Annotated in this window: 90 protein-coding genes (2 of these 90 running past the window's edge); 55 read left to right on the top strand and 35 right to left on the bottom strand. The window is 68.4% G+C overall.

Features of this window, described 5'->3' with window-relative positions; translation table 11 throughout:
- The 5 genes from G1H10_RS16055 to G1H10_RS16035 form a co-directional block, all read left to right on the top strand.
- Positions 1–55 carry the 3' portion of a MerR family transcriptional regulator gene (locus G1H10_RS16055; RefSeq protein WP_216853322.1) on the top strand. The gene continues 383 nt to the left of window position 1, outside the view, so the window shows 55 of its 438 coding nt (coding positions 384–438); its start codon lies off the left edge, out of view; it ends in the stop codon at positions 53–55.
- Positions 52–1,650 (top strand): peptide chain release factor 3, encoded by a 1,599-nt coding sequence (locus G1H10_RS16050; protein ID WP_163739533.1) that lies wholly within the window; start codon positions 52–54, stop codon positions 1,648–1,650. The genes G1H10_RS16055 and G1H10_RS16050 overlap by 4 nt, the downstream gene beginning before the upstream one ends.
- Positions 1,651–1,704: 54 nt before the next feature.
- On the top strand, positions 1,705–2,133 hold the full coding sequence (locus tag G1H10_RS16045; RefSeq protein WP_163739219.1) for a hypothetical protein: 429 nt from the start codon (positions 1,705–1,707) through the stop codon (positions 2,131–2,133).
- Between the two features lie 71 nt (positions 2,134–2,204).
- Entirely contained in the window at positions 2,205–3,614 is a 1,410-nt protein-coding gene (locus tag G1H10_RS16040; protein ID WP_216853321.1) for a sensor histidine kinase, read from the top strand.
- Positions 3,611–4,273, top strand: a complete 663-nt coding sequence (locus tag G1H10_RS16035) for a response regulator transcription factor (RefSeq protein WP_163739531.1) — start codon at positions 3,611–3,613, stop codon at positions 4,271–4,273. Before G1H10_RS16040 ends, G1H10_RS16035 begins: the two co-directional genes overlap by 4 nt.
- A 75-nt stretch (positions 4,274–4,348) precedes the next feature.
- Here the strand turns inward: G1H10_RS16035 and G1H10_RS32410 are convergent, their stop codons facing one another.
- Entirely contained in the window at positions 4,349–4,690 is a 342-nt protein-coding gene (locus G1H10_RS32410; protein ID WP_216853320.1) for a hypothetical protein, read from the bottom strand.
- Between the two features lie 104 nt (positions 4,691–4,794).
- A complete protein-coding gene (locus G1H10_RS16025; protein ID WP_163739529.1) occupies positions 4,795–6,033 on the bottom strand; it encodes a phosphotransferase family protein in 1,239 nt (412 codons plus the stop codon).
- A 127-nt stretch (positions 6,034–6,160) separates the two neighbouring features.
- On the opposite strand from G1H10_RS16025, the gene G1H10_RS16020 reads away from it, so the two are divergent.
- Positions 6,161–7,867 (top strand): DUF885 domain-containing protein, encoded by a 1,707-nt coding sequence (locus G1H10_RS16020; protein ID WP_163739527.1) that lies wholly within the window; start codon positions 6,161–6,163, stop codon positions 7,865–7,867.
- A 188-nt stretch (positions 7,868–8,055) separates the two neighbouring features.
- Here the strand turns inward: G1H10_RS16020 and G1H10_RS16015 are convergent, their stop codons facing one another.
- Positions 8,056–8,430, bottom strand: a complete 375-nt coding sequence (locus G1H10_RS16015; protein ID WP_163739525.1) for a VOC family protein — start codon at positions 8,428–8,430, stop codon at positions 8,056–8,058.
- A gap of 216 nt (positions 8,431–8,646) precedes the next feature.
- Here G1H10_RS16015 and valS point away from each other — a divergent pair, with 216 nt between their 5' ends.
- The 6 genes from valS to G1H10_RS15985 all read left to right on the top strand — a co-directional run bounded on the left by valS (position 8,647) and on the right by G1H10_RS15985 (position 17,023).
- Entirely contained in the window at positions 8,647–11,235 is a 2,589-nt protein-coding gene (gene valS, locus G1H10_RS16010) for a valine--tRNA ligase (protein WP_163739523.1), read from the top strand.
- Between the two features lie 181 nt (positions 11,236–11,416).
- Entirely contained in the window at positions 11,417–12,745 is a 1,329-nt protein-coding gene (locus G1H10_RS16005; RefSeq protein WP_163739521.1) for a hemolysin family protein, read from the top strand.
- Positions 12,742–13,758, top strand: coding sequence for a CNNM domain-containing protein (locus G1H10_RS16000; RefSeq protein ID WP_163739519.1), 1,017 nt, complete (start codon positions 12,742–12,744; stop codon positions 13,756–13,758). Before G1H10_RS16005 ends, G1H10_RS16000 begins: the two co-directional genes overlap by 4 nt.
- A gap of 9 nt (positions 13,759–13,767) precedes the next feature.
- Entirely contained in the window at positions 13,768–14,592 is an 825-nt protein-coding gene (locus G1H10_RS15995) for an SAM hydrolase/SAM-dependent halogenase family protein (protein WP_163739517.1), read from the top strand.
- Positions 14,593–15,031: 439 nt separating this feature from the next.
- Positions 15,032–15,799, top strand: a complete 768-nt coding sequence (locus tag G1H10_RS15990) for a DUF3800 domain-containing protein (RefSeq protein ID WP_163739515.1) — start codon at positions 15,032–15,034, stop codon at positions 15,797–15,799.
- 63 nt (positions 15,800–15,862) lie between these two features.
- Positions 15,863–17,023: an IS1249 family transposase gene (locus G1H10_RS15985; RefSeq protein WP_312856589.1), complete on the top strand. Its 1,161-nt coding sequence runs from the start codon at positions 15,863–15,865 to the stop codon at positions 17,021–17,023.
- Between the two features lie 367 nt (positions 17,024–17,390).
- On the opposite strand, the gene srmL is transcribed toward G1H10_RS15985, so the two are convergent.
- From srmL to G1H10_RS15960, 5 genes are all read right to left on the bottom strand, one after another.
- Positions 17,391–18,578 carry a PheS-related mystery ligase SrmL gene (gene srmL, locus G1H10_RS15980; protein WP_216853319.1) on the bottom strand — a complete coding sequence of 396 codons (1,188 nt, stop codon included), beginning with the start codon at positions 18,576–18,578 and terminating at the stop codon, positions 17,391–17,393.
- Positions 18,579–18,940: 362 nt separating this feature from the next.
- On the bottom strand, positions 18,941–21,931 hold the full coding sequence (locus G1H10_RS15975; RefSeq protein WP_216853318.1) for a helix-turn-helix transcriptional regulator: 2,991 nt from the start codon (positions 21,929–21,931) through the stop codon (positions 18,941–18,943).
- Positions 21,932–22,073: 142 nt separating this feature from the next.
- A complete protein-coding gene (locus G1H10_RS15970; RefSeq protein WP_163739510.1) occupies positions 22,074–22,331 on the bottom strand; it encodes a hypothetical protein in 258 nt (85 codons plus the stop codon).
- Between the two features lie 199 nt (positions 22,332–22,530).
- Positions 22,531–23,478: a carbohydrate kinase family protein gene (locus tag G1H10_RS15965; protein WP_163739508.1), complete on the bottom strand. Its 948-nt coding sequence runs from the start codon at positions 23,476–23,478 to the stop codon at positions 22,531–22,533.
- 126 nt (positions 23,479–23,604) lie between these two features.
- Positions 23,605–25,725: a PhoX family protein gene (locus tag G1H10_RS15960; protein ID WP_163739506.1), complete on the bottom strand. Its 2,121-nt coding sequence runs from the start codon at positions 25,723–25,725 to the stop codon at positions 23,605–23,607.
- 246 nt (positions 25,726–25,971) lie between these two features.
- Between G1H10_RS15960 and G1H10_RS15955 the strand changes: the two genes are divergently transcribed.
- From G1H10_RS15955 to G1H10_RS15945, 3 genes are all read left to right on the top strand, one after another.
- A complete protein-coding gene (locus G1H10_RS15955; RefSeq protein WP_163739504.1) occupies positions 25,972–27,405 on the top strand; it encodes an NAD-dependent malic enzyme in 1,434 nt (477 codons plus the stop codon).
- A 50-nt stretch (positions 27,406–27,455) separates the two neighbouring features.
- Positions 27,456–28,013 carry a YqgE/AlgH family protein gene (locus tag G1H10_RS15950; protein WP_163739502.1) on the top strand — a complete coding sequence of 186 codons (558 nt, stop codon included), beginning with the start codon at positions 27,456–27,458 and terminating at the stop codon, positions 28,011–28,013.
- A gap of 688 nt (positions 28,014–28,701) precedes the next feature.
- On the top strand, positions 28,702–30,105 hold the full coding sequence (locus tag G1H10_RS15945) for a golvesin C-terminal-like domain-containing protein (protein WP_216853317.1): 1,404 nt from the start codon (positions 28,702–28,704) through the stop codon (positions 30,103–30,105).
- Between the two features lie 24 nt (positions 30,106–30,129).
- Here G1H10_RS15945 and G1H10_RS15940 read toward each other — a convergent pair whose 3' ends face one another.
- The 6 genes from G1H10_RS15940 to arfA all read right to left on the bottom strand — a co-directional run bounded on the left by G1H10_RS15940 (position 30,130) and on the right by arfA (position 38,420).
- A complete protein-coding gene (locus G1H10_RS15940; protein WP_216853316.1) occupies positions 30,130–31,218 on the bottom strand; it encodes a glycoside hydrolase family 43 protein in 1,089 nt (362 codons plus the stop codon).
- On the bottom strand, positions 31,215–33,536 hold the full coding sequence (locus G1H10_RS15935) for a glycoside hydrolase family 43 protein (protein WP_163739500.1): 2,322 nt from the start codon (positions 33,534–33,536) through the stop codon (positions 31,215–31,217). The genes G1H10_RS15940 and G1H10_RS15935 overlap by 4 nt, the downstream gene beginning before the upstream one ends.
- A gap of 16 nt (positions 33,537–33,552) precedes the next feature.
- Positions 33,553–34,359 carry a carbohydrate ABC transporter permease gene (locus tag G1H10_RS15930; RefSeq protein WP_163739586.1) on the bottom strand — a complete coding sequence of 269 codons (807 nt, stop codon included), beginning with the start codon at positions 34,357–34,359 and terminating at the stop codon, positions 33,553–33,555.
- Between the two features lie 137 nt (positions 34,360–34,496).
- A complete protein-coding gene (locus G1H10_RS15925) occupies positions 34,497–35,483 on the bottom strand; it encodes a carbohydrate ABC transporter permease (protein ID WP_163739498.1) in 987 nt (328 codons plus the stop codon).
- Between the two features lie 6 nt (positions 35,484–35,489).
- The gene (locus G1H10_RS15920; RefSeq protein WP_216853314.1) at positions 35,490–36,842 is read right to left on the bottom strand and encodes an ABC transporter substrate-binding protein; all 1,353 of its coding nucleotides are present in this window, start codon (positions 36,840–36,842) and stop codon (positions 35,490–35,492) included.
- Positions 36,843–36,899: 57 nt separating this feature from the next.
- On the bottom strand, positions 36,900–38,420 hold the full coding sequence (arfA, locus tag G1H10_RS34560) for an arabinosylfuranosidase ArfA (protein WP_216853313.1): 1,521 nt from the start codon (positions 38,418–38,420) through the stop codon (positions 36,900–36,902).
- Between the two features lie 187 nt (positions 38,421–38,607).
- Between arfA and G1H10_RS15910 the strand changes: the two genes are divergently transcribed.
- Complete coding sequence (locus G1H10_RS15910) at positions 38,608–39,609, top strand: LacI family DNA-binding transcriptional regulator (RefSeq protein ID WP_163739494.1); 1,002 nt, start codon at positions 38,608–38,610, stop codon at positions 39,607–39,609.
- 9 nt (positions 39,610–39,618) lie between these two features.
- Here the strand turns inward: G1H10_RS15910 and G1H10_RS15905 are convergent, their stop codons facing one another.
- Together G1H10_RS15905 and G1H10_RS15900 are read right to left on the bottom strand one after the other, a co-directional pair.
- A complete protein-coding gene (locus G1H10_RS15905) occupies positions 39,619–41,439 on the bottom strand; it encodes a DEAD/DEAH box helicase (protein WP_163739492.1) in 1,821 nt (606 codons plus the stop codon).
- 184 nt (positions 41,440–41,623) lie between these two features.
- Positions 41,624–43,069: an MFS transporter gene (locus tag G1H10_RS15900; protein ID WP_163739490.1), complete on the bottom strand. Its 1,446-nt coding sequence runs from the start codon at positions 43,067–43,069 to the stop codon at positions 41,624–41,626.
- Between the two features lie 74 nt (positions 43,070–43,143).
- On the opposite strand from G1H10_RS15900, the gene G1H10_RS33990 reads away from it, so the two are divergent.
- The 19 genes from G1H10_RS33990 to G1H10_RS15805 all read left to right on the top strand — a co-directional run bounded on the left by G1H10_RS33990 (position 43,144) and on the right by G1H10_RS15805 (position 69,394).
- Positions 43,144–43,410: a DUF3039 domain-containing protein gene (locus tag G1H10_RS33990; RefSeq protein ID WP_163739487.1), complete on the top strand. Its 267-nt coding sequence runs from the start codon at positions 43,144–43,146 to the stop codon at positions 43,408–43,410.
- 209 nt (positions 43,411–43,619) lie between these two features.
- Complete coding sequence (locus tag G1H10_RS15890) at positions 43,620–44,675, top strand: LacI family DNA-binding transcriptional regulator (RefSeq protein ID WP_163739485.1); 1,056 nt, start codon at positions 43,620–43,622, stop codon at positions 44,673–44,675.
- 220 nt (positions 44,676–44,895) lie between these two features.
- Positions 44,896–45,951, top strand: coding sequence for a LacI family DNA-binding transcriptional regulator (locus G1H10_RS15885; RefSeq protein WP_216853312.1), 1,056 nt, complete (start codon positions 44,896–44,898; stop codon positions 45,949–45,951).
- Complete coding sequence (locus G1H10_RS15880) at positions 45,948–47,546, top strand: FAD-dependent oxidoreductase (protein ID WP_174264387.1); 1,599 nt, start codon at positions 45,948–45,950, stop codon at positions 47,544–47,546. Before G1H10_RS15885 ends, G1H10_RS15880 begins: the two co-directional genes overlap by 4 nt.
- A 79-nt stretch (positions 47,547–47,625) precedes the next feature.
- On the top strand, positions 47,626–49,611 hold the full coding sequence (locus G1H10_RS15875) for an ABC transporter substrate-binding protein (RefSeq protein ID WP_163739577.1): 1,986 nt from the start codon (positions 47,626–47,628) through the stop codon (positions 49,609–49,611).
- A gap of 72 nt (positions 49,612–49,683) precedes the next feature.
- The gene (locus tag G1H10_RS15870) at positions 49,684–50,625 is read left to right on the top strand and encodes an ABC transporter permease (RefSeq protein WP_163739483.1); all 942 of its coding nucleotides are present in this window, start codon (positions 49,684–49,686) and stop codon (positions 50,623–50,625) included.
- Between the two features lie 10 nt (positions 50,626–50,635).
- Positions 50,636–51,778 carry an ABC transporter permease gene (locus G1H10_RS15865; protein ID WP_163739481.1) on the top strand — a complete coding sequence of 381 codons (1,143 nt, stop codon included), beginning with the start codon at positions 50,636–50,638 and terminating at the stop codon, positions 51,776–51,778.
- A 12-nt stretch (positions 51,779–51,790) separates the two neighbouring features.
- Positions 51,791–52,825 carry an ABC transporter ATP-binding protein gene (locus G1H10_RS15860; protein WP_163739479.1) on the top strand — a complete coding sequence of 345 codons (1,035 nt, stop codon included), beginning with the start codon at positions 51,791–51,793 and terminating at the stop codon, positions 52,823–52,825.
- Positions 52,822–53,874 carry an ABC transporter ATP-binding protein gene (locus tag G1H10_RS15855; protein ID WP_163739477.1) on the top strand — a complete coding sequence of 351 codons (1,053 nt, stop codon included), beginning with the start codon at positions 52,822–52,824 and terminating at the stop codon, positions 53,872–53,874. The genes G1H10_RS15860 and G1H10_RS15855 overlap by 4 nt, the downstream gene beginning before the upstream one ends.
- A gap of 72 nt (positions 53,875–53,946) precedes the next feature.
- A complete protein-coding gene (locus G1H10_RS15850; protein ID WP_163739475.1) occupies positions 53,947–55,503 on the top strand; it encodes a family 16 glycosylhydrolase in 1,557 nt (518 codons plus the stop codon).
- A 73-nt stretch (positions 55,504–55,576) separates the two neighbouring features.
- Positions 55,577–58,009 carry a beta-glucosidase gene (locus G1H10_RS15845; protein WP_163739473.1) on the top strand — a complete coding sequence of 811 codons (2,433 nt, stop codon included), beginning with the start codon at positions 55,577–55,579 and terminating at the stop codon, positions 58,007–58,009.
- Positions 58,010–58,014: 5 nt separating this feature from the next.
- Entirely contained in the window at positions 58,015–59,469 is a 1,455-nt protein-coding gene (locus G1H10_RS15840; protein WP_216853311.1) for an arylsulfatase, read from the top strand.
- A gap of 216 nt (positions 59,470–59,685) precedes the next feature.
- Complete coding sequence (locus tag G1H10_RS15835) at positions 59,686–61,263, top strand: FAD-dependent oxidoreductase (RefSeq protein ID WP_163739575.1); 1,578 nt, start codon at positions 59,686–59,688, stop codon at positions 61,261–61,263.
- A gap of 93 nt (positions 61,264–61,356) precedes the next feature.
- Positions 61,357–63,327, top strand: a complete 1,971-nt coding sequence (locus G1H10_RS15830; RefSeq protein ID WP_163739469.1) for an ABC transporter substrate-binding protein — start codon at positions 61,357–61,359, stop codon at positions 63,325–63,327.
- A gap of 13 nt (positions 63,328–63,340) precedes the next feature.
- On the top strand, positions 63,341–64,333 hold the full coding sequence (locus G1H10_RS15825) for an ABC transporter permease (RefSeq protein WP_163739466.1): 993 nt from the start codon (positions 63,341–63,343) through the stop codon (positions 64,331–64,333).
- A gap of 14 nt (positions 64,334–64,347) precedes the next feature.
- Positions 64,348–65,538: an ABC transporter permease gene (locus G1H10_RS15820; protein WP_163739465.1), complete on the top strand. Its 1,191-nt coding sequence runs from the start codon at positions 64,348–64,350 to the stop codon at positions 65,536–65,538.
- Positions 65,539–65,549: 11 nt separating this feature from the next.
- Positions 65,550–66,596, top strand: a complete 1,047-nt coding sequence (locus tag G1H10_RS15815; protein WP_216853309.1) for an ABC transporter ATP-binding protein — start codon at positions 65,550–65,552, stop codon at positions 66,594–66,596.
- Positions 66,597–66,601: 5 nt separating this feature from the next.
- A complete protein-coding gene (locus G1H10_RS15810; protein WP_376778629.1) occupies positions 66,602–67,699 on the top strand; it encodes an ABC transporter ATP-binding protein in 1,098 nt (365 codons plus the stop codon).
- Between the two features lie 141 nt (positions 67,700–67,840).
- Positions 67,841–69,394, top strand: coding sequence for a family 16 glycosylhydrolase (locus G1H10_RS15805; RefSeq protein WP_163739459.1), 1,554 nt, complete (start codon positions 67,841–67,843; stop codon positions 69,392–69,394).
- 97 nt (positions 69,395–69,491) lie between these two features.
- On the opposite strand, the gene dhaM is transcribed toward G1H10_RS15805, so the two are convergent.
- Genes dhaM through dhaK form a run of 3 tightly spaced genes read right to left on the bottom strand, consistent with a single transcriptional unit; the run spans position 69,492 to position 71,522 of the window.
- A complete protein-coding gene (dhaM, locus tag G1H10_RS15800) occupies positions 69,492–69,905 on the bottom strand; it encodes a dihydroxyacetone kinase phosphoryl donor subunit DhaM (protein ID WP_163739457.1) in 414 nt (137 codons plus the stop codon).
- Complete coding sequence (dhaL, locus tag G1H10_RS15795; protein WP_174264386.1) at positions 69,902–70,528, bottom strand: dihydroxyacetone kinase subunit DhaL; 627 nt, start codon at positions 70,526–70,528, stop codon at positions 69,902–69,904. Before dhaL ends, dhaM begins: the two co-directional genes overlap by 4 nt.
- Positions 70,529–70,532: 4 nt before the next feature.
- The gene (gene dhaK / locus G1H10_RS15790) at positions 70,533–71,522 is read right to left on the bottom strand and encodes a dihydroxyacetone kinase subunit DhaK (RefSeq protein WP_163739456.1); all 990 of its coding nucleotides are present in this window, start codon (positions 71,520–71,522) and stop codon (positions 70,533–70,535) included.
- 153 nt (positions 71,523–71,675) lie between these two features.
- Here dhaK and G1H10_RS15785 point away from each other — a divergent pair, with 153 nt between their 5' ends.
- Positions 71,676–72,980, top strand: a complete 1,305-nt coding sequence (locus G1H10_RS15785) for an alpha-amylase family glycosyl hydrolase (RefSeq protein WP_376778628.1) — start codon at positions 71,676–71,678, stop codon at positions 72,978–72,980.
- Between the two features lie 58 nt (positions 72,981–73,038).
- On the opposite strand, the gene G1H10_RS15780 is transcribed toward G1H10_RS15785, so the two are convergent.
- Positions 73,039–73,521 (bottom strand): MarR family winged helix-turn-helix transcriptional regulator, encoded by a 483-nt coding sequence (locus tag G1H10_RS15780; protein WP_163739450.1) that lies wholly within the window; start codon positions 73,519–73,521, stop codon positions 73,039–73,041.
- Between the two features lie 38 nt (positions 73,522–73,559).
- Between G1H10_RS15780 and G1H10_RS15775 the strand changes: the two genes are divergently transcribed.
- The 4 genes from G1H10_RS15775 (at position 73,560) to G1H10_RS15760 (ending at position 77,853) form a co-directional block, all read left to right on the top strand.
- Complete coding sequence (locus tag G1H10_RS15775) at positions 73,560–73,961, top strand: hypothetical protein (protein WP_216853307.1); 402 nt, start codon at positions 73,560–73,562, stop codon at positions 73,959–73,961.
- 273 nt (positions 73,962–74,234) lie between these two features.
- On the top strand, positions 74,235–76,124 hold the full coding sequence (locus G1H10_RS15770) for an HNH endonuclease signature motif containing protein (protein WP_163739448.1): 1,890 nt from the start codon (positions 74,235–74,237) through the stop codon (positions 76,122–76,124).
- 140 nt (positions 76,125–76,264) lie between these two features.
- Positions 76,265–76,810 carry a SigE family RNA polymerase sigma factor gene (locus G1H10_RS15765; protein WP_163739446.1) on the top strand — a complete coding sequence of 182 codons (546 nt, stop codon included), beginning with the start codon at positions 76,265–76,267 and terminating at the stop codon, positions 76,808–76,810.
- Positions 76,810–77,853 (top strand): hypothetical protein, encoded by a 1,044-nt coding sequence (locus G1H10_RS15760; protein ID WP_163739444.1) that lies wholly within the window; start codon positions 76,810–76,812, stop codon positions 77,851–77,853. The genes G1H10_RS15765 and G1H10_RS15760 overlap by 1 nt, the downstream gene beginning before the upstream one ends.
- A gap of 44 nt (positions 77,854–77,897) precedes the next feature.
- On the opposite strand, the gene G1H10_RS15755 is transcribed toward G1H10_RS15760, so the two are convergent.
- From G1H10_RS15755 to G1H10_RS15740, 4 genes are all read right to left on the bottom strand, one after another.
- Entirely contained in the window at positions 77,898–78,650 is a 753-nt protein-coding gene (locus tag G1H10_RS15755) for an SRPBCC family protein (RefSeq protein WP_163739442.1), read from the bottom strand.
- 110 nt (positions 78,651–78,760) lie between these two features.
- Positions 78,761–79,615: an FAD binding domain-containing protein gene (locus tag G1H10_RS15750; RefSeq protein ID WP_163739441.1), complete on the bottom strand. Its 855-nt coding sequence runs from the start codon at positions 79,613–79,615 to the stop codon at positions 78,761–78,763.
- Positions 79,612–82,017, bottom strand: a complete 2,406-nt coding sequence (locus G1H10_RS15745; protein ID WP_163739439.1) for a xanthine dehydrogenase family protein molybdopterin-binding subunit — start codon at positions 82,015–82,017, stop codon at positions 79,612–79,614. Before G1H10_RS15745 ends, G1H10_RS15750 begins: the two co-directional genes overlap by 4 nt.
- Entirely contained in the window at positions 82,014–82,607 is a 594-nt protein-coding gene (locus G1H10_RS15740) for a (2Fe-2S)-binding protein (protein ID WP_163739436.1), read from the bottom strand. The genes G1H10_RS15745 and G1H10_RS15740 overlap by 4 nt, the downstream gene beginning before the upstream one ends.
- Positions 82,608–83,047: 440 nt before the next feature.
- Between G1H10_RS15740 and G1H10_RS15735 the strand changes: the two genes are divergently transcribed.
- The 7 genes from G1H10_RS15735 (at position 83,048) to G1H10_RS15705 (ending at position 91,554) form a co-directional block, all read left to right on the top strand.
- Positions 83,048–83,203: a hypothetical protein gene (locus G1H10_RS15735; RefSeq protein WP_163739434.1), complete on the top strand. Its 156-nt coding sequence runs from the start codon at positions 83,048–83,050 to the stop codon at positions 83,201–83,203.
- Positions 83,204–83,679: 476 nt separating this feature from the next.
- Positions 83,680–85,197 carry an ABC transporter substrate-binding protein gene (locus tag G1H10_RS15730; protein WP_163739569.1) on the top strand — a complete coding sequence of 506 codons (1,518 nt, stop codon included), beginning with the start codon at positions 83,680–83,682 and terminating at the stop codon, positions 85,195–85,197.
- Entirely contained in the window at positions 85,194–86,153 is a 960-nt protein-coding gene (locus G1H10_RS15725) for an ABC transporter permease (RefSeq protein ID WP_163739432.1), read from the top strand. Before G1H10_RS15730 ends, G1H10_RS15725 begins: the two co-directional genes overlap by 4 nt.
- Entirely contained in the window at positions 86,150–87,040 is an 891-nt protein-coding gene (locus G1H10_RS15720) for an ABC transporter permease (protein ID WP_163739430.1), read from the top strand. The genes G1H10_RS15725 and G1H10_RS15720 overlap by 4 nt, the downstream gene beginning before the upstream one ends.
- 47 nt (positions 87,041–87,087) lie before the next feature.
- Positions 87,088–88,917, top strand: a complete 1,830-nt coding sequence (locus G1H10_RS15715) for an ABC transporter ATP-binding protein (RefSeq protein WP_163739428.1) — start codon at positions 87,088–87,090, stop codon at positions 88,915–88,917.
- The gene (locus tag G1H10_RS15710; protein ID WP_163739426.1) at positions 88,914–90,941 is read left to right on the top strand and encodes a CocE/NonD family hydrolase; all 2,028 of its coding nucleotides are present in this window, start codon (positions 88,914–88,916) and stop codon (positions 90,939–90,941) included. The genes G1H10_RS15715 and G1H10_RS15710 overlap by 4 nt, the downstream gene beginning before the upstream one ends.
- Before the next feature lie 4 nt (positions 90,942–90,945).
- Complete coding sequence (locus G1H10_RS15705; RefSeq protein WP_163739424.1) at positions 90,946–91,554, top strand: TetR/AcrR family transcriptional regulator; 609 nt, start codon at positions 90,946–90,948, stop codon at positions 91,552–91,554.
- A 3-nt stretch (positions 91,555–91,557) separates the two neighbouring features.
- Here the strand turns inward: G1H10_RS15705 and G1H10_RS15700 are convergent, their stop codons facing one another.
- Positions 91,558–92,070, bottom strand: a complete 513-nt coding sequence (locus tag G1H10_RS15700; RefSeq protein ID WP_163739422.1) for a hypothetical protein — start codon at positions 92,068–92,070, stop codon at positions 91,558–91,560.
- A gap of 93 nt (positions 92,071–92,163) precedes the next feature.
- Positions 92,164–92,631, bottom strand: coding sequence for an Lrp/AsnC family transcriptional regulator (locus tag G1H10_RS15695; protein ID WP_163739567.1), 468 nt, complete (start codon positions 92,629–92,631; stop codon positions 92,164–92,166).
- A 250-nt stretch (positions 92,632–92,881) separates the two neighbouring features.
- On the opposite strand from G1H10_RS15695, the gene hppD reads away from it, so the two are divergent.
- On the top strand, positions 92,882–94,096 hold the full coding sequence (gene hppD / locus G1H10_RS15690) for a 4-hydroxyphenylpyruvate dioxygenase (protein ID WP_163739420.1): 1,215 nt from the start codon (positions 92,882–92,884) through the stop codon (positions 94,094–94,096).
- A 2-nt stretch (positions 94,097–94,098) separates the two neighbouring features.
- On the opposite strand, the gene G1H10_RS15685 is transcribed toward hppD, so the two are convergent.
- Entirely contained in the window at positions 94,099–94,659 is a 561-nt protein-coding gene (locus tag G1H10_RS15685; RefSeq protein ID WP_163739418.1) for a hypothetical protein, read from the bottom strand.
- A gap of 57 nt (positions 94,660–94,716) precedes the next feature.
- On the opposite strand from G1H10_RS15685, the gene G1H10_RS15680 reads away from it, so the two are divergent.
- Positions 94,717–95,160 (top strand): ArsR/SmtB family transcription factor, encoded by a 444-nt coding sequence (locus G1H10_RS15680; RefSeq protein WP_163739416.1) that lies wholly within the window; start codon positions 94,717–94,719, stop codon positions 95,158–95,160.
- Positions 95,160–96,089: a cation diffusion facilitator family transporter gene (locus G1H10_RS15675; RefSeq protein WP_163739414.1), complete on the top strand. Its 930-nt coding sequence runs from the start codon at positions 95,160–95,162 to the stop codon at positions 96,087–96,089. The genes G1H10_RS15680 and G1H10_RS15675 overlap by 1 nt, the downstream gene beginning before the upstream one ends.
- A gap of 6 nt (positions 96,090–96,095) precedes the next feature.
- On the opposite strand, the gene fahA is transcribed toward G1H10_RS15675, so the two are convergent.
- The 4 genes from fahA to G1H10_RS15655 form a co-directional block, all read right to left on the bottom strand.
- Positions 96,096–97,322, bottom strand: a complete 1,227-nt coding sequence (gene fahA, locus G1H10_RS15670) for a fumarylacetoacetase (protein ID WP_163739412.1) — start codon at positions 97,320–97,322, stop codon at positions 96,096–96,098.
- 194 nt (positions 97,323–97,516) lie between these two features.
- On the bottom strand, positions 97,517–98,068 hold the full coding sequence (locus tag G1H10_RS15665; RefSeq protein WP_163739411.1) for a hypothetical protein: 552 nt from the start codon (positions 98,066–98,068) through the stop codon (positions 97,517–97,519).
- 179 nt (positions 98,069–98,247) lie between these two features.
- The gene (locus tag G1H10_RS15660) at positions 98,248–98,436 is read right to left on the bottom strand and encodes a hypothetical protein (RefSeq protein ID WP_163739409.1); all 189 of its coding nucleotides are present in this window, start codon (positions 98,434–98,436) and stop codon (positions 98,248–98,250) included.
- A gap of 250 nt (positions 98,437–98,686) precedes the next feature.
- Positions 98,687–99,820 (bottom strand): AfsR/SARP family transcriptional regulator, encoded by a 1,134-nt coding sequence (locus G1H10_RS15655; protein ID WP_163739407.1) that lies wholly within the window; start codon positions 99,818–99,820, stop codon positions 98,687–98,689.
- A gap of 226 nt (positions 99,821–100,046) precedes the next feature.
- Here G1H10_RS15655 and G1H10_RS15650 point away from each other — a divergent pair, with 226 nt between their 5' ends.
- On the top strand, positions 100,047–103,304 hold the full coding sequence (locus G1H10_RS15650) for an AfsR/SARP family transcriptional regulator (RefSeq protein ID WP_163739405.1): 3,258 nt from the start codon (positions 100,047–100,049) through the stop codon (positions 103,302–103,304).
- Between the two features lie 157 nt (positions 103,305–103,461).
- A complete protein-coding gene (locus G1H10_RS15645) occupies positions 103,462–106,722 on the top strand; it encodes an AfsR/SARP family transcriptional regulator (RefSeq protein WP_174264385.1) in 3,261 nt (1,086 codons plus the stop codon).
- 51 nt (positions 106,723–106,773) lie between these two features.
- On the opposite strand, the gene G1H10_RS15640 is transcribed toward G1H10_RS15645, so the two are convergent.
- The 4 genes from G1H10_RS15640 to G1H10_RS15625 form a co-directional block, all read right to left on the bottom strand.
- Positions 106,774–107,661 (bottom strand): hypothetical protein, encoded by an 888-nt coding sequence (locus G1H10_RS15640; protein ID WP_163739404.1) that lies wholly within the window; start codon positions 107,659–107,661, stop codon positions 106,774–106,776.
- 197 nt (positions 107,662–107,858) lie between these two features.
- Positions 107,859–109,052, bottom strand: coding sequence for a hypothetical protein (locus G1H10_RS15635; RefSeq protein ID WP_163739402.1), 1,194 nt, complete (start codon positions 109,050–109,052; stop codon positions 107,859–107,861).
- 113 nt (positions 109,053–109,165) lie between these two features.
- On the bottom strand, positions 109,166–110,104 hold the full coding sequence (locus tag G1H10_RS15630; protein WP_216853305.1) for a hypothetical protein: 939 nt from the start codon (positions 110,102–110,104) through the stop codon (positions 109,166–109,168).
- A complete protein-coding gene (locus G1H10_RS15625; protein ID WP_163739400.1) occupies positions 110,101–111,039 on the bottom strand; it encodes an ATP-binding cassette domain-containing protein in 939 nt (312 codons plus the stop codon). Before G1H10_RS15625 ends, G1H10_RS15630 begins: the two co-directional genes overlap by 4 nt.
- 271 nt (positions 111,040–111,310) lie before the next feature.
- On the opposite strand from G1H10_RS15625, the gene G1H10_RS15620 reads away from it, so the two are divergent.
- The 3 genes from G1H10_RS15620 to G1H10_RS15610 form a co-directional block, all read left to right on the top strand.
- The gene (locus G1H10_RS15620; RefSeq protein ID WP_163739398.1) at positions 111,311–112,207 is read left to right on the top strand and encodes a hypothetical protein; all 897 of its coding nucleotides are present in this window, start codon (positions 111,311–111,313) and stop codon (positions 112,205–112,207) included.
- Positions 112,204–114,465 carry an NHL domain-containing protein gene (locus G1H10_RS15615; RefSeq protein WP_163739396.1) on the top strand — a complete coding sequence of 754 codons (2,262 nt, stop codon included), beginning with the start codon at positions 112,204–112,206 and terminating at the stop codon, positions 114,463–114,465. Before G1H10_RS15620 ends, G1H10_RS15615 begins: the two co-directional genes overlap by 4 nt.
- A gap of 84 nt (positions 114,466–114,549) precedes the next feature.
- Positions 114,550–115,343 carry the 5' portion of a Cof-type HAD-IIB family hydrolase gene (locus tag G1H10_RS15610; RefSeq protein WP_163739394.1) on the top strand. The gene runs 10 nt beyond the window's last position, so the window shows 794 of its 804 coding nt (coding positions 1–794); it begins with the start codon at positions 114,550–114,552; its stop codon lies off the right edge, out of view.

Raw genomic sequence — 115,343 nt, 5'->3', positions numbered from 1 at the left:
CGATCTGCGCACCGAACTCTCCCGTCAGCGCCGGCATGCCAGGATGTCCCGATGACGGCGGGCGGCACAGTGGCGAACTCGGTAGCAGGCGAGGCCGGGCGGCGCCGGACGTTCGCGGTCATCAGCCATCCCGACGCCGGCAAGTCGACCCTCACCGAAGCCCTGGCGCTGCACGCACGCGTGATCGGTGAGGCCGGTGCCGTGCACGGCAAGGCGGGCCGGAAGAGCGTCGTCTCCGACTGGATGGAGATGGAGCAGGCACGTGGCATCTCTATCACCTCGGCGGCGCTGCAGTTCGAATACGGCGACCACGTGATCAACCTGCTCGACACCCCGGGCCACGCGGACTTCTCCGAGGACACCTACCGGGTACTGGCGGCAGTGGACTGTGCGGTGATGCTGCTCGACGCCGCCAAGGGCCTGGAGCCGCAGACGCTGAAGCTGTTCGACGTCTGCCGGCACCGGGGGATACCCGTGATCACCTTCATCAACAAGTGGGACCGGCCCGGCCTGCATGCCCTGGATCTGTGCGACCAGCTGGAGGAGCGGATCGGGCTGCGCGCCACACCGCTGAACTGGCCGGTGGGCGAGGCGGGTCACTTCACCGGTCTGCTCGACCGTCGCAGCGGTGACATGATGACGTTCGAGCGGGCGCCCGGTGGTGCCCGCATCTCCGCCGAGCACCGGCTCACTCCGGACGAGGCGGCAGCGGCACACGGCGACGAGTGGCAGGCCGCCGTAGAGGAGGCCGAGCTGCTGGACGAGTACGACGAGGCGTCGTTCCTCGCCGGCAAGACGACCCCGATGCTGTTCGGCGCCGCGGTGTCCAACATCGGCGTGGCGCGCCTGCTGGATGTGCTGGTCCAGCTGGCCCCGCCGCCGGCGGCACGACCCGATGTCGATGGGACGCCGCACGATCTGGACCAGCCGTTCTCCGGGCTGGTGTTCAAGGTGCAGGCCGGCATGGACAAGGCGCACCGGGACCGGGTGGCGTTCGTCCGGGTGTGCTCGGGGCGGTTCGAGCGCGGGTCGGTGGTCACCCACGCGGCCACCGGCCGCCCGTTCGCGACGAAGTACGCACAGGCGATCTTCGGACGGGACCGGGATACCGTCGACGTCGCCTACCCGGGTGACATTGTCGGGCTGGTGAACGCGTCGGCGCTTCGGCCCGGGGACACGCTGCACGCCAAGGAAGCCTCCGTCGAGTTCCCGCCGATGCCGTCGTTCGCGCCGGAGAACTTCTCCGTCTGCCGGGCCCGGGACACCAGCAAGTCCAAGCAGTTCCGCAAGGGGATCGAGCAGCTGGCGCACGAAGGTGTGGTGCAGGTGCTCCGGTCCGACCTGCGTGGGGACGCGGCGCCCATTCTGGCCGCGGTCGGGCCGCTGCAGTTCGAGGTCGCCGCGCACCGGCTGGAGCACGAGTTCGGCGCGGCGGTCACGTTGGAGCGGCTGCCGTACACGCTGGCGCGACGGACGCGGGCGGACGACCGGGCAACGCTCGACGCCGAGCATGACGTCGAGGTCGCCAATCGTGGCGACGGTGCCGTGCTCGCGCTGTTCAGCGACAAGTGGCGGCTCAACTCGGTGCAGCGTCGGCACCCGGATCTGTTGCTGGAACCGCTGGTGGCCGGGGCCGACGCGGAGAGATGATGAGAACCGTCTCATCGAGCTCTCATCTCTGCTTCGCCTAGAAGGTCCACTGTCGTGTCCGTGAAGTCGATCGCCACCCTTGCCGCGGCCGTCGCGGCGCTGCTGGCCGCCGCCGTCGTCGGTGTGGCGGCGGTGCTGGCGGGCCCAGACGACGGGCCGGACCTCGGCGATCCGGTGAGCGTCACCCCGACCGCCGACGCGACGCCGGACCAGTCTGGAGCACCCACGTCGCCACCATCGCGGTCCCCATCGGCGGAGTCGTCCACGACCGGCACGCCGAGCTCACCGCCGTCGGCCGGCGAAGGGCCGACCACCGTCACACCGCGACCGCCGTGTACTCCCGACGGTGATGACGACGATGACGATGACTGCGACGATGATGACGACGACGAGGATGACGACGATGACGATGACGACGATGACGATGACGATGACGACCGCGATGACGATGACAACCGCGACGACGATCGGGACGACACCTGAGCGCCGAGGCTGACGCCGCACCCGCGCGCATCCGCCGCGGGCTCACGGTCCGGGCACGTGTGCTGGCGGCGGTGCTGGGAGCCGCCGCGATCGGGCTCGTGGTGGCCGGCGGACTCTCCTACCTGGTTCAACGGGAACGGGTGGACAACCGCATCGATGAGAACCTGGCGCAGGAGGTGGAGGAGTTTCGCGGGCTGGCGGAGTCCGGAGTCGACCCGCAGACCGCAGCGCCGTTCACCTCGGTCGATCGGCTGCTTTTCGTCGCTCTGCAGCGCAACGTGCCCGGTGCGAACGAGGGCATGCTCGGCCTGGTCGACGGGGAGGTGGCCTGGGTCCCGTCCAGTGCAGATCTGCGGCTACAGGACGACGCGCCGCTGTTGGGCGCCGTCGCGGAGCAGGGCCCGGAGGCGGGCATCCGGGCCCGTACCGTGGACGGGGCGTCCGGCTCGCTGCGGTACGTGGCGGTTCCGGTGACCGTCAGCGGTGATCCGGCCACCGGGATGTATGTGGTGGCGTACTCCCGGGACCGTGAGCATGCGGACCTGGTTGACTCCTATCGGACGTACGTGCTGGCAGCGGGCGCGTCACTGCTGCTGATCGGTGGCGTCGCGTGGGCTGTGGTGGGCAGGTTGCTGGCCCCGCTGCGGCTGTTGCGGGAGACCGCGCAGCGGATCAGTGACACCGATCTCTCCGGACGCATCCCGGTGGACGGCGGTGATGACGTGTCCCGTCTCGGTCACACGGTGAACGAGATGCTCGACCGGTTAGAGGCCGGGTTCAACGCCCAGCGCGAGGCGCTCGATGATGCCGGGCACGAGCTGCGGACGCCGATCACCATCATCCGTGGCCATCTGGAGTTGATGGATGCCGCTGACCCGGACGACGTCGCCGAGACCCGGGACCTTGCCCTGGACGAACTCGATCGGATGCATCGCCTGGTCGAAGACCTCATCCTGCTGGCGAAGTCGCAGCGGCCGGATTTCGTGCGGCCGCAACCGGTCGAGCTGGGCCGGCTGGTGGACGATGTACTGGACAAGGCGCAGGGCATGGGCGAGCGGCGGTGGGCTGTGGACACCCGGGCTGAGGCTCTGGTGGAGCTCGACGAGCAGCGGATCACTCAGGCGCTGCTTCAACTCGTCTCGAACGCGCTGGCCGTCACGGATACGGACGACACGGTGGCCATCGGCAGCGAGATCGACCCGGGACGCGCGGTGCGGCTGTGGATCCGGGACTCCGGCCCAGGCATCGATCCGGCTCAGGCGGAGTCCATCTTCGAACGGTTCGCGCACGGGAACTCGCGGCGGCACGACGGATCCGGCCTGGGGCTGGCCATTGTCCGCGCGATCGCGGAAGCGCATCACGGCAGCGCCACGGTGCGCAGCACGCCCGGATACGGCAGCGTCTTCACCATCGAGCTTCCCGCTGTCCGCATCGTCTCGGCCGGCCGGGACGACGACATCACCACGGAGAACACGCCATGAGCACCATCCTGATCGCCGAGGACGAGGCGCGCATCGCCTCCTTCATCGAGAAGGGTCTGCGGTCGGCCGGGATGACACCGACCGTCGTGGCCGACGGGCGGGCGGCGTTCGACTATGCCATGACCGGAGGCTTCGATCTCTTGGTGCTGGACATCGGGCTGCCGGCGATGGACGGCTTCGCGGTACTGCGGCAACTGCGGGAGGCGCGCAACCACATCCCGGTGATCATCCTCACCGCGCGTGACTCGATCACCGACACCGTGGCAGGACTCTCCGGCGGCGCGGACGACTACATGGCCAAGCCGTTCCGGTTCGAGGAACTGCTCGCTCGTATCCGGCTCCGGCTCCGGGACACCGATCGGGCGCCGGAGGCGACCGTGCTGCGTCATGGCGGGCTCTCTCTCGATCTGCGGTCACGGCGGGCCGACGTGGACGGAAAAACGGTGGAGCTGTCCGCGCGCGAGTTCGCGCTTGCGGAGACGTTCCTGCGTAACCCCGGTCAGGTGCTCAGCCGGGAGCAGCTGCTCAGCCGAGTATGGGGTTACGACTTCGACCCCGGCTCCAACGTGGTCGATGTGTATGTGCGCTATCTACGGCGCAAGCTGGGGAACGAGCGGTTCGTGACCGTCCGGGGCGTCGGCTACCGCCTCGCCGAGTGAACCCCGTTGATCATGAACACTTGCCGTACATATAGCACGGCAAGTGTTCATGATCATTGGGACTTGGAGGGCGACTCAGTCGGCCGAGTCCGCCGAGTCCGGCGACGCGGGGGACGCCGGGGTGTTCGGGCTGTCCGGTGTGTTGGGTGTGTTCGGAGTGTTGGGGGTGTTCGGTGTGTTGGGCGTGTTCGGTGTGTTGGGGGTGTTCGGTGTGTTGGGCGTGTTCGGGCTGTCGTCGGCGTTGGATGCGCCGGCGTCCGCGCCCTGATCGTCGGCGTCGTCTCCGACGGAGCTGGTGGCGCTCAGCCGGGGCGCGGCGTCGTCGGCGGCCATCGCCGGGATGGCCACGGCAGATCCGGTGCCCAGCCCCAAGGCGGCGAGCGTACCGACGGCGATCCACTTCTTCTTGGCCTGCATACTTCTCTCTTCCTTCTCGGCGGGCGAGTGCTCGCCCTGTGCACTGACTCTTCGATCCTCGCCGTCGGGCATGAGTTGACCAGGAGAAGCAGATGAGAGGATTCTCAGACAGGGATCCGGAGCCCGCCGGCGGCGTCGAGCCATAGCCGAGCCAGGGTGAGCCGGTCAGAGGTCGAGCGTTCCCACCCGGCCTCCTGAGAGCGGAACGCGCCGGTCGCTAGCGAGACGATCACACCTGCGGTGCGCACCCGCAGCTCGCGCGGGTCCACTCGGCGATCGAATACCGGTGTCCACCATTCCAGCGCTTCCCGCGCTCCTCGTGCCGCCCCCGTCTCGAGGATGGTGAGCAGCGAGAGGTGCGCCAACATGCAGGCGAGGTCGTCCACCCGACGCCCCGGGCCCGCGGTGTCCACGTCGAGCAACCCGGTGATCCGGCCATCGTCCACCATCAACTGGGCCTCGTAGAAGTCGCCGTGCGTCGGCTCGACGGTGCCGCCGGCGTATGCGCTCAGCGCCACGTCGATCTCGGCGGCGACGTCGTGCACTCGCGCCGCTTCGCTCGGCAGTGTAGAAGCGATCACACCGGCGTAATGCTGTGCATACTCGGCCCACGGCCGTCGCCGCGGCAAGGCGAGCAGCTCGGCGGGTAGCCGGTCGAGCATGGAGATCAGGTCCATCGGATCGCAGGCGGCGGCTCCCGTCACGGTCAGCGCCGAGCCGAGCGGCGTACCTGGCACCTCGGACAGGACCAGCAGGCCATCGTCGCGCGCGGCAAGGCAGACCGGTACCGGGAGACCGGCGTCGGTCAACAGCTCGTGCCGGCGGCGCATCTCCGCCCCGACAGCCGGCCGGAGCACCTTGACGTACCAGGTAGCGCCGGGCCTGCTGACCCGGATCACCGCCCGTTTGCGCGGCCGGTAGGACAGCACGTCCACGTGCGCACCCGCTGCGTCGATCCCGAGACTGCGCAAGGTCTGAATCGCCGAGTCTTCGAAACACATGGCCGCCAGCGCCGGCAGCTCCGCGTCGAAGGGGAACCGCCATACCTCGATTTCGTGGTCGCCGTCGGTCACCACCAGCCGGTCCGTGCTGGCCTCCTGGGCAGGCGTGCCACCTGGAGTGACGGTCGCCGCGAACGTCTCCGCGCGTACACCGCCGGGCCAGGCGACGTGTACCGCGTAGGAGACGGTGGTGCGCCGGCCGGGACGGTGGTCGACGTCGCGGACGGTCCATTGCTCGAGCCGTGCACCGGCCGGTGCCAGTGCGGCCGCCAGCAGCTCGTCGACGTCCGGCCCGGTCAGCAGGGCCAGCATGGCGTCGGGCAGGGCGCTCTGATCGGCCATGGACACCATCTTCGCGTGCTTGGATGAGAGGCGCCCGCCCTTTGGATGAGGAGCCTCTCATCGAACGGAAAGCCGACATGCGGGGCACCGGTGAACAGCTGTCAGCCGCGGCAGGCAGGATAGGCGTATGACTGCCGACCATACCGCCGACGCCCCGGGTACCGTCCGCGCGACAGCGGAGGCCTACTGGCGGGCTTTTCTGGAATCCCAGCCGCTCTACGCCTCGCTTCTCGGTGACCATCGCTTCGACGACCGGGCCGATGACCTCTCGATCGAGGCCGAGCAAGAGCGACGGCGGCACTGGGTCGAGTTGCGAGACCGCGCTCGCGCGGTCCCCGAAGACGGGCTCGCCGAGGTCGACGCCATCACCCGTGATCTGCTGATCGGCGAGTTGACCGATAACATCCGCGCTGTCGACGCTCGGCTGGTGGAGCTCACCTCGGATCAGATGCAGGGTGCGCATGCGACCCTCCTGGTCGGAGCGGGCCAGTTGCAGGCGCCGGAACCCGAACACGCGAGGATGGCCGTGGCCAGGGTCGACGCCATGGCGCGCATGCTGGACCAGGCGGCGCAACGCTACCGGGACGGAGTCGCAGCCGGCCGTACACCGGCCCGGATCAATGTCACCCGGTCGCGGAACCAGGTGGAGGGTTACCTCGCCTCTCCGCTGGAGCAGGACCCATTCGTCAACCTCGCCGGACCGGCGGACTGGGCCGGGGAGCGGGAATGGCGCTCCCAGCTGTCCGATGCCGTCCGGGAGACCCTGCGGCCCGCGTTCGCGCGGTACCGCGACGTGTTCGCCACCGAACTGGAGCCGGTGGCCCGGCCGGACGAGCGGGCCGGGCTGGCCCACATCGCCGACGGCGACGAGATCTATCAGGCACTGATCGAACTGCACACCGGGTTGCCGCTGACCGCCGACGAGCTGCACGAGATCGGCCTCGAACAGGCGACGCGGTCGATCCGGGCCGAGTTCGCCGACGTCGGTGAGCGAGTGTTCGGGACGTCGAACGTGGCGGAGATCTTCGAGCGGATGCTGGGCGACGCGGATCTGCGCTACCGGCACGCCGACGAGTTGCTCGCGCACGCCCGCTCCTGCCTGGAGAAGGCAACGGGCGTCATGGACGACTGGTTCGGCATCCTGCCGCAGGCACCGTGCGAGCTGATCCCGGTGCCGGACTACCTCGCCGCGGATGTGCCGCCGGCGTACTACCTGCCGCCGGCCGCCGACGGGAGCCGGCCGGGCACGTACAACGTCAACTTGCACAACCCGACCGAGCAGCGCCGCTACCAGACCGCGGCGATCGCGTACCACGAGGCGATCCCCGGCCACCACCTGCAGCTGGCCATCGCCACCGAACGCACCGATCTGCCGCAGTTCCGCCGGATGGGCGTCGGCCACACCGCGTACATCGAGGGCTGGGGGTTGTACACCGAACGGCTGGCGGACGAGATGGGGCTCTACGCCGACGACCTCGACCGGCTGGGGATGCTGGCGTCCGACGCGTGGCGGGCCTGCCGGCTGGTCGTGGACACCGGACTGCACGCGCGCGGCTGGAGCCGCCAGCAGGCGATCGACTTCATGACCGAGTACGCGCCGATAGATCCGGTGACGATCGCGGTGGAGGTCGACCGATATATCGGGATGCCTGGTCAGGCACTGGCGTACAAGGTGGGTCAGCGGGAGATCCTGGAGCAGCGCGCCGAGGCGGAGGCCAAACTGGGTGCCCGGTTCGACCTCAAGGGTTTCCACGACGCCGTCCTCGGTGCCGCCACGATCAGTCTGCCGGTGCTCCGTCGACGGGTTGCCTCGTGGATCGCTGAACGCTCTTGAGGTTGCGTCCGATCGCGTCTCTGGCCGCCCGAAGGACCTCGCCGCGGCCGAGCGGGCGACCGCCCGGGTATCCGTCGGTGGATGAGCCCGCCATCCGGCAGATCGCCGCCGACGCGGGGTTCACCCGCATCCGGCGCGCCGCGCAGAGCGCCGTGAACATCGCTTACGAGATTCGGCCCTGAACCGCGTCAGAGCTGGCCGGCCTGCGGCGGCTCCCAGTAGACCTCGACCCGGTGACCATCCGGGTCGAGCACCTTGAAGCCGACGTAGGCCGGCTCGTCCCATCGGTCGATGATGGTCGAGCCGTCCGCCTCGAGCCGTTCCCGTACACCCCGGACTTCCTCCGCCGAGGCCAGCCGGAAACCGAAATGCAGAAACTCCGGTTGAGGGTCCACCCGCGCGACGGGGTGGAAAGCGAGATCGAACCCGTCTGCGTTGCGGATGATGACCGTGTCGTCCTCGAAACGGGTCGCGGTATCCGGGTCGAAGCCGAAGTAGGACGCGTAGAACCCCTGGCTACGCAGCACATCGCTGACCGGCAGGCCGAGGTGGCTCAGTCGCATGGATCGAGGTTACCCGTGCCGGCCGGTCGCCGGGTACAGTTGTCGGCATGTTCGACCGGATCATGATCTGCGCCCGCACCGGCTCCGTCCGGGCGCGAGTATCCGTGCGCCGCTGAGCGCCGCCTCCATCCGTTCGATTCTTCATACACCTTCCCCTTCACCTCGCCGGCCGTGCGTGACCCGCGCGTCGGCGGGCCGATCAGTACGGAGCCATCCATGCCCGACCACACACCGGACAAGCCCACCCTTGACGGCCTCGAGGAGACCTGGTCCGAGCGCTGGGAACAGTGTGGAACCTACCGGTTCGACCACGCCGCCGGCCGGGATGAGGTCTACTCGATCGACACCCCACCGCCCACGGCGTCGGGCGAGTTGCATGTGGGCCATGTCTTCTCCTACACGCACACCGACATCGTCGCCCGTTATCAGCGGATGCGCGGGCGAGCCGTCTTCTATCCAATGGGCTGGGACGACAACGGCCTGCCCACCGAGCGGCGGGTCGAGAATTACTACGGCGTGCGGTGCGACCCATCGCTGCCATATGACCCGGAGTTCGTCGTGGACGATCAGGCCGCACCGCCGGACGCCGGAAGGCGAGGATCGACGTCGACGCCCAAGCGGCCGGTCTCCCGAAAGAACTTCATCGAGCTGTGCGAGCGGCTCACCGCGCGCGATGAGCAGACGTTCGAGGAGCTGTGGCGACGTCTCGGTCTCTCCGTCGACTGGTCGTTGACGTACACGACCATCGGTGAGACCGCGCGCACGGTCTCCCAGCGCGCGTTCCTGCGCAACCTGGCGCGGGGCGAGGCGTACCAGGCGGAGGCGCCGACGTTGTGGGACGTCACCTTTCAAACCGCGGTCGCGCAGGCGGAGCTGGAGGACCGGGAACGTCCCGGGGCGTTCCACCGGATCGCGTTCGCCGGGCCGGATGGTGAGATCCACGTCGACACGACGCGTCCGGAACTGCTGCCGGCCTGCGTCGCGCTGGTGGTCCATCCCGACGACGAGCGGTACACGGCACTGCTGGGCAGGCAGGCTCGTACGCCGCTGTTCGACGTCGCCGTGCCGATCATGGCGCACCGGCTGGCAGACCGGGACAAGGGGACCGGGATCGCCATGGTCTGCACCTTCGGCGACGTCACCGATGTGACGTGGTGGCGGGAGCTCGACCTTCCGGTGCGCGCGGTGATCGGGCGAGACGGCCGCATGCTGCCCGAAGCGCCGGACGGCGTCCCGGCCGAGGCGTACCGCGTGGTGGCCGGATCGACGGTGGCCCAGGCGCGCCGACGCGTCGTCGAGCGGCTGCGGGAGACGGGACTGCTGGTCGGCGAGCCACGCCCGATCACACACCCGGTCAAGTTCTATGAGAAGGGCGACCGGCCGCTGGAGATCGTCACCAGTCGCCAGTGGTACATCGGCAACGGCGGGCGGGACAGCGGGCTGCGCCGTCAGATGCTGGACCGGGGACGTGAGCTGGCCTGGGTGCCGGACTACATGCGCCATCGTTATGAGCATTGGGTCGGCGGGCTGACCGGTGACTGGTTGATCAGTCGGCAGCGCTATTTCGGCGTCCCGATCCCCGTCTGGTATCCGTTGGACGCCGACGGGTGTCCTCGCTACGACGAGCCGCTGTCGCCGGCGGAGGCCGACCTGCCGGTCGACCCCGCCTCGGAGGCCCCGCCCGGGTATGACGAGTCGCAGCGCGGGACACCGGGAGGGTTCGTGGCGGACCCGGACGTGATGGACACCTGGGCGACGTCGTCGCTGACGCCGCAGATCGTGTGCGGGTGGGAACGCGATCCGGACCTGTTCGCCCGGACCTTCCCGATGGATCTGCATGCTCAGGCGCACGAGATCATCCGGACCTGGCTGTTCTCGTGTGTGCTGCGGGCACATCTGGAGAACGGCTCATTGCCGTGGCGGCGGGTCGCCATCTCCGGCTTCGTGGTGGACCCGGACCGGAAGAAGATGGGCAAGTCGGTCGGGAACGCCACGACGCCGGTCGGTGTCATCGAGCGGTACGGCGCAGACGCGGTCCGCTGGCGGGCGGCGGGCGCGCGCCCGGGCCGGGACACCCCGTTCGACGAGGCGCAGATGAAGGTCGGGCGCAGGCTGGCGATGAAGGTGCTCAACGCGGGGCGGTTCATCCGTGGCCTGGCGGATCGCGGTGCTACGCCGCCCGGAACGGCCGAGATTACCGATCCACTCGATCTCAGCATGCTGGCGGCTCTGGGCGAGGCGATGCGCGTGGCGACGGAAGCGCTGGACGGCTACGACTACACCACCGCCCTGGAAGCCATCGAGCGATTCTTCTGGACCTTCTGTGACGATTACCTGGAGCTGGTCAAGGAACGGGCCTACGGAGACGAGGAGCGCGACGGATCGGGCGAGGGCGCGGCCTCGGCGCGTGCCGCGCTCGACTTGGCGCTGTCGATCCAGCTGCGGCTGCTGGCGCCGTTCATGCCGTTCGTCACCGAGGAGGTGTGGTCGTGGACGCATGACGGATCGGTGCATCGCGCCGAGTGGCCGACCCAGGACGAACTGCCCGCGGGCGGGGACCCTCAGGTCCTGTCGGCTGTCGGCGCGGCGCTGTCCGCGGTGCGTGGCTTGAAGAACGCACACCGGCTGTCGATGCGCGCTTCGCTGGGTCACGTGTCGCTTCGGCTCCCGGACGGTCATGTCGACCGGATCCGCCTCGCCCAGCGGGATCTCCGTGCTGCCGGCCGGATCGGCGAGCTGACCATGACCGTCGCCGACGACGACGGCGAGACCCGGGCTGAGCTGCACGAAGAGGTCCGCGACTAGGGTGTGTCCACCTGGTGGCTGCCTTGTCGCGCATCCGGTGTGGGTTGAGGTTACGCTAGTCTCCAGTGCTCCGAACCTGGGAGCTGATTCTGGAAGGAGTTGTGTCCGCCGTGTCGGACGCTTCAAGTCACAACCCCGGCTCATCTTGGATTGAGCAGGTCCCGCAGCGCCGGAGTGGCCGATGAGCGCTGTGCTGGGAATTCTCGCCGTCTTTCTGTTGACGTTCGGCACTGCCTACTTCGTGGCGCAGGAGTTCGCCTACGTCTCGGCCGACCGGATCGAATTGGCGCGGCAAGCCGCAGCCGGAGACAAGCGTGCGGCGTCGGCCGTGCGGGTGATGGAACGGCTGTCGTTCATGCTCTCCGCCGCTCAGGTCGGCATCACGGTCACGGCGCTGATCGTCGGGTTCATCGCCGAGCCGGCGTTCGCCGAGGTGCTGCGTCCGGTCTTGGAGGCGATCGGGCTGCCCGACGCCGCTATCACGGGGGTCACGGTCGGTGTGGCGTTCGTACTGGCCACGGTCATCCAGATGGTGCTGGGCGAACTGTTCCCCAAGAACCTGGCCTTGGCCAAGGCGGAGACGCTGGCCAAGGCGCTCGCCCCGTCCACCCACGTCTACCTGGCGGTGAGCGGCCCGGTGATCCGGCTGTTCGACAACTCGGCGAACCGGTTGCTGCGCTGGGTCGGCATCGAGCCGGTGGAGGAACTGCACCACGGCGCGACGCTGGAGGAACTCGGTCACATCATCGGCGAGGCCGAGCAGCAAGGGTCGCTGTCGGCGCACCTGTCCGACGTGCTCGGCCGGGCGATCGGTTTCACCGAGCACTCGGCGGGCGAGGCGATGGTGCCGCGCCCGGACGTCATCAGTGTGCACGCTTCAGCGCCGGTGGAGTCGGTGATCGAATTGATCCGCCAACGCGGACACTCCAACTACCCGGTTCTGGGGGAGACCACGGACGACATCGTCGGCGTGGTCGGTGTGCGGGAGATCATGCGACTGCCGCAGCACATGATCGCGTCCTCCACCGCCGGGGACGTCGCCCGGCTGGCGCTGGTGGTGCCGGACAGCATGGCCCTGCTTCCGTTGGTCAAGCGGATGCAGCAGCGCGATGACGAGTTCGCCTGCGTACTCGACGAGTACGGCGGGTTGGCCGGCATCATCACCCTGGAGGACATCGCCGAGGAGCTGGTCGGCGAGATCGAGGACGAGACCGATGAAGAGGCCGTCCCAGCGGTGCTGGTCGACGGCTGGTGGGAACTCGACGCCGGCCTGCGTGTCGACGAGGCCGCTGCCTATACCGGCGTGGATCTTCCGGATTCGGAGGATTACGACACGGTGGGCGGGCTGATCCTGGCGGAGCTGGGCCGGCTGGCTGAGCCCGGCGAGTCGCTGGAGCTGGAGCTCCCCCGTGGCGACGAGCTGCACCGCGTCCAGATCGACGTGGTGACGGTGAGCCGCCGGGTGCCGGAGCGCGTCCGGCTCCGCGAAGCGGTGGAGGTGCAGCAATGAGCGCCGGCACCGCTCTGCTCGTCACCGGCCTGCTGTTCGTGGCGAGCGGGTTCTTCGTCGCCGCGGAGTTCGCCTTGGTGGGTGCGGCCCGGCACCGCCTTGAGCAGGCGGTGGCCGACAAGAAACGGGGCGCCAGAGCGGCGCTGAACGGGGTGCGGGAGCTGTCCCTGATGCTGGCCGGCGCGCAACTCGGCATCACGATGGTGATGATCGGGCTCGGTATGGTCAGCGAGCCGGCCCTGCACCACCTGCTGGAGCCGCCGATGTCCGCGCTCGGCATGCCGCACGCGGCGGCGGACGTCGCCGCGTTGGTGCTGGCGCTGGCGATCGTGACGTTCCTGCACGTCGTCGTCGGCGAGATGGCGCCCAAGTCGTGGGCGATCGCCCATCCGGAGCGATCGGCGATGATGCTCGGTCCCGCCTTCCGGTTCTACGCGGCCATCGTGAGATTCGTGCTGGTGGCGTTGAACGGCCTCACCAACGTGCTGGTGCGGCTCGTGCGGGTGCAACCTCGCGACGAGGTGGTGACGGTCCGCAACCGGGAGCAGATCCACCAGCTGGTGTCGGAGTCGCAGCGGCTCGGCCTGGTCAGCGACGAGCAGCACGGTCTGCTGACCCGTGCGCTGGGTGGCCCCGGCGCCGCCGTCGGGCAGGTCATGGTGCCGCTGGACCGGGTCGTCAGCGTCGGCGCGGACGCGGGACCACAGGACGTGCTGGACATCGCCACGCAGCGCCGGCACACCCGGCTGGTCGTGCGCGACGCATCCGGCACGATCATCGGCGCGGTGCATGCGCGCGAAGCGCTCGCCGGCCGCGGTGTCGATGCGGCCTGGTCCGCGGGTGCGATGGCGCGTCCGATCCCCTCGGTCTCGGTCGATGCGGATCTGGCGACCGCCGCCGAGGTCCTGCGCCGGAATCGGGCACAGCTCGGCGTCGTGCGCGACGGCGCGCAGCGCGAGGTCGGCATGGTGACGATGGACGACCTGGTCACCAAGATTCTGGTGTCGGCGTAGGCGAGGCACATGCGGTACGGCTGGCTGGCGTTTCTGACCGACTATGGCTACCACGACGGGTTCGTCGCGGCGTGCCACGGGGTGATCGCGCGCATCGTTCCAGACGCGCGTGTCATCGACGTCACCCATGCCGTACCGCCGCAGGATGTGCGCCACGGTGCGGTGGTGCTGGAGCAGACCGTGCCGTATCTGCCTGCGTCGGTGATCGTGGGGGTGGTCGATCCGGGCGTCGGTTCCGAGCGTCGCGGCGTTGCCCTGCAGGCCGGGGAGTCGGTGCTGGTCGGCCCGGACAACGGGCTGCTGGTGTGGGCGGCGGACGCCCTGGGCGGTGCATCGGCGGCGGTCGAGCTGACCGCGCCGGAGTACCGGCTCGGCGGTGATGCGGCGACGTTCCACGGACGGGACATCTTCGCGCCGGCGGCGGCACACGTCGCCGCCGGCGTGCCGCTGAGGGCACTCGGCCCTGCCGTATCGGTGGAGGACCTGGTCCGGCTGCCGACGCCGCGAGCTCGAGCCCGGGCCGGCGTCGTCGAGACCGAGGCGCATCTGGTCGATCACTTCGGAAACGTGGCGCTGGCCGCACGTGCCGATCACCTGAATGAGGCCGGTCTGGCCGTCGGCGACCGCGTCGACGTCACCGTCTCTGGTGGGCCGGTGCACCACGACGTTCTGCTCGGCCGCATCTTCGCCGATGTCGCGCCGGGTGAGCACCTGGTGTACGTCGATTCGCATGGCTATCTGTCGTTGGCGACGAACCAGGGCGATGCCGCATCGAGCCTCGGTGTCGAACCTGGCGACGACGTACGCGTGTCGCGGTCCCACGCGCATGGGTGATCGGGTTGCCCGTGACGACGGCCGGTGTCGGACTCGACTTCTGGAGCATCGGCCTTCCGACATGATCGAGACGGTGGCTCGTCCTACCACCGGATGCACGAACGACGCCATACGTGTCGTGCCTGGAAAGGAAGAAGGGCGCCCTCACGGAGCGCCCCTTGACCTCTGACCTACGCCCGGACATTCGCCCGGCTCGGCCAGCACGCAGCACTGTAGCTTCGCTGAAACTGCGCTGTCAACGCAGTTTAAAGGTTCCTGTCTAGGTTGCCCTAGACAATGCTTGTCTAGGGCACATTTGAGTATAGTAAGTCGCGTTTGACGCGTCGATGTTGTCGGTAGCGTAGTGTAGCGTCTTTCAAGACTTGGTTCGCATGCAGGTGTTGAGAGGACCCGCTATGCCCAACAGCGCGACCACCGCTCCGGCAACGGGCGGTGACGGATGAGCTCGATATTGACGCCGGAACGTCTCAATGACCTGGCGGCCAGCAACAATGCGCCCGCGCTTGAGTTCGCCTACGTGGACGAGACTGGGAACACCGGTGACGTAGCCAGAGGTGGAAGTCGTACTTTCACGCTCGGATGTCACCTCATACCCGTTGATGATTGGGCGCTGCGCTTGGAAGCGCTGACAGAGACGCGACGTGACATCAAGCAAGTTTACGGTGTGCGTCTGAGAGACGAATTGAAGGCGTACTACTTGATTCGGCCAAGAGGAACGCTCAAGGGTAGTGGCCTCGGTGATAGGCAACTCAGAGATATCTACCGCCGGGTCATGAAGGTACTCGCTCTGGTGTCTACAGGGGTGTTTGGCGTCGTCGTCGACAAGGAACAGCCACTGAGCGCAGATCCGTTTACGATCGCATGGCAAGAGCTGATCCGCCAGCTAGCCATCCGTTCCGTGAACAGGGGGCACCCCATCATGTTGGTTCATGACAACGGTGAGGATCACAAGGTTCGGACGCTGTACCGGTTGGCGCGCGAGAGTTGCGCTACGGGCAGCGATGGGCATGTTGCCGCGGATCTCCTAGTTGAGGATCCGGTCTCAAGGCGATCCGAACTCTCGTACTTCATCCAAGCCGCTGACCTCGTGGCGTATGCAGCCTTCAGGCGGGTGCAGCCACCAGGCAAGAACAACGCCACTGTGTGTGATGAGCGGATGTGGCTGGAGGTGAAGTCGGGGTTAGCGGCCAAAATGTGTGTCCGTTGACGGGGTGTTTTGGCTGGTCAGCCTCCACGATTTGGGTGTGATTATGCCTTAGAACCCTTAATCGTGAAGGGTGCTAGGAGATCAGGTAAGTGCGTGGTATGTGGCGGTCGGCTCAAGCGCAACGGCACGACATCAGCGGGACGGACGAGGTGGCGATGTGCCTCGTGTGGAGCATCGTCGACGCGGTCACGCCCGGATGTGACACGCCGGGGGCAGCTCGAGGCGTTTGTGGCGTGGCTGACGGGTACCGGCTGCCAACACGACACCACACCGGCCTCGGCACGCTCATTTCGCCGCCAGAGCGCGTGGTGCTGGCGCGTTGAGCCGTCGATCGCGGTGACCGGCGAGGTCTACGACTGCGTCCAGCTCGACGGGATCTACCTCTCCGGCGGCTGGTGCTGCCTGATCGCCATCACGCGTGGGCACCCGATCGCGTGGCAGTGGTGTGACCAGGAGAAAAAGGTCGTCTGGGCGGCGTTGATGAACACCCTGCCCGCTCCACGCGTCGTGGTCACCGATGGCGGCCGTGGCATCCACGCCGCGCTGGGCGAGTGCTGGGCCACCACCCGGGTCCAGCGGTGCCTGGTCCACGTGCAACGCAACATGCGCACCTACCTCACGTCCAAGCCGCGCACCGACGCCGGCAAAGCCCTGTGGGCCCTGGGTAAGCAGCTCACCCGGCTACCAGAGCCCGACGACGCCGCCAAATGGCTGGTCGGGCTCAACGCCTGGCACGAGCTCTACGGGCACCTGACCCGTCAGCGCACCTACCGCAGCGACGACACCCTGGCGCCGTCCTGGGTCAAACCCACCCAGACCTGGTGGTACACCCACGCCAACCTGCGCAAGGCCTACCGCCTGCTGCAACGTCTAGCCCGTGAGCAGACCCTGTTCACCTACCTCGACCCCGACCTGGCCGACCTGCAGATCGCCTCCACCACCAACTGGATCGAAGGCGGCATCAACGCCCAGCTACGCCGCCTGCTCGCCACGCACCGCGGCATGACCTGCGAACACCAACGCCGCGCGATCGAGTGGTACCTCTACCTGCACTCCGAACACCACAAGGCACCAGCCAAACTCATCAACCCCGAGCACTACACCCCAAACACCCCGCGCCACCGCGAACCACGAAACGAGCCCATCGGGCCCGTCGAATACGACATCCACCCCACCGCCGAAGAAGGCCTCTGGGCCCGCAAAGGCTGGGCCGGACGACCATGACACGCCCGAGAACAGACACACATTTTGGCCGCTAACTCTGAAGTCGGCTTGGCTTACAGAGGTGAGCCAGAGCAGGTCGGACGGCATTGTGGTGCGGCCAAAAGAGAGGGCACCCTCAACGGGTGCCCTTGACCTCTCGCCTACACCGAGCATGCACTCGGGTCAGCCAGCACGTTAATGGTACCGGATGGAGATTGCCGAGTCCAACTACCGGCTTGAGGGTGAATGCCCTGACGGGCGATGCGGCCCTCCGTCAGCTCGCTGGCGAGAGCCGCCCCGATCAGTGGGTGCTTCCACGGTGAGCGACGCGGGTGTGGCGGCCACGTGCCATGTGGCTGACATGGGGCTGCGTCCGATCGCTGCGGCGCTAGGTGGCGCTGGGGTCGCCCTCGTGCAGGGCGGCGTAGATGCGGTCGCGCAGGTCGTTGGCGTCGTCGCTGGTCATGGTGCGGTCGACGGGACGCAGGACAAGGCGGACGAGGAGATTCACCTGTCCGGGACGGATGCCGAGCCGTTGCCGTGCGGTGCCGGGCAACTTCTCGTACGGCGTCGTCGAGAGCACGGTGACCTCCTCGACTAGGTCGGCATCATCGCCCAGGGCATCGCGGACCCGGTCGCCGAGCACCTCGTCGTCCACGCCGGCGTCGATGGCGATGGAGATGTCACGGCGTGCCGGTGGCAGGTCGGACACCTCGCGGTAGGGCACGAGGTCGAGCATCTGCTCGCCGATCCGCGGGTCGGCCGAGCGCAACAGCCGGATGTCGGGAATGCCTTTGCGCAGCATCAGCATCCGATCCAGTCCCATACCAAGCGCCAGGCCACTCCACTCGGCGGGGTCCAGCCCGGCCGAAGCGATCACGGCGGGTGCGGCCAGGCCACACTCGGCGATCTCCACGGGTTCGGCGCCGCGGATGGCGTCGACCTGGCGTCCGCCGACGGTGTACGGGTGCGTCGCCGTCGTCCAGCGCCAATGCGTCCCCGGCAGCAGTGCGTCGACCAGGGCCGTCACCATGTCGTGCAGGTCATCGTGGTCGAGCCGGCGGCCGCCACGGCGGAGCAGCCACAGGTCGAGCTGGTGTGGCGTGCCGGTATGGATCCGGTCGATCGAGTCGCGGCGATGACAGATCCCGGGAAGGACCAGGAGCAGTTGCTCGCCGCGTCCGGCCCTTCCGCGGCTGGTCTCCGCGGCCGTGTCGCGCTGAGTGCCGGCGGCGGTGGCGCGCTGGGCTGCGGCGAGCCGGCGTAGAGCCGGTGGGATCCCCGCCGACGTGTGGCTGCGCAGCATCGTGGTGTCGCTGACGTAGCGGGTGTAGCGGGCGTCTCGCGCGACGGCGTCGGGTGCGTAGCCGAGGCGATCATAGTTGTCTTCGAGGCTCACGATCGGTCGTGATCGCTCGATCCGCACCGCGGTGTGCCAGAGGCGCGCAAGGGCGTCGGCCGCGTCGTCGATGAGGACCTGGATGGCGTGCGGCCCTTCGGCGGGGTCGGTGAGATCCCGCATAGATAGGGCGTTGAGCAGGGCGGGCAATGGCAGTGGGCGCGGCGCTGCCGGCACGCGGGCGACGTTGCGGGCAGCGGGGGAGGACGCAGCGGAAGACGGGGTAGCGGGAGATGGGGCAGGAGAAGACAGGCCAGCGTGTGCAGGACAAGCAGACATGGAAGGGATCCTTCTTCGCGGAAGAGAACGGGCGAGTGGGGTGAACGCTCCCCCGGCCGGATGGTCCGCGAAGGGTGACTGCTCAGGCGCAAGTACCCCGCGGGCGGCGAACCGTCGCCGACCGGGGGCGGATAAACAGGCGCTGACCTGGCATGTACATGAGACTATCCCGTCAGCGTCCGCGATGCCAAGCGTTCGATGATCATGATCACCGACGGGTTGAGCCGGGCATCACCGGTTCAACCGTCAATGATCATGGGTCAGGACTGTTCGTCGAGCAGGCCGCGCTGGTAGGCGAGGGCCACCGCCTCGGTTCGGCTGGCTGCGCCGAGTTTGGACATCACCCGGGACAGGTGCACGCTGACCGTCTTCTCGCTGATGAACAGCTCCTCGCCGATCTTGCGGTTGGTGTGACCCTGCGCGGCGAGCGCCAGCACCGATCGCTCCCGGGGCGTGAGGACATCAGCGGACGTCACCGGTGTGCCAGGCAGCGGGATCCGCGCTCGCCGCGCGAGCGAACGCACCGCGTCTTCAAGCGGTCGCGCGCCCAGCCGCTTGGCGTCCGATAACGCCTGCTGCAGCTCCGCCGCCGCATCATCGCGCCGGTCGGCGGCGATGTGCACCTCCGCCAGCCGCCATCGCGCGATCGCCTGCTGGTACACCTCGCCGTAGCCGAACGCGTCGATGACCGCCTGCCAGCCGGCCGCGTCGTCGGTCCCGCACAACCGGGCGTATTCGGCACGCGCGCGGACGAGCCAGGCTCGGCCTTCCGGTCCCAGTTCACCACCGCGAGGATCACCGAGGGTCGCCGTCTGCTCGGCCGTCTCGAGGAACCTCGCACCCGTCTCCATCAGTGTGGCGTCCGCCGCGTCATCGCCGGCAGCCGTGACCTTGCGGACGCGGTCGGCCTGGGCCTGCAGGCCCAGTGCCGCGAACCGGATGCCACTCATCGGCCACTCCTCACCGGAGCAGGCCCGGATGGTCGCCATCGCCTCATCCACGATGGCGACGGCTTCCTCCGGCGATCCCTGCCAGCACGCGAGCTCGGCGCCCGCCGTGCCGGCCAGGACGGCGATCTGCTCGTCCTCGTTGCGGGTCCACTCCGACCGCAGGCGCCGCAACTCCAGGGCGGCTTGCTCGAACTGGCCCCTGGCCACTTGGACCGTCGCGCCGCATGCCGCGAGAAGTGCGAATATCGCATCGGAGACCGGCTCGCCCGGCAGCGTGGCCGCCTCCGCGGCCGAGTCCCAGTCGCCGCGCGCGTAGTGCACCATCGCGCGCATCCACCTGATCTGCAGCCCGTATGTGCTCCATGACAGCCCCAGAGTGGACGCCCGGTGGGCGGCGTCGTCGGCGATAGCTGCGGCGGTGTCCAGTTTGCCTTGTTCGTGGCGGCCGACGATCAGGTTGTAGCGAGCCCTGAGCTCCACGTCGAGCGCCCCGGCTTCTTCTGCGCGCGTGCGCGCTCGCTCGAGCAACTCGGCGGATTTCTCCGGCCGGTTCTCCCGGTTCTCGCAGAACGCCTGCGAGATCAGCGCGTCCGCCTCCGCGCTCGCCGCGCCCGACGCCCGCGCGTCCGACTCGGCGGCCTCGGCGAACGCCCTCCGCTGGGCGTCGACCACGCTGAGCCGGGCACGGACCGCCAGCACCCAGGCCCGCTCGACGCTGGGCGGGCTGTCCTTGATCAGCTCCCAGGCATCGGAGATCACTTGCTCGGCCTCGGTCCATACCCCGTTGCCGAGGAGCGTCGTCGCGAACTGTCGCCGGGTGTCCGCGGAGACGATCGGATCGTTCTGGGCATCGGCCAAGCCGATCGCCGTCCGCATGTAGGCGACGGCGCGTTCCGGGTACCCGGCGGACACCGCTGCGTGTGCGGCCTTACAGGTCAGCGTGAACTCGCTGACCCCGGCTCGGCCTTCGGCGTCGTCGACGACGTCCCACAGCTCGAGCGCTCGCTCGAGGTGCTGCAGCATGGCGCCGAAGGCGCCCTTGCGCTTCGCATCGCCGGCTGCCTGGACCGACGCGGCGAGCGCAGCGGGGAGATCGTTGGCGCGGGTGCTGTGGTAGGCGAGCGCCGCCGCGATGCCCGTGAGATTCTGCTTGGCCAGCCACTGTGCGTAGGTGGCGTGCAGTCTGACCCGCTCGCCCGGCAGTAGGTCGGCGTAGATCGCCTCGCGCAGCAGGGCGTGCCGGAATGTGTAGGCGTCTTCGACACCAGGCACCAGGATGTTGTGTTGCAGCGCCTCGCGCAGCGCCGCCTCCAGCTCGCCGGCGTCCAGATCCATGACGGCATGCAGAGTGCTGTGCCGGACGTGCCAGCGGCCGCTGACCGAGGCGACCCGGACGACGCGCTGGGCCACCGGGCTGAGCTGCTCCACCCGCGTGAGCAGCACGTCGGCGAGGACGGTGGGGATCTCCGCGTCCGACGTGGACCGGGCCGCCAGCAGTTCCTCGGCGAAGAACGCGTTGCCCTCCGAACGCCGGGCGATGTCGACCACGACGTCGCCGGGTACCTCACCCTCGGACAGCGTCCGTACGAACGTCTCCGCGTCGTCCTGTCCGAACGGCTGCAGGTCGAGCCGCTCCACGGACGGCAGCCGTACCAGCTCGGCGAGCAGGCGCCGCAACGGATGCCGTCGGTGCAAGTCGTCGGAGCGATAACTCGCCACCACCAGGAGTCGCTGACTGCTCAGCCGAGAGAGCAGGAAGGAGAGCAGGTCCCGGCTGGACGGGTCGCTCCAGTGCAGGTCCTCGATCTGCAGCAGGACGCAGGCGTCCTCGCTGAGGTCGCTGAGCGCGCCCAGAACCGCGTCGAACAGCTGGAGCTGGTCGAACATGTGCGCCCGCGCAGCCGCGTCCTCGCCGCCACTGCTACCGGCCCCGGAGGCGGGCACCGGAGCACCGACTCGCACCGGATCGGCGACACCGGTGCTCACCAGGGTGGAGAGCACCGGCCGGCGAGCGAGTAGTTCCGGGTCGTGCGCGCGGATCTGGTCGACGATCTCGCTGAACGGCAGATAGGGAAAGCCGGCCGCGCTGATGTCGACGCAGCGGCCCATCAACACGACCGCCCCGGAGGCCCGGCTCATCTCGGCGGTCTCGGCCATCAGCCGGCTCTTTCCGACCCCGGCGTCACCGGAGATCAACACGGCGCCGGCGGTACCGGAGCGGGCACGCTCAAGTGCGGCGCGCAGCCGATCGACCTCGGCCTTGCGAGCGACCAGAGGGAACCCAGAACTCAAGCGCGGCACGGAGTCAATGGTCGCACGGCGGGGCGGCAACGGTGTATTGATATTCGGCGTCGCGGAGTTCGCTGCCGACGGGACGGCCGCCGACGAGACGCTCGCGGACGGACGACGTCTCACGCCGTTCCGCCCGGCGGCGGCCCGGAGATCAGACACAGGCCGGAGTGCTCGCCGGGTCCAGACGTGCTGGTGACGATTCCGCCGCCGGCTCGGGCTCGGCCCCCGGAGTGCTCGGCATGCTCGGCGCACCGCCAGGGCGACCGCCGCCGCGTGCCGATGCCGGAGCACCGGACAACCGGCGCTCGTCTCGGCTGCGCCGACGCCCCCACCGACGTCCGCGCCGCCGGCGCGCCGCCTCGTCCTCCCGGGTGGCGACCTCCGCCCACATCAGATCCACGTGGTGCATGAACATGACCGTCTCCGATCCGCCGTCGTCCCTGCTGTCATGTTCAAGACTCGCCGTGAGGGGCGGGTGCGGACATCGTCAAGTCGCCTGATCTTCGGTGGCGACAACCCCTTAGTTTCACCGGCGTGGAGCCGCCGGAGCCGGTAAGTGCCTCAATGAGGGGGTAAGGCCCCGCGGGGACAGGTAAGGCAGAGCGGGATCAGTCCACCTCAGCGGCGGTGGGCGGGTCGGCGCCCCGGCGTCCGCACGTGATGGCGGCGATGCGCGCGGAGCGCTCCAGAATGGGACGCAGCTCCTCCGCGCCCAGTGCGGCCAACCGCTGCCGGGCATCGGCACCGAGCAGTCCTCGCAGCCGCAGCGAGTCCACCAAACCGGATGTGAACGAATCCCCGGCGCCGACAGTATCCACAACGTCGACCGGTGCCGCGGCGATCTCCACCGTGGTGCCGCCGGCGGTGGCCGCCACGGAGCCGTCCCCGCCACGGGTGACGACCACGAGAGCCGGTCCGCGTTCCGCCCAGCTCTTGGCGATCTCGGCCGTGCCGGTGCCGGGCACCAGCCAGGCGAGATCCTCGTCACTCACCTTCACTACATCGGCCAGATCGATGAGCGTGTCCCATTGTTCGCGCACGTCCTCCGGCGGCCCGAGCAAGGCTGGGCGGAGGTTCGGGTCCAGCACGATCGCGGCCGTGCCGCGCTCGCGCTCCCGGCGCAGCAGCTGCAGAATCGCCGGTGATCCGGGCTGCCGCGCCGCCGCGATGGAGCCGGTGCACAGCGCGACGGTTCCGGCGGGCAGCGGATCCGGAAGCTCGTCCGGACTCCACTGCCAGTCGGCGGTACCTTCGGCGTAGAAGTCGTAGGTCGCGTGACCGGCGGCGTCCAGGGACACCACTGCCAGGGTGGCCGGCTCGTCCGCGTCGATGGCGTGGTCGAGCCCGACGCGATTGTCTTCCAGGTGTTCGCGGATCAGCCGGCCGAACGCGCCGGACCCCAGCCGGGCCAGCAGTTGCGTTCGCGCACCCAGCCGGGCCAGTCCGACGGCCACGTTCGCCGGTGAGCCGCCCGGGACCGGGCGGTATACCCCGCCCGGCTCAGCGACGAGGTCGATCAGGGCTTCCCCCGCGACGACGATCTGCTCTTCGGTCACGGCGACACTCTAGAGCACATCGGGCTTCGCCTTTCCGAGTCCCGCACGCCCGCGCCCAGCCCTTGATCACCAACCGCTGGACGGTCATGGCGCCGCCAACGGTTGATGATCAACGGGGAGAGGCTGTCAGTCGCCGATGTACGGGCCGCCGGAGGGAGACTTCCGCCAGATGGTGACGACGGACGGCCGGGCGAAGTCGCCGTACGGGAATGTCGACGCGGGGTTGTCGACGGTGGCCCCGCTGACCTCACCCGGGTGCTGGACCGCGACGAGCGCCGTCCGGCCGTCGGCGGTGATGGCCGGCCCGCAGCACTCGGCGCCGATGGGGGTGGAGACGAACCGGCGCAGGTGGCCGCGGTCGTCGCCCTCGACGGGCATGACGAACATCCCGTCGTGCACGCCGGTGGAGCCGGGCATCCCGTCCGTGCCGATCCACAGTCTCCCGGAGGGGTCGAAGGCGACGTTGTCTGGGCAGGAGATCATGCTGACCTGCGACTTGTCGTAGCCGTCGTAGTAGGTCTCCGGGTCCTCCGGGTCGCCGCAGACGATGACGATCTGCCACGTGAACGTCTTCGCGGCGGCGTCGTTCCCAGCCTCGTCGATCGCGATGACGTGACCGAAGCGGTTCTCCGCGCGCGGGTTGGCCTCGTCGACCTCGGCCGGCGTGCGTCGGCTGTTGTTCGTCAGGGCGACGTAGACGGTTCCGGTGGCGGGGTTGGCCTCAACGTCCTCCGGGCGGTCCATCTTGGTCGGGCCGACCTGGTCAGCGGCGAGCCGGGTGAAGACGAGGACCTCCTCGACGCTCATCCCGTCGACCTTGCTCTCGCCGTCCTCGATCAGTGGGAGCCACTCGCCGGTGCCGTCGAACAGGCCGTCGTTCGGCGGGCTGTCCGGGAACTCGGGGCTGTTGCCGGTGAACTTGGCGACGTAGAGGTCGCCCTCCTCCAGCAGCGTCATGTTGTGCTGGCGGGAGCGCCGGTCGGTGCCCTCGCGGTACGTGTTCTTCGAGACGAACTTGTACACGTAGTCGAAGCGCTCGTCGTCGCCCATGTAGGCCACGGCGCGGCCGTCCTCGGCGATGGAGATGGTCGCTCCCTCGTGCTTGAACCGGCCGAGTCCGGTCAGCTTCCGCGGCGTGGACTTCGGGTCGTACGGGTCGATCTCGACGATCCAGCCCTGGCGGTTGACCTCGTTGGGCTCCTTGGCGAGGTCGAAGCGGTCCTCGACGCGGTCCCAGCCACGGCTCGTGCCCGCCGATGTGCGGATGCCGTACCGGCCGAAGCGTTCACGTGTGGTGGGGTCGGAGATGTCGGCAGAGGCGCCGAAATACTGGTGGAAGTTCTCCTCCGCCGTCAGGATGGTGCCCCACGGCGTGGTGCCGCCCGCACAGTTGTTCAGGGTGCCGAGCGCGGTGGTACCCGACGGGTCGTCGCCGGTCTTGAGGAAGTCGCTGCCCGCGGCCGGACCGACGATCTCGAACTCGGTCCAGGTGTGGATGCGGCGGTTGTAGCGCTTGCGCTTGGCCGGCTTCCACTCGCCGGTGTCGCCGACGCGCTCGATCTCGACGACGGAGCCGCCGTGTGCCGCCATCGCGATCTTGAGCTGGTCCTCGGTCGCCGACGCCACGTCCACCCAGTCCCGGAACATCAGGTTCTCGTTGGTGTACTCGTGGTTGACCCACAGCAGGGCACGGTCGAACGTCCGGTCGAGCGGTAGCACGGCGACGAAGTCACAGTTGTAGCCGAACTGCTTCAGCTGCGCCTCGACCGACTGGTTATCGATGTCGAACTCGGGTGCGCCCTGCTCGACAGGCTCACCCCAGGCGATCGTCACCGACCAGTCGTATCCGTTCGGGACGACCACGCTGTCCACGGTGTTGTCCTGCACGGCCATGAAGTTCACCGGACGGCCGAGTTCCGGCAGCTCGACCTGGAGGTCGCCGTCCCCCGGCGGGCGTCCGCCGGCGGCAGCCGGGCGGGCAGCGGGGGCCGCGCCCGCGAGTGCGGTCGCCGACGCGCCGCTTCCGACGACGAACGCCGCCACAGCGCCGGTGCGCAGCAACCCGCGACGCGACATGGCCTTGGACACCATGTCGCCGAAGTACTCGTTGTCGCTCTCATTGGGTGCGGGGTGAGCGCACTGGTTGCCACAGCGGTACTCGCAGGTCATGGCGCTGCGCCCACCGTTGCGGTTGTTCAGCAGCGGCAGCAGCCGCCGACGTACGCCGTTGCCGTTCGCTTCAGGCATGGGTGTCCCTTCGTCTAGGCCGAGTCTGTGTAGAACCTACGGAGTCGCGTCCGACCGGACCACCACGATGGGACGAACAGTAAGTAAAGGACGCATGTGTTAGGCAAGCCTCAGTTCGCATGTGATGGAGTGTGGTTGCGAAACGCTCGCAGGGACACGCTGGAGGCGCTGACCAGGTGGCGGCGACCCGGGCGTCATCATCTAACGTGGTCGTCCTCACACCTTTGTTCTGAGGAGCCGAACGTCGTGACGAACGTGCCCAGTGTCTCGTACTCGATAACGGTCCGCCTGGAGGTTCCGGCGGGTGCCACGGCCGTCAGCCTGCTGACGGCGACCGTGGAGAAGACGGGTGGCCTCGTCACCGCGCTCGACGTGACCGGCTCCGGCCACGACCGGATCCAGGTGGACGTCACCTGCGCCGCAAGTTCCTCGGCACACGCCGATGAGTTGGTCGAGGCGCTGCGTTCGGTTCCGGGCGTGACGATCGGCAAGGTGAGCGACCGGACGTTCCTGGTCCACCTCGGCGGCAAGATCGAGGTCAAATCCAAGGTCCCGATCCGGAACCGGGACGACCTCTCGCTCGTCTACACACCCGGCGTCGCCCGCGTGTCGGAGGCGCTGGCACGGAATCCCGAGGATGCGCGTCGGCTGACCATCAAGCGGAACACGGTCGCCGTGGTGACCGACGGATCCGCCGTGCTCGGTCTGGGGAACATCGGCGCCACGGCGGCGCTGCCGGTGATGGAGGGCAAGGCGGCGCTGTTCAAGCGGTTCGCGGACATCGACGCGTTCCCGATCTGCCTGGACACCCAGGACACCGAGGAGATCATCCGTACGGTTCAGCACATCGCACCGGTCTTCGCTGGGATCAACCTGGAGGACATCTCCGCGCCGCGGTGTTTCGAGATCGAGGCCCGGCTGCGCAAGCTGCTCGACATCCCGGTCTTCCACGACGACCAGCACGGTACCGCCATCGTCGTCCTCGCCGCGTTGATCAACGCGCTCAAGGTGGTCGGCAAGGACCTCAGCCAGGTCCGGGTGGCCATGGCCGGCGCCGGTGCGGCCGGACACGCGATCGCCCACCTGCTGTACACCGCGGGTGTCCGGGACATCGTGGCCGCCGATATCCACGGCGTCATCCATCCGGGGCGTGCGGACCTGGCCGGCGTGCCGACGTGGTACCTCGAGCACAGCAACCCTCGCGGCGTGACCGGCGGCCTGCGGGACGCGGTCGCTGGCGCGGACGTGTTCATCGGTGTCTCGGCGCCGAACATCCTCACCGCGGACGATATCGCCACCATGACCGACGACGCCGTCGTCTTCGCGCTGGCCAACCCGGAGCCGGAGATCCAGCCACAGGAGGCGGGCCGGCATGCGGCCGTCGTCGCCACCGGGCGCAGTGACTATCCGAACCAGATCAACAACGTGCTCGCCTTCCCCGGGGTCTTCCGCGGCCTGCTGGATGCACACAGCCGCAGTATCAGCACCGAGATGCTGATCGCGGCGGCCCGGGCGCTGGCCGGTACCGTCAGCGATGAAGAGCTCAATCCGGCGTACGTGATCCCGAGCGTCTTTCATCCCGGCATCGCGGACACGGTGGCCACGGCGGTGCGGGACAGCGTGGAGATCATCCGCAAGACGGCGGAGGAGACGGGCGAGTTCCCCGCCGTGCCGGTGTAGCAGAGCCGACGGCGGGCGAGGGCGTACCGGCGTTGAGGCACGATAGGGACATGGGGCAGAAGAAGCTGACTGGGCAGTTGCTCGTCGCGACCCCGACATTGAGCGGGTCGACCTTCGAGAGCAGCGTCATCTACATGCTCTCGCACGACAGCGACGGTGCACTCGGCGTGATCGTCAACCGCCCCAGCGACGTGCCGATCGAGCGGCTGCTGCCGAACTGGAGCCATGTCGCCTCGGAACCCGACGTCATCTTCCAGGGTGGCCCGGTCAGCACCGACAGCGCACTCGGTCTGGTGCTGATCAGCGGCGACGGCGAGCCACTCGGCGTGCGACGGGTCAGCGGTGACGTCGGTGTGCTGGACCTGGACACCCCGGCCGAGGTGGTTGAGCCGGCCGTCGGCGGCCTGCGTGTCTTCGCGGGGTACGCCGGGTGGGCGCCGGATCAGCTGGAAGGCGAGATCGAGGAAGGCTCCTGGTACGTGGTGGACGCGGAACCAGAGGACGCGTTCTCCCAGCATGCCGATGGGCTGTGGCGCTCGGTGCTGCGCCGGCAGCCGGGGCCGCTGGCGCTGATGGCATCGTTCCCGGATGACCCGACGATGAACTGAACGCTCCTCATGGTGTGTCGGGCGAGGTGGCGCGCTGAGACCGGCGGCCGTGTGGGGTGGGAGATGATCCCGGCCCCGCCCGCGACGAGGTCGTCGACCCCACCCTACGAAGTTCCTCGCTAGCGCTCGGATACTTCGCGGGGACCCCGGGGGCTCCTCCCACGTCGATGCCCGCGCCTACCCTGGCCGGGATCATCTCCCACCCCACCCTCGCTGGTCTCCGCGGCTGCGGTGCTTGTCGCCATTGGCCCATGCGATGCCATGCCCCATGTTGCGATGCCATGCCCCATGTGCGATCGGTTTGCTTGTCACCCTCCGTACCGCGTGTCACCGCTCGTATCGCGTGTCACCGTCCGTGCCGCATGTCACTTTGCGTCACGCATAGAGCCGGATTCTTGGCCCAACGCGCGACGGATGGTGACATGCGCGACGGGTGGTGACATGCGCGACGGCCCGACCTTGATTGCCGGCGAGGGAACTAGACGTTTGGACTAGTGACAATAGGCGTGACTGGGCGGTAGTTTCGACCTCGCATCCTGTCACATTCAGGGTGGCAGCAGGACGAGGGGAACGTATCGTGACGCGCCAGGTATCTCGCCGCACCGCTCTGGTCGCCGGCGCTTCGTTGGTTGTGGCTCCATCCGCCGCATCGGTGGCGCATGCGCGCCCGGGACGCGCGGACCCTCGGGTGAGCACGCCCGGATTGTCCCGGATGGACATGGTGTTCCGGCAGGCCGCACAGGCGCATGGGGTTCCGCGAGACATTCTGGTGGGCCTGGCGCACACGGTGAGCCGGGTGCGCGGCGGCGTGAGCGCATACGGCGGGCACGGGGTGATGCAGCTGAGAGATGCCGCAGGTGGCGGAACCCTGGACGCCGCGGCCGAGATCACCGGAGCGTCCGTCGCACAGGCGCGGGACGAGCTGGTCGCGAACGTGGATGCCGCGGCGGCATGGCTACGGGCTCTGGCCGATCAGGCCGGATTGAGCGGTGCGGAGCGGGAGCGGCTGGAATCGTGGTACGAGCCGGTGGCGGCGTACTCGGGTATTCCGGACGAGGCGGTGGCGCGGATGGAGGCGGACGCCGTGTATGCGGCGCTGGCGCGCGGATTCGTCGTCGAGACCGAGGAAGGGACGGTGCGGGTGCAGCCGGGGCAGGAACCGTTCACGCTGGCAGCACCGGCGTCGTCGTTCCAGGCGTCGGCGACCGACTACCCGTCGGCGCGCTGGGTCGCGGCCCATTCCAGCAACTACCGAACGCAGAACCGGCCGAACGACTACGCGATCGACCGCGTCGTGATCCATACGACGCAGGGTGCGTATGCGGGTGCCATCTCCTGGTTCCAGAATCCTGACTCGAACGTCTCGGCGCATTACGTGATCCGCTCGTCGGACGGTCAGGTGACGCAGATGGTGCGGCACAAGGACGTCGCGTGGCACGTCGGCAACTACAACAATCGATCGATCGGCATCGAGCACGAGGGCTGGGTAGACGACGCATCCTGGTACACCGAGGAGATGTACCGGTCCTCGGCGAAGGTGACCCGGTTCATCTGCGACCAGTACGGCATCCCGATCGACCGCACGCACATCGTGGCGCACAGTGAGGTGCCGGGGGCTACCCACACGGACCCGGGCCCGAACTGGGACTGGGACCGCTACATGGGCTACGTCCGCGGCGACACCGGTGGCGGATGGCGCGTGATCGTCGACAACGACGACGCCGGGTTCAGCGCCAGTGACAACTGGGTCCGGGTGACCACGTCGGGCCGAGGGGGTAGCCACCGGCACGCGCAGCCGGTTCTGGCGAGCGACGTGGCCTGGTTCAGCGCTGACATCCCGTCCGCCGGCAGCTACCGGGTGGACGTCTGGTATCCGCAGAGTTCCAGCAACAATCCCCGCGCGCCCTACCTCGTCGCCACGTCGGATGGGCTCCAGACGGCGTACGTGGACCAACGCTCGGGTGGCGGCCGATGGAACAGCATCGGCGTCTTCCCTCTCAAACGCGGGAGACAGCAGGTGGTCGGCGTCAGCCGATGGACCGGGTCGGACGGCTGGATCGAGGCCGATGCCGTGCGTATCAGTGAGGCGTGACCGCCGGCCGACGGCGCCGGCGCGTCAGGGCGCCCGATCCACCTGGGCGCGCGGGCCATTCAGCACCGGCCGGTCGCCGTCCCAGATGAGCTCGGTCAGCCACATGGTGCGGCCGGGTAGCGCCGATCCGATCGCGTCCGGCGGCCACGCGTGGTGCACCATCCAGGTACGCCCGTCGTGTTCGATGAGCACGCAGTGACCCGGCCCCGCTGCGTCGTCGGTGGTGGACAGGATCGGCTCGGTCAGCGGTTTCTCACATGGCCCGAGTGGGCCGTCGCACACGGCGTAGCCGACCGCGTAGGCGGCTGAACCGTAGTCGTTCGCCGAGTAGAACAGGTAGTACCGGCCGTCGCGTAGCCACATGAACGGCGCCTCCACCAGGTGCCCCTCCCACGGCTGGTCCTGGCGGATCAGCCGGACCGGTTCGCCGGTGAGCTCCAATCCGTCGTCGCTCAGCGGCTGCGCATAGATCCAGGTGTCGACGCCGATGGCGTTGCCGTCGTTCTTCCACAGCAGAAATCGCGTGCCGTCGGCGTCGGTGAACGGGCTCGCGTCGATCGAGCCACCCTCGTCTTCCTGGCAGATCAGCGGCCGATCCGACTCGTCGACGAAAGGACCGGCGGGCGACGACGCCACCGCACGGCCGATGCACTGCCGCTGGCTGTGCTTGTCATGTGCGGTGTAGTACACGACGTAGCGGTCGGGGCCATGCACCGCCACCTCTGGGGCCCAGGTGCGTCCGCCGATCACCCAGGGCGCCAGGGCGGGCATCGCGTCGCCGGCCCGCTCCCACGTCACCAGGTCCTCGGAACGCAGGACGGGAACGTTCCCAAGAGATGAGTTGGTGGCGTAGGCGAACCATCCGTCGTCGGTGTGGATCACGGCTGGATCGGGGAAGTCGCGGTCGTAGACGGGGTTGGTGAATCCCATGTCGGTTGTCTCCGGGATCGTCGGCTCGGTCGGGTCCGCAGGCTCGATCGATTCGGTCGGGTGCGTCGATTGTGCCGCGTCGCCGTGATCGGCGGGCTCGCTGGCCGGCTCGCCGGTGGCCGGCCCGCCGCACGCGCTGGTGAGCAGGCCGGCCGCAGCGAACATGAGGGCGATTCCCCTCATCGCAGCTCGTGGAAACGGACGTAGTCGAACGTGGCGGTCGTGGCCGGATCGGAGCCGCCACCGGCGTAGAGCCCGACTTCCGGCTCGGCGTCGGCCGGCAGCGTCCAGGTGGCACCCCACCGCCAGGTCTGTCCGTCCCGCGACGACGCGGACCGATACCGGTGCTCACCGGTCTGGTGATCGGTGGTGTGCGCGATCCGTAGCCACATCGTCTCGGCGACCGGGCCGCCCAGATGCGCACCCCAGCGCAGCTGGCCGCCCTCGTCGATCTCCTTGCCGAACTCCACCTGCCGAGATCCCCAGATGGCCACGTCCCCGAGCCGAAGCAGTGTGTCGTCGTCGACATGGACGATCAAACCGGCTTGCTGATAGTTGCGGATGGTGTCGGTGCCGAGGTCGAGCTGGAGCTTGGTCTCCATGATCCAGTCGCCGTCCGGCGGCGTGCGCAGCAGCAGTGGACCGGTGTTGCCGGAGCCGACGACGTCGACGGAGTCCAGCGGCCAGGACAGCCGGCCGTCCACGACCTTGACGGAATCGTCCGGCCGGACCCACCGCCATCCGTCGCCGGGTGCCTCGTCGAACTCCTCCGCGTGCAGCACCGCGCCCGCGACCGGATCGGCCACTCGCTGGGTTGTCGGGCGGTGCGCGGGAACGACGGTCAGGTTGTCCACCTCGGCTTCGCCGCCGGCGGCGGTCAGCCGGACCGGCCGCGGAATCGCCGCGCCTGCCGGCAGCTCCAGGGTGACCTCGGCGTCGACGTCACCGAGCCGGCTCTCGCTCAGCTGCGCGTGCACACGGCCGTCGCGCAACTCAACCGCCAGCGAGGTCCAGACGCCCGGATCGAACCGCTCGGGCAGCTCCGCGACCTGTTCCGTGCCACCTCGCGCGGATCGGGCGGCGACGCGCAGCTCACCGGCTGCGGCGTCGACGGTGACCGTCACGCCGCGCGGGCCGGCGTCGGCGAGCCCGACCGAGAACGCGCCGGAACCGTCCACCCGGACGTCGGCCTCGACGCGGACCTCGCGAGGAGCGACGCGCCGGGTAGTGACGTGTGCCGCACCGTCGTCGCCGGGAACCAAGCGCCCGACCTCTCCCGCGTCCCCGGTGGTGTCCGTTCCCGGTTGCCACGTGCCGGACTCGGCCACCAAGGCGTCGTCACCGGCCGGGTCGGCGCTGTCGATGCCGAGCCCGGACGCGGTCACCGGTGCGGGCTGCGGCGAGTCGCTCGGTCCCGCGCCGGCCCGCGTCACCGGCCAGCCGTCGATCCAGTCCAACCGGTCGATCAACGTGGGACGGCGGTTGACCCCGCCCGGCTCGTTCAGCCAGGCCTGGTCGCGGTCGATCCCGTGGTAGAGGATGTAGTCCTGCCCGGCGACGTCGCTGACGATCGCGTGGTGGCCGACGCCGATCCAGCGGTTCCCGTTCTGCGCCAGCACCTGGGTGCCGCCCACGCGTGAGTCGAGCATCGAGACGCCTTCGTGGTCGACGAACGGTCCGCGCGGGCTGGTGGAGCGGCCGGCGTAGACGCTGTATCCGGTGACCGGGCCGGCGCAGCAGTTCGCCGACGAGGCGGTCAGGTAGTAATAGCCGTCCCGTTTGACCACGAAGGCGCCCTCGTAGCGGTCGGCGCGCGCCACCTGGGTCGGCTCGCCGACGGCCCGGGTGCCGGTCTCGTCCAGCTCGGTGACCCAGAGGCCGCCGTGGTAGCCGCCGAAGTACAGGTAGCGGGTCCCGTCGTCGTCGGCGAACAGGGCCGGGTCGATGGTGTTGAAGTAGCCACCGCCGCCGTCCGGCCGCGGCTCGACCACCGGTCCGCCGGAGTCGGTCCACGGCCCGGCGGGTGTCGGCGCGGTGGCCACACCGATGGCGTAGTTCCACGGGCCCGGCTCGTCGACGGTGTCGGTGGCGGTGTAGTACAACACGTATTCACCGTCGACGTAGCGGATGTCCGGCGCCCAGTAGAACGACGACGACGTGGTCCACTCCGGACGGGCGTCGTCGTCGAAGATCGTGCCGAGATACTCCCAGTCTGCGAAATCGCGGGTCCGGGCGACGTGCATCAGGCCGAACTCGCTCGGTGCGGAGTGCAGCGGATCGCTGGTGGCGTACAGGTACCAGTAACCGTCCTTGCCGCGGATCACCGCCGGGTCGGCATACGTGTCGGAGAACGGCGCCGAGATCGGGTTCTGCGTGGTGCCGTGGCCGCGGTGTGCGCCGCCGGACGCGTCGCCGCCGGCCGGTGCCGCCGAGACGGCCAGCGCGGACGCGGCCATAGCCGCTGCCACCAGCGGCACGAGAAGCGTGGATCGGATCGACATGGACATGGTGGTCGGATCACCCCTTGAGGCCGCTGCGCGAGACGCCTTCGATGACGTATCGCTGCGTGAACAGGAACAGGATCAGCACCGGCACACTCGCCACGAACGCACCGGCCATGATCACCGGGTAGTCGGTGGTGTATGCGCCCTGGAGCAGGCGCAACCCGGCGGGCAGGGTCAGCCGCTCCGGGCTGAACAGCACGTAGATCGGCCAGATGAAGTCGTTCCAGTTGGTGAGGAAGGAGAGCACGGCCAATGTGGCCAGCGCGGGTTTGGAGTTGGGCAGCACCACGCGGGTGAAGATCTGCCACTGGTTGGCGCCGTCGATCAGCGCCGCCTCCTCCAGCTCGCCGGGGAGCATGGCGAAGAACTGCCGGAGGAAGAAGACGCCGAACGCCCCGGCCGCTCCGGGGACCACCAGTGCCCAGATCGTGTCCAGCCAGCCGAGCCGGTCGATGATCAGGTAGTTCGGCATCAGGAACACGAAACCCGGCACGAAGAGGGTCGAGACGATGACGACGAAGAACAGGCCGCGCAGCCGGAACCGCAACCGGGCCAGCGCGTACGCGGCCATCGACGCCACGGTCAGCACCAGCAGCATGTGCAGCGTGGCGGCGAGAAGACTGTTGAAGAACCAGCGCAGCACCGGGTAGGAGCCGTCCAGCCGGAGCAGCCCTTCATACGCGCCGACCGTCGGGTCGCTCGGCAGCACGGTGGGCGGGACCGACGTGGCCTCCGGGTTGGTCTTCAGCGACGTCAGCAGCATCCAGACGATCGGGCCGACGAAGATGACGGTCAGCACCGCCAGGAATGCCCAGAACATGCCGGTGCCGAGGATCGACCGGGGTCTGCCACCGGGAGGCGACGACGGTCTCGCCGCTCCGCTCCTCGCTCCCTGCGCGGGCGGCTGCGCTCGTTCCTCGCTACGCCGACCACTCCGCTCGCTCGTCGCGTCGCCGCTCATGTGGACTGCCTCCTTCCGCGGACGGCCAGCACGTTGACGATCGAGACGATCCCCAGGAAGACGGCGAGCAGGTAGGACATCGCCGCCGCCGACCCCATCCGGAACGACTCCAGGCCTTCACCGAGGATCACCATCAGCGCGGTCCGCGTCGAGTCGCCCGGTCCGCCACCGGTGACCAGCACCGATTGGCCGAACATGTTGGCCGACGCGAGGACGGTGATGACCACGACGAACAGCAGCACCGCACGCAGGCCCGGCAGCGTGACGTAGCGGAACTGCTGCCACCGGGATGCGCCGTCCACCTTCGCCGCGTCGTACAGCTCGGATGGGATGTCCTGCAGTCCGGCCAGGTAGATGATGGTGTTGAAGCCCAGCGTCCACCAGACGGTCATCACCACGAGGCTGATCCACGCCCAGGGCTGAGCGGTGATCCAGGGGATCGGTGTGCCGATCCCGACGGCGTTCAGGACCGAATCGAGGCCGACGGCGTCGATGGCGGCGTTGATCACGCCGATGTTCGGGTCGAGGATGAACCGGAACAGCAAGCCGACGACGGCGACGCCGAGCACGTACGGCATGAAGAAAACGGCCCGGAAGAACGTCCGGCCGGCGAATCGCCGATTGAGCAGCACCGCCAGGCCCAGCGGGATGGCCACCAGCAACGGCACGCTGGCGACGGTGAATACGGCGGTGGCCTGGATGCCGTTCCAGAACATCTCGAACGCCGCCGACGCCGGATCGAACAGATTCAGGTAATTGTCAAACCCGACGAACGGCTTCTCCGGGAGCATGTAGTCCCAGTCGTGCAGGCTCATCCAGACGCCGAAGACGGCGGGCGCGGCGACGAACGTGACGAAGATGATCAGGAACGGCGCCATGAACGCGTACGGCGTCCACGGCGCGTGCCGGCGGATGGGCCGACGGGCACCGTCGCCGGCCCGCCCTCGTCTCGTCCGTCGCGGTGACAGGGCTGTGCTGGCCATGGTCGCCTACCCGCTGTACTTGTCGCGGTTCTCTTCAAGCTTCTTGGCGGCGCGCTGCGCGGCCTGTTCCAGCGCCTGCGCCGGCTCCTTGGTGAGTAGCACCGCCTCGTTGAGCGCCTGATCGAAGTCGGCGAACGCATCTGAAATGCCCGGGACGGCGGGCGGGAAATGCAGGTACTCGACCTGCTCGGCGAAGGCGGCCTGCTCGGTGAGCGCCTGAAAGTCCTCCGACTCGCGAACCGAGGTACGGGCCGGAACCTGCCCACCCTCCGCCCAGGCCAGGGACTGCTTGCTCACCCAGTTGACGAAGACGCGAGCCGCGTTCAGCTTGTTCTCATCCGGACGACGAGGCTTGGTGAGGACAAAGTTGTGCGAACCGGCCCAAGCGGCCTGCGTGCCGCCGATGTTCGGCAGCGGCGCCACGCCCCACTCCAGCCCGGAGACCTCCTTGAGGGAGTTGATGTGCCAGATGCCGTTCCAGTTGAACGCCGCCTGGCCGTTCTGCAGCGCGATGGCATCCGCGTCCTGCCCGACATCGGTCGGGCTGTAGTCGTTGTGGATCGCGTCCACCATCCAGGTCAGCGCCTGGACGCCGGGATCCTCATGCCAAGTGACCTCGGTGCCGTCGTCGTTGAACAGGCTGCCGCCGAACTGCCAGATCAGCGACTGCAGCGTCATGCTCCCGGTGAACGGGTGCGGCGACATCCAATGTCCCTTGATGCCGGCCGACTTCAATTGCTCCAGGGCCGCTTCGTACGAGTCGCGGTCCATCGGCGGGTTGTCCGGGTCCAGCCCGGCTTCCTCCATGACGGTCTTGTTGTAGTAGAAACCGAGCGGGTGGACGTCGAGCGGGATGCCGTAGCGCTGCCCGTCGTACTCGCCGGCGCTCCACACCGCGTCGGCGAAGTCGGAGGCCTGCAGGTTGAGTGCGGCGGCGACGTCGTCGAGCGGCATGATGACGCCGCGTGCGGCGTTGGTGGGCAGCGAGTCGATGTGCATGATCCCGACATCGGGTCCGCGGCCGGAGGAGACCGCGGCGGGGAGTTTGGAGTAGTAGTCGGCCCACTCCATCACGGTCATCTTGACGGCGATGTTGTCGTGTTCGGAGTTGAACGTGTCGACGAGGTCTTGCATGAACGGGCCGTCGCCGCCGGTGAACCCGTTCCAGAACTCGAGCTCGACGTTGGGTCCGTCGTAGGTGTCCGAGGCGGGGGTGTCCGCCCCCGCCGGTTCGGAGTCGGGGGAGGCGGACCCGCCTCCGCAGGCACTGAGGAACGCCCCGGCGCCCAGCGCTCCGGTTGCGGAGAGGAAACGGCGGCGGGAGAGCGGATGGGACAGGGATGGACGGTGGTGGTTCACAGCAGCTCCTTCACAGACGTTGGGAAGCGGATCACTGTTGTGCGACGTGGTGGTGGCTCACTGTTGTGCGGTGCGGATGCGGATCAGGTGCCAGGACAGCGGCGCGAGCGTCGCGGTCAGGCGGCCGTCGGCGATCTCGGTGCCGGAGACCGGCCGCGGGTGGATGCGGTCCGGGTGCTCGGCGGTGTTGGTGGCGTGCGGGTCGGCGTCGGCGATGGTGACGTGCTCGATCAGCGCGTCATCCGTGACGCCGAAGGACGCGAGTGACGCGTTGAGGCGTGCCGGATCGGTGCGGTGCCGGTTGGTGGCGAGCAGCACCAGTTCGCCGGATTCGGCGTCGTGCACGGCGGTGACTCGGGCGGCGGGCACGTCGCCGTGCCGGGCGGTGGCGAGTGCGGGCGTGCTGACCGCGGTCCGCAGCGTGGTTCCGCGGGCGTGCCGGGCGGTCAGCGCGAACGGGTGGAAGGTCGTCTGCCGCCAGGCCGATCCGCCCGGCTCGGTCCGGATCAGTCCGATCACGTTGACCAGTTGGGCCTGGCAGGCGATGGCGACCCGGTCGCACTTGTCCAGCAGCGCCATCAGCAGATCACCGACGACGACGGCGTCCGCGACGTCGAAGGTGTCCTCGATCAGCGGCCCGCCGTCGCGGACCTCCAGCCCGTCCTCGCCGGGGAACCGGTTCTGATACCAGACGTTCCACTCGTCGAACGAGACGGTGAGGCGTTTGCGGCTGCGGGTGGTCGCCGCCACGTGATCGGCGGTCGCGGTGACGGCGTCGATCATCGAGCGCATGTTCTCCGACGAGGCGAGGAAGCTGTCCACGTCGCCGTCGATCGGTTCGTAGTAGGCGTGCAGCGAGATGTGGTCCACCAGGTCATAGGTGTGTTCAAGCACGGTCCGCTCCCAGCTGCCGAACGTCGGCATCCCGCTGTTGGAGCTTCCACAGGCGACCAGCTCGATGTCCGGATCGGCGCGGCGCATCGCCCTGGCCGTCTCGGCAGCTAGGCGGCCGTACTCGTCGGCGGTCTTGTGCCCGATCTGCCAGGGGCCGTCGAGTTCGTTGCCCAGGCACCAGGTGCGGACGGCATGCGGCTCGGGCCGGCCGTTGCGTGCCCGCCAGTCGGCCATGGCGGTGCTGCCGGCCGGCAGATTGCAGTACTCGAGCAGGTCCACGGCGGCGCGCACGCCACGGGTGCCGAGATTGACCGCCATGATCGGGTCGATGCCCACGCCCCGGGCCCAGCGGGTGAACTCGTCCACGCCCACGGTGTTGGGTTCGATCGACCGCCACGCCAGGTCGAGCCGTCGCGGCCGGTTCTCGACTGGGCCGACACCGTCCTCCCATCGGTACCCGGAGACGAAGTTGCCGCCGGGGTATCGGATGACGGTGGTGCCCAGCTCGGCGACGAGCGCGGCCACATCCTTGCGGAACCCGTGCTCGTCGGCGGTCGGGTGGTCCGGTTCGAAGATGCCGCCGTAGACACACCGGCCCATGTGCTCGACGAAGCTCCCGAAGAGGCGGGGATCCACCGGGCCGACGGTGAATGCCGGGTCCAGGGCGACCGTGATCTCGTACACGCATACCTCGTTTCGCCGTTTACAACGGATAACCGTCCGCTCATCTTTCACCGCTATTCCTCCGTTGTAAAGACACGGTTGCGAGATTGTTGCCATCTGCCGCCGGTGGCCGGGCGTGAGCCGATGGTGCGGTTCGCGGAGCACTAGACTCACACGGGCAAGGGCATCGACGTGGGAGGGAGCGGATGTGGGCGCGCGGTTGAAGGACGTGGCCGACCGCGCCGGCGTGTCCTTCAAGACCGTCTCCAACGTCATCAACAACCATCCCAATGTCACCGAGAAGACCCGGCAGAAGGTGCTGCAGGCGATCGCCGAGCTTCGATACCGCCCGAACGTGACCGCGCGGAGCCTGCGGCACGGACGGTCCGGGTTCCTCGCCATCGCCCTGCCCGAGCTGCGTTCGCCGTACTTCGCCGTCCTCGCCTCGGAGATCGGTGCGGCGGCGAAGCGGGAGGGGCTCGTCGTCCTGATCGAGGAGACGTTCGGCGAGCGGGACGGCGAGCGGATCGCGCTCGAGGGGCTCGCTTCGACGCTCATCGACGGGATCGTCTTCAGTCCGATGGCGACGCCGGCGAGGGATGTCGCCGCTCGGCTGGACGCCACGCCGATGGTGCTGCTCGGGGAACGGGCACATCCGGCCGGCTGCGACCACATCGCCGTCGACAACGTCCGCGCCGCCCGTGAGGTGACGCAACACCTGCTCGACATCGGCCGCCAGCGGATTGCGGCGATCGGTGCCGAGCGTGGTTCGGTGACCGGTGGCTTACGTGCGCGCGGCTACCGGCAGGCGTTGACCGCCGCGGGAATCGACGTCGACCCCGCTCTGACGGTGTCCAAGATCGGGTACGACCGCGCCGGCGGGGCGAGCGCGATGGCGGCGCTGCTCGACAGCGGAACCGACATCGACGCGGTCTTCTGCTTCAACGACCTGATCGCCCTGGGGGCGCTGCGGGTCCTGCGTGAGCGGGGGGTGCGCGTGCCGGAGGACATCGCCGTCGCCGGCTTCGACGACATCGAGGACGGCCGGTACTCCTCGCCGACACTGACCACGGTGTCGCCGGACATCCCGTTCCTCGCGGCCGAAGCGGTCCGGCTCATCGTGCGGCGGCTGGCCGATCCGGACGCGCCGGCGACGGACGTCGAGGTGCCGTTCACCGTTCAGGTCCGCGAGAGCACCGCCGGCGGTTGATCCGAAGCCTCAGTCCTGCTGCCGGGTGGATGCCCACGTTCGGATCGTGTCGATGCGGTTCTGGATCTCCTCCGCCGTGGCCAGCGCGGCGGGCGGTCCGCCGCAGGCCTTGCGCAGCTCGGTGTGGATCACGCCGTGCGGCTTCCCGGTGCGGTGATGCCAGGCGCCGACCAGACCGTTGAGCTCACGGCGCAGCATAGAGATGCGTTCATGTTCGGGGACGGTGCGGCCACCGTCGGCTCCCCCCTCTGAGCCGTTGCGGGATGCACTGGATCCGGCGGTGTCGTCGGTGGGGTCGCCGTCACCGCGCGCTCTGGCCGTCGCCTGCTGTTCGGCCTGCCGTCGCCGCAGCAGCGCGGCCACCTGGTCGGGCTCGAGTAGGCCCGGGATGCCAAGGTAGTCCGCTTCCTCGGCGGAACCGGCCTGGGCCTGGGTGCCGAACTCGCCGCCGTCGTAGAGGACCCGGTCGAAAGCGGCGTCCGAACCGAGTGCCTCGAACGGCACCAGCTCGTCGGGGGTGTTCTCCTCTCGCTGGGCGGCGGCGATCAGCTCTTCCTCGGCGGCGAGCGGATCGTCGTCGGGGGAGGAGGTCTTGCCGAGGATGTGGTCCCGCGAGGCCTCCATCTCGCCCGCATAGGACAGCAACGTCGGCACCGTCGGCAGGAAGATCGAGGCGGTCTCGCCGCGCTTGCGGGCGCGGACGAAGCGCCCGACCGCTTGGGCGAAGAACAGTGGGGTCTGCGTCGCGGTGGCGTAGACGCCGACGGCGAGCCGCGGCACGTCGACGCCTTCGGAGACCATCCGGACCGCCACCATCCAGCGGTCCTGGCTCTCGCTGAACTCGGCGATCTTCTTCGACGCTTTCGGCTCGTCCGACACGACCACGGTGGGACGCTCGCCGCTGATGCGCGCGAGCAGCTTCGCGTAGGCGCGGGCCTTCTCCTGGTCGGTGGCGATCACGAGACCACCCGCGTCCGACACGTGCCGGCGCACCTCGGTGAGCCGGGTGTCGGCGGCGCGCAGGACAGAGGGAATCCACTCACCCTCCGGATCCAGCGCGGTCCGCCAGGCCTGGGCGACCATATCCTTGGTGAGCGGCTCGCCGAGCCGGGCGGCCACCTCGTCACCGGCCCGGGTGCGCCAGCGCATCTCACCGGAGTAGGCCATGAACAGGACCGGTCGCACGACTCCGTCCTGCAACGCGTCGGCGTAGCCGTAGCTGTAATCGGCGGCGCTGCGCTGTAGCCCGTCCGCTTCCGGGATGTAGGTGACGAACGGGATCGGGTTGATGTCCGAGCGGAACGGCGTGCCGGTCAGCGCGAGCCGGCGGGCGGCCGGATCGAAGGCCTCCCGCACGGCATCGCCCCAGGACAAGGAGTCACCCGCGTGGTGCACCTCGTCGAGGATCACCAGCGTGCGACGGTTCTCGCAGCGAGCGCGGTGCAGCATGGGATGGGCCGCGACGCCGGCATAGGTGACCGCGACCCCGGTGTAGTCCCGGCTGGTCCGGCCCTTGCGGCCGGAGAACGCCGGATCGACGGTGATGCCGACCTTGTCCGCCGCATCGGCCCACTGCCGCTTCAGGTGTTCGGTGGGCGCGACGATGGTGAGCTGGTGCACCACCCGCTTGGCGAGGAGCTCGGCCGCGACCCGCAGGGCGAAGGTGGTCTTTCCGGCGCCGGGCGTGGCGACCGCCAAGTAGTCCTTCGGGTCTCGCTCCAGGTAGTCGGAGAGGGCGGCCTGCTGCCACGCCCGCAGCTTGCCTGCTGTTCCCCACGGCGCTCGCGCCGGGTACAAGGGTGGCAGGTGCTCAGCGGCGGAGGTGCTCACAGATCTCCTCGTCTGGTCTACGACCGGGCACAGCAACGCCCGACCCGCTGCATCAGCGAACCGGGCTCGTTCACGACGATAGCCGCCCACCCCGACAGGTCACGAACCGACATGCGTGCGGACCGTCGAGCAATACCGAGCACCGGGCACGCCGCCGGCGAGGTCCGACTTCGGTCAGAGGACGTCACGCTTGGCGCGGCCCGGAGCGGTTCCCGCGTGAGCTGGACTCAGGGACTCGCGCACCCTCACGGTCCGGGCGTATCCGGCCGGCGGCCCAGGCGCCGAACACCGCCAGAGCGGACATGACCACCAGGATCACGATGTAGATCCAGGTGGGGACGGAGACGTCGGAGGCGGTCTCGGTCCCGTGACCGGAACCGAAGATGACCCCGGCCAGGCCGACGAAGGCGATGGAGAAGAGAGCGTCGGACAGCTGCATCGCCGCCGAGTTGGACCCATGCTCCTCGACCGGGGAGAGTTCGAACAGCAGGACGCTGATGCTGGACATCGCCATCCCCATGCCGATCGCTCCGAAGCTCCAGATCACCGCCGCGACGATCGCTGGGACCGCCGGGAGCAGCACTAGCATGAGCAGCGCCACGGCGGTGGCGACGACGGCGCTTCCTGCCTGCACGAGCATGTGCCGCGGGATGACCGTGCGCGGACGGCCCTGATACCACGAGCCGGCCGCCCATCCCAGCGCCCCTCCGGTGAGCGAAAGCCCGGCGAGGGTGGACGACAGCCCGCGCTCGGCGACGAGCATAAGCGGCAGGAACGCCTCCGCGCCGAAGAAGGCGCCGGCGAGGATGCCCCGCATGAGCACGACGGTCGGCAGGCCGCGGCGGATCCGCAACGTGCCCGGTGGCAGCAGCCTGGGGACACTCGGCACCAGCAATGCGGCCGCGATCACGCAGAATCCGACCGCGGCGAGATCCGCCCGGCTGCCGGCGTACTGCAGCAGCCCCATGCCGGTGGCGGTGGCGACGGCCAGCGGCATCCGCCGGCGCCGCACCACCGGTCCGGACGGTGGCGGTCCGTCTACGGCCCGCACCGAGGGCAGGATCAGCACCATCGGGATCACCACGAACGGCGCCAGGCCGAGGAACACCCAGCGCCATGATGCGTGGTCGCTGAGCAGCCCGGAGATGAGGGGTCCGACGATCGAGGGCACCACCCAGGCCGCGGAGATGGCGGCGAAGATCCGCGGGCGCAGCGACTCGTCGTACGAGCGTCCGACCACCACGTAGAGTGCGACGATCACGAGGCCTCCGCCGAGTCCCTGGGCGGCACGGCCCGCGACGAACGGCCACATCGACTGGGCGGTCCCCGCGATGATCAGCCCGACGCTGAACGTCACGCCCCCGACCACGCTGGGCAGCAACGGTCCGCGGCGATCGCATAGCTCACCGGAGACGACCATGCCGAGCAGACTGGTGGTGAAGAACCCGGAGAACGCGAAAGCGTAGTACTTGACGCCGTCCAACTCGGGAACCGCCGTGGGCATCGCCGTCGCGACCGCCATCGCCTCGAACGCGATGAACGCGATGGTGGCGACGATGCCGACGGTGAGCGACCGGTGTGCCGGACTGAGGATGCCCGGACTCATGGGCTGTCCGGACGTCCGTGTCATGAGTGAATAGTAGAGACACTCATGTCCTCAACTCCAGTCGATCAGCAGTTGTCTCGATCCGTAGACTGGGGATTGTGACTACGCAGTTCAGCCCGGGCACCGAGACCATCGAGCGACCGGATACCGGAACCCAACCTGGTGATGGTGACGGCGAACGCGATCGGTTCTCCCACTACGTGCCGAAGCACAAACTGACCGATGCCATGATCAACGGTACGCCGGTGATCGCGCTGTGCGGCAAGGTGTGGGTGCCGAGCCGAGACCCTGAGAAGTACCCGGTCTGCCCGGAGTGCAAGAAGAAATGGGAGAAGATGCGCCCAGGTGGCGACGACGACAGCTGACCGCGCGTGCGCAACCGCCCGCACAGACGGACGAGGTCGGCGGGCGCGCAGGTCGTCGGTCGGGGCACGGGCGTCCTAGGTCGGCAGGATGTCTCAGGTGCGCTCGTACGTACTAGCGGACGGATGGATGTTATCCTCTCCGTGTGCTCATACGTATGCCGTGCCGGGGTGTCATGGTCGGGCGGCACTGGCGGGGATAGGTAGGCCGGATGGCAAGACGTCGGGAACGCGCGCCGCGCCAGGCGGACGTGGCGCGGCTGGCCGGCGTGTCCCAGTCGGCGGTGTCCCGGGTCATCGCGTCGGACGCGGAATCGGCGCGCATCCCGGAGGAGACCCGGCGCCGGATTCTGCAGGCCGTAAAGGAACTCGGGTACGTCCCCAATCCGTCGGCGCGGAGCCTGCGCAAGAAGCGCAACAAGCTGCTCGGCGTCCACACGTTCGAGCCGGTGTTCCCGCACGCCCGAGAGAGCTTCTACTTCGAGTTCCTGCTGGGAATCGAGGAACGGGCCGAGGAGCTGGGTTATGACCTGGTCCTGTTCACCTCGACCGGCACCTCGGACGGCCGTCGACGCGTCTATCGCGACGGGGTCAACCGGCTGAATCTGGCGGACGGCAGCGTGCTGCTCGGTGCGTTGACGGATAAGAACGACCTGGCCCGGCTCTGGGACGAGGGGTATCCGTTCGTGCACATCGGCCGCCGCGAAGTGCCGGGCGCGGAGATCCCGTGCATCGTTCCGGATTACTTCGGCGTCACCGGCGACATCGTCGAGATGCTGGCCCGGCACGGGCACCGCCACCTGACGTACCTGCACGGCACGCTGGGTATGGAGGCGTACGAGGACCGGCGGCGCGGATATGTCGACGCCGTGCGGAAGCTCGGGCTGGAGGATAGGTCGAGCGCCGGGTCGGCGCTCTCCGAAGACAAGACGAGCCTTCTCGCCTCGTGGTTGGACGAGCTCGCCGCGGGGCCGGTGACGGCGGTGGTCGCGGAGAGTGAGCCGCTCGCGGAGATGCTGCTGGCCGGGCTCGACGCCCGCGAGCTCAGGGTGCCCGACGACGTTTCCGTGGTGGTGCTCGAGGCGGTCGGCCCGGAGGCCCGTCAGCGCTGGCATGCGCTGCACATACCACGCAAGGAGATCGGCCGGATGGCGATCGATGCGCTGGTGGAACTGGTCGACGATCCGGAGGGGCAGGGCGCCAGCGTCGTCGTCCCGTGTTCGATCGTGGAGGGAGCAACGGTCGCGGCGGCCCGCGAGCGCCGGTAACCGCATGGTGGGCCGAGAGTCGACGGCGGACACGCCCGCGTCTGGGTGTGGGTCTGGGCCTCGCTCTGGTTCCGGGTGTCCTGGACTGTCACGTCAGGGAAATCCACCGTTCACCCTTGACTCGGCGAGGAAGTCTCTCTAAAGTCGCTGCAACGAAATAGCAAATAAAGCGTTATTCCTGCTAATACGTTGCTATTACGAAATAGCAGAGGAGAGTGGAGTGGCGATCAAAAGCCGCCAGCAGGCGCCGACCCAGAGCGACGTCGCCAGACGCGCCGGAGTGTCGCAGGGGACGGTGTCGGCGGTGATCAACGGCCGGGCGACCGCTCACCGGATTCCGGAGGAGACGGTCCGGCGCGTCCGCGAGGCCGTGCGCGACCTCGGCTACGTCGCGAACCCGGCGGCACGGAGTCTCCGTGGCAAGCGCAACAAGCTGCTCGGTGTGCACACGTTCGAGTCGGTCTTCCCCATCAGCCAGCGGGACTTCTTCCACGAGTTCCTGATCGGCATCGAGGAGCAGGCTGTGCTCGACGGTTATGACCTGGTGCTGTTCACCTCGACCGAGGAACCGAACGGCAAGCGGCGGATCTACCGGGACGGCGTGAACCGGCTGAACGTGGCGGACGGGAGCGTCTTGCTCGGTTTCACCCACGACAGCTCGGACATCGCCAAGCTGGCCGACGAGGGATATCCCTTCGTCCACGTCGGCCGGCGGGAGGTCCCGGGGGTGGAGTTCCGCTGGGTCGGAGCCGACTACACCACCGCCACGAGGGACGTCGTGGACCGGCTGATCGCCCTGGGCCATCGGCGCATCGGTTACGTCGGATTGGACGGGCGGATGGAGGCGCTCATCGACCGTGAACAGGGCTACCGAGCGAGCTGCCAGGCAGCCGGGCTGCCGGCGTTGCCGGTGCTGATGGGGGCCCAGCACCTCTCCGTGGATTGGTTCGACCATGCCCTGGCCAGCGGCATGACCGCCTTCGTGGCCGAAGACGAGAGCTATGCGGCGCGGCTCGGCGAATTCGCCCGGGAACGCGGCATGACCATTCCGGACGACGTGTCGGTGGTCGTCTTGCGCGGCACCAGCGACGGGCCGCATCCGGGCCGCTCGTGGAGCTCGATGGGCATCCCGCGGAACGAGATGGGGCGTGCGGCGGTGCGGATGCTGGTGGAGATCCTCGAGGACCCACAGGCCACCCGTGACGACCACTTGCTGTTGCCGTGCACCCCGCCCGGAGAGAGCACCATGGCGCCTGCGACGGGGAGGTCCGCATGACGGAGATCGGCGTAGACGTCGCGGTCATCGGCGGCGGGCTCGGTGGCGTCGCCGCCGCGTTGGCCGCGGCGCGGCACGGCATGACGGTGGTGCTGACCGAGGAGACCGATTGGGTCGGCGGCCAGATCACCGCTCAGGGCGTGCCGTCGGACGAGCATCCCTGGATCGAGCAGTTCGGCTGCACGGCGACCTACCGGTCGTTCCGGGACGGCATCCGCGACTATTACCGGCGGCATTACCCGCTCACCGAAGCCGCCCGGGCGGCGCGTCACCTCAACCCCGGCGGTGGAGCGGTGAGCCGCATCTGCGCCGAGCCACGGGTCGCGCTGGCCGTGCTCGAGGCGATGCTCGCGCCGCACCGGGCTGCCGGCCGGCTGGATCTACGGCTGCGGCACCGGCCGGTCGCGGCCACTACGGACGGCGACACCGTCACCAGCGTCACCGTGCAGGACGAGGAGACGGGTGAGCGGTTGACCGTCACGGCGCGCTACGTCCTGGACGCGACCGAGACCGGCGAGCTGTTGCCGCTGACCGGCACGGAATACGTCACCGGGTTCGAGTCGCAGGACGATACCGGGGAGCCGAGCGCCCCGGCCGAGGGCCAGCCGCTGAACATGCAGGCGGTTTCCTGGTGCTTCGCGGTCGACCATCTGGAGGGCGAAGACCACACCATTGATAAGCCGGACGATTATGCCCTCTGGCGGGAGTTTCAACCGCCGTACTGGCCCGGGCCGATGTTCGGTCTGGTAGCGCCGAAGCCGCACAGTCTGGAACCGGTTCAGCGGACGTTCGAGCCGCATCACGATGAGGAGTTCAACCGACGGTACGGCGGCGGCGACATCGATCTCTGGCAGTTCCGCCGCATCATCGCCCGGGACAACTTCGTGCCGGGTGCGTTCCGCAGCGACGTCGTCATCGTGAACTGGCCGATGATCGACTACCTGTCCGGTCCGGTGTTCGAGGTGGACGACGACGAGGCAGCCCTCCACCTCGAAGGCGCCCGGCGGATGAGTCTGAGTTTCCTGTACTGGATGCAGACCGAGATGCCACGGATGGACGGCGGCACCGGCCTACCGGGCTTGCGGCTGCGCGGCGATGTCTTCGGCACCTCGCACGGCCTGGCGAAGTATCCATACATCCGCGAGTCGCGGCGGATCGTCGCGGAGTACACGATCGTGGAGCAGGACGTCGCGCAGGCGCTACGGCCAGAGCGAACGGCGAAGCCGTACGACGATTCGGTGGGTGTCGGCTCGTACCGGATCGATCTGCATCCGTCCACGGGTGGGGACAACTACATCGACGTCGGTTCGTTGCCGTTTCAGATCCCGCTGGGTGCGTTGCTGCCGGTGCGGATGCGCAACCTGCTTCCGGCGGCGAAGAACATCGGCACCACGCATATCACCAACGGCTGTTACCGGCTGCACCCGGTGGAGTGGAACGTCGGCGAAGCCGCCGGCGTACTGGCGGCGCACTGCGTGGCCGAGAACACCACACCGCAGCAGGTGCGGCACGACGAGGCCCGGCTACGGGCGTATCAGAAGACGTTGACCCGCGACGGCGTCGAGCTGCGCTGGCCCGACGTCCACGGCTACTAAGAGGCCCTGTTCGGCGGAACACCGTGTTCCGCCGCCCGATGCACATCTGGCCATGACGCACCTCAAAGGAGAGTGTCTGATGGACCCACAGATCGATCGACGGCACCTGTTACAGCTCAACCGACGACAACTGCTCCGCGCGGGCGGGGCGCTCACACTTGCGGCGCTGGTTCCCGCGTGCAGCTCCGGCAGCGGCGACGGCGGCAACGGCGCGACCCCGAGCGCGCCGCCGGAGGGCGGTACCGGCGAGGCGCCGGGGCTCAAGGCATTGGTCGACAGCGGTGAGCTTCCGCCGCTGGCCGAGCGGCTGCCGGCCAGCCCGATGGTGGTACAGCCCATTGAGGAGATCGGCCAGTACGGCGGAACCTGGCGTAACGGCATGGTCGGCACCGACGGTGGCCGGCTGATCTACACGCTCGCGTACGAGAACCTCGTGCGGTGGAACCTGGACTGGACCGAGCCGATTCCGAACGTAGCCGAGGCAGTCGAGATCAACGACGACGCCACCGTCTACACGTTCATTCTCCGGGAAGGCATGAAGTGGTCGGACGGTGCGCCGTTCACGGCCGACGACATCCTGTTCGCCTACAACGACGTGCTCACCCACCCCCAGGTCAATCCCGGTGACTACGGCCTGTTCGTCGCGGGTGGCGAGATGGGCACGCTGGAGAAGGTCGACGACGTCACCGTCGTCTTCACCTTCGCCGCGCCGCACGCGCTCTTCCTGGAGCAGCTCGCCGGCGAGATCGCCTATATGCCGACCCGGCTTCCGCGCCACTACCTGGAGAAGTTCCACCCGGACTACAGCGACGACGCGGAGCAGAACGCGAAGGACGCCGACTTCTCCGGATGGGTGGAGGCGCTGCAGGATGCGTTGTGGGGCGGGGCGATGTGGCACGACATCGAGCTGCCGCGACTGCACGCGTGGGTTCCGACCACGCCCGTCTCGGACGCCACCGAGATGCTCTTCGAGCGGAACCCGTATTACTGGAAGATCGACCCGGACGGCAACCAGTTGCCCTACCTCGACGGGATCCGCTTCGGCATCTTCCAGGATGCCGAGGTCCTGTTGCTGAGCACGCTGCAGGGCGAGATCGACATGATCGATCGGGTGGTGACCACGACGACGAACAAGCCGGTGCTCGCCCGCGACCGGGAGTCCGGTGGCTACGACTTCTTCGACCTGGTGCCGGACAAGATCAACACAATGACGATCCTGCTGAACCAGAACTGCCAGGACGAGGTTAAACGGGAGATCTTCGGCAACAAGGATTTCCGGATCGGATTGTCGCACGCGATCAACCGGCAGGAGATCATCGAAGCGGTCTACGCCCGCCAAGGGGAGCCCTGGCAGCCGGCGCCGCTTCCGGAGAGTGCTCTGTACGACGAGGAGATGGGCAAGCAGTACACCGAGTACGACGTCGACCTGGCCAACCGGCACCTCGACGACGCCGGGTACACCGAGCGGAACGCCGACGGCATCCGGCTGGGGCCGGACGGCAAGCCCATCTCGTTCCGGATCCTGGTGGCCACCGATTCCGGCAAGCCGGAGATGATCGACAGCCTGGAGCTGGTGAAGGGGTACTGGCGCGAGGTCGGCATCGACATGAGCATGCAGACCGAGGCCAATGAGCTGCGCTACGAGCTGATCCAGGCCAACGAGCATGAGGCACACGTCTGGGACGGCGACGGCGCCCTCGACCCGGTGAACTCTCCCAGTTTCTACCTGCCGCGGTGGGGCATCGACAACGTCTTCGCGTCCAAGTGGTCCAACTGGCTCGACGGCGACACCGAGGACGGCATCGAACCGCCGGAGCCGGTCAAGGAACAGTTCCGGATCTACCAGGAGGTTCTGGTTGAGCCAGACCCGGATCGGCGGAACGAGCTGATGGCTGAGGTGCTGCGGATCGCCAAGGAGCAGTTCTACCTGATCGGCATCAGCACGCCGGTTCCGCCGTACGGCGTGGTGAAGAACAACTTCCGCAACATGGTCGACCAGACCTTCTTCGCCGCGAAATTCCCCTACCCGGGCGTGACCCACCCCGAGCAGTACTTCGTGACGTAGCGACGCGGCCCGGCCGCGCTGTGCCCATCCGTCCGTAACGTTCACTGCTCTGACACGCACAGGAGGTGTGGCGTGCTCACGTATATCGGGCGCCGCTGTCTCTATATGGTGCCGACCTTGTTCGCCATCTCGGTGGTGGCGTTCGCCATCATTCAGCTTCCGCCGGGCGACTTCCTGACCTCCTGGGTGACCCGGATGGAGTCCGAAGGCGAGAAGGTCGACCCGGCCATGCTGGAAGGCCTGCGGGAGCGGTACGCCCTGGGCGATCCGTTCTATGTGCAGTACGGCAAATGGATCAGCGGCATCCTCTTCCATGGCGACTTCGGCGAGTCGTTCGAGTTCGGCCGGAGCGTGACGAGCCTGGTACTCGACCGGCTGCCGTGGTCGATCGGGCTGACCGTGTTCGCGCTGATCTTCACCTGGGTGGTGGCGTTCCCGATCGGGCTGTACTCCGCGGTGCGGCAGTACTCGATCGGGGACTACCTGGCCACGACGATCGGCTTCCTGGGCCTCGCGATTCCGAACTTCATGCTCGCCCTCGCCATGATGTACATCGCGTACCGCGTCTTCGGGTTGAGCACCAGCGGCATCTCGCCGTTGACGATCGGGATCGCGATCGTGGTGCTCGGCACCGCGGGCACCGCCGGAACGATCCGGATCCTGCGCGCCAATCTGCTGGACGAGTTGAAGAAGCCGTACGTCGTGGCGGCGCGGGCGCGGGGCGTCTCGGAGCGGGCACTCGTCGTCAAGTATCCGGTCCGGATGGCGTTGAACCCGTTCGTGTCGACCATCGGCTGGGTGCTCCCGGGGCTGGTCGGTGGCGAGGTGATCGTCGCCCAGGTGTTGAACCTGCCGACGACGGGGCCGCTGCTCTTCAGCGCGCTACGTACCCAGGACATGTACCTGGCCGGATCCATCATCTTGATCATCAGTGTGCTGACGGTGATCGGCACGTTGCTGTCCGACATCCTTCTCGCCTGGCTGGATCCACGGGTCCGGCTGGGCTACCGGTAGGAGGCGACTCATGACCACGGTGCTTCTCGACGCCGACACGACCTCGTCCGTCGAGGCCGGGGCGGAGACCGGAACGAAGAACGGCCGGCGGACCGCCAAGCAGTGGCGGCTGGTGTGGTGGAAATTCCGGCAGCACAAGCTGGCCATGGTGGGGCTCGTCCTCATGTTCGGCATCTACCTCGTGGCGCTGTTCGCCGAGTTCCTGGCGCCGTTCGGCACGAGCACGTTCAACTCCGAATACACCTACGCGCCTCCGCAGCGGATCCACGTGGACTGGGGTGAGGGCCTGTATGTGCACGGCTACACCTCGACCATCGATGAGGAGACGTTCGAGCCCACCTTCGAGGTGGACGAGAGTCAGCGGATCGAGATCGGGCTGTTCGTCAAGGGTGAGGAGTACGAGCTGTTCGGGCTCATCCCGTGGGATCGGCACCTGATCGGACCAGAAGACCCGGGCCAGCCGATGTACCTGCTCGGTGCCGACCGCAACGGCCACGACCTGCTGTCTCGCCTGATCCACGGCACCCGTATCTCGATGACCATCGGGCTGGTGGGCGTCGCGATGGCTCTGGTTCTGGGGATCATCCTGGGCGGTGTCTCCGGCTACTTCGGCGGCAGGACCGACACGGTCATCCAGCGCATCGTCGAGTTCTTCATGTCCATTCCCGGTATCCCGCTGTGGATGGGGCTGTCGGCGGCTCTGCCACACGAATGGGGACCGATGCAGCGTTATTTCGCGATCACGGTGATCCTGGCGGTGATCGGCTGGACGGACATGGCGCGGGTGGTGCGCGGGCGGTTCCTGTCGTTGCGGAACGAGGAGTTCGTGACCTCCGCGCGCCTGGACGGCAGCGGGCGGCCACGGGTGATCTACCGGCACATGCTGCCGTCGTTCACCAGCCATCTGATCGCGTCGGTGACGCTGTCGATCCCGGCGATGATCCTGGCCGAGACGTCGCTGAGCTTCCTCGGTCTCGGTCTGCAGGATCCGGTCGTGAGCTGGGGCGTGCTGCTGCAGGACGCACAGAACGTGCGGGTGCTCTCGACGGCGCCGTGGCTGATGCTCCCGGGCGTCGCGGTGATCGTCGCGGTGCTGGCGCTGAACTTCGTCGGCGACGGCCTGCGGGACGCCGCCGATCCGTACAAGAGATGAGGGCGTGAGCACATGCCGCGTGAAGATCCATTACTGGAGATCTCCGATCTGCGTACGCACTTCTTCACCCGGGAGGGCACGGTGCGTGCCGTGGACGGGGTGAGCTTGACCGTTCCGCGGGGGAAGACGGTGTGCGTCGTGGGTGAGTCGGGGTGCGGCAAGAGTGTGACAGCGCGTTCCGTACTCGGACTGGTCGACGAGCCGGGGCGGATCGTCTCCGGCGAGATCTGGTGGCGGCGCCGTGGGCAGGAGCCGGTGAACCTGGCACAGCTCGGACCGAGAAGTGAGGAGATGCGCCGGGTCCGGGGCGGTGAGATCTCGATGGTGTTCCAGGAGCCGATGGCGTCGCTGTCGCCGATGTACACGATCGGTGACCAGCTGGTCGAGGCGATCCGGATGCACCTCCCGTTGACCCAGGAACAGGCACGTGAACGGGCCACCGACCTGCTGCGTCGTGCCGGTATCCCGCGGGCCGAGGAGCGGTTGGATGCGTACTCGTTCCAGTTGTCGGGTGGGATGTGTCAGCGGGTGATGATCGCGATCGCGTTGGCGGCGGATCCGGCGTTGTTGATCGCGGATGAGCCGACGACGGCGCTGGATGTGACGACGCAGGCGCGGATCATCGACTTGCTTCGTGACCTGCAGGCCGAGACGGGGATGTCGGTGTTGTTCATTACCCATGATCTGGGTGTGGTGGCGGAGATCGCCGATGAGGTGGTGGTGATGTATCTGGGCACGGTGGTGGAGCGTGGCGGTGTGGATGAGATCTTTCATGATCCGAAGCACCCGTACACCAACGCTCTGTTGGGGTCGATTCCGCGGATGGGTGCCGGCGCCGGGCGGCGGTTGGCCACGATCCGGGGGAATGTGCCGCATCCGTCGGATCGGCCTGCGGGGTGTCCGTTCCATCCGCGTTGTGATGCGGCGATCGGTGGCGTGTGCGACGTCTCCGACCCGCCGCACATCGTGTTCGGCGAGGCCCGCAGCGTGCGATGCGTGCTGCACGACGACGTGCACCGTTCGAGCGCCGCGGAGGTGCGAGCATGACGGATTCGGTGGCAGCACCCGAGCCGGTCATCGAGGTCCGGGATCTCACGGTGCATTTCCCGGTGCGGAAGGGTTTCATCGGCCGCACCGTCGGGCACGTGCGTGCCGTCGACGGCGTGGACCTGGCGATCCGTCCCGGTGAGACGCTCGGCCTGGTCGGCGAGTCCGGGTGCGGGAAGACGACGCTCGGGCGGTCGATCGCCCGGATCCTCAAGCCCACCGGCGGCGAGGTCCGGTACCGCGGGCCGGACGGCACGGTGACGGACCTGGCCACGCTGGGTGAGCGGGCGCTCAAGCCGTTTCAGCGGCAGATCCGGGTGGTCTTCCAGGACCCGTTCTCTTCGCTCAACCCGCGGATGACGCTGCTACAGATCGTCGGTGAGCCGTTGCGCGCGAACGGGATCGCGTCCGGGTCCGAGCTGGAGCATCGCGTCGCGGAGATGCTCGAGCGGGTGGGGCTGTCGCCGAAGTACATGAACCGGTACCCGCACGCGTTCTCCGGCGGGGAGCGGCAGCGGGTCAACATCGCCCGGGCGTTGATCTTGGGGCCGCGGGTGGTGATCGCCGACGAGCCGGTCTCCGCGCTGGATGTCTCGGTGCGGGCGCAGATCCTGAACCTGTTGCGTGACCTGCAGGAGGAGCTGAAGCTGACGTATCTGTTCGTCTCGCACGACCTGTCGGTGGTGGAGAACATCTGTGACCGGGTGGCGGTGATGTACCTGGGGAAGATCGTCGAGGTCGCGGATACCGCGGAGCTCTACTCGTCGCCGCGGCATCCCTACACCGAGGCGCTGTTGTCCGCGGTTCCCCGGCCGGACCCACGGCTGCGGGGCGCGGGGCGTCGGATCCGGCTCGCCGACGACCTGCCCGACCCGGCCAACCCGCCACCCGGTTGTTACTTCCACACCCGCTGCCCGTATGCCGTGCCGGGTGTGTGCGACATCGACGGCCACGGCCCGGTGCTGACCGGAACCGGGCCCCAGCACGACGCCGCGTGCCTGCGGACGAGCGAACTCGACCTCGTCGGCGTGGCGTCCGAACCCGCCTGAACGACCTGGCGAAGGGAGGCATACGTACCGCACCTGAACGCGTACCGCTCGCGACGAAGGGATCACACCATCATGCGAACGCGACGACGCATCACCTTCACTGCGACCGCCGCGGCCGTCACTCTCGGCGGTCTCACGGCCGTCACCGGCCAGGCGAATCCAGCCGACTCGGCCCAGCCCGACGCCGCCGAACCGGCGCAACCTCAGCTCAGCGCCGCACTCGACCCGGGCGGTGAGTCGTTCGTCGAGGATTTCGACGCAGGGATAGACGAGGGCTTCTGGTACGTCAACGACGGCTACAACAACGGCGGTCACCAGAACTGCCAGTTCAACGCGGCCAACGCCACCACCGCCGACGGCATCCTGACACTCACCCTGGACGACACGGCCTACGGGGACCGCGACTACTCGTGCGGCGCTATCCAGACGAACAAGCGATACAGCTACGGCACCTACGAGACCCGGATGAAGGTCGGCGCGGCGAGCGGCACCAATTCGTCGCTGTTCTCCTACGTCGGTCCCTACCACGGGCAGCCGCACATGGAGATCGACTTCGAGGTGCTCGGTAAGGACCCGACCGTGGTGGAGCTCAACACCCACGTCGACGGTTCCAACCGGGGCCCGTGGCCGGTGGACATCGGATACGACAGCAGCGAGCAGTGGGTCGACTTCGCCTATGTGTGGGAACAGCACCGGATCCGGTACTTCATCGACGGCGAGCTGGTGCACACGCTCACGGATCCGGCGGATATCCCGACGCACAACCAGTTCGTGTTCACCATGCTGTGGGGCACCGACACCCTGTCCGGGTGGATGGGTCCGTTCGAATACCCGGGCCACCCCATCACCACCGAATACGAGTATGTGGCTTTCACCCGTGCGGGCGAGGACTGTCAGTTCGCCGGGTCGGTCGCGTGCGATATCGACGTCCAGCCGCCGACCTCGTCGTTCGTCGACGAGTTCGAGACGCTGGACACGACCCGGTGGGGCGTCTCGGACGGCTGGAACAACGGCGCGCGGCAGAACTGCACCTGGGACGCGGACCAGGTGGCGGTGTCGGACGGCGTGTTGAATTTGACCTATGTGGAGCAGCCCACCGGCGACCGCGACTACGCCTGCGCGGAGGTGCAGCACAAGAGCAAACTCGGCTACGGCACGTACGAGGTGAGGATGAAGGGCGTGCCGGGGTCCGGGGTGATGTCGACGTTCTTCACCTGGGTCGGCGCGACGTCGTCCGAGCCGTCCGAGGCGATCGATATCGCGAAGCTGCTCGGCGTCAATACCGGCCAGGTCAAGGTCAACACCTGGCGGAACGACCAGCCGCTGCGGCCGACGCTCGTCGACTTGTCCGCGCCGTCGGACGAGGTGTTCCACGACTACGGGATGGTGTGGACCGCGGATCAGCTCGACTTCTACGTCGACGGCGAGCTGTCCGTGTCGATCATCAACGCCGACCGTATCCCGGACCGGGCCACCAACATGTTCCTCAACATCTGGGCGAGCGAGACCACACCCGAGATGGGAGACTTCGTCCCGCCGGACGGCCCGCTGACGATGCAGGTGGACCGGGTCGCCTACACCGCACCGGGCGACGCGTGCCAGTTCGCCGGCTCCATCGCCTGCAGCTAGCGGCCCGATTCCGCTGTAGCGGCCGCCTGCATATCTGAAGAGACCAGCACGAGAGACAAGGACACGTCCCACGATGCCCGATGACACTGCGACACCCGTTGACACGCAGCTGACGCTGTTGGTGGAGAAGCTCACCCTGGAGCAGAAGGTTCGGTTGCTGACCGGAGCCGACATGTGGGGCGTGCACGACGAACCCGCGATCGGCCTGCGCCGCATGGTGCTCTCCGACGGCCCGTCCGGCATCCGCGGTGAGAGCTTCGACGGCCGGGAGACGGCGCTGAACCTTCCGTCGGCGACGTCGCTGGGGGCATCGTGGGACACTGACCTGGCCCGCCGGTATGGCGCGATGCTGGCGGTCGAGGCCCGCCGTCGCGGTGCCGACGTGGTCCTCGGGCCGACCATCAACCTGCACCGAAGCCCGCTCGGCGGGCGGCATTTCGAAGCCTTCTCCGAGGATCCGCTGCTCACGTCGCGGCTGGCGGCGGCGTACGTGCGCGGTATCCAGGACGGTGGCGTCGGCGCTTGCCCGAAGCATTATGTCGCCAACGACTTCGAGACCGAGCGGTTCACCGCGGACGTGGCGGTCAGCGAGCGTGCGCTGCGGGAGCTGTACCTGGCGGCGTTCGAGGACACCGTGGTGTACCAGCGGCCGTGGATGGTGATGGCCGCCTACAACGCGGTCAACGGCACGACGATGACCGAGAATGCGCTGCTGGCCGAGCCGTTGTGCGGCGAGTGGGGGTTCGACGGCGTCGTCGTTTCCGATTGGTGGGCGGCGCGCACCACGGACGCGGCGGCGCTGGCCCGGCTGGACCTGGTGATGCCCGGGCCGGACGGGCCCTGGGGCGAGAAGCTCCTGGAGGCGGTGCGCGCCGGCCGGGTGCCGGAGGCGACAGTCGACGAGAAGGTCCGTCGGCTGCTCCGGTTGGCCGGCCGGGTCGGTGCGCTGGACGGCATCGCGGCGGCGGTTCCGTCTCCACCGTCCGGCGAGGACGGTCCCGCGCTGGCTCGCGAGGCCGCGGCCGCGGGCATGGTGCTGGTGCGCAACGCCGGTGAGCTGCCGTGGGAGGCGTCCGGCCTGCGGAAGGTGGCCGTGATCGGCCAGAATGCCTACCTGGCCCGTACCCAGGGTGGCGGCAGCGCGCTCGTGGAGCCGGAGTACACGGTCTCCCCGCTGGATGGGCTGCGGGCCGCGCTCTCCGGCACCGACGTGACGTGGTGCCTCGGAACGGTCGCGCAACGGGCGGTGGTGCCGCTGCCGCCCGGTGACCTCACCGACCCGGTGACCGGAGAGCCCGGCGTGCGCGTCGTCTACACCGACGCCGAGGGTGAACAGACACATAGCGAGTGGCGACGGGACTGCGACCTGGCACGCCTGGGTTCGCCGCGGCTGCGCGAGGCGGCGGCCGTCGAACTGGCAATGCGATATCGACCGCGGGAGTCCGGCCCGGCACGCCTGGCGGTCGCCGCTGCCGGCCGGGTGACCCTGCAGGTGGACGGCGTCGCCGTGCTGGATGAGGTGCTCGTCCACGACGGTCCGGTCTTCGGTGGCGGGCTGGTGTCACCGCCGCTGGCAGGGGTGCCGGTCCAGTTGATCGCGGGCGATCCGCTCGAGATCCGGGTCCGGTTGGAGCCCGCTCGGGACCTGCCGGAGAACGCGGCCAGCCTGGTGGTCGGATTCGACCTGGAGACGATGTCGCCTCAGGAACACCTCGACGAGGCCGTCGCTGCGGCTCAGGCTGCCGACGTCGCCGTCGTCGTGGTCGGGACCAGCCCGGATGTGGAGAGCGAGAGCTTCGACCGGGCCGGCCTGTCCCTGCCGGGCCGGCAGGACGAACTGGTGCGCGCAGTGGCGGCGGCGAACCCGCGCACGGTCGTCGTCGTCAACGCGGGCGCGCCCGTCACGATGCCGTGGCGGGACGAGGTGGCGGCGATCTTGCTCACCTGGTTCGGCGGCCAAGAGTATGGGAACGCGCTGGCCGACGTCCTGCTCGGGGTGGCGGAACCGGGCGGTCGGCTGCCCACGACGTGGCCGGCCGAGGAGGCGGACGTACCGATTCTGGATACCGCGCCGGTGGACGGAGTGGTCCGCTACGACGAGGGTGTGCACATCGGGCACCGGGCGTGGTTACGCGCGGGAGCCATCCCCGCCTACCCGTTCGGCTTCGGCCTCGGCTACACATCGTGGGACATGTCGGATCTGGAGGTGGACCTGCCGTCGGTGAAGGTGCGCGTGCGGAACACCGGCGCACGGGCGGGCACCCACGTCGTGCAGGTGTATCTGTCGTGTCCCGACAGCTCCGTCGAGCGGCCGGCGCTCTGGTTGGCCGGCTTCGCCGTCGTCCGGGCGGAGGCGGGGCAGACCGTCACGGCGACGGTCGACCTCCAGCCGCGGGTGTTCGCGCACTGGGAAGGCCGGTGGGAGGTAGAGCCGGGGCAGTACCTGGTGCACGTCGGTCACCATGTGGGCGATCTGCCGCTGACCGCCGAGGTACGGGTGCCGTGATGTCCATGCCGGAGCCGCCCAACATCGTCCTGATCATGGCTGACCAGTGGCGCGGAGACGCGCTCGGGGCGGCCGGGCATCCGGTGGTGCAGACTCCGTTCCTGGACCAGCTCGCCTCCCGCGGTGTCCGGTTCAGCCGGGCGTACTCGGCGTCGCCGACGTGTATACCGGCGCGGGCGTCGCTGCATACGGGGATGTCGGCGGCGTCGCATGGACGGGTCGGCTATCAGGACCACGTTCCGTGGAACTACCAGGTCACGCTCGCGGGTGAGCTCACCCGCGCCGGCTACCAGACGCAGGCGGTCGGGAAGATGCACGTCTATCCCGAACGAAGCCAGCTCGGATTCCAGAACGTGATCCTGCACAGTCCGACCGGGATCGTGCGGATGGCGCGCCAGCGCGGGCTGGATCCGGACCTGGTCGACGACTACCTGCCGTGGCTGCGTCAGCAGCTCGGCCGGGATGCGACCTACTTCGACCACGGCATCGACAGCAACTCCTACGTCGCTCGGCCGTGGGACAAACCGGAGCACACACACCCGACGAACTTTGTGGCGACGCAGGCGGCCGACTTTCTGCGCCGCCGTGACCCGCGCAAACCGTTCTTCCTGTTCGCCTCGTTCAATGCTCCGCATCCGCCGTACGATCCGCCGGCCTGGGCGTTCGAGCAATACCTCGACCTGCCGATGCCGGAGCCTCCGGTGGGTGACTGGGTCGATCGGTTCGCGGCGCAGACGGACTCGGCGAACCCGTCGGCGTGGGTGGCCGACGTCGACGATCGGACGCTGCGGCGCGCCCGGGCGGGCTACTTCGGGCACATGTCCCACGTCGACCAGCAGATCGCCTTTCTGCTGGCGGAACTGGAGCATCACGGGGTTCGGGACAACACGTACGTCTGTTTCGTCTCCGACCACGGCGAGATGCTCGGTGACCACCACCTGTTCCGGAAGGGATTTCCGTACGAGGGTTCGGCGCGGATCCCGGCCCTGCTGGCCGGACCGGGCCTTGCCGGTGGGGCGGTCCGGGATGAGGTGGTGGAGCTCCGCGACGTCATGCCGACGCTGCTGGAGTGCGCCGGTGTCGAGATCCCGGCGACCGTGGAGGGGCGGAGCTTGCTCGGCCCGGCGCGCGGCGTAGAGGAGCCCTGGCGGGAGTACCTGCACGGTGAGCATGTCATGTTCGGTGAATCGCAGCAGTGGCTCACGGACGGCCGCACGAAGTACGTCTGGTTCTCCGGATCCGGACATGAGCAGCTCTTCGATCTTCAGACCGATCCGGCCGAGACACATGATCTGGCGGGCGGTCCGTCGTCGGCGCAGATGCTCGGGCGGTGGCGGGAACGGCTGGTGAGGGAGTTGTCCGGCCGGCACGAAGGGTTCACCGACGGCCGGCGGCTGATCCCGGGGCGACCGGTGTCGGCCTGCCTGCCGCACGCCACCGGTACCGGGTCCGATCGGTAACCAACGCATCTGCCGCCCAGCCCGCTTTCCCGCCGTCCTGCGGCGCAGGGCTGAGGTCGTGGCCTTCACGCTATTGACACCCCAGCGTCATGTGTCATAACTTCGCGTTCATACGTAGAAGCACAGTCACGCATTTTCCATCGAGATTTGCTCATACGTATTCAAGCACTGGTTGTGGCGTACCTGGAGGAGCTCAGCGTGACCGGAGACATCGAGATTCGGGCGGACATCGCCGTGGTCGGCGGCGGCTTGGGTGGGGTGGCCGCCGCGTTGGCCGCGGCGCGGCACGGCATGACGGTGGTGCTGACCGAGGAGACCGATTGGGTCGGCGGCCAGCTGACCGCCCAAGGCGTCCCGTCCGATGAACACCCCTGGATCGAGCAGTTCGGGTGCACGGCGACCTACCGTGAGCTGCGCGATGGGATCCGGGACTACTACCGTCGCTGGTATCCGCTGACCCCGCAGGCGCGTGCACGCAAGGCCTTGAACCCCGGGAACGGCAAGGTCAGCCAGCTCTGTGCCGAGCCCCGGGTGGGCCTCGCCGTGCTGGAGAGCATGCTCGCGCCGAGTCGGGCACACGGGAATCTGGAGGTGCGGCTGCGGCACCGGCCGGTCAGCGCCACCGTCGACGCGGATACGGTCACCAGTGTCACGCTGCACGACCAGGAGCACGGCCGTGTGGTCACCGTCGTCGCACCGTACATCCTCGACGCGACCGAGACCGGTGAGCTGTTGCCGCTGACCGGCGCCGAGTACGTCACCGGGTTCGAGTCGCAGGACGATACCGGGGAGCCGAGCGCCCCGGCCGAGCGCCAGCCGCTGAACATGCAGGCGGTCTCCTGGTGCTTCGCCGTCGACCACCGGCCCGGCGAAGACCACACCATCGACAAACCGGACGACTACGCGTTCTGGCGGGACTACCAGCCGCCGTACTGGCCGGATCGGATGTTCAGCATGGTGGCGCCGTCGCCGCAAACGCTGGAACCGGCGCAGCGATACTTCCTCCCGCACGGCGACAACGAGAAGCTCGGCGCCGACCGCGACCTGTGGGCGTTCCGGCGGGTCTTGGCCCGGGACAACTTCGCCGAGGGTGCGTTCGCCAGCGACCTGGTGATCGTGAACTGGCCGATGATCGACTACCTCGAGGGCCCGATCTTCGAGGTCAGCGACGACGAGACGGCGACGCACCTGGAGGGTGCGCGGCGGATGAGCCGGAGTTTCCTGTACTGGATGCAGACCGAGATGCCGACACCCGACGGCGGTGCCGGCCTACCGGGTTTGCGGCTGCGCGGCGATGTCTTCGGCACCTCGCACGGCCTGGCGAAGGCGCCGTATGTCCGCGAGTCGCGGCGGATCGCGGCCGAGTACACCGTCGTCGAGCAGGACGTCTCGCTTGCCCTGCGCGGACAACGCGGCGCCCAGCCATACCAGGATTCGGTGGGTGTCGGCTCGTATCGGATCGATCTGCATCCGTCGACGGGTGGGGACAATTACATCGACGTCGGTTCGTTGCCGTTTCAGATCCCGCTGGGTGCGTTGCTGCCGGTGCGGATGCGCAACCTGCTTCCGGCGGCGAAGAACATCGGCACCACGCATATCACCAACGGCTGTTACCGGCTGCACCCGGTGGAGTGGAACGTCGGCGAAGCCGCCGGCATGCTGGCCGCGTACTGCCTGCGGCATGGCGCCACACCGCACCAGGTCCGGTCCGATGACGCGCACCTCGCCGCCTTCCAGCAGGCCCTGACCGATCGCGGCGTCGAGCTCTCCTGGCCGGAGGTGCGCGGCTACTGACGCGTCGACGGTCTTCAGCGCAACGGCGATGACCGGGCGCACCGCCCAGGCAGTTCAGATCCTCTGGCGTGACTCACTTCGAAGGAGAACGTGATGGAACCACAGATCGACCGTCGACGATTGCTCCGGGCGGGCGGAGCGCTTGCCCTCGTCGCCATGGTGCCGGCCTGCACATCGTCGTCCGGTGGCGACAACGGCAACGGAGCGTCGCCGGACACCTCCGCCGGTACCGCATCCGGTGAGGCGCCGTCGCTGCGTGCCTTGGTGGACAGCGGGGACCTGCCGCCCGTGGCCGAGCGGCTGCCGGCGGATCCGGCCGTGGTGGAGCCGATCGAACAGATCGGCTCCTATGGCGGCACCTGGCGCAACGGCATGGTAGGTGCGCAGAGCTTCCGGCTGGACTACGCCATCGGCTATGAACCCTTGGTCAGATGGAATCTGGCCTGGGACGAGGTGATCCCCAACGTGGCTGCGTCCTTCGAAGTCAGCGACGACGCCACGCAGTACACGTTCACCCTCCGCGAGGGAATGAGATGGTCCGACGGTGCGCCGTTCACCGCGGACGACATCCTGTTCGCCTACGACGATCTGGTCGCCAACCCGGACGTGATGCCGGACGGGCTCAGCCTGTTCATGGTCGACGGGGAACTGGCGACGCTGGAGAAGGTGGACGACACCACGGTCACGTTCACCTTCCCCGGCCCGCATGGTCTCTTCCTGGACGCCCTCGCGAACCAGCCGATCAATGTCCTGACCCGCCTGCCCCGGCATTACCTGCAGAAATTCCACCGGGACTACAGCGACGACGCGGATCAGGCCGCCAAGGACGCCGGGTTCTCCGGCTGGGTGGAGGCGCTGCAGCACGCGATCGGCGGGGCGGCACTGTGGAGCGATATCGAACTGCCGCGACTGCACGCGTGGGTCCCGACGACGCCGATCTCGTCGGCGACGCGTATGACCTTCGAGCGGAACCCGTACTACTGGAAGGTCGACCCGGAAGGCAACCAGCTGCCCTACCTGGACGGGGTGGAGTACTCCATCGTGCAGGACGAGGAGGTGCTGCTGCTCAACACCGTGCAGGGTGAGATCGACATGATCGACCGCGTGGTCACCACGACGGCGAACAAGCCGGTGCTGGCCGCGGACCGCGAGACCGCGGGGTACGAGTTCTTCAACCTGATTCCGGACAAGCTCAACACCGTGACCATCCTGCTCAACCTCACCTGCAAGGACGAGGTCAAGCGGGAGATCTTTCAGAACAGGGACTTCCGTATCGGCCTGTCGCACGCGATCAACCGGCAGGAGATCATCGACGCGGTGTTCGCCCGCCAGGGCGAGCCGGCGCAGCCGGCTCCGCTGCCGGAGAGCGCACTGTACGACGAGGAGTTCGCCACCCAGTACACCGCGTACGACGTCGACCTGGCCAACCAGCACCTCGACGCCGCCGGGCTGACCGAGACCGACGGGGACGGCATCCGGCTCGGCCCGGACGGCACACCGGTCTCCATCCGGGTGCTGGCACCGTCGGACCAGAAGACCGAGTTGATCGATGCGTTGGAGCTGATCAAGGGCTACTGGCGCGACGTCGGTGTCGAGCTGACCGTGCAGGGCGAAGGCAGCGAGCACCGCTATGAGATCCTCGATGCGAGCGACCAGGAAGCGCACGTCTGGGACGGCGACGGCGGGATTCACCCGGTCAGCACGCCGCAGTACTACCTGCCGATGGACGGCCTGGACAACAGGTTCGCGGCGGGTTGGAGCACCTGGCTGGACACGGACGGCAGTGGCGAGGGCGCGATCGAACCACCGGACGCCGCCAAGGAGCAGCTGGAGCTGTACCGGCAGGTGCAGGCGGAAGCCGATCCGGAACGCCGGAATGAGCTGATGCGGCATGTACTGCAGATCGCCAAGGAGCAGTTCTATCTGATCGGCGTCAGCACCCCACTGCCCGGATACGGCGTGGTGAAGAACGAGTTCCGCAACATGGTCGACGAGACGTACTTCGCCGGCGGCTTCCCGTATCCGGGCGCCACCTATCCCGAGCAGTTCTACCTCGACAACTGACGCCGGTGCCGCAGTGTTGACCTTCATCGCTCGCCGGTGCCTGTTCATGGTGCCGACGCTCGTCGCCATCTCCCTGGTCGCCTTCGCCATCATCCAGCTGCCGCCCGGGGACTACCTGACCACGATGGTCAGCCGCCTGGAATCCGAGGGCCAGTCGGTGGACCAGGCGATGCTGGACGGGCTGCGGGAACGCTACGGACTCGGCCAGCCGCTACACGAGCAATACCTGAAGTGGATCTCCGGGATCCTGCTGCACGGGGATTTCGGGCAGTCGTTCGAGTACGGCACCAGCGTGGCCGGCCTGATCGGCGACCGGCTGCCGCTGTCGATCCTGCTGACGGTCACCACGTTGCTGGCCACCTGGATCATGGCGTTCCCGGTCGGGCTGTACTCGGCGGTGCGGCAGTACTCGGCCGGCGACTACATCGCCACGACGCTCGGCTTCCTGGGCCTCGCGATTCCGAACTTCATGATCGCGTTGGGGTTGATGTACGTCATGCATACCGTGTTCGGGTACAGCGTCGGCGGTCTCTTCTCGCCGGAGTTCCGGGACGCGGCCTGGAGCCTGGCCAAGGTCGGTGACCTGATGGCGCACCTGTGGATTCCGATGGTGGTGCTCGGCACCGCGGGAACGGCGGGGTTGATCCGTATCCTGCGGGCGAACCTGCTGGACGAGGTCCGCAAACCATACGTGATGGCGGCGCGCGCACGTGGCGTGCCCGAGCGCAGGCTGGTGCTCAAGTACCCGCTCCGGGTGGCGATGAACCCGTTCGTCTCGACCGTCGGCTGGGTGCTCCCGGCGCTCATCTCCGGCGAGGTGATCGTGGCGTCGGTGCTCAACCTGCCCACCACCGGACCGCTGCTGCTGGGCGCCCTGCAGAGCCAGGACATGTATCTGGCCGGATCGATCATCCTCGTGGTCAGCGTGCTGACGGTGATCGGGACGTTGCTGTCCGACATTCTTCTCGCCTGGCTGGATCCTCGGGTCCGGCTGGGCTACCGGTAGGGAGGCGCATCTCGATGGCTCACACGACCGCCGGCACCGACGCTGCCACCGCCACCGACTCTGGCCCCGCTACCGACACCGACGCCGGCACCGACTCCGTTACCGGCGGCGAGACGGCGGCGCGCGGCGATGACCGCTGGTCCAGCGCGTCTCAGCGGAGGCTGGTGTGGTGGAAGTTCCGGCAGCACAAGCTGGCCATGGCCGGCCTCGTCGTCACCGGGCTGGTCTACCTGATCGCGCTCTTCGCGGACGTCATCGCGCCGTTCGGCACGAGCACGTTCGACGCCGAGTACACCTACGCGCCTCCGCAGCGGATTCACGTGGACTGGGGTGAGGGCCTGTATGTGCACGGCTACACCTCAACCGTCGACGAAGAGACGCTGCAACTGTCATTCGAGATCGACGAGACGCAGCGGATCGAGCTCGGGCTGTTCGTGAAGGGTGAGGAGTACGAGCTGTTCGGGCTCATCCCGTGGGATCGGCACCTGATCGGCCCGGTCGATCCGGACGAGCCGATGTACCTGATGGGCGGTACCCGGACCGGACATGACCTGTTCTCCCGGATCGTGCACGGGACCCGGGTCTCGATGACGATCGGGCTCGTCGGCGTCGCCATGGCGTTCGTCCTCGGCGTCGTGCTGGGCGGTGTCTCCGGATACTTCGGCGGCAGAACGGACATGGCCATCCAGCGTCTGGTCGAGTTCTTCATGTCGCTGCCGAGCATCCCGTTGTGGCTGGGGCTGGCTGCTGCGCTGCCGCCGGGATGGGGGCCGATGCAGCGCTATTTCGCCATCACGACGATCCTGGCGGTGATCGCCTGGACCGACCTGGCACGGGTGGTGCGCGGGCGGTTCCTGTCGTTGCGGAATGAGGAGTTCGTGACGGCGGCGCTGCTCGACGGATGCAGCCGGCCGCGGGTGATCTTCCGGCACATGTTGCCGTCGTTCTCCAGCCATCTGATCGCGTCGGTGACGCTGTCGATTCCGGCGATGATCCTGGCTGAGACGTCGCTGAGCTTCCTCGGCCTGGGTCTGCAGGCGCCTGCGGTCTCGTGGGGTGTGCTGCTGCAGGACGCGCAGAACGTGCGGGTGCTCTCGACGGCGCCGTGGCTGATGCTCCCGGGCCTGTGCGTGATCATCACGGTCTTGGCGCTGAACTTCGTCGGCGACGGCCTGCGGGACGCCGCCGATCCGTACAAGAGATGAGGCAGATGCGGATGTCGCACGACGAACCGCTGCTGGCGATCGATGGGTTGAAGACGCATTTCTTCACCCGGGAGGGCACGGTGCGTGCCGTGGACGGGGTGAGCTTGACCGTTCCGCGGGGGAAGACGGTGTGCGTCGTCGGTGAGTCGGGGTGTGGCAAGAGTGTGACGGCGCGTTCCGTGCTCGGACTGGTCGACGAACCTGGCCGGATCATCGACGGCCGGATCGCCTGGCAGCCCGGAGCCGGGGAGCCCGTCGACCTCACCACCTTGGATCCGAAGGGTGAACGGATGCGCCGGATCCGGGGCGGTGAGATCTCGATGGTGTTCCAGGAGCCGATGGCGTCGCTGTCACCGATGTACACGATCGGGGACCAGCTGATTGAGACTATCCGGCTGCACCTGCCGCTGGGCAAGGAAGAGGCGCGGGATCGAGCCGTCGAGCAACTACGCCGGGTCGGCATCCCACGGCCGGAGGAGCGGTTGGATGCGTACTCGTTCCAGTTATCGGGTGGGATGTGTCAGCGGGTGATGATCGCGATCGCGTTGGCGGCGGATCCGGCGTTGTTGATCGCGGATGAGCCGACGACGGCGCTGGATGTGACGACGCAGGCGCGGATCATCGACTTGCTTCGTGACCTGCAGGCCGAGACGGGGATGTCGGTGTTGTTCATTACCCATGATCTGGGTGTGGTGGCGGAGATCGCCGATGAGGTGGTGGTGATGTATCTGGGCACGGTGGTGGAGCGTGGCGGTGTGGATGAGATCTTTCATGATCCGAAGCACCCGTACACCAACGCTCTGTTGGGGTCGATTCCGCGGATGGGTGCCGGCGCCGGGCGGCGGTTGGCCACGATCCGGGGGAATGTGCCGCATCCGTCGGATCGGCCTGCGGGGTGTCCGTTCCATCCGCGTTGTGATGCGGCGATCGGTGGCGTGTGCGACGTTTCCGACCCGCCGCACATCGTGTTCGGCGAGGCCCGCAGCGTGCGATGCGTGCTGCACGACGACGGTGCGGCGGTAGGTGGAGATTTCCGCGTCGACGGTGAAAGGGCATGACGACGATGAACCATGACATATCGGGCGCAAGCGGCGTCGAGGCGGGCGCGGACGAGGAAACCGCCACTCCGATCCTCGACGTCCGCGGCCTCACGGTTCACTTTCCGATCAAGAAGGGGTTCCTCAGCCGAACGGTCGGCCACGTGCGCGCCGTCGACGGAATTGATCTGAGCGTGCGCGCCGGCGAGACGCTCGGCATCGTCGGCGAGTCCGGGTGCGGGAAGACCACCTTGGGCCGCAGCGTCGCCCGGGTGATCGAGCCGACCGCGGGTCAGATCGTCTACCGGGACACCGCCGGCAGGAATGTCGATCTGGCGGAGCTGAACGCTCGCCGACTGCGACCGTATCAGCGGCAGATCCGGGTGGTCTTCCAGGACCCGTTCTCTTCGCTCAACCCGCGGATGACGTTGCGGCAGATCGTCGGTGAGCCACTGCGGACCAGCGGCACCGTCACCGGGTCGGAGCTGGACGACCGCGTCGCCTCCATGCTCGAGCGGGTGGGGCTGTCGCCGAAGTACATGAACCGGTACCCGCACGCGTTCTCCGGCGGGGAACGGCAACGGGTCAACATCGCCCGGGCGTTGGTCCTCGGGCCGCGGGTGGTGATCGCCGACGAGCCGGTCTCCGCGCTGGATGTCTCGGTGCGGGCGCAGATCCTGAACCTGCTCCGTGATCTGCAGGAGGAGCTGAAGCTGACGTATCTGTTCGTCTCGCACGACCTGTCGGTGGTGGAGAACATCTGTGACCGGGTGGCGGTGATGTACCTGGGCAAGATCGTCGAGGTCGCCGGGACCGCCGACCTGTACGCCCAACCCAGGCATCCCTACACCGAGGCGCTGTTGTCCGCGGTTCCCCGGCCGGACCCACGGCTGCGGGGCGCGGGGCGTCGGATCCGGCTCGCCGATGACCTGCCCGACCCGGCCAACCCGCCGCCCGGTTGTTACTTCCACACCCGCTGCCCGTACGCGGTGCCGGGTGTGTGCGACGTCGCCGAGCGCGCTCCGCTGCTCACGTCCAGTGGATCGGGACATCGGGTGGCGGCATGCGTGCGCAGTGACGAGTTGGGGCTCGCAGGTGTCGGTTCCGAGGTGGGTGGGCCATAGCGCCACCCGGGGCCGAGTGTCAGGAGAAGAACCCAGCCAGGAAGGGAGGCCGGCAGCGCGAGGCGCCGGCTCACCGTCGGCTCAGTGCGCCTCGATACGGGGATGACCTGCAACGATCGCAGACAGAGGAAGGGAAGACGCATGACTGGACCACGACGACGTACGTCCCTGATCGCGGCGATGACCGCTGCCCTTGCCCTCCCCGCCGTCGGCGCGCTCACGGGACACGCGCAGACCGCGGACACGACCGATGCCCGGGCGGAGGCCGTTGCGCAGACAGCACCGCTCGCCGCCAACGGCGGCCCGTCCTTCGTCGAAGACTTCGACGCGCCCCTCAACCGGGATTTCTGGTACGTCGCCGACGGGTACCGTAACGGCACGTACCAGAACTGTACGTTCAACGAGAACAACGTCGCCGTGGCCGACGGCATGCTGACGCTGACACTGGACGACACCGCCTACGCCGGCCAGGACTACTCCTGTGGAGTCATCCAGTCCACGCAGCCCTACGGCTACGGTACGTACGAGACCAGCATGCGGGTCGACCAGGTCAGCGGCACCAACCAGTCGCTGTTCACCTATACCGGTCCCACCCAGGGGACTCAGTGGCACGAGATCGACGTCGAGATGCTGGGCAAGGACACCACCGAGGTCGAGCTCAACACGTGGGTGAACGGCGTCGCGGCGGGCGGCGGGCCGGTGCCGGTCGGGGTCGACAACAGCCAGGAGTTCGTGCACTACGCGTTCATCTGGGAACCGGATCGGGTCCGGTTCTACATCAACGGAGAGCTGGCCCGAACGTACACCGACCCGGCGCAGGTACCTACGGTCGAGCAGCGCATCTTCACCATGATCTGGAGTACCGACACGCTCACCGACTGGATGGGGCCGTTCGAGTACCCGGGCCGGCCGGTCACCACGGAGTACGAATACGTGGCCTTTACGAAGGCGGGCGAGGAGTGCCAGTTCGCCGAGTCGCTCGCGTGCGACGTACCGGTCGAACCCGTGACGGACTCGTTCGTCGACGACTTCGACACGCTTGACACGTCGCGCTGGTTCGTCTCCGACGGATGGCGCAACGGCGCCCAGCAGAACTGCATCTGGGACGCGGACCAGGCGCGGGCCTCCGGTGGCATGCTCAACCTGACCTTCGTCGAGCGAGCCACTGGGGATTTGGACTACGCCTGCGCTGAGGTCCAACACCGGCAGCCACTCGGTTACGGAACATACGAGATCAGGATGAAGGCGGTCGGGAACTCCGGGATCGTGTCGTCGTACTCCACGTATGTGGGAGCCGGTGACGACGGCCCGGCCGAGGGTATCGACATCGCCAAGCTGTTCGGGGTCGATACCGGCGACGTCGAGCTGCGGACGTCCCGGTACAACCAGCCGATGGTCGCGACGTCGGCGGATGTGTCCCCGCCCGCGGACGAGGCATTCCATGACTATGGGATGGTCTGGTCGGCCGACCGCCTCGACTTCTACCTCGATGGGGAGATCGTGCACTCGGTGACCGACCCGGCGAAGATCCCGCTTCGGGAGGCGAAGATGTACCTGAGTCTCTGGGGCAGCGAGACCACGACCGAGATGGGCGAGTTCGTGCCGCCGGACGGGCCGCTGACGACGCAGATCGATAGGATCGCCTACACGGCACCGGGCGACCCCTGCCAGTTCACCGGCTCCATCGCTTGCTGACCGCCCGCTAACCGCCTGCTGGCGGCCCGCTGACCACCTGCTGAGCGCCATAAGCGTCGGCCTGGCATGTGTGGCCGGACGTCGCTCCGAGCGCCGACTAGAGCTTGCGCATGCTCCAAGCCTGTTCGGCGCTCTGGGCGACGGCCTCCAGATCGGCACCGGTAGAGGCGAGCACGGCCGCGGCCACCGCGCCCTCGACGAACGGCGCGTCGGCGAGCCGCACCGTCGGCTCGCCGCCGTCCTCCTCTAGGTCCGCGTCCTCCAGATCTGCCTGCAGCGTCTTGGCCGTCAGCACCGAGCTGCCCATGTCCATCAGGATGAGCACGCCGTCGCCGGCGTCGGCCTTGGTGACCGCGGACCGGATCAGCTCGATGCTGGTGCCCATGCCGCCGTCGTCGGTGCCGCCGGCCGGCTCGAGCAAGACGTCGGGACCGGAGAGTGCACCGGCGACGTCGGCCGTCGCCCGCGCGAGTGCGGCGCTATGCGAGACCAGCACGATGCCGACCGTCATGGCGCCGTCACGTCCGCCAGCGCGCGCAGGATGAGGGCCGTCGAAGCCGCACCCGGATCCTCGTGTCCGACGCTACGCGGGCCGAGATAACTGGCGCGTCCTTTCCGTGCCTGCAGCGGGACCGTGGCGGCGAGGCCGGCGTCGGCGGCGTCCGCCGCTGCCTCGGCGGCGGCGTGCAGGTCGGAGCCGTTGCCGGCCGCCTCCTGGAATGCGACTACCGCGGGTGCGAGCGCATCGATGATGGTCTTGTCGCCTTGGGTCGCGCCGCCGAGTTCTTCGATACCGCGGAGCATGGCCTCCAGGGCCGCTCCCACCTGGCCGACGTCGCCGCCGTCGCCCAGCTCCTTGCCGGCCCGCCGGAATCCCGTCCCGTACAGCGGTCCGGAGGCACCGCCCGTCTTGGCCACCAAGCCCCGGCCCGCCGCGATGAGCGCCTTGCCAGGGCTCTCCGGTTCCTTCTCGCCCATCGCGGTGACGGCGGCAGCGAGCCCGCGGGCCAGGTTTGCGCCGTGATCGCCGTCACCGATAGCCGCGTCCAAGGCCGTGAGCCGCGACTCGTCGGCGCGGACGAGCTCGGCGGCACGGGTGATCCAGGCGATCGTGGTGGCTGTGTCCAGCGTCATCCGATCACACTCCCCAGCGCAACGCGGGCGTGGAGACCGGAGCGTCCCAGTACCGGACCAGTTCATCGGTGAGCGAGGTGACGGTGATGGAGAAACCTGCCTGGTCGAGGCTGGTGATGTAGTTGCCGACCAGGTTGCGGGCGACGGTCGCGCCGTGTCCGTCGAGCCAGTCGACCGCCTCGGCGAAGGCCCCGTACAGCTCGATCAGCGGGGTGCCGCCCTGGCCGTTCATGATGACCAGCACGTCGCCGGAAATGGGCCGATCGGCGTGGATGGCATCCAGGGCGTAGCCGACGAGTTCCTTGACCGGAGCGAACTCACCGCGCTCGCGGCCCGGTTCACCGTGGATGCCGACGCCGATCTCCACCTCGTTCTCGGCGAGATTGAACCCGGGCTTGCCGGCGGCGGGGACCGTGCCGGCATGCAGCGCGATGGCGAACGAACGGGAACGCTCGTTGACCTCGGTGGCCAGCCGGGCCACCGTCTCCAGGTCGGCGCCGTCCTCGGCGGCGGCACCGGCGACCTTCTCGGCGACGATCGTGCCCCCGACGCCGCGCCGCCCGGCGGTGAACGTGGAATCCTCGACGGCGACGTCGTCGTCGGTGACGACGGAGACCACCTGAATGTCCTCGTCCTCGGCGAGTTCGGCGGCCATCCGGAAGTTCAGTACGTCTCCGGTGTAGTTCTTCACGATGTGCAGCACCCCGGCGCCGGCGTCGGCGGCCTGTGTGGCGGCGAGGATCTGGTCGGGCACCGGGGATGTGTAGACCTCGCCGGGCGCCGCGGCGTCGAGCATGCCGAATCCCACGTAACCACCGTGCAAGGGCTCGTGCCCGGAACCACCACCGGACACCACGCCGACCTTGCCGGGCGTGCGCTGGGCACGTGAGATCACCCGGTTCTCCAGATCGACATGGAGACTCGGGTGGGCCGCGGCAACGCCGCGGAGTGCGTCCGGGATGACTGCGTCGGGGGAGTTGATCAGCTTCTTCATCGGCGGCTCCAACCTCATGCTCCGGCGGATGCATCGGGCCGTCGCACAGGCGCAGTCCGCTCCGGCCCGATCTGTACTTCACCCTACGCCCGAACGCCGGCCACGTGGAGCCGTTCCGGTTCCGGTAGTCGGTCACATCGTCCGGCGTCCATGATGGGTGGGGTGGACTGGTCAATGCACGCGATCTGGTGGCATGTCTACCCGCTGGGATTCACCGGAGCCGAGCGGGAGGCTCTGCCGCCGGACGCGCCTGCCGTTCCGCGGCTGGCGAAGCTGTCCGACTGGCTCGACTACCTCGTGGAACTCGGGTGCAACGGGCTTGCGCTGGGGCCGGTGTTCGCGTCAGAGACGCACGGCTACGACACCGTCGACCATTATCGGATCGATTCCAGGCTCGGGACCGAGGAGGATCTTCTCGCACTGATCGAGCAGGCGCACGAGCGTGGCGTTCGGGTTCTGCTGGACGGGGTGTTCAATCACGTCGGACGGAGCTTCCCCGCGTTCGCGGAGGCCGACAGGGATGGCGCACGGTCGGCGTATGCGTCGTGGTTCCGGACGAGGGAGGACGGCGGATACCTGACCTTCGAGGGTCACGATCATCTCGTCACGTTGAACCACGACGAGCCCGCCGTGGCCGGCTACGTCGTCGATGTGATGACGCATTGGCTGGATCGCGGCGCGGACGGCTGGCGGCTGGACGCGGCGTATGCGGTTCCGGTGAGCTTCTGGCGGCAGGTGACCGAGCGGGTTCGGGACCGGCATCCGGACGCATGGTTGGTGGGTGAGGTCATCCATGGCGACTATGCCGGGTTCGTACAGGAGAGCGGGCTGGACTCGATCTCCCAGTACGAGTTGTGGAAAGCCGTCTGGAGTTCGTTGAACGATCGGAACCTGCACGAGCTCGGCTGGACATTGGGTCGGCACAACGCGATGTTGGAGACGTTCGTGCCGCAGACGTTCGTCGGGAATCACGACGTCACGCGGCTGGCGAGCCGGTTGGATGACGAGCGGAGCCTGGCACACGCGCTGGTGGTGCTGTTGACCGTGGGAGGCGTTCCGTCGATCTACTACGGCGATGAGCAGGCGTTCCGGGGAATCAAAGAGGAGCGAGCGGGCGGGGACGACGCGATCCGGCCGGCGTTCCCGGACAGTCCCGCGGGGCTGGCGGAGGACGGATGGGACTACTACCGGCTTCATCAAGAGTTGATCGGGCTGCGCCGTCGCCACCCGTGGTTGGTATCCGCGCGAGTGTCGGTCTGCGCGCTGACGAACACGGCCATGGCCTACACGGTGGCCGGTGGACGTCAGCGGCTGGCAGTGGCGCTCAACCTCGATGAGCAACCGGTCGACCTCGAATTGCCGGCGGCGGAATGGAGCTGTCTCGCAGGGGACGGTGAGTTTCGGGCTGATCGGGTGGCTTTGCCGCCGGCTGGGTGGGCGATCGCAATGGAGCGCTGAACCGACAGCGGAGGATCGTATCCGGTCGGGTGACGTTCGGCCCGGCGCGGGCGACGTATCACGTGTGACCATCCTCGACTGAGCCGACTCGGCGTGTGTGGCTTCTGTTCACCTCAATGAGGCGTTCGAGGACGTCCGCGAGACGGCCGGCGTCGTCTGCACCCAACGAGGCAAGCACAGTTACCGCATCAGCGTGGATGCGGTCCCAGATCTCGGCCCGAAGCTCACGATGACCGTCGGAGATGCCGATGACCTGACCACGACGATCGGTAGGGCTGGGACTCCGGGTGACGAAACCCGCCCGGATGAGCCGGTCGGCCACCTTCGTGATCGCGGCCGGGCTGAGGCCGCTGAGGACCGCGAGCTGCTGGGGTCGCATCTCTCCGTGTCGTTGGAGGATCTCGAGGCAGCGCAGGTCATTCCGGCCGATTCCGTATCGTTGCGCGACCTTCTCCAGCAGCGCGTCATGCGAGGCGTGCAGGGCACGGAACGTCTCGAGCAGGGACGCCGCCTCAATGGCTCGAGGATTGGTAGGGGCCATGGCGCACAGCGTAATCCACGTTGTGTACCTTTTACGGCGTGAAATACATTCCGACTTCCAATCCATGGGCTGTTGCGGCCACCGTGCTGTACGCGCTGTGGGGGATTCTGCACGCAGGCCTGGGTGTCGCGATGCTCATCGACGCCGACTGGGGCGACGCCATGGATGAGGCCGCCGCGGAAAGCAATATGTTCTTCACGTGTGCGGTTGTCCTAGGTGTTCAGGCGGTCGCGGTCGCCCTGGCGATGAACCGGCTCAACAGCCGGCGTGGATACTGGCTCAACCTGTTGGTCCTCGGTGTCGTCGACGTTGTGTTTCTCGTCGTCATGGTGGCGCCGGGGTACGTCGACCTGGTGGGCGGAATGTCTGGGCCGGTGATCTGGTTGGCGGCAGCGGTCACGTCGACGCTGGCGCGCCGTGGCTATCCGACGACGCCGTGACGCGAGCGCATCAGGACACACGCATCCCGGACATCGTCGAGATCGGCCTGTGCTCACTGGTTCGGGCCAGACGCCTCGTCCACCGGCGATGCGGGAACGTTCAAGCTGCGGTCGAGGTCTGATTATGCGTGTGTGCGGCATGCAGCTGTCGAGTGCGATGATCGGACGTTGATAGCCGGTTTTCCGTGCTGTCTTCTTGGCTTAAAGCGTAATTCCGTCACGTTACGTCCGCCAACGTTGATTTCGAACTGGTGTTCGGCTACCGTGATCGTTATGAGTGAGGCCAGCTTGAATGCCGACGCCGGCGGGGACGATGTCCCCGGCGGCGTGGAGGGCTGGGCTGGCCTGGATGCGGGCGAGTGGGTCCGCGCGGTGGAAGCGGAGCAGGGCGCGTGGGAGGCCGGCCGTGCGCGGCGGGCACGTTTGTGGGACCCGCAGGATCCGTCGGGTGGGGAGCTTTTCGCCGAAGACGCGTACGTAACGGCGGCGGCCTGGATCGGTGATCCGGACGCGCAGGGTGGCGTGGATGCTCATGCCGGGTCGAGCGGCGATGCCGGTGGTGGGCCGTTGGGTGCGGTGCCGGGCGCGGATGGTTCGGTTTTCGCTGATGTCGCGCCGGGGGTGGAGTTGGTGCTGGCGTTGCAGCGGGTCGTGCCGGCGGGGTCGGAGGTGGGTGAGCTTGCCGATGTGGTCGGGGCGTGGGAGAAGGTGATGGCCTGGGCGGCGGCGAAGCAGGCCGAGGCGGCGGCGGAGTTGACTCGCCGCCCGGAACTGCGCCCGGATGATGACAACGGCCGGTACGGGTGTCTGCATCCGGTGCCGGTGACCGCGGCGGCGTTGTGTGTGGTGTATCCGTGGACCAAGCCGCAGGCGGAGAAACTCGTCGATCTCGCGGTCGCGCTGGTGGAGGACTATCCGCGGGTACATCAGGCCTTGGCCGAGGGCCGCTTGAACATGAAGAAGGCCCGGCTGATCATCACCGCGTTGCGTAAGTGTTCCGGCGCCGACGTGGCGGCGATGATCGTGAAGGCGGTGTTGCCGTTCGTGCATGCCTGGACCGAGGTGAAGCTGTCCAGGGTGCTCAACGAGTTGCTGCACGAGTTGGACGCCGCGGGGGCGAAACGTCGTCGCCGGCAGGCCCGGGCCCGCCGGAACGTGTGGTCCGAGCCCGGCGAGGACGGCATGGCCTGGCTGATCGCCTACCTGCCCGCCGAAGAGGTCACCGCGATCATGACCGTGCTCAACGCCGCCGCGGAGGCGGAGAAGAACCGTGACTGTGCCCACGCCGGCACCTGCACCTGCCCCACCGGCGACGACGAGCCCTGCCCCGGCGACAACAACAAGACAGGTCACGGCGACGACGGCCGCGATGGCGACGACGGCCGCGATGGCGGCGGCGGTGACGATGGTGGTGACCGCGCTGGCGCTGGGGCCGGCGGTGGGGGCGGGTGCCGGGGGAGGAGCGCGGCGCAGCGCCGCGCCGACGCGCTGGCCGCGTTCGGCTGGGCCTCGCTGTCCACCGGCATCCTCGGCGCCCGCGCCTGCACCGAATGCGGCGCCGTGGATGGGGTGAAACTCGCCAGCGCACACCGGCGACCCGTCTTGGTCAACATCACCCTGCCCATGACCACCCTGCTCGGCCTGGACGAACACCCCGCTTACCTCGACGGCTACGGCCCCATCGACCCCGACGTCGCCCGCCACCTCGCCGCCGCCGGTATCTGGCGCTGGGTCGGCACCGCCCCCGCCGGCGGACACGCCATCGACTACGGCACCACCCGCTACACCCCACCTCAAGACCTGGTCGACTTCGTGATCCTGCGCGACCGCGAATGCCTGATGCCCGGCTGCCACAACCCCGCCTACCGATGCCAGATCGACCACCGCATCCCCTGGCCCTACGGGCCCACCTCAGCCTGCAACTGCTCACCGCTATGCACCGCCTGCCACCTGCACAAACACCGCGCCGGCTGGAAAATCACGCGCCGCGGCGACGGCAGCCACCAATGGACCGGCCCCACCGGCCACACCACCACCGTCCACCAACCCCGCCTCGCCCCCGACGCCCGGCAGCACCCAGGCGGTGAACACACGATTGCCAGGAACACCACCGCGGACAACAGCGACCGCCCGCCACCCGACCCAGACGCCCCACCCTTCTGACCGCCGCGGCGGGGACGCGCGTACCTATCGTGTGAGCGCGCCGAGACAGGAACGGAATTCTCTCGGCTCGGACACAACGTGCGGCTATCGTCCATGCGTCTGCACGGTAGGAATGCAGAACCGGGCCGGTGGAGGTGTTCGTGCGCGCGGAGTTGGAGGACTCCTTCACCAGGCTGGCCTCGGCGGAACTGCCCCGCCTCCGCCGCTTCGCGTACGGGATCTGCGGTGATTGGCATCGCGCTGACGACATGGTCCAGCTGGCTCTGAAACGGATGTACCTGCGCTGGCCAAGGATTCACACCGCGGCCGATCCCGGCGCGTATGCGAGGACCGTGGTAGCCCGAGTGGCCATCAGTGAAACAAGACGACCCTGGTGGCGACGTGAGCGGATCAGCGACGCCGTGCCTGAGGTCGCCGCTGCGGACGACGTGGCAGTGGCCGTCGATCGCATGGACATAGCGCAGGCCCTGAGCGGGCTCGCACCCAAGCAGCGAGCCGTCGTCGTGCTCCGGTTTCTGGAGGATAGGTCTGTCGACGAGGTCGCCGAAATCCTCGGCATAGCTCCGGGCACGGTGAAGCGGCAATCTCATGACGCCATTGCGCACTTGCGTCGCCGTCTGCACGTCACAGACCACGCGCAGGCGGCACCCGGGGTGTCGGAGCCGCAGAAGGAACGTGATGCCTGATGGACGACGTGATCGAACGACTTCGCGCAGCCGATGACAGGTCCAGCCCTCCACACGTGTTCGACCTCGACACCGGGCTGCGGCTCGCCCGGGTCCGGGCACGACGTCGGCGCGTGATCCAGGGCGCTGTCGGAGTGAGTACTGTCGCCGCCGCTGTCGCCGTCGCGGCGGGCATGGTATGGCCCGACGATCCTTCCGACTCTGCGGCTGCCGATAATCCGAAGCCGGAGCAGCTACTCGAAGCGTTCACCTGGGAACAGAAGCCGCAGGACGAGTTGCCGGACGCGTACGTGGGGGAGGCGTCAACGCCGGGCGCGGACGAGCTCGTCGAGTCGTCGAGTCGGCTGGTGGCGCAGGGACGGCACGTCGACTACTGGACCGCGCTCGACGAGGCGGGAAACATCTGCCTGGTGCTCTATATGCCCGAGCACGGCACCGGGGCGCAGGAGTGTCGTCCCCCGGCCGCGTTTGCCGTCGAAGGCGTCACGGCCGAGTTGGCCGATGCAGAAGGCGATGGGAGTCGGGAGCAGAATTCCGAGGCATGGCTGATCCCGGACGGGTATGACGTGGACGCGATCTCGGCCGACCGGTGGGCTCTCATGATGCCGAACTTGGCGGTGCGGGTGCCCGACATCGAGCCGACCGAGGTGTTGAGCGTGCTCGCCGAGCCGCAGCGGCCCGAGGACCGGATGCCGACCCTTCCGGATGGCCGAGAGATCACTCGCTCGATCGTCGATTCGACGTCGCGCCTCGTGTACCGGGCCGAAGACGTGCAGGTGTGGGCCGGCCTTCGCACTCAAGAGGAAACGAGGGGGCAGCCCGAAATCTGCGTGGTCGTGTATATGAGCCATGACTCATGGGCGACTGCGAACTCATGCGCCACGACGGGGCTGGTCTGGGATTCCGGGCTTGAATTCGGGCTGGAGGCGGGTGGGCATGAGTTCCACGGGTGGCTGCTCCCGGACGGGTTCGAACTCAGACCGGACGAGACCCAAGAATGGACCGTGGTTGCGCCGAACCTGGCCGTCCGCGAGCCGGAGTGAGACGCTCTCGGACGGCGTTGACACGCCCAGCGTCGACGCTGTGCCTACCGCCGACGCCGACGGAGGACGATCCAGAGCAGCACGGCCAGCAGTGTGCCCGCCGCGGCGTACGGACCGTAACGCCGGATGGCGGCCTGCGCCCCGGTGATCTGGAGCAAATCGATCGGCTCGACCTCGACGTTCGCTTCCTCGGCCGCGACCTGGTCGGCAGACGGCGGTTCTTCGCCGCCAGGTTGGGTCGCGCCTGCCCGAGTGCTTGACGTATTCGTCGCTCCATCGGGGGTGGACTCGCCACCGGCGCCGGCCGTCGTGGATGCTCCGGCCGTCGTCGCTCCGCCGGTTGCGGGGGTCTCGGAGGCCCCCAGCGTCGTCGCCAGGCAATCGGCGAACTGACCGAGCAGCTTCCCGCCGACGTCGTTGATCATCCCTCGCCCGAACTGTGCCGGACGACCGGTGATCTTCAAGTCTGTTGTCACGTTGACCGTGGTAGATTCGCCCTCCGGGGTCATGGTCGCGGTCACCGTCGCCGCCGCTGTTCCGGAGCCGCGGCTTTCCTTACCGGACGCTTCCATGACCACCCTGCGCGCGCTCTCATCCGTCTCGGCGAAACGACCTTGACCCTTGTACAGCAGGTTGACGGGACCCAGCTTGACCTTGACCGAGCCGGAGAACGTCTCACCGTCGAACTCGTCGAGTGAGGCACCGGGCATGCACGGGGCCACGCGTGGCACGTCGAGCAACGCCTTCCATGCGACGTCGACCGGCACTGGGACGGTGAACTGGTGATCAAGCTGCATGATCCTCCTCCTCTTCGACCCGCCGTGTCTCTTGGGCGGCGCCGTCGGAACGGATCGGGAGTCGATCGAACTCGATGAAGATCGACCGACTCCCGTCCCGAATTGTTCGTTCAGATCCCCGCCGCAGACTCCAATGCCCGGCGGGTGAGCACCGTGGCCAGATGCGTTCGGTAATCCGCCGACGCCGAGGCGTCACTCGTCGGTTCTGTGCCCTCCGCCGCGTGATCACAAGCGGCGGCGAGCGACTCCGCCGTCGCCGGTGCGCCGGCCAGCGCCTCCTCGACACCGTGTGCCCGGACCGGCTTCGACGCCATGTTGGTCAGCGCCACGCGTGCCTCCTCGATGGTGCCGTTGTTCCGGCGGACGGCCGCGGCGACGCCGACCAACGCCCAGGCCTGCGCTACCCGGTTGAACTTCTCGTAGTGGGTACCCCAGCCCGCCAGTTTCGGCACTCGCACGGACACCAGAACCTCGTCGGGTTCCAGCGCACTGGTCAGGTAGTCGACGAAGAACTCCGACGCGGCGACCGACCGGCGCCCGGACGGGCCGGCGATCTCGAACGTGGCGTCCAATGCGGTCGCGACACTAGGCATATCACCGGCTGGGTCGGCGTGCGCGAGTGAGCCGCCGAAGGTGCCCAGATGCCGGACCTGCCGGTCCGCGACCGTTGCCGTGGCCTGCGCGATCAGCGGCGCGTGTGCCCTGATGAGCGGGTTCTTGAGCACCTCATCATGTGTCGTCATGGCGCCGATCACCAGGTCATCGCCGTCTTCGCGCACGCCGTGCATCTCGCCGATGCTGCCCAGATCGACCAGCATGCTGGGCGCGGCGAATCGGAGCCGGAGCATCGGGATCAGACTCTGCCCGCCGGCGAGTACCTTCGCGTCCTCGCCGGCGTCGGTCAGCGTCTGTACCGCCTCGTCGACGCCGGCAGGCCGGCTGTAGTCGAACGCGACCGGGATCATGGCCGGTCACCGCCTTCCTGAGCGTTGCCTTGCGCGTTTCTGATCGCCTGCCATACGCGTTCCGGCGTGCACGGCATCCGCACGTCGTTGACACCGAGGTGACGCAGAGCGTCGACCACCGCGTTGACCACGGCCGGCGTGGAGGCGATGGTGCCCGCTTCGCCCACGCCCTTGGTGCCGAGGGGATGGCCGGTCGCCGGCGTCTCGGTCCTGTCGGTGGTGAAGTCGGGCAGGTCGGCGCTGCTGGGAAGGGTGTAGTCGACGAAGGTTCCGGTCATGAGGTTGCCGTCGTCGTCGTAGATGGCCTCCTCGTACAGGGCCTGTGCGATGCCCTGTGCGACGCCGCCGTGAACCTGACCCTCGACGATCGTCGGATTCACCACCTTGCCTACGTCGTCGACGGCCACGTAGGAGCGGATCGTCACCCGGCCGGTCTCGGTGTCGACCTCGGTGGCGCACAGGTGAGTGCCGTGCGGGTAGGAGAAGTTCTCCGGATCGAACGTGGCGTCGCCGTCGAGACTCGGCTCGACGCCGTCCGGAAGGTCGTGCGAGGTGAAAACCGCCAGCGCACAGTCCGCCAACGTCTTGCCGGCGCCGGGCGAACCCTTCACCCGGTACTGCCCCTCGACGAACTCGAGATCCGCGGGGTCGCATTCCAGCAGGTGCGCGGCGATCGGCTTGGCCTTGTCGACCACCTTCTGGCAGGCGTTGACCAAGGCGATCCCGCCCACGGCCAGGGAACGGGAACCGTAGGTGTCCAGGCCCTTGTGCGACGTGCGGGTGTCACCGTGCAGCACCTCGATGTCGGCGAAGTCAACGCCGAGCTGGTCGGCGACGATCTGGCTCCAGGCGGTCTCGTGACTCTGACCGTGCGGCGACGTTCCGGTGACGACCTCGACCTTGCCGGTCGGGAGCATCCGTACGGACGCGGCCTCCCATCCGCCGGCCGCGTACCGCAGCTGACCTAGCACGCGGGACGGTGCGATACCGCACATCTCCGTGTAGGTGGAGATTCCTATGCCGAGCTGGATCCGGTCACCGGACGCGCGCCGTTCCGCCTGTTCACGACGGAGGTCGTCGTAGCCGAACATCTCCATCGCCTTATCGGTGGCGGCCTCGTAGTTGCCCGAGTCATACGTCAGTCCGGCTGAGGTGGTGAAGGGGAACTCGTCATGGGTGATCCAGTTGCGCCGGCGCAGCTCCATGGGTTCCATATCCAGCTCGGCGGCGAGCTCGTCCATGATCCGCTCCAGCGCGAACGTCGCCTCAGGCCGGCCCGCGCCGCGGTAGGCGTCGGTCTTGGTGGTGTTGGTGAAGACACCCGTGCACTCGAGCCGATACGCGGGGAACTTGTAGATGCCGCCGTACATGAACGCGCCGAGCAGCGGTGTGCCGGGCGTGATGATGCCCAGATAGGCGCCCATGTTGGCCAGCAGTTTCGCCGAAATGCCGGTGACGGTGCCGTCCCGCCTCGCGGTCACGGTGATGTCCTGGATCTGGTCCCGCCCGTGGTGGCCGGAGAGCATCGTCTCGGACCGCGACTCGGTGTATTTCACCGGCCGGCCGAACCGCCGGGCGGCCGCGAAGGCGATGAACTCCTCGGGAGTGACCTGCAGTTTGCCGCCGAACCCGCCGCCGACGTCGGGCGCGATCACGCGGATTTTGTGCTCGGCGACGCCAGTGGACATGCTGAGCAGGATCCGCAGGATGTGCGGGACTTGGGTAGCCGACCACACGGTGATCTGGTCGCCGGTCGGATCGACGACGACGCTGCGCGGCTCCATGAACGACGGGATCAGCCGTTGCTGGATGAATCGGCGCCGGACGACGACCTCCGCATCCGCCTCGGCCTGGGCGACGTCGTCTCCGGTGCCGGCCGCGGCCGAGTCGAGCACCCAGGTGTAGCACCTGTTGGTGCCTTTCTCGCCGTGCACGAGCGGAGCGTCGTCGGCCAGGGCGGCTTCCATGTCGAGCACCACCGGCAGCGGCTCATAGTCGATCTCGATCGCCTCCAGCGCATCCTGGGCGCTGGCCCGGTCCCGCGCGGCGACCACAGCCACCGGCTCACCGGTGTGCCGGACCTCGTCGACGGCGAGCGGCGGGTAGTCCGGCATCACAATGTCTTCGGTGACCGGCCATACGCACGGAAGGGAGCCCTGCATGTCGGCGACGTCGCGGCCGCTGAAGGCCTCGACCACACCAGGAAGCCGGAGCGCCGGGCTGACGTCGAGGTTGGTGATCCGTGCGTGCGCCATCGGGCTGCGCAGGATCGCCAGGTGCACCATGCCGGGAAGGCTGAGATTCTCGGTCCACATCGTCCGGCCGGTGATGAGCCGGGCGTCTTCCTTCCGGTGCCGATCGCGCCCGACCTCCGCACCGGTGCGTTCCTCGGTGACGGTCATGTCCTCACCTCTCCCACAGCCGTGGTGTGCGCGGGGCCACCAGGTGCCGTTGCCGCTGGCTGCTGCCCCGGGACGCCGTTCCCGGCGTCCGAGGTGGCGGGCTCGGGCGACGCCGCCGTGGCGGTCTGCATCGCCTGCCCGGCCTCGCGTACGGCCTTGATGATGTTCTGGTAACCGGTGCACCGGCAGAGGTTGCCCTCGAGCCCTTCGCGGATCTCCGCATCGCTGGGGTCGGGGTTCTCGGCGAGCAGATCCACCGCGGACATGATCATGCCTGGTGTGCAGTACCCGCACTGCAGCGCATGTGTCTCGTGGAACGCCTGTTGGACCGGGTGCATCTCGCCGTCGCGGGCGGCCAGACCCTCGACCGTCGTGATGTCCGTTCCGTCCGCCTGCACGGCGAAGACCGTGCAGCTCTTGACGCTCTTGCCGTCCATGAGGACGGTACAGGCGCCGCAGTTGCTGGTGTCGCAGCCCACCACGGTGCCGACTTTGCCGAGTCGATCCCTCAGATGGTGGACGAGGAGTGTGCGGGGCTCGACGTCGTCGTCGTACCGGACGCCGTCGACCGTCATGGAGATAGTGGTCATGGGCCCTCCCGCGTACCGCATGGGGCCGATCGACATGCCGGCCCGTACTTCTGCGCATCAGCGGGCGCCGCAGCGCGCGTCACCTCCTTGTGATCGTGATCATGTTGCACCTGACGGCGTCCAGATCTCGATGCGCGCTTGTTGCACACCAGCAAAGTCCACGTGAGCGGTGGGCGCAAGGGTTTCCTCGGAACTTGTGTCTCGGACCCACGGCCGGGCGCGGTGGCGATGCTCATGCGGACGGAGATGCCCGGGCGCGTCGCCGGCCGAGGGGTCTGCTGAGTCGGCGCGCGCATACCGCCGGTGAGGGCGCAACTGGCGATCAAGCCTGGTGTGCGGCACCATGGTGAAAGGTGTCATATCACCATTGATCGTCACGTATCGGTTTCAGGCTCGCGGCAAGGAAGGCGCGGTGTCGCGTCGTCGCGAGGAGTATCACGGTGCTGTTCGACTGCCCCGAGTGCGGGCTGCCGGCTACGGTCACCACACGCGGGCAGCTGCCCAGCACATCTGGACGTGTGGAGCATGTCGACGTGCGGTGCGTCGCGGACCATCGGTTCATCGGCCCGGCGGACAGCTTGCGCGTCTTGCTCTGAGATCTCGCTCAGGTATGTCCGGTTCACCTCGCGTGCGCCCATCGTGTCTCACCATGTGAACACGGCGCGCGTGGGTGGAGGGCGCTGAAGGCGCAGCGCACGCCCACGTTGCCGCACGTTCGTGCCGCTCTGGCGTAGCGCTCTCGGTTGTCTGTCTCAGTGGTGGCCGCTAACGTACGGGGAGCTAATCGTTCGCGTGAACGATTAGAGCGCGCCAGAATGACGGCATTCCGACGTACGTCACCCGGGCATGTACCCGGGTGCTGAAGTACCGCGCTGAGGCGGCGGCCATGACGCCGTTCCGGCCATGACGAGCCGTCGCCGCGGGCAACGAAGCCCGACGTCGTGGACGGCGACGAGCGCGGTGTCCGTGTTCCCTACCCACAGGAGTTCGCGTGCGACGCCCTGCAGCGACGGGTGCTCCCATCACCCGGCGGAGCCTGCTGGCCACCGGTATCGGTCTTGCCGCCGGAGCCATGACGGGTTGTTCCACCGCAGGTCCGGCGACCACCGCCCTTCCGGAGCAGGCGCGTGCCGGGTCGGCCCGGGCCGGCGGCGAACTGCGCATCGCCCGGCCGCCCGCCTCGAACGCTGAGACGCTGGACCCCGCCAGCTCGCTCTGCGCGTACGAATACCTCGGTGCCCTGTACAACCGGCTCACCCGTATCGATCGCGACGGTCAGGTCGTGCCGGATCTGGCCGCGGAATGGGACGTCACTGAGGACGCCATGCGCTGGACCTTCCGGATCCGCGACGACGTGAGCTTCCACGACGGCCGGCCGTGCACCGCCCACGATGCCGTCTACACGATCCGCCGGCTGCTCGATCCGGATCTCGCCTCGCCGCAACAGGGCGTGCTCGCACCCCTGATGGAACCGGGTGGCGTCACCGCCGCCGACGACCGCACTCTGGTCATCGAGCTCGCCACGCCGAACGCCGAACTGCCGAGCCTGTTCACCGGCTACAACTGCTACGTCGTTCCGGACGGCAGCGGTGACGACATCGGCGTCGCCGGAATCGGTACCGGGCCGTTCAGGCTGGACTCCTTCACCGCCGCCGGGCGCGGGCGGGTCGTCGCCAACGACGCCTACTGGGAAGGCCGGCCGACGCTGGACAGCATCGCCTTCTTCTCCATCGCCGACCAGCAGGCCCGGACCAACGCGCTCCTCGCCGACCAGGTGGATCTGCTCTCTCAGACCAACCTGGACTTCGTCACCGCCCGGGTGGTGAACGCGTCGGACAACGCCACCATCGCTCGGGTACGCAACGGCCAGTGGTACACGATCCCGATGCTCACCACCGTGGAGCCCTTCACCGATCCGGACGTGCGCCGGGCGGTGAAACTCGCCTACGACCCACAACGGGTTCTCGACGTCGCGGCCCAGGGCGCGGGGGACCTTGGGCACGACAATCCGGTGCCGCCGGACAACCCGCTGTGGGTGGACCACGCGCTGGAAAGAGACCCGGACCAGGCGCGGGCGCTGTTGCGCGCTGCCGGTTATGACGGCCTGACCGTGGACATGTACACGTCCAGTTACGACCCGGTCTTCACTCCGATGACGCTCGCCTTCAAGGACAGCGTGGCCGACGCGGGCATCACCGTGAACGTCCGCAACGCATCGGCCGACTCCTACTACTCCCAGGTCTGGATGCAGCAGCCGCTGATGGCCACCTACTGGTACACCGGCCGCCCGGTCGACCAGCTGCTGAACCAGATCTTCCGGGGCGGATCGTCGTACAACGAGACGGCGTGGGCGGACGACACCTTCGACGCCATCCTGGACGACGCTCGGCGCGAGATCGACGACGACAAACGGCGGACGCTCTACCAGGATGCGCAGCGCTACATCGTCGATCACTCCGGCTCCATCACGCCGATGTTCGCCGACCGGCTGGTCGGGCTCTCCCGTGACGTCGTCAACTACTACGAGCACGGTTTCGAGTTCGACTACCTCAACATCGGGTTGGCCGATCACCGAGGGGAGCGGTCATGACGCTGTTCGTCGCGCGCCGTCTCGGTGCGATGGTGCTGACCGTTGTGCTGGCGTCACTCTTGGTGTTCGTCGCTCTGCAAGCCCTGCCGGGCGACGTCGCCACCCAGATCCTCGGTAGGGACGCGACGCCCGAGGCGGTGCAGGTTCTCCGCGATCAGCTCGGCCTCGACCAGCCGGCGTGGCGGCGTTATCTGGAGTGGGTCGGCGGTGCGATTCAAGGTGACTTCGGCACGTCGCTCGCCTCGGGCGAGGCCGTCGGATCCGAACTGGCCCTGCATCTGCGGAACACGCTGCTGATCGCGGTCCTCGCCATCGCGGGCGGACTGCTCTTCTCCCTGGTGCTCGGCGTGGTGGCCGGCTTGTACCGGGACCGTTGGCCGGACCACCTGATCTCCGGCGCGAGCCTGGTCGGCATGAGCGTCCCGGAGTTCGTCGTCGCGACCGTCCTGGTGCTGCTGTTCTCGGTGACCATTCCGGTCTTTCCCGCGGTGGTGCTCGACGACGCCGACGCGACGGTGGGGCAGCTGCTGCCGGCGATCTGGCTGCCGGCGCTGGCGCTGAGCATCGCGTTGGCGGCGTATGTGGTGCGGATGATGCGGGCCAGCGTCATCGACGTGATGGCGAGTGAATACGTCCAGACCGCACGGCTGCGAGGGCTCGGCACCGGGCGGGTCGTGCTCCGGCATGCGCTGCCGAACGCCGTGCTGCCGACGCTGAACGTGATCGCGCTGAACGTCGCCTGGCTGGTGGGCGGCGTGGTCGTCGTCGAGACGGTCTTCAACTACCCGGGGATCGGCACCCTCATGATCGACGCCGTCTACGACCGCGATCTGCCGGTTCTGCAGGCGATCGCGGTGCTCAGCGCGGTCGTGTACGCCCTGTGCAACCTGGCGGCCGACGTGGCGGCCATGGGGCTCAACCCGCGGTTGCGCGCCGGAGGAAGGAGTACGGCATGACCGGGAGCGAGCTGACCGTTGCGGGCACACCGGCCCAGGGGACGCTGCGGACCGTGTGGGCCGGGATACGTAGCTCGCGCGCGGCGACCATCGGGCTGGCGATCGTCGCGTTGCACGTGCTGGTCGCGATCGCTGCACCGCTGCTGACCTCCTACGCACCGACGCAGAGCGTCCCGGCCGAAGCCCTCGCGGGAGTCAGCTGGGACCATCTCGCCGGCACCGACCAGTACGGGCGGGACGTGCTGACCCGGGTGTTGCACGGCGGCCGGTTCGCCTTGGTCGTCTGCGCCCTGTCCACCGTCGCGGCGGTGGGCCTGGGCACCGTCGTGGGATGCTTCGTCGCGCTGCGCGGCGGCTGGGCGGACAACGTGGTCATGCGGTTGGTGGACAGCGTCCTGGCGGTGCCGGCGATCCTGGCACTGCTGGTCGTGGTGACCGCGCTCGGCACCGGTACCTGGGTGGTCGTCGCCGCCATCACCATCGTCTACGTGCCCGGCGTGGTCCGGGTGGTGCGGGCGGCCGCGCAGAGCGTCGTACCCCTGGAGTACGTCACCGCGGCCCGGGCGCGCGGCGAGCGGCGCTGGTCGATCCTGCGGCGCGAACTGCTGCCGAATGTCGCCGACGTGGTCGCGGTTGAGCTGGCGATGCGCGCGTCCTGGGCGGCGTTGCTGGTCAGCTCGCTGTCTTTCCTGGGTTTCGGAGCCAACCCGCCGACTCCGGACTGGGGCCTCATGGTCGCGGAGAACCGCACCGCGCTCACTGTCGTCCCTATGGCCACGCTGGCCCCGATCGTCGCGCTGGCGACCTTCGTCGTCGGGCTGAACCTGGCCGCTGACGGCTTGGCGAAGGCGTGGGGGATCGACCGGTTCCGGCGGGACGGCCGGTGACGCGGATGCATGGGGCGGCCGAGGACGGGACGGAAATGGAGCGGTCGATGCGCGCAGACGACGTGCTGGTCCGGGTGGACGACCTGAGCGTGGCGTACGGGGACACCACCGTCGTCGATCAGGTGAGCTTCGAGGTGCCGGCGGGGTCCACGACGGCTCTGGTCGGAGAATCCGGGTCAGGCAAGACGACGGTGGCCCGCACGCTCCTCGGTCATCTGCGTGCCGGAGCCAGGCTGACGTCGGGCCGGGTGAGCGTCGGCGGGCGCGACGTGTTCGGGCTGGATCGTGCCGGACTGCGCCGTCTGCGTTCCACGACCGTCGCGATGGTCCCGCAGAACGCGGGGCACGCGCTGACCCCGTCGATGCGGGTGGGGCGCCAGGTAGAGGAGGCCCTGCTGGCGGCCGGCGCCGACCGGGCAGCCGCACGGGAACGCACCGTCGAGACATTCGCACAGGTCAGCCTCCCGGATCCGGACCGGATCGGCCGTCGCTACCCGCATCAGCTCTCCGGCGGCCAGCAACAGCGGGTGGCGATCGCCCTCGCGGTGGCCGTCCGTCCGAAGGTGTTGGTGCTCGATGAGCCGACGACCGGCCTGGACGTGATCACGCAGCGGGCCATCCTCGGCCTGCTGCGCGAACTCACCCTGCGGCTCGGCACGGCGACGGTCATGGTCAGCCATGACTTCGGTGTGGTGGCGGCGCTCGCCGACCATGCGACGGTGCTGCGGGCCGGCCGGGCCGTGGAGTCTGCACCGGCCAAGCAGCTGTTCCAGGAGCCCGGTGACGAGTACACCCGAGAGTTGCTGGGGGCGGTTCCGCGTATCGGCGGAGCAGTGAGCCGAAACGGAGCCGATCAGAGCCAGCGCGGTGAATCGCCGCGCGGTGAATCGCTGCTGCGGGTGCAGGACGTCCGGATCGGATACGGCCACCGCGAGCGGGACCTGGCGGTGCGCGGCGCCTCATTCGAGTTGCGTCGTGGCGAAGTCGTCGCCCTGGTCGGCGAGTCGGGCAGCGGCAAGTCGACGCTGGCCTGGAGTCTTGCCGGGCTGCACGGGCCGCGTGACGGTTCGATGCGATACCTGCCCGCCACCGGCGACGGTGACCTCGCGCAGGCGGCCCGCAGGCGGCCGTTGGAGCTCCGCCGCCGTATCCAGCTCGTGTTCCAGAACGCGGACACGTCACTCAACCCTCGCCGGGTCGTGGCGGAGGCCGTGCGGCGGCCGTTGAGACTGTTCCGTGGGCTCCGCGGTTCCGAGCTCGCCGCCCGCGAGGCCGAACTCGCACGGGATGTGCGGCTGGAGCCGGAGTTGCTGCGCCGCCTGCCGATGCAGCTCTCCGGCGGGCAACGGCAGCGAGTCGGGATCGCCCGAGCCTTGGCGGGATCGCCGGCGGTGATGGTGGCTGACGAGATCACCACCGCACTGGATGTCTCCGTGCAGGCGTCGATCCTGGATCTGCTGGAGCAGCTGCGCGGTGAGCATGACCTGGCGTGCCTGTTCATCAGCCACGATCTAGGCGTGGTGAAGCGGATCGCGGACCGGCTGCTGGTGATGCACGGAGGCGTCGTGGTCGAGGAGGGGCCTGCCGATGCCGTCTTCGACGGCCCGAACCACCCGTACACCCGCGAGCTCATCGAGGCCACGCTGGAGCCTGATCCCGAGCTCGCACGGGCATCGGTGCGTCCGGAGGCCGGCGGCGACATCCGGGAGTCGCTCAGCGCCGGGCGGCTCACGGGGCTGCGTCACGACGCCACAGACCCGGGTGTCGGTGCGAGCACCGGGGCCGTCGTGTGGCGTTGGCGGGACGCCGGCCCGGAGATGGTGGAGCTGGGCGACGGACACCGCGTGCGGCAGTGGGAGTTGACGAGCGAGCGATGAGAATCCGCACGGACTTCCCGCGGCGCGTCGTCGTCGATGACGTCTGGATTCCGACCCGGGACGGGACCCGGCTGCACGCACGCATCTGGCGTCCCGTGGACGCGGAGGTGGATCCGGTGCCCGCGCTGCTGGAGTACCTGCCCTATCGCAAGGACGACTGGACCGCCGTCCGGGACGCGCAGCGGCACCCCTGGTACGCGGGGCACGGTTACGCCTCGGTCCGCGTCGACCTGCGCGGCTCGGGCAGCTCCGAGGGGGTGATGGTCGACGAGTACACCGAGGTCGAGCTGGCCGACGGCGTCGACGTCGTGCACTGGCTCGCCGAGCAACCCTGGTGTACCGGTGCGGTGGGCATGTTCGGCATCTCCTGGGGAGGCTTCAACTCGCTGCAGATCGCCGCGCTGCGGCCGGAGCCGCTGAAGGCGGTCGTCACGGCCTGCTCCACCGATGACCGCTACGACAACGACGTGCACTACATCGGCGGAGCCGTCCTCGGCATCGACATGCCGGCCTGGGCGGGCACGATGCAGGCGTTCACCGCGCGGCCCCCGGATCCGGCGGTGGTGGGCGAGCGGTGGCGCGAGATGTGGAAGGAGCGGCTGGACGCGGCCGAACCATTCCTGGCCACCTGGCTCTCGCATCAGGAGCGGGATGCGTACTGGTGCCACGGCAGCGTCTGTCAGGACTATGCGTCGGTGGACGCGGCTGTCCTCGCGGTGGGCGGTTGGGCCGATCCGTACCGTGACACCGTGCTGCGGTTGGTGGAGAACCTGCCGGGGCCGGTCCGGGGCATCGTCGGGCCGTGGGCGCACCGGTATCCGGACATCGAGCTTCCGCCCGGGCCCGCCATCGGGTTCCTGCAGGAGACGTTGCGGTGGTGGGATCAGTGGCTCAAGGGGCGCGACACCGGGATCATGGACGAGCCGCTGCTGCGGGTGTACCTGCAGGACGGTGTCGGCCCGGCCACCGCCTACCCGCGGCGCGAGGGGCGCTGGGTGGGCGTCGACGCGCCGCCCTCGACCCGGCGTGTCATCCCGCTCAGTGGATTGGGCACGTCCGCTCTGGCCGAGCCGGACGGCACCGTGGTGGTCCGCACCCCGCAGCACACCGGGGTGGATGCCGGGCGGTTCTTCCCCTTCGGCAACCCCAGCGATCTGCCCCCTGACCAGCGGGCCGAGGACGGTCGTTCGGTCTGCTTCGATTCCGCACCGCTGGCCGAGCCGTTGCCGGTCCTGGGGCGGCCCGCGATCACGTTGAGGATGTCCTGCGACGTGCCGCGGGCGAACGTCGTCGCCCGGCTCTGCGACGTCGCGCCGGACGGATCCTCCACACTGGTCAGCCGTGGTGTGTTGAACCTGATGAAGCGGCACGGGCGGGACCGCGCGACACCGTGGCCGCCCGACCAGGTCGAGGACGTGCGGATCGATCTCACCGCCACCGGTTACGTGCTTCCCGCCGGACATCGGCTCAGACTGGCGGTGAGCACGACCTACTGGCCGTGGGTGTGGCCGCACGGTGAGGAGGCGACGCTGCGAATCGATACGGCCGGGAGCGCGCTCAGGCTGCCGCTGTGCGAGGACGGCGCGCCGGACGGGCAACGCGTCACCTTCGATGGGATCGTGTTCGACGAACCGGAACAGGCCGCGCCGCTCGAGCACCGCCCCGGAACCGGCGGTGACGGTCCGGAGCGGATGGTGACGCATGTGGTGGACACCGGTGAGTGGACCGTCGCGGTCGACCCGAACTACGGCGGCACCAGGGTCTTTCCCGACGGTCTGCACTATACGGAGCGTGCCCGCGAGACCTACCGGATCCGGGCGGATGATCCGCTCTCGGCCACCGCATCGTCCGAATGGCATATCGACCTGTCACGGGGCGAATGGCGCGCCAGCATCCATACCGTGACGGAGATGACTGCCACGTACGATGACTTCGTGGTGGAGACGCTGCTCGAGACGAGTGACTCCGACGGTGTGGTGGCCAAGCGGGAATGGCGGCACCGGATCCCGCGTACGTCGGCCTGACCGCATGGCAGAGGTACGCCGTCGTCAGCCGCCCGAGGTGCGGCGCCAGATGATCGTCGACGCTGCCGTCCCGCTGCTGCACGAGTCCGGACTGCGGGGGATCACGCTGCGCGGAATCGCGCGAGCCGCGGGCGTCTCGGTCGGCACGGTCACGTATCACTTCCGCTCCGTGGCCGACATCGTCGACGTGGCCGTCGCACAGGACGTGACTGCCTATTACGAACGGCTGGAGGAGCGGGTTCGCGCGGAGAGCGATCCGCTGGGCGCCCTGGACCTGCTGATCGAGGGGGTCTTCACCGAGGAGACCAGGCGGCATTGGCAGCTGTGGTTTGACTCCATCGGCCCGGCCGAGGAGGCCCGGGAGGTGCGGTCCGGGCAGCGGTCCCGGTACGCCCGGTGGAACGAGATGCTGCGCGCGATGGTGACGGATGGCGCGGCCGCCGGTGCCTTCGTCGCGCCTGATCCGGATCGCACCGTGACACTACTGGTGGCCCTGGTGGACGGTCTGTCTCTGCAGCGGCTACGCGGGGAGCCGGCACTGACCACGCAGCAGGCGCGGGAACACTTCCGTGCCGCGGCGTTCGAGCTGCTGGGCGTACCGCACCCGCGGTGACCGCTACTCGATGGTGACGACGGCCTCGCTGGAGACGATTGAGTCGTCGTTGACGCCGATCATTCGGAACGCGTTCTGGCCGGGGCGGCTGGACTGAACGTTCCCGGAGATCTGTCCGTTGTCGTCGGTCTCACGGGCGTCTATGGGGAAGTTCTCCCAGCCCGCACCGTCGACGTTGCGCTGCATCTGCATGAGCACGCCGGCCTCACCGGAATCGAGCGTGAGCGTGTACTCGATGGTCGCGTTGGCGCCCGCCGTCGACTGGGACAGTTCCAGGCTGGCACCCGATCCTCCGGACGGCTCGTCCTCGCCGTCCTCGTCCTGCTCGTCGCCGTCGGAGGGGGCACCGGTCGAGTCCCCGTCTGGCGTGTCCGTGCCTGGCGGGTCGGTGGAAGCCGCGCTGGGCTCGGCGTCATCGCCCGATTGGGTGCCAAGGTAGGCGCCGACGGCGAAGCCGACGATCGCAGCCAGGATCAGGAAGGCGGAAAGCGTACCGCCCGACGCTCGTTTGGACACTCTGCACATTTAAGCCTGACTACCCGGGGCCCTGGCAAGTGGGGTCCGCACTACGGATGGTATCGGTGGCATGACGCTGCAGGTGACAGCTGGTCAACTCCCCGTCTCGGCGCGGTGCAGCAGAGGTAGGACGCGTGGCCCCACGACGGTCGAGAGCGCGATCAGGGTGGAGGTACGCACGATGTCGGCGTCGCCCACCAGCTCGTCGATGACGCGCTGCAGGTCGTCGTTGTCCCGGGCGACGATCCGGCAGAGCAGGTCGCCTTGGCCGGTGATGGTGTGCACCTCGAGGACCTCGGGGATCCGTTCGAGGTGCGCGGCGACGGACTGTCGCGCCCCCTGCCGGATGTCGAGTGAGGCGAAGGCCGTCACCCGGTAACCGAGCGCGTGTGGATCGACCGTCGGCGCGAATGAGCTGATCACGCCCGTCGAGACCATCTTGTCCAGGCGAGACTGTACGGTCGCCCGCGCAACGCCGAGCCGGCGTGAGGCTTCGAGTACGCCGATCCGGGGCTCATGAGTGAACAGTTCGATGATCCGGGTATCCAGCGCGTCGACCATCTCCTCGACCACACCTCATTCTCCGCTTGCGCAGCGCGCGACGGTCGGCTGGGACCTTGCGGCCATCGGCGCTAAGCCCTCTTGATAGTGATCATATTGTATATAGAAGAGCGCTATTGTCTGCTCAAGATGTGCACTATGCCAACTGGTTGCGGTGATGGTTGCATAGTGCATGTGGCGCACGGCACAGTCCGTGTCATACCGGCTGCGCTGGTCACGCAACCTGACTCACACCACGCTGGAGGTCACCATGAGCGCCACCGACTCGCCGCGTCTGCTCACCCCGGAGGAGCGCGCGGCGGATCTGGAACTCGATGAGCTCAAGCGGCTTGTCGGACTTGTCGAGTACGACGAGAGCAAGGACCCCTTCCCGGTGACGGCGATGGATGCCGTGGTGTTCGTCGTCGGCAACGCCACCCAGGCAGCGCACTTCTACCAGTCGGCGCTCGGCATGGAGCTCGTCGCATACGCGGGTCCGGAGACGGGCAACCGCGACCACAAGTCGTACGTGTTGCGCAGCGGCTCGGCACGGTTCGTTGTGAACGGCGGCGTGGCTCCGGACAGCCCGTTGCTCGACCACCACCGGGCGCACGGCGACGGCGTCGTGGATCTTGCCCTGGAGGTGCCCGACGTCGACGCCTGCATCGCACACGCCCGGAACCAGGGCGCCACGGTGCTCACTGAACCGCACGACGTCTCGGACGACCATGGCACGGTGCGGCTCGCGGCGATCGCCACCTACGGAGAGACCAGGCACACGTTGGTGGATCGCTCCCGGTACGACGGACCGTACCTTCCCGGTTACGTCCCGCGCCGCTCCACCTACGTCAAGCGGGACGGTGCGCCGAAGCGGCTGTTCCAGGCGGTCGATCACTGTGTCGGCAACGTCGAGCTCGGCCGGATGGATTACTGGGTCGACTGGTATCGCAAGGTGATGGGTTTCGCGAACATGGCGGAGTTCGTCGGCGACGACATCGCCACCGACTACTCCGCGCTGATGTCCAAGGTGGTGGCGAACGGCAACCACCGCGTGAAGTTCCCGCTCAACGAGCCTGCCGCAGGCAAGAAGCGGTCCCAGATCGACGAGTATCTGGAGTTCTACGGCTCACCGGGCTGTCAGCACATCGCGCTGGCCACCAACGACATCCTCCGCACCGTTGACGCCATGCGGGACGAGGGCGTCGACTTCCTGGATACGCCGGATGCCTACTACGACGACCCGGAACTGCGTGCCCGGATCGGCGAGGTGCGGGTTCCGGTCGAGGAGCTGAAGAAGCGGGGGGTGCTGGTCGATCGCGATGAGGACGGTTACCTGTTGCAGATCTTCACCAAGCCGATCGGTGACCGGCCGACGGTCTTCTTCGAGTTGATCGAGCGGCACGGTTCGCTGGGCTTCGGTAAGGGCAACTTCAAGGCCTTGTTTGAGTCGATCGAACGGGAGCAGGCTCGCCGCGGCAATCTGTGACGTTAGTCCTCGGTAGCCTTCGCTGACTCGTACAGGTGAAGAAGCAGCGGCCGGCTCTCCGCTTCGTCGTTGTGGGCCTCGAACCTATCGCCGGCGAACGGCAGATGGCGGAGCGGATTGCGCGGCTTCGGCGCGTGACCGTCGGTCGCCAGCAGCTCGATCTCGGACAGGACGTACGCTGCCGCATCGGCGCAGATTCGCCGGTAGCGTCGCCGGAAGATCCACCGCGCCGCTGTCAGCAGTAGACCGCCCGGCAGACGGAGTTCAGCCCGAAGCCGGACGAGCGTTCCTCGTGCGGATGAGGCCAGGTCGATGTGGGCCCGCCACCCCGCGTTGGCCGCGCCTGTGGTCTCGAGGACCAGCTGCCGGTGTCTCTGAACGGAAACCAGGCGGAGTCGATCCGGATTGCCGCCGTGGACCTCGGTCGCCGGGTTCTTGAGTGCGAAGACGCCGCCCGGGCGTAGTGAACTGCCCTGTGCGGACAGGATGGTGGCGAGTCGATCCCAGACGACACTCGGGCGGACACCGATCTCGCGCTCACCCGTGATCTTCACGTGGGGCACGGGGCGAGCGTAAACGACCGCCAAGCATACATTGGCCAGATGCGCTATCATCGGTATATGCCGATGAATCCAACCGTTGTCGGCGGCGTCGCGAGCCGTGAGACGGATCAGGCGGCCGTCATGCTCTTCCACAGCCTGGCCGATCCGGCCCGGCTGGCCATCATCCGACTGCTGGGTGACGGTGAGCGACGCGTCGTCGACCTCACTCGTGATCTTGGACTGGCCCAGTCGACCGTGTCCGGGCACCTGGCATGCCTGCGCTCGGCCGGCCTGATCGACGCGCATCCACACGGCCGGTCGACCTACTACGCACTCGCCCGACCGGAGCTGTGGCGCATGCTCGCCGCTGCCGAGAATGTGCTGGATGCCGGCGGCTCGGCCGTCACGCTCTGTCCTGAACACCATCGACCGGAGTCCGCGGAGGCCTGTGGTGCCGCGGTCCGTGGGTGCCTGCACGCCTCCGGCCACGCCGGAACCCAGGCGCGTCCGCGGAGGCACTGATGGGCTTCGGGCACGGACACGGCCACGGCGACACGACCGGAACGGCCGCCTACGCGCACCGTCGACGGATGATGGCGGTCCTCGGCATCGTCGCCGGAATCACGCTCGCGCAGGTGATCGGCGCGTGGTTGTCCGGCTCGATGGCGCTGTTGGCAGACGCGGCGCACAGCTTCACCGACGGCACCGGGGTCGCCCTGGCGCTACTGGCCACGTTGATCGCGGCCCGTCCTCCGAGCGCGCGACGGACGTTCGGCCTGCAGCGGGCCGAGATTCTCGCTGCGATGACGAACGCCGTCGTGGTCGGGGTGGCCGCGATCCTGGTGCTGATCGGAGGGGTGCGCCGCCTGACCGACCCGGGAGCCGTCGAGAGCGACGTCATGCTCGTCGCCGCTCTCATCGGTCTGGCCGGCAACGGGGTCTCACTGCTTATCCTGCGACGCGGGAAGGAGCAGAGCCTGAACGTGCGCGGTGCCTATCTCGAGGTGCTGGGCGACCTGCTTGGTTCGGTCGCCGTGGTGGGTGCGGCGATCGTGATCATGGCAGGCGGTGACGTCCGTGCCGATGCCGTGGCGTCCATCCTGATCGGGTTGATGATCCTGCCGCGCGCGTGGATGTTACTGCGGGACGTGGTGCATGTCCTGCTGGAGGCGACCCCCAAGGGCGTGGATCTGGACGAGGTCCGCAGGCACATGATGGACGTTCCCGGCATCGTCGACGTTCACGACCTGCACGCGTGGACCATCACCAGTGGCGTCCCGGTTCTCTCGGCACATGTGGTGGTGGACGAGATGAGCCAGGCCGAATGCGGCACCGAGTCGATCCTGGACGGATTGCACGGTTGCCTGGCCGGCCATTTCGACATCGAGCACAGCACGTTCCAGATCGAGCCGCGCGGGCACCTGGACCACGAGTACGTTCAGCACGACTGAGATCGCTCAGCGGCCGGAATCGCCGGCGGGGCGGACGCTGCCGCTGACCTCGCCCAGCTTCAGACGGGTTCCGCCGGGTCCGGGGGCGGTGGCGCGGATGATGACCGTATCGCCGTCCTCCAGGAAGCTGCGCCGGGAACCGTTGTCGAGAACCACCGGCTCGCTGCCGTTCCACGACAGCTCGAGAAACGACCCTCGTTCGTCCTTCTCCGGTCCACTGACCGTTCCGGACGCATACAGCTCGCCGGTACGTACGGCGGCTCCGTTGACGGTGAGATGCGCGAGCTGCTGCGCGGGTGTCCAGTACATCTCCGCGAACGGTGGCTGGGACACCACCGTGCCGTTCCACTCGACCTCGAGACGGATGTCCAACCCCCATGGCTCGGCCTCGGCCAGATACGCAGCGGGCTCCGGATCGCGGACGGGCGGTTCGATCCGGGCATGTTCCAGCGCCGCCAGGGGCACGACCCACGGCGAGATCGAGGTGGCGAAGGACTTGCCCAGGAACGGTCCCAGCGGTACGTATTCGAACGCCTGCAGATCGCGGGCGGACCAGTCGTTGACCAGCACGACGCCGAAGACGTGTTCGGTGAAGTCGTCTACCGGCACCGGGTGTCCGCGCTCGGACGGCGTCCCGACGACGAACCCCACCTCGGCCTCGATGTCCAGCCGGTTCGACGGCCCGAACACGACGCCGTCACCGCTGCGGCGCAGGCCGGACGGGCGGACGATCTCCGAGCCGGACGGCACGACCGTCGCCGATCGCCCGTGGTATCCGATCGGCAGGTGTCGCCACGCGGCCGGCAGCGACGGCGAGTCGGGCCGGAAGATCTTGCCGACGTTCTCCGCGTGCGACCGGCTCGAGTAGAAGTCGACGTAGTCGGCGACCTCGAACGGCATGTGCAGCTCGACGTCGGACAAGGGGACCAAGTGCGGTTCCAGCAGCTCACTCGGTGACCCCGCGGTGACCAGCTCCAGCAGCCAGTCGCGCACCGCCTGCCACGCCGGCCGGCCCAGGCTCATGAACGGGTTCAGGGACGGCCGGTCGAACACGTGGCCGCCGTCGAGCCCTTCGACGGCCGCCAGCGGCGCCAGGTCGATCACATAGTCGCCGACGGCTGCGCCCACGCGCGGTTCCTCGCGTGCGGTCGAGAACACGCCATAGGGAAGCGTGTAGCCGTCGAACATCGCGCCGTCGGGTGTCTCCAGCCGGCTCCGTTTCGCCTCCGTCATGGAGCCGACGTTATCCGAGAACGGCAAGGCCCCGGGGCGCCGTCGATGAGGTGGGCATCGCCGGTGCCCCGGGGCGGGATCGGAGCTCCGGCTCCCCCTGGAGGCCGGAGCTCCGGGCCAACGCGCCTCGGTGGACGTTCCGAGGCGACGTGGTGATCGGATGCGCCCAGGTCAGCCGCATCCTGGGCGGGAACTTACATGCACTCGCTCATGATGTGGTCGCTGATCCGCTGTGCGGCCCCCATCATGTCGTCGAGCCCCTCGAGCTCCGCGGCGGCGTCCGGATCCGACATGTCGATGTCGGAGATCGTCTCCAGGGCGTCCGCCATGGCGGACCAGTCGGCCGCGATGTCGCTCGGCGCCGCATCGGCGATCTGGCGGTAGGCGTCGACAAGGCCGCTCGCGGCCTCCGGATCGGTCATCGCGGTGGAGTCATTCAGCACATCGGTGCCGAACTCCTGGACCGTACCGCAATAGTCGCCGGCATCCGTGCTCTCGCCAGAGTCCTGCTCGGTGTCGCTCGACTCCTCATCCGTGGAGTCGGTGTCGGCCGAGTCGTTGTCGGTGGCGTCGGTGTCGGTCGACTCCTCGTTCTCCGACTCCGACGCCGTCGTGTCGTCGCCCTCGTCGTCGGAGTCACATGCGGCCGCGGTGAACAGCAGGGTGACGCCGACGAGCGCACCGGCGACGCCGCGGAGGCGTCGTCCGGCCGTGCGAGCAGCGATGTTGGACGTGGTGGACTTCATGTTCGTTCTACTCCAGATATGAATCGAAATGGTGGCGCCACGTGATACGGGTGTACGGCCGAGACCGGCCGATCTACCCGGCCCCTGTGTCGGCGCCTTGATTACTGGTGGTGCATACGCTGGCCATCCGGATGAATGATCACGCTCATGCGGTGATCCCAGGCCGGACGCGCTCAGCGTCACCTCGATCGGCGATGGCGGATGCGGATGCTCGACGTACCGGTGTCCGGCAGGTCCTCCCCCGTGTCATCGCCATGATCGATGCCGACGCCGGTGCCTCCATCGCCACCGTTGTCGCCACCGATCTCCTTCCGCGCCCCGTCGGCGGTATGGGGCTCACCCTCGTCGACCGCCGTGGAGTCGTCCACAAGCCGCCGACGAGCTGCCGGCTTCCGGCCGCTCCGCATCCGGGGTGTTCGCCGCGGAGCATAGTAACCCGGCCACGCGCGGTGGGTGGTGAGCTGGTCTCACTGTTGCCGTCTCCTGCAGATGTTCGCCGTGCGTCCTTCCGGGGATCGAGCTGGTGGCTGCTGCCCGGATGAACGGCAGAGAATATGACTGATCCCGCTATACCCGCGCTACACCGCCGGCAGGACCAGGTCGGGGCCGGCCGTATCGTCACCGGGCGTTCTCCGATCGACGTCGCCGTGGCCTGGGGGCGGTGTTCTCGGCGTCCGGCCGCAGCGGGGCCCGGCGTGCGCCGTGCGGCTCATCGAGCAGGACGCGTACCGAGCGACCCGGAACCACCGAGGCGAAGAGGTCGGCCAGCGCGGCGACGTCGGCGGGAACCTTGCGCTCGTCCACTCCGAGTGAGCGGAGGAAGCGTGCCAGGACCATGCCGACTTCGTTGCGGCCGAGCTCGCGCCGGGACCGGACATGCGGCGCATCGTTGCCCGCCGGACCTGCGCTTCCGGCGGTGGCGGGGCCGGCGCCGAGCGTGGTTGCCGGCGCACGCGACTGGGCCGGGACGGCCCGGCGGTCGGACCCGACCGGGGCACGTGCCGCAGCCAGCATCGGATCACCGTTGAGGATCGCGCGCTCGAGTTCACGTAGCTGTCCGTTCGGCTCGATGCCGAGTTCGTCGATCATCGCCGTCCGGGCGCGCTGGTAGACGCCGAGCGCGTCCGCGGTCCGCCCCACCCGGTGCAGCGCCAGCATCAGCTGGCCGTAATGCCGCTGGCGTAGCGGATAGGTCTCGACGAGCGTCGTGAGCTCCGGGATCAAGGCGTCGTGCCGACCGAGATCGAGGTCGGCGTCGATCTTGAGCTCGATGATCACGTGGCGGAGTTCGCCCAGTCGCAGTGCTTCGGCATGGATCACGCTCGAATGGTCGACGTCGGCGTAGGCGGTATTGCCCCGCCATAGGTTCAATGCCCGCCGGAACAGCCGGGACGCGCTCTCCGGGTCATGCGCCTCCAGCGCCTGACGGCCGTGGTCCGCGAGCTGTTCCAGCTCATCGTCGTCGGACTCATCCGGCTTGACCGTGAGCTCGTAGCCCGCCATCTGGTGGGCGATGCGGCCCTCGCCCAGGCGGCGCCGCAGCCGGTGGACGTAACTCTGCAGGTTCGTCCGGGCCGACGACGGCGGCTCGGCGTCCCACAGCATCTCCAACAGGCCATCGGTCGACACCCGGGTGTTTCTCCGGCAGAGCAGTATGGCCAGCAATGCGCGCTGCTTGGAAGATGTGGGAGAGATGGGACGCCCGTCGTCGTCGTGGACAGTGAGCGGCCCCAGCACGCCGAACCTCATCATGCACCCCCCTTGTGTACGTACCTGGCGACGCGGGCTTCACCGCCTGCGAAGTTCGTGGCAACCTTGACAGGACATCACGTCGTGGTCACTGATCGGTCACTGGTTGGTTGTGACCGTGCGGATGGGCACGACGGTCGTACTGGCCAAGGCTGGCAGGATGGCGGCGGCGATACGACGGAGAGGGACGGCGGCCGGCGAAGACGGGTGACCGGGACAAGGGGACGGTGTGCAGTTCGAGGTGCTGGGGCCGGTCCGGCTCATCCGGGACGGCGCCCCCGTTCCGGTGTCGGACCAACGCCGCAGACTGCTCGCGGTGCTGCTGGCCCGTGCGAATCGTGCCGTGAGTGTGGCCACGCTGGCGGAGGCGCTCTGGGACGCTGACCTGCCCGGGCGGCCGCACAAGAGCCTGCAGATGCACATTCACCGGCTCCGCAAGGCATTGGACGATACGGAACGCTTGACCGCGCAACCGGGAGGCTATCTGCTCCGGATCGGGCCCGGCGAGCTGGATGCCGAGCTCTTCAGCGAACAACACGGCGAGGCCCGCGAGGCGATGGCGGCGGGGCGCCTGGACGACGCGGTCCGCGAGTTCCGGGGCGCGTTGGAGCTGTGGCGTGGTGAGCCGTACGCCGACGTCGACGATGTGGACCGGATCGGGGCGGAGGCGGTGCGCCTCACCGAGGCCAGGCTGGCTGCATATGAGGAGCTGTACGACGCGGAGCTTGCGCGCGGCGCACATCGGGAGATCGTGCCCGAGCTGACCGAACGGGTGGCCGAATACCCGCTGCGGGAACGGTTCGCCGGGCAACTGATGCGGGCGCTGCACCGTGCCGGCCGGCACGCCCGGGCGTTGACGACATACCGGCAGCTCCGCCGCCGGCTGGCGGAGAAGCTCGACCTCGAGCCCGGCACCGAGATCCGTCGGCTGTATGAAGAGATCCGGGCAGAAGCACCGGTGGCGGCGGAACGCCCCGCCGACGCGGACAGCCCTGCGGAGCAAGGTTCGGCGCCCGCCCGCACCGAACCTCCACCGAGGCAACTTCCGCCGGTGACCGCGGTGTTCGTCGGGCGCCGGGCGGAGCTCGCCGAGTTGGAACGCGTGCAAGCCGACGGTGCTTCCGTCATCGTGGCCTCCGGGCCGGCCGGGGTGGGCAAGACCAGCCTGGCTGTTCAGTACGCCCGCTCCGCGGTAGACCGGTACCCGGACGGGCAGCTCTACGTCGATCTGCGCGGGCACGCACCGTCGCCGGCGCTGGCGCCGATCGACGCGCTTTCCCAGCTGCTGCTGGGGCTGGGCGCGGATCCCCGTCGCATTCCGGTGGACGCGGAGGCGGCGACGGCGGCATACCGGTCGTTGCTGGCCGACCGCAAGGTGTTGGTGTTGCTGGACAATGCGGAGTCGGCCGGTCAGGTGCGCCCGTTGTTGCCGGCGTCACCGGGGTGCGTGGCGCTGGTGACCAGCCGTGACCGGATGCTGGGACTCGTCGCCCGGGAGGGTGCGTTCCGGCTCAACGTCGATCTACTCCCGCAGGAGGAGGCGCGCGAGTTACTGGTTCGGCTGCTCGGCACGGATCGCGCGGTCGCGGAGCCGGAGCGGATCACGGATCTGGTCGAGGCGTGCGCCGGCCTGCCGCTGGCGGTACGGATCGTGGCGGCTCAGCTCGCTGATCAGCGACACCGATCGCTCGCCGAGTACGTGTCCGACCTGCGGAAGAGTCCGCTGGCGCAGATGGAGATCACCGGTGACGAGCAGGCTGCCGTCGCGACCGCGTTCGACCTGTCGTACCAGCGGCTCGATGATGACGCCCGCCGTATGTTCCGGCTCCTCGGGTCGGTGCCCGGTCCGGATTTCTCGGTTGCCGCCGTTGCTGCGCTGAGCGCGATGGAACCGGCGGCTGCGTCCAGGTGCCTGCGTCGGCTCGCGGCGGCACATCTCGTGGACGAACATCAACCGGATCGGTACCGGTTCCATGACCTGCTCCGCGAGTACGCGCAGGCCCGAGGACAGGCGGAGGAGTCGCCTGAGACCCGCGCGCTTGCGCTGAAGCGTCTCATGACCTGGTACTACCTGAGCAAGGAGGCCGCCAGTTCGACTCTGCGACCGTTACGTCCGATGCAGACACTGCAGGACATCCCGGAAGGCGTTCCGCCGCCGGCGATCAAGGACAAGGCGGACGCGATCAGCTGGTCGAAGGGCGAGCACGACAACATCGCCGCGGCAGTCGCCGCGGCCGGAGATCAGCTGCCGCTGCACTGGGCGTGGGATCTCGCGCTGGCCCACGGCACGGTCATGTCGAGCCTCGGCTACACCGCCGGTGCCATCGCCGTCTTTCGCAAGGGCGCCGACGCGGCGAGAGCCGCGGGAGACTCGCAGGCGCTGGCGGGCTCACTCACCGGACTGGGCTCTGCACTGCACTACGTCGACATCCGCCGGGCCGCGGAGGTGTACGCCGACGCGGTCACGCACGCCGAGAACGCCGGCGACCAGGTTCTGCTCGGCATCAGCCTGAACAATCTCGGTCTGGTGCATCAGGATCTCGGCAATCTGGAGGCCGCGGACACGCACCTGACCCGGGCACTCGCCGTCAAGCGGGCGGAGGACGGAAAGTGGGTCGAGTCGACGTTGCACAACCTCGCATATCTGGCTGAACTGCGCGGCCAGTTCGCTCGGGCCGCCGCGATGTACGAGGAGGTCATCGAGCTCATCGGTAACGAGTCGGACAGCTTGGCTGCACGGGCCGCCGTCAATCTGGCCGAGGTCCGGGCCGAACTGGGCGATCTCCGCGATACGTTCGCCGTCCTCGATCGCGCTGAACGCCACGCCGTCGCGTTCGGTGGTGCACGCACCGAGTTGTCGGCGAAGACCCTGCGGGTCAACGTGTTGACCGATATCGGGCGGATCGAGGAGGCATTGGGTCAAGCCCGTGTTGCGGTGGCACGAGCGGACGAAGCCGGCGATGCGCGCTATCGGGCGCTGACCCGGATCGCCCTGGGCCGGGCGCTGCTTCAGGCGAACCGGCCGAGGCACGCCTTCGAGCAGTTCGAGCAAGCCGTTGCCATCGCGCGCACCACCGGCGAGCACCAGCCGCACATCGGCGCCCTGCTCGGTGCCGCGCGGGCCGAATTGCGGCTCGGTGCCACGTCGTCTGCCGAGTCGGCTGCCCGCGAGGCCTATGTGCTCGCCCGTGGCGGGCTCCGCGCCCGGGAGGCCGCGGCACTGGTGGTCCTCTCCCAGATCGACCTTGCGGCCGGACGGGAGGAGGACGCCGTCAATCGTGCCAAGGAGGCGCTGGCGATCCATCAGGCGTGTGGCCAGTACCTGGCCGAAGCCCGGGCGCTGGATGCGCTCGGCGAGGCGTTGCGGAAGACCGGCGACACGGCGATCGCAGACGAACATGTCGAGCGGGCGCGGAGGATGGTCGCCGAGTTCCGCCGCGCCGGCGGGACCGGCGCGGCAGCGGAACGTGAACCCGGGGGCGGGTGAGCTGCCGTATATCTCGGCAGCGGAGACCAGATGCGGATTCTCGCCGCGGCAGGTGACGTGACGTTCTCGACGCATATCACGGAGTGGTCACTGACCGATCACTGGGCGATCTCTGCTGGCAGGATGTGCATGGCGGCGGCTGTGGCGTCGTCGTCGAATGAACAAAGGGGTCGGCGTGCGGTTCGAGGTGCTCGGGACGGTCCGGATAGTCCGGGACGACGGCGCTGTGCCGGTATCGGAGCAGCGGCGGCGGTTGCTGTCGGTGTTGTTGGCCCGGGCGAACCGTGTGGTCAGTGCCGATGCTCTGGGCGAGGTGTTGTGGGGCGAGGATCCGTCCGGCTGGCCGAGCCGTTCCGACAAGAGCCTGCAGATGCACATCCATCGGTTACGTCGCGTGTTGGACGCACCGGATCGGTTGCGGGGTGAGTCCGGCGGTTACCTGCTGCAGGTGGCGGCAGGGGAGCTGGACGCCGGCGTCTTCGCCGAACGGCACGCCGCGGCCCGGGAGGCGGCTGCCGCCGGGCGGCTCGACGACGCGGTACGGCTGTATCGCGAAGGGCTGGCGCAGTGGCGCGGCGAGCCGTACGCGGACGTGGACCAGGTCGAGGTTGTGGGTCCTGAGTCCGCGCGTCTGACGGAGGCGCGGCTCGCCGCCTACGAGGAGTTGTACGAGACGGAGCTGGAGAAGGGTGCGTTCCGCGAGATCGTGCCGGAGCTGACCGAGCGGGTCGCGGAGTATCCGCTGCGCGAGCGGTTCGCGTTTCAGCTGATGCGGGCGTTGTGGCACAGCGGCCGACCAGCGCGTGCGTTGACGACCTACCGGCAGCTGCGTCGGCGTCTCGCGGAGAGCCTGCGCACGGAGCCGGGTGCCGAGCTGCGCGAACTGTACGAGCGGATCCAGGCGGAGTCGCCGGATCCGAGTGTGGGTGCGGGCTCGCCGGACGACGCCGGTGACGACCGTCCGTCCCGCCCGCGGCAGCTGCCGCCTGGGTCCGGGGTGTTCATCGGCCGTGCGACCGAGTTGGCCGAGATCGAGCGTGCGTGCGCGGATGACGGTGCGGCGGTGCTGGTGGCCACCGGTACCGCCGGCGTCGGGAAGACGACCGTCGCGCTCCGGTACGCACACGCCGTCGCCGACCGTTATCCCGACGGGCAGCTCTACATCGACCTGCGCGGGCATGCTACGGCTCCAGCCCTGGAGCCGATCGAAGCGCTCACCCACCTGCTGCGCGGTCTGGGTGCCGATCCGGGCAGCATTCCGACTCAGCTGTCCCCGGCCTCGGCTGAGTATCGCTCGCTGCTGGCGGAGCGGAAGGTCCTGGTGCTGCTGGACAACGCCGCGTCGGCTCAGCAGGTGCGACCGCTGCTGCCGGCCTCACCGGGCTGCCTTGCCCTAGTGACCAGCCGGGACCGATTGCTCGGGCTGGTGGCCAAGGAAGGCGCACATCCACTGCGGTTGCGGACGCTTCCCGATGACGAAGCCTACGAGTTGCTGGTCAGCCTGTTGGGGGAGGAGCGTATCGCGGCGGAGCCGGAACAGGCCCGGGCGTTGATCGACGCCTGTGCCGGTCTGCCGTTGGCGCTCCGTATCGCCGCCGCACAACTGGCCGACCAGCCGCGGCGGACGGTGGCCGGATACGTGGCAGAGTTGCGCGCCGCCCCGCTGACCACACTGGAGATCCAGGACGACGACCAGTCCGCGGTGGCGGCCGCGTTCGACCTGTCATATCAGCGACTCCCGGACGGCCCGCGGCGGCTGTTCCGGCTGCTGGGCCTGGTCCCCGGTCCCGACTTCACCCCCGACGCGGCGTCGGCGTTGAGCGGGGAATCTCCGCAGGCCGTTCGCGGGCACCTGCGCCGGCTGGAGACCGCCCATCTGGTGGAGGAACACGCCGTCGGCCGGTATCGCTTCCATGATCTGCTCCGGGATTTCGCCGCACACTGTGCCGAGGCGGAAGAGTCCGTCGAGACCCGATCGGCCGCGATCGACCGGCTGATGGCCTGGTACTACCAGGGCAAGGAAGCGGCGAGCCGCCGATTTCGCCCGGAGAGCCCGAAGCTGGACGCGCCGGCGATCCCGGACGGCCTGCCCGAGATCGTGCTTCGCGACGCGTTCGAAGCGGCGTCGTGGTCGCAGGCGGAACACCGCAACATCGCGGCCGCCATCGCGCGTGCCGCGTCTTCGGGGCCACAACACTGGACGTGGCATCTGGCGCTCGGGCACTGCGTCGCCGTGGCGGACAGCGGGTACATCACCGACTCGATCGCGATGATCCGTTCGGCGGTTCGCGCGGCCCGGGAGACGGATGATCGGCACGCGTTGGCCCACGCGACCGCCCAGCTGGCGACGGTTCTCGCCCGGCTGGACACCCGGCAGGCCGTGGACACCCTCACCGACGCGGCACGCCAGGCGGAGCAGAACAGCGACCCGATACTGCTCGGTTACTGCTTGAACAACCTGGGGGTGTACCTGCAGAACCTCGGGGACCTGGATGCGGCCGACGACTGCCTCACCCGGGCGTTGGCGATCAAGCGGGAAAGCGGCGCCAGCCGGGCCACGCAGGCGACCACGGTCAACAATCTCGCGCGCTTGGCATGCATGCGCGGCCAGCTCCGGCGCGGTGCCGAGATGTTCCAGCAGGCCGTGGAGCTGCGCGGCGACGCCTGGGGAACCTCGTCGGTGAACGCCCTGGTCAACTGCGAGCTGACCAAGATCATCCTGGGTGAGACGGAACAGAGCTTCGCCGTGCTCGAGCAGGCCGAGCTGCTCTCGACGGAGCTGGGTGACCACGTCACCCTGTTCCACGCACTCGAGGTCCGTGCGGACCTGCTGCGTGATCTCGGCAGGCTGGCGGAGGCACGATGCCAAGCACATGCGGCGAAGGAGTGCGCGGAAGGACTCGGCCAGCCCAGGCACCGCGCCCAGGCGCGCGTGACCCTCGGCATGGCGTACCTCGGCTTGCGGGAACTGGAGGCTGCTCGTGGCGAGTTCACCGAGGCGCTCGCCATCGCCGAGCGGGTCGGGGAGCGCGAGCCGGAAACGGACGCCTTGCTGGGGCTCGCCGAGTACGAGATGCGCGTCGGTGACCTGGTGGAAGCCGAGAGGTACGCGCGCCGCGCACATCAACTCGCCCAGGCGTGCGGCAAGGTGAAGGAAGGCAACACGCTGGCGCTACTGGCCCGAATCGAGCTGGCCGGGAACCGCCTGGACCAAGCGATCCGGCACGCGGAGCGGGCATTGGCCGTGCACCGGTCGACCGAGTACCACCTCGGGCAGGCCCGTGCGCTGCGCGTCCTAGGCGAGGCGCAGCGCACGGCCGGCCACGAGCGCGATGCGTGTGCGCACCTCCAGCTGGCGCGGCAGATGTTCACCGCCTTCGGCTCCCCGGAAGCCGACCAGATGCGGGCCCTTGCGTGACCATTGATCAGGCACACTCGCTGCTGTGGTTCTCGTTGATTCGGTCTGCGATCAGCCATCCTGGCAGACGGTCCTCAGATGCGAGCCGAGGCGCATGGTGATATTGGGCAGGTCGCCGAACATGCTTGGGTTAGAGGTGGACAACTCGTAGAGCGCCTGGCTGAGAACCGTGGGGTCGCTCATGTCCTCGAGTGATAACAGCCCGACGGCCATGGCGTACGTGCTCCAGTCGTCCGCCACCGCCTGGCTCGGTGCGAGAGCGGCGATCTCCTCGAGCTGGCCTTCGACAGCCGATCCCCGCTCGTAGTCGCTGAACGTGGAGGCTGCGAACAGGTCGTCGGCGAAGGGCTCCACGCGGCTGCAATATTCGGCCGACGCCACAGCCTCAGACTCTTGCTCGGCGTCCTGGTCGTGCTGCCCGCCTCCGTCGGCGGCCTGCGATCCGCCGCCGGCCTCGGTGAGGTCGACGCCGCACTCCGCCATGCGCGCGTCGAGTCGCTCCCGGATGGCGTCGAAGTCCCAGTCCTGGTAGAGCTGCTCTCGTTGTTCACCGGAGGGATCATCGTCGGGTGCGGGAAGGTCGGCAAGGGCATCCCACGCGTCAGCCGCGGTGCTCCAATCGTCTGCGATGCCGGCGTCCGGTGCGCCGGCGGCGATCTCACGGAACGCGTCCGCTATCTCGCGCGTCACCTCTGCGTGCGACGAGCCGGAAGCGTACGCTCCGGATACCTTGTCCTCCGCGGTGTCGACGAGCTGTACGACCGCGTCGCAGTAGTCGCCGGCGGGCTGTCCCTGATTGTCCGTCTGTGATCCGTCGCCGCCGGTGTCGTTGCCGACGCCGGCGAACGGGTTGGCACCTTCGTCGGAGCCGCACGCGGACAGCAGCAGTGTGAGAGCGGCAGCGGTGATGGTGGATGTGATCGTCGTCGTGCGATTCATTTGCGTGCTGACCCCGTGGTGTCGCGTGTCATCCTGACATATGCCGGGCGAGGCGAGAGGCCTGCGCAGCGATCGCAGGCCTCTCTCAGCCGGGTGGGCGTCGACCGATCGGTGGCCCACTATGGCGGACGTCGCTTCACCGCTACTACACACACGCGGTGCCGCGCTACACGCGTGGTTGCGCCGCGCGGCTGCTCCTACCAGGAGGATTCGCGGCTTGCGTAGACGTAGCGCATCCCGGGGTATTCGGTCTGCGACCAGATCTCGTCCCGTCCAGGCCAGTACGAGACGTCCTCCGGTCCGATCGGTACCGCGCCCGTGTACTGGGTGGCGAAGCTCCCGGGCCGCCAGATGAAGACGTCGCCACGGGTGGAGGAGCCGTTGCTGCGATGGATGTGGAACTTACCGTTGACCGACACGGCGCCCTGGACGCTCCGGATGCCCACCGTGTAGGCCCAGTCCGCGCGGGCGTAACCGTCGGAGTCCTCGGCGATGCCGTAGTCGCCTTGGTCGAGGTTGTACCGCGCCATCCGGGCGTCCGTACCGGGGTTGCCGTACTCGCTGACCAGGATCGAGTCTGGGCTGGTGGTGCGGTCGAGTGCGATCTGCGAGTAACGGAACCGGCCTTCGCCGCCGGTGGTGCTCGGCTGGTAATGCGCCTCCTGCGGCAACACGTAGAGGTAGTTGTGGGCGTAGTAGCTGCCATCGGGCTGGCGGCCGATCTTGGTGTTGTCTCCGGTGGAGACACGCATCAGATCGTCCATGTCGAACACGCGCAGGCCGTTGTACGTATTGGCGACGTAGAGCTTGTCGCCGTACCAGACGATCCCGCCGGCGTGTGCGTTGACCGGGCCGAACGAGGGCTGGCCGCCGTCCCAGCGGGGCTGGACGAGCAGCACGTGCCGATACTCGGGTGTCGTGCGGTTGCTCATGTCGACGAAGCTGATCCGGACGCCCATGTTGCGCCCGCTGTCCTTGTCATACCAGGAGCTGAGCAGCGCTTCCCGGCCTTCGTATTCGCCGGACGCGTTGGCGTCGCCGGTGGTGGTGACCCCTTGGGGCATCCAGTACGCGACGGACGTGTCACCGGAGTTCCAGCAGAACGACGCGGTGCGGTGGCGGACGGATGGCGAGCAGGACCGGCCGGTGCGGTTGGCGGAGTCGAGGACCGTCGAGACCGTGACGGTGCCGAGCTCGGAGCGGAGTCCTTCGAGCAGGGCCGGGTCGGTCTCGGAGCGCAGCAGGCGGATATCCGAAGGATCTGGGTTGGCATGCGCCTCCTGCGCCGGCACGGTCAGTAGGGCAAGCGCGGCGGTCAGGATGGCCGCGCCGGCGATCAGGATGGATGCGAGGTTGGGGGTGCGACGGAATGCGGACACGGAGGGCGTCATGCGGATCTCCTCACGTCGGTGATCATCACGAGCGTGCCGCGAGACGAGGGTCCTGTAAAGGTCTAGACCTTAGCCGAATTCCGGCGAACAGGTGAACGGGCGGCCACGGGTCCTCACACGAGGTCCCGCCGCCGATGCACGACCGCGGCGAGAACGGCGAAGACCACCAGGTAGGCGCCGGTCACCGCGGCCGCAGGCCCGCCATCCAAGACCTCCAGCACGCCCGGCGCTCCTCCGCTGCTCGCGTCCGCGCCGAGTGCACCGGCGACGGAACCCGCGGCGGTCCCGGGCAGCACGTCGGTCACGTAGCCGATGCCGGCGAGCAGTTCGGCGACGCCGCGCAGCAGGTTCTCCACCACCAGGGACCACACCAGACCGAGGCCCACGGCCAATGCCGGGCTCCGGGTGAGGACACCGATCAACGCACCGGCCGCGGTCCACATGCCGAAGATCAGCAAGCCGCCGCCGACGGATCGGACCGTCTCCGCCGCAGCCGGCCACGGGATGCTGTCCGCCTCGATGACGCCGATCAATGCGGCGACTCCGAGGTCCAGCGCGAGTGTGGCCAGCACGGTGGCGATCACCGTCACCGCCAGCGTCACCAGCGTTCCGCCGAACGCGGCAAGACGTCCCGGTCCCTGCATCGCCACCGTCTTCCACGTGCCCCAGCCGTAGCCGCTGCCGGTGACCAAGGCACCCAGGATCAGCATGATCGCACCGCCGAACATGGGCATGCCGCTGGTCAGGATCTGCGGCACCGCCGCGGGCATCAGGTCGTCCAGGAGCTGCTGCCGGGGCATGCCCTCGGTGGCGAAATTCTCTGACTCGGTGGCGTAGGCGAGGTAGTTGAACAGGTAGGCGAAGGTGAAGTTCAGCAGCATCCAGACACCGAGCATCACCCAGAAGGCCGGCCATGCGCGCACCCGCAGGAGTTCGGCGCGGGTGCTGGCGGCCAGCGGGTGTCGTGGTCCGCGGGCTGCGGTCGTACGCGACTCGCCCGCCCGGGTCTGCGCCCGGCTCGCCGTGCGTGCGGCGTTCGTGGTGGTGCTCATCGGTCGCCCTCCTCGGCGTGGTCGGTGCTCGGCTCGGTGTCCGTGCGGTCCGACGTCATCTCGAAGAACACGTCCTCGAGTGACCGTTCGGTCGGCCGGATCTCATGGATGGCGACGTCGGCCTCGACCAGCTCCCGTGCGATCCGTGGGGCAGCGGACACGTCGACATCGATGTCCAGTCCGTCGTCGACCACCCGCACCGCATCGTCGCCCGCGATACCCATGGCGACGGCCAGCGCGGTATCCACGGGTTCCGCGCGGACGCGCAGCGTGCTGCCGCCCCGTAGCTCCGAGACGGTGCTCTCGGCCAGCAGTCGTCCGTTCGAGATGACGCCGACCCGGTCGCAGATCTCCTGGACCTCGCTGAGTATGTGACTGGACAGGATCACCGTCTGCCCGCCTTCGGCGAGGTCGACGATGAGCCGGCGCATCTCCGCCATGCCGGCCGGGTCGAGGCCGTTGGTCGGTTCGTCCAGAATGAGCAGCTCCGGATCGCCGAGCAGCGCCGACGCCACACCCAACCGCTGCTTCATGCCCAGCGAATAGGTGCGGAACGGGTCGCCTCCGCGGGAGCTCAGCTCGACCCGCCGCAGAGCGTCGTCGGCCGACCCATCGTCGATCCCCTGGTAGCGGGTGAGGACCCGGAGGTTGTCGCGTCCGGACAGGTAGGGGTAGAAGCCCGGCCCTTCGATCAAGGCGCCGATGCCGGCGACGGCCGCCGGATGGCCGGGCGCGTGTCCCAGGATGGTGGCACTGCCGCTGGTGGGCCGGAGCAGCCCGAGCAGCATGCGGAGCATCGTGGTCTTGCCGGCGCCGTTCGGCCCGAGGAAGCCGTACACCTCGCCGGCGTGAACGGTGAGGCTGACCTCGTCGGCGGCCGCATGCTCGCCGTAGCGCTTGGTCAGCCGATCGGTGGTCACGATGGTGTTCGTCATGCCACCCACCGTCGCGCATCGACCGTTGCCGCGCGTCCGATCAGATGCGTCATCTGACGTACGCAGATCGACGTACACCCGGCGTCGTCGGCTACGCCTGCCGGGCAGCGGCGGGCCACATGTCGCGTCGTACTGTTTCCGGCCGGTTCGGGTGAGCGCAAGCGAGGCGCAAGTGAGGCGCAAGCGGCGGCTGCGATCCTGTCTACGCCCCGCGCCATGGTGCGCGTGTGCTCAACCCGAACTCCCTGCAATCAACGACTAAGGAACTCCGATGCGCACAATAGTCGGCACCGCTACGCTGACCGCTGCCCTGCTCACCCTCGCCGCCTGCGGCGACGACGATTCCGCGACGATCAGCCCGGAGGATTGCGACGGCCCACCCCAGGTCACGGTCACCGACGCGGGGAGTGAACCACGCGATGTCATGGAGATGTCACCTACCGCGGGCGACACGGTGGCCCTGGACATGCAGATGGAGATGAGCAGCGAGGTCCGCGTCGACGGTGACAGCATGCCCTCGGGCTCGGTGCCCGTCATGACCATCGGCATGGAGACGACGGTTGACGAGGTCACGGACGACGAGATCAGAATGTCGTTCGTCTACGACCGGGTCGATGCCGGCGACGACGCCGCGACGGCAGGGCTGTTCGAACCCATGGTCGGTATGTCCGGGACGCTGACCACCACGCGCAACGGCGCGTTCATCGACGGCGAGGTCGACGCGGACGGCTTGGACCCCGTGATGAGCGAGGCGGTCGGACAGTTCGAACAGATGCTGGCCGACATGACGGTGCCCTTCCCGACCGAGCCGGTGGGTGCCGGTGCCGAGTGGGACATGGTCAGCTCGGTCGAGACGAGCGGTCTCACCCTCTGCAACACCGCCACGTATCACCTGGTCGAGTTCGACGGGGATGCGTACGAACTCGACGTGGAGGTGTCCCAGCAGGCTCTTCCGGGCACGCTCGACGAGGGCGGCGTGACGGCGGAACTGGCCGAGTTCGAAGCCAGCGGCACTGGGAATCATCGGGGCAACCTGAGTTTCCCGTTGGCGGTCTCCGGTTCGAGCAACGTCACGACGGAGATGGAGATGAAGCTCGAACAGGACGGCACCGAACACACACAGGAGATGACGATGAGCATCACCACCGAGATCGCACCGCGGGAATGAGCGGGGCGGACAGGCAGGTACGTCGGTCACGACGGCACACGCGCAGCTTTCCGACACCGCGCGCCGCCGCCATTCTCGTCGCGGCGTTAATGCTGGCCGACGCCCCGGCCGTGGCACGTGCGGACACGGAGCCGGACGCCGTGATCGACGTGGCGGACATGGAACCCGGGCAGGCAGTGACCATCGCAGGGATCGGGGAGCCTGAAGATTACCTGCGTGATGGCGGCGATTCCGGCGACGGTGGTGCCGCGGCCGACGCGCCGCTGGGTCGCGAGCTGAGAATCGAAGTGGCGCCGGACGGGACGCTGTACATCTCGGACGGGTGGAACGAGAGCCTCCGGGTCGTGGATACCGAGGGCGTGATCGCGACGATGGCCGGCGCTCGCACGTCGGCGGAGATGGAGCATGATCGCTCCGTCACGCCACAGGTGTCGATCGACGACGACGGCACGATCTACGTCTCCAACGGTTCGGTCGTTCGCCGCATGGACTCAGACGGCGGCGAAGCCGTCACTGTCGCCGGCGGCGGTGATGCGAGGATGGACGACGGGCGCGTCAACGGCCGCGCCGTGGACGCGACACTGCGGATCACCGATCTGGCCGTGCGCGACGGCGTCCTCTACGTCGCCGACCGCCTCGGCAAGGAGCAATGGCGGATTCACACCGTCGACGGCGACGGCAGCATCACGACGCTGGCCGGCGGCGGGGACCTCGGGGTCCAGGCGAGCGAGGGAGGAGCGGCGACCGAGGCGCACTTGACGAGAGTGAGCAGCATCGCCGTGGACTCACAGGGCAACGTGTATGTCACGGAAGACCGGTACGACGATCTGCATTCGGAGGCCCGGCCGTACATCCGCAAGATCGGCGCGGACGGATCTATCAGTACTGTGCTGGGTGGCACGGAGCCGGGCTACACCGGCGATGGCGGCCCCGCGAGGGCGGCGCGGATAGGCCGCGCAGGCCCGGCGCTGGCCGTCGACGCCGAGGACCGGCTCCTACTCGTCGACAGTCAGAATGGCGTGATTCGCCGAATCGATGGCCGGGGCGTCATTTCCACGGTCGCACCCGTCTGGGACGCCGTGACCGATATCGCCGTCGGCGCGGACGGCAGCCTCTACCTGGCCGGCCAGGGCCGGGTCGTGATGATGGCACTGAACGGTCTCGCCGTCGACCCGGGGATGGACGACGCCGAGGAGGCGGAGGCGGCAGCCGATCCGTGGGCCGACGAGGAGCAGGGAACGGTCCTGACCGTCGCCGACCTCGCCCCCGACGAGCTGATCGGGCAACCGCGTGGAATCACCGTCGGCGTCGATGGCACGATTCACGTTGTCGGGTCGCGAGACGACTCCGTCCTGGCAATCAGCGCGGAAGGAGACACGGAGCGCATCCCCACCGGTGTGGGCGGGACATATCCGTTCGAACGCGTGACGACGGACGTCGAGCGGGGCGCCGACGGAAGCGTGTACGTGGCGGTGGACCGTGCCGTCGTGCGGATCTATCCCGACGGGTCCACTGCCGTCGTCGCGGGTGGCGGCAGGGTAGGGGATCCGGCGGACGGCCAGCTGGCCTTCACCGCGATGATGCGCCAGGGCGTGCGGCTGGCCTCGGCCCGGGACGGAACTTTGTACGTGGGTGACTTTCTCTCCCGCCGGGTGTATGAGCTCGAACGAGACGGAATCCTGCGGATCGTGTCCGACGGCCCGGTCGGGGCACAGACCGGAGGCTTGGCGGCCGGCCCGGACGGTCACATCTATGTATCGGGATGCGTGAACCGTTCGGTGAATCTCGAGGAGCTGAAGCACGAGCATGCGTTGGTGCTCGACCCGGACGGCAATGTCGAGCCCCTCGTAGAGTTCAGGACGCCGTTGTCGTCTCTGGACGTCCTCGACTACTGCCACCCGCTGCAGGCGGCTCCCGTGAACTCGCCGAGCGACATCGCGGTCGACGACGACGGCACGGCCTACGTCGCCACATCCGAGGGCATACAGAGCGTGGGCCCGGACGGCTCGGCCCAGACCGTGGTCGAGCCGTCCGATGATGCGGGCGTTCCGAGTGCTCTCGCTCTCGATGTGCACGGAAACCTGTACTTCACCGAGTCGTCCAGCGACCGGGTGCGGGTGGTGGTGCGGCCTGGCGGGGACGCGGGACTCGAACGGGGCGTCGTCATGGTCGCGGCGGGTGGCTTCGCCTTCGTCGGACTGATCGGCGCCGGCGTGGTGCTGTACCGCCGTCGGGGGCGCGTTCGCGCGACCGGGTGAGCTTGGCCACGTGCACGGGGCGCCGAGGTCCATGAACGCCTGTTCGGCTGAGCATCTTCGGTCGGCACCTGGCAGACTCGTAGGGTGCAGCTGTCTGAACAACCGCCCCGCATCGTCGCTACTGACCTGGACGGAACCCTGCTTCGCAGCGACGGGTCGATCTCGCCGCGCACCCTGTCCGCGATCCGCCAAGCGGAGGATGCCGGCGCGACGGTGATCTTCGTCTCCGGCCGACCGCCACGGTGGCTGGACATCCTGGCCGGCGCGGTCGGCAGCCACGGGCTGGCGGTCTGTGCCAACGGTGCCCTGGTGTACGACGTCGCCGGGCGGCGGATCGTGGAGCAGTATCCGCTGGCCGCCGATGCGGCGATGGAGGTGGCGCATGCCCTGCGTGCTGCGGTCCCCGGGGTGACCTTCGCGATGGAACGCGAGCTTGTGTACGGCAAGGAGCCCGCCTTCCGGCATCGATGGGTGCTCCCGCAGGGAGCGCTGGAATGCGAGCTGGAGGTGCTGCTGGCCGAGCCCGTGGCGAAGCTGCTGGCGCGGCACGACGAGATGGCACCCGCCGAGTTCATCAAGCTCGGCACCGACGTGATCGGTGAACTGGCCACCGCGACCTACTCGGACGGCCAGGCACTGCTGGAGATCAGCGCTCCCGGGATCTCCAAGGCGTCCACGCTGGCCGCGCTCTGCGCTGAGCGCGGCGTCGGCGCGGACGAGGTCGTCGCGTTCGGCGACATGCCGAACGATGTGTTGATGCTCGAGTGGGCCGGCACGTCCTATGCCATGGCCAATGCGCACCCGGATGTGGTGGCGGCCGCGGACGCCCGGTGCGCGAGCAACGACGAGGACGGCGTCGCCGAGGTGCTGGAGAAGCT

Source organism: Phytoactinopolyspora halotolerans (genome assembly GCF_010550675.1).
Lineage (GTDB): Bacteria > Actinomycetota > Actinomycetes > Jiangellales > Jiangellaceae > Phytoactinopolyspora > Phytoactinopolyspora halotolerans.
This window is presented reverse-complemented; position numbering and strand designations above follow the sequence as displayed.

Bases quoted from the DNA above. Each gene is read 5' to 3' on its own strand.
- G1H10_RS16050 (WP_163739533.1), top strand. From the start codon at position 52: ATGACGGCGGGCGGCACAGTGGCGAACTCGGTAGCAGGCGAGGCCGGG.
- G1H10_RS16035 (WP_163739531.1), top strand. From the start codon at position 3,611: ATGAGCACCATCCTGATCGCCGAGGACGAGGCGCGCATCGCCTCCTTC.
- G1H10_RS32410 (WP_216853320.1), bottom strand. From the start codon at position 4,690: ATGCAGGCCAAGAAGAAGTGGATCGCCGTCGGTACGCTCGCCGCCTTG.
- G1H10_RS16025 (WP_163739529.1), bottom strand. From the start codon at position 6,033: ATGGCCGATCAGAGCGCCCTGCCCGACGCCATGCTGGCCCTGCTGACC.
- G1H10_RS16020 (WP_163739527.1), top strand. From the start codon at position 6,161: ATGACTGCCGACCATACCGCCGACGCCCCGGGTACCGTCCGCGCGACA.
- G1H10_RS16015 (WP_163739525.1), bottom strand. From the start codon at position 8,430: ATGCGACTGAGCCACCTCGGCCTGCCGGTCAGCGATGTGCTGCGTAGC.
- valS (WP_163739523.1), top strand. From the start codon at position 8,647: ATGCCCGACCACACACCGGACAAGCCCACCCTTGACGGCCTCGAGGAG.
- G1H10_RS16005 (WP_163739521.1), top strand. From the start codon at position 11,417: ATGAGCGCTGTGCTGGGAATTCTCGCCGTCTTTCTGTTGACGTTCGGC.
- G1H10_RS16000 (WP_163739519.1), top strand. From the start codon at position 12,742: ATGAGCGCCGGCACCGCTCTGCTCGTCACCGGCCTGCTGTTCGTGGCG.
- G1H10_RS15995 (WP_163739517.1), top strand. From the start codon at position 13,768: ATGCGGTACGGCTGGCTGGCGTTTCTGACCGACTATGGCTACCACGAC.
- G1H10_RS15990 (WP_163739515.1), top strand. From the start codon at position 15,032: ATGAGCTCGATATTGACGCCGGAACGTCTCAATGACCTGGCGGCCAGC.
- G1H10_RS15970 (WP_163739510.1), bottom strand. From the start codon at position 22,331: ATGCACCACGTGGATCTGATGTGGGCGGAGGTCGCCACCCGGGAGGAC.
- G1H10_RS15960 (WP_163739506.1), bottom strand. From the start codon at position 25,725: ATGCCTGAAGCGAACGGCAACGGCGTACGTCGGCGGCTGCTGCCGCTG.
- G1H10_RS15950 (WP_163739502.1), top strand. From the start codon at position 27,456: ATGGGGCAGAAGAAGCTGACTGGGCAGTTGCTCGTCGCGACCCCGACA.
- G1H10_RS15940 (WP_216853316.1), bottom strand. From the start codon at position 31,218: ATGAGGGGAATCGCCCTCATGTTCGCTGCGGCCGGCCTGCTCACCAGC.
- G1H10_RS15935 (WP_163739500.1), bottom strand. From the start codon at position 33,536: ATGTCGATCCGATCCACGCTTCTCGTGCCGCTGGTGGCAGCGGCTATG.
- G1H10_RS15930 (WP_163739586.1), bottom strand. From the start codon at position 34,359: ATGTTCTGGGCATTCCTGGCGGTGCTGACCGTCATCTTCGTCGGCCCG.
- G1H10_RS15925 (WP_163739498.1), bottom strand. From the start codon at position 35,483: ATGGCCAGCACAGCCCTGTCACCGCGACGGACGAGACGAGGGCGGGCC.
- G1H10_RS15900 (WP_163739490.1), bottom strand. From the start codon at position 43,069: ATGACACGGACGTCCGGACAGCCCATGAGTCCGGGCATCCTCAGTCCG.
- G1H10_RS15890 (WP_163739485.1), top strand. From the start codon at position 43,620: ATGGCAAGACGTCGGGAACGCGCGCCGCGCCAGGCGGACGTGGCGCGG.
- G1H10_RS15880 (WP_174264387.1), top strand. From the start codon at position 45,948: ATGACGGAGATCGGCGTAGACGTCGCGGTCATCGGCGGCGGGCTCGGT.
- G1H10_RS15875 (WP_163739577.1), top strand. From the start codon at position 47,626: ATGGACCCACAGATCGATCGACGGCACCTGTTACAGCTCAACCGACGA.
- G1H10_RS15865 (WP_163739481.1), top strand. From the start codon at position 50,636: ATGACCACGGTGCTTCTCGACGCCGACACGACCTCGTCCGTCGAGGCC.
- G1H10_RS15860 (WP_163739479.1), top strand. From the start codon at position 51,791: ATGCCGCGTGAAGATCCATTACTGGAGATCTCCGATCTGCGTACGCAC.
- G1H10_RS15855 (WP_163739477.1), top strand. From the start codon at position 52,822: ATGACGGATTCGGTGGCAGCACCCGAGCCGGTCATCGAGGTCCGGGAT.
- G1H10_RS15850 (WP_163739475.1), top strand. From the start codon at position 53,947: ATGCGAACGCGACGACGCATCACCTTCACTGCGACCGCCGCGGCCGTC.
- G1H10_RS15845 (WP_163739473.1), top strand. From the start codon at position 55,577: ATGCCCGATGACACTGCGACACCCGTTGACACGCAGCTGACGCTGTTG.
- G1H10_RS15840 (WP_216853311.1), top strand. From the start codon at position 58,015: ATGCCGGAGCCGCCCAACATCGTCCTGATCATGGCTGACCAGTGGCGC.
- G1H10_RS15830 (WP_163739469.1), top strand. From the start codon at position 61,357: ATGGAACCACAGATCGACCGTCGACGATTGCTCCGGGCGGGCGGAGCG.
- G1H10_RS15820 (WP_163739465.1), top strand. From the start codon at position 64,348: ATGGCTCACACGACCGCCGGCACCGACGCTGCCACCGCCACCGACTCT.
- G1H10_RS15815 (WP_216853309.1), top strand. From the start codon at position 65,550: ATGTCGCACGACGAACCGCTGCTGGCGATCGATGGGTTGAAGACGCAT.
- G1H10_RS15810 (WP_376778629.1), top strand. From the start codon at position 66,602: ATGAACCATGACATATCGGGCGCAAGCGGCGTCGAGGCGGGCGCGGAC.
- G1H10_RS15805 (WP_163739459.1), top strand. From the start codon at position 67,841: ATGACTGGACCACGACGACGTACGTCCCTGATCGCGGCGATGACCGCT.
- dhaM (WP_163739457.1), bottom strand. From the start codon at position 69,905: ATGACGGTCGGCATCGTGCTGGTCTCGCATAGCGCCGCACTCGCGCGG.
- dhaL (WP_174264386.1), bottom strand. From the start codon at position 70,528: ATGACGCTGGACACAGCCACCACGATCGCCTGGATCACCCGTGCCGCC.
- dhaK (WP_163739456.1), bottom strand. From the start codon at position 71,522: ATGAAGAAGCTGATCAACTCCCCCGACGCAGTCATCCCGGACGCACTC.
- G1H10_RS15785 (WP_376778628.1), top strand. From the start codon at position 71,676: ATGGGTGGGGTGGACTGGTCAATGCACGCGATCTGGTGGCATGTCTAC.
- G1H10_RS15780 (WP_163739450.1), bottom strand. From the start codon at position 73,521: ATGGCCCCTACCAATCCTCGAGCCATTGAGGCGGCGTCCCTGCTCGAG.
- G1H10_RS15770 (WP_163739448.1), top strand. From the start codon at position 74,235: ATGAGTGAGGCCAGCTTGAATGCCGACGCCGGCGGGGACGATGTCCCC.
- G1H10_RS15760 (WP_163739444.1), top strand. From the start codon at position 76,810: ATGGACGACGTGATCGAACGACTTCGCGCAGCCGATGACAGGTCCAGC.
- G1H10_RS15755 (WP_163739442.1), bottom strand. From the start codon at position 78,650: ATGCAGCTTGATCACCAGTTCACCGTCCCAGTGCCGGTCGACGTCGCA.
- G1H10_RS15750 (WP_163739441.1), bottom strand. From the start codon at position 79,615: ATGATCCCGGTCGCGTTCGACTACAGCCGGCCTGCCGGCGTCGACGAG.
- G1H10_RS15745 (WP_163739439.1), bottom strand. From the start codon at position 82,017: ATGACCGTCACCGAGGAACGCACCGGTGCGGAGGTCGGGCGCGATCGG.
- G1H10_RS15740 (WP_163739436.1), bottom strand. From the start codon at position 82,607: ATGACCACTATCTCCATGACGGTCGACGGCGTCCGGTACGACGACGAC.
- G1H10_RS15730 (WP_163739569.1), top strand. From the start codon at position 83,680: ATGACGGGTTGTTCCACCGCAGGTCCGGCGACCACCGCCCTTCCGGAG.
- G1H10_RS15725 (WP_163739432.1), top strand. From the start codon at position 85,194: ATGACGCTGTTCGTCGCGCGCCGTCTCGGTGCGATGGTGCTGACCGTT.
- G1H10_RS15720 (WP_163739430.1), top strand. From the start codon at position 86,150: ATGACCGGGAGCGAGCTGACCGTTGCGGGCACACCGGCCCAGGGGACG.
- G1H10_RS15715 (WP_163739428.1), top strand. From the start codon at position 87,088: ATGCGCGCAGACGACGTGCTGGTCCGGGTGGACGACCTGAGCGTGGCG.
- G1H10_RS15710 (WP_163739426.1), top strand. From the start codon at position 88,914: ATGAGAATCCGCACGGACTTCCCGCGGCGCGTCGTCGTCGATGACGTC.
- G1H10_RS15705 (WP_163739424.1), top strand. From the start codon at position 90,946: ATGGCAGAGGTACGCCGTCGTCAGCCGCCCGAGGTGCGGCGCCAGATG.
- G1H10_RS15695 (WP_163739567.1), bottom strand. From the start codon at position 92,631: ATGGTCGACGCGCTGGATACCCGGATCATCGAACTGTTCACTCATGAG.
- hppD (WP_163739420.1), top strand. From the start codon at position 92,882: ATGAGCGCCACCGACTCGCCGCGTCTGCTCACCCCGGAGGAGCGCGCG.
- G1H10_RS15680 (WP_163739416.1), top strand. From the start codon at position 94,717: ATGCCGATGAATCCAACCGTTGTCGGCGGCGTCGCGAGCCGTGAGACG.
- G1H10_RS15675 (WP_163739414.1), top strand. From the start codon at position 95,160: ATGGGCTTCGGGCACGGACACGGCCACGGCGACACGACCGGAACGGCC.
- fahA (WP_163739412.1), bottom strand. From the start codon at position 97,322: ATGACGGAGGCGAAACGGAGCCGGCTGGAGACACCCGACGGCGCGATG.
- G1H10_RS15665 (WP_163739411.1), bottom strand. From the start codon at position 98,068: ATGAAGTCCACCACGTCCAACATCGCTGCTCGCACGGCCGGACGACGC.
- G1H10_RS15655 (WP_163739407.1), bottom strand. From the start codon at position 99,820: ATGATGAGGTTCGGCGTGCTGGGGCCGCTCACTGTCCACGACGACGAC.
- G1H10_RS15645 (WP_174264385.1), top strand. From the start codon at position 103,462: ATGAACAAAGGGGTCGGCGTGCGGTTCGAGGTGCTCGGGACGGTCCGG.
- G1H10_RS15640 (WP_163739404.1), bottom strand. From the start codon at position 107,661: ATGAATCGCACGACGACGATCACATCCACCATCACCGCTGCCGCTCTC.
- G1H10_RS15635 (WP_163739402.1), bottom strand. From the start codon at position 109,052: ATGACGCCCTCCGTGTCCGCATTCCGTCGCACCCCCAACCTCGCATCC.
- G1H10_RS15630 (WP_216853305.1), bottom strand. From the start codon at position 110,104: ATGAGCACCACCACGAACGCCGCACGCACGGCGAGCCGGGCGCAGACC.
- G1H10_RS15625 (WP_163739400.1), bottom strand. From the start codon at position 111,039: ATGACGAACACCATCGTGACCACCGATCGGCTGACCAAGCGCTACGGC.
- G1H10_RS15620 (WP_163739398.1), top strand. From the start codon at position 111,311: ATGCGCACAATAGTCGGCACCGCTACGCTGACCGCTGCCCTGCTCACC.
- G1H10_RS15615 (WP_163739396.1), top strand. From the start codon at position 112,204: ATGAGCGGGGCGGACAGGCAGGTACGTCGGTCACGACGGCACACGCGC.